Here is a 113880-nt window from a genome sequence, read left to right as displayed (position 1 = left end):
TTTACGCATTCACGATCAACACATTACCGGACTGGAATCCACTCAACTGTGGGAGGGGGCTTGCTCCCGATAGCGGTGCAACAGTCAAAACATCAAATGACTGACACACCGCCATCGGGAGCAAACCCCCTCCCACATTTGGATTTCAGTGGACTTCGGATTTCCACACGGCCTGCTTCACCTCAATCGCCTTGGGCAACAACCGGTTCTGGAAAAACAAATCCGCCGTCGCTTGCTGCGCCTGAATGATCCCCTCATCAATCGGCAAAATCGGCGATGGCGGGCGGTTATCCATATAGCGGGCGATCACGTCACCGGGCAGGCCCATGAAGGCTGTCAGTACCTTCACACTGTCCTCACGCTGGCTGCGGGTCAGTGCTTCGGCGTTGGTCAACTCACCCAGCAGATCATGGATAAATCCACCGTTGGCCTGGGCATATTCACGCCGCGCGGTGTACACCGGTCCCGACAACCCCAAGCCTTCACCATTGGCCAGCACATGGCTGGGGCTCTGGCTCAAGGCGAGGGACGAGTAGGGCTCCCAGATCGCCCAGGCATCCACGCTGCCTTGTTCGAACGCCGCGCGGGCATCGGCGGGCGGCAGGTACACCGGCTGGATGTCCTTGTAGCTAAGGCCCGCTTTGTTCAGCGCGCGCAGGATCAGGTTGTGGGAGCTGGAGCCTTTCTGGAAGGCGACTTTCTTGCCTTTCAAATCCGCCACCGAATGCAGTGGGCTGTCATTGCGCACCAGAATGGTTTCGGCGCTGGGCTTGGGCGGCTCGGCGCCGATATACACCAAGTCGGCGCCCGCCGCCTGGGCGAACAGCGGCGGGATGTCGCCGGTGGAGCCCACATCCAGTGCGCCCACGTTGAGCGCTTCAAGCATCTGCGGGCCGGCGGGGAATTCGATCCACTTCACATCCGTCTGCGGGAAGCGTTTTTCCAACAGGCCATGTTCCTTGGCCAGGACCAGGGCAATGGAGCCTTTCTGGTAGCCGATGCGCAGGGTGTCCGGCTCGGCCGCCCACGCGGTTTGGGTCATCAGTAAGGCCAACAACAGTGTCGGGATCTTCATGCCGGAGTCTCCTTGAAGCGATTTTCCGGGCGCGCCAAACCGAGGTTTTCCCGCAAGGTCGTGCCGGTGTATTCGGTGCGCAACAGGCCACGCCGTTGCAGTTCAGGCACCACCCACTGGGCGAAATCCTCCAGCCCACCGGGCAGATGAGGCACCAGGATATTGAAACCATCCGCCGCGCCGTTTTCGAACCAGTTTTGCAGCTCATCGGCAATCTGCGCGGGCGTGCCGATCAGACTGTAATGCCCGCGACCACCGGCGATGCGCTGCCCCAGCTGTCCCAGGGTCAACTGTTCGCGATGAGCCAAATCACTGAGCAATTGCTGACGGCTCCGTTGCCCGCTGTCGGTCAATGGCAGCTCCGGCAACGGCCCATCCAGTGGGTACCCTGACAGGTCGAAATTGCCCAGCATGCGCCCCAGCAAGGCAACGCCGACTTCGGGCTCCACGAGATCCTGGAATGCCTCGAATTTTGCCTGGGCCTCGGCCTCGGTGTGCCCGACCACCACAAACACGCCGGGCATGATTTTCAGCGAATCCGGCTGACGTCCATACCCGTCCAGGCGCCCTTTGAGATCAGCATAAAATGCCTGGGCATTGGCCAGCGAAGTCTGTGCGGTAAACACCACCTCTGCGGTCTGTGCCGCCAAATCGCGGCCCGTTTCCGAAGAACCCGCCTGCACGATCACCGGCTGGCCTTGAGGCGAGCGCGCCACGTTCAGCGGGCCTTTGACCCGGAAGTGTTCGCCCACATGATCGAGCACATGCCGCTTCGTCGGCTCGTAGTAGGTGCCGCTGGCTTTGTCGCGCACGAAGGCGTCGTCTTCCCAGCTGTCCCAAAGGCCCGTCACCACCTTATGAAACTCGCGGGCGCGGCTGTAGCGCTCGGCATGGCCCACGTGTTCATCGCGGCCGAAATTTTGCGCCTCTGCAGCAGCGTCCGACGTCACCAGGTTCCAACCCGCCCGCCCCCCCGACAGGTGATCCAGCGAGGCGAATTTGCGCGCCACATGGTAGGGCTCGTTGTAGGTGGTGGTCGCCGTGGCAATCAGGCCGATATGCTCCGTCACCGCACTCAACGCCGAGAGCAGGGTCAGCGGCTCGAAATGATCCGATCGCGCCATATGGCTGGCGATCTCGCCCGTGGGCGCGGCAATGCTGTCGGCTACGAACAGTGCATCGAACCTGGCCGCTTCGGCCACCCGCGCCAAGTGTTTGTACTGGGCGAAATCCAGCCCGGCATTTGCCGGTACGTCCGGATGGCGCCACGCGGCCACATGGTGCCCGGTGGCCATGAGAAAGGCGCCGAGTTTCAGCTGACGGCTCATGTTAGAAATCCTTGCGCAGTTGCACGCCGAAGTAACGTTCATCGTCACGAGGTACGGCGCGGTAGATGTAGTTGCCGCCACTGGCCAGCAATGGCGAGTAGGACTTGTCGGCGAGGTTTTTGGCCAGCAGCGCCACGCGCCAGCCATTGCTGTAGTCCGCCAGGGCCACGCTGGCGTTCCAGATGCCGTAGGCGCCTTGTTTGGTGTCGAGGTTTTGGCTGATGTCGTACTGCACTTCGCTCTGCCAGCTGTAGTCGGTGCCCAATTCGATATCCAGGCCGTTATCCAGTGGGATGGTGTAGTCGGCGCGTACGTAACTCTTCCAGTCCGGGCTGTAGGGCAGCGGCTTGCCGTTGACGTTGCAGGTGGCCGCCGCGCCCGCCGGGCAGGCGAATTCGTCGATGCGTGCACGGGTGTAGGCCAGGGCGCCGGAGAGCTTGAGTTGCTGGGTGGCCTGCAAGGCGTAATCGAGTTCGACGCCTTCGGTGCTGACGCTGCCGGCGTTGATCAGGCGGGTCACCACTTGGCCGGCGACCGAGTCGAAAAAGTTGGCCTGGTAGTTGTCGTAGTCGCTGTGGAAAACCGCCAGGTTGGTGGTCAGTCGGTTGTTCCAGGCAGTGGCCTTGATCCCGGCTTCCCAGGTGTTGGAGGTTTCCGGCTTGAGCGCATCGGTATCGCGCGGCTGCATGTTGAAGAACACGTTGTAGGCCGGGCCTTTGTAGCCGCGCGAGTAGGTCAGGTAGCTGGTGATGTTATCGGTCAGGTCGTACTGCACGCCGAGGCGCCCGGACCAGCCATCTTCGTCCACTGAACCCGAGCTGGACGTGGCCGGTTGAATCCCACTGACGGTGGTGGCCGAGGTGGATACGCGGCGGTGATCGTATTTCAAGTCGTCATGGGTGTAGCGCAGGCCCGCGATCCCGCGAAAGCGCGAGGTGAAGTTGAGCGTGGTCTCGCCGAACACCGCGTAGCTGTCGCTGGTGGTGCTGTAGTCGGCGACGCCGCGGTCGGTGCGCGTGGTGGTGGTGAGCGTGCGCTGGTAAGTCTCTTCGTCCTTGCCATGCATGTAGAACAGGCCGCCGACGTATTCCAGGAATTCACCCTTGGGCGAGGCCAGGCGCAACTCTTGAGAGTACTGGTCGAAGGCCAGCTCACCCTTGTCGGCAGTGCCGGGAAACGCGGCGGTCACGCTGCCGAGGCGGTCGCCATCCTGGTATTGGGTGTTGTCCCAGCCGCGCCAGGCGGTGATTGAGGTCAGGGTGTAGTCGCCCAGGTTCCAGTCCAACTGGGCGGACAAACCTTTGTTGGTGTCCTCGACATGGCTGCGCGTATCGGTGTTGATGTCGCGGTTGTCGCTGGAGGCCCGCACCGGGCTCAAGGCGTTGCTGAATGCCGGGGTCAATGACTTACTGACCACACCATTCGGTGCATCGTCGTGAGACTGCATGTAGTCGGCGATCAGCGTCAGCGTCACGTCGTCGTTGGGGGTGAATTCCAACTTGCCGCGAATGCCTTTGTGGTTGTAACCGTTGACCTCCTGACCGTTGTGCTGGTTGTCGACGTTGCCGTCATAGCTGCCAAACAGCGTGCTGACCGAGCCTTTGAGCACGTCCGGCACCAGGCTGCCGCCGATGCCGAAACGGGTCCGGCTTTCATTGCCGCTGTAGTACGACTGGTCGATGTAGCCGTGGGTCTCGGCGGTGGGGGCCTTGCTGGTGATGTTGAGCACACCGGCCGAGGCGTTCTTGCCGAACAGCGTGCCTTGGGGGCCGCGCAGCACTTCGATGCGTTCCAGGTCCAGCAGGTCGAGGGTGGCCTGGCCGGGGCGCGCATAGACCACGCCGTCGATCACCGTGGCCACGGTCGGCTCCACGCCGGGGGAGGTGGAGATGGTACCCACGCCGCGTACGAATAATGAGGTGTCCTTGTTCGATGCGCCGGTACGGAAGTTCAGCGACGGCACCTGTTGCGCGATGCTCGCCACGCCGTTGCGGTTGTCGCGCTCCAGTTGCTCGCCATCGAGTACCGAGACCGCCACCGGGACTTTCTGCAGGGATTCTTCGCGGCGGGTGGCGGTGACGGTCACCGCTTCGAGGGTGGCTTGCGGCTCGTCGGCGGCAATGGCGGCGCCTGCCGGAAGTGCGGTCAAACCGGCGAGGAATAACAAGTGAGTGTGTTTGTGCATGTTGTGCCCGCTCAAAAAAATGCCCTGGTCCGCTGCGGTTCTACGACCGTCAGCGCCTGTGAAACTGTCTTGGACATTCGCTTGAGCGAGTAGCAGACAGCGCGCTTTGTTAGCGCTAACATCGGCATTATTGTTAGCTCTGCTTTAGAGCGTCAAATACTTAAAAATTAGTCTCATATTCTTTTTGGTTGTTAACAGGATCCTCCCGTGAGCGAAGAAAAACCGCGCAAGCGCCGTGGCGCCGGGCGTGTCACCTTGAATACCGTGGCGCGCCAGGCTGGCGTGTCGGCTATTACCGTGTCGCGTTATTTCAACCAGCCGGAACAGGTGTCCCCAGAACGCCGCGAACGCATTGCCCAAGTAGTCGCCGAGCTGGGTTACGTGCCCAACCTGGTGGCCGGCGGATTGGCGTCGGCGCGTGGGCGGATCGTGGCGATGGTGATCCCGAACATTTCCGGACCGATTTTTGCCAATACCATTCAGGGTTTCAGCGATACCCTCAGTCGCCATGGCTACCAACTGTTGCTGGCGTCGAGTTACTTCAGCGCTGAGCAAGAAGAAAGCGCGGTGCGGGCGTTTCTGGGTTGGTCGCCAGCGGCGCTGGTGCTGACCAGTCGCTTCCACAGTGCGGCGACTGAAAAGATGATTGCCGACGCGGACATTCCGGTGGTGGAAACCTGGGACTACGTGCCCGAGCGCGCACCGGTGCAGATCGGCTTTTCCCACTACCAGGTCGGCGTCAGCGCCGCGCGTTACCTGCATGGCAAGGGCTATCGGCGCATGGCCTTCGTGCAGAACAGCGTGGCGGGTGACTTCAGCGCCCATGAGCGTGGGGAAGGATTTGCGGCAACCCTGGTCGAACTGGGCGTGCAGCCCCAGGTGTTCGTCCCGGACGCCGGCCGCGCACCGTTCGAGGCGGGCAAGCAGGCCATGGAGGCGCTGATGAGCCACGCCACCCCACCGGAGGCGATCTTCTTCGCCAATGACAACCTGGCCGCCGGTGGCCTGCTGGCCGGGCAGCGTTCCGGATTGAAGTGCGCGGTGCTCGGGTTCGGTGATTACCCGTTTGCAGAAATGCTGCTGCCGAGCCTGAGCACCATCAAACCGCCGGCGCTTGAGATTGGTGTGCTGGCGGCGACGCGGGTCCTGGAAAGCCTGGGGGTCTTACCGGTTGCGGATGACGTCCAGCGGCTGAATTTCTTGCAATGTCAGTTGATCGCGCGTGAGAGTGCCTGACACAACCGGGCGCTACTCACGCGGGCTCGTATGCTTATGTGCCGGTCCGACGAGCTACCTTCGGGTAGGCCTTGTTTGCCCAGGCGATATCGCCTGGGCTGAGTATCGAGTTTCTTGAGTGGAAGGTATTACTCGTCGTCAACGCGGGGTTGATCGCGTAGTGCATGGCTGAGTCTTCGTCATACGGCAGAAAATCATAGGCAGCGCTGCGCGGCAGGGGCAGCAAGTTGGCTTGCTGGTAGTGATGGGGTATATGCCGGTCAAGTTTGGCCAGGTCCCACGGGATATTCGCGTCAGGATGCTGATGGGCATGCCGGGCGCCGAGCATGTGGCCGAATTCGTGCAACACGGTGTGGGCGAATGAAGTCGACGAGTAGTCTATCGGCAGGTTCATGGTCGGCATTCCGGGGGATACTTTTTGTGCATCGGTACCGACCATTGAGACCCCGGAACCTTGATGAATCGGCACCCCCGAGATGCGAACATCGCCTTCTTCCCCGCTGACGAATTCGAATTTGAGGTTGATATGGGGCAGCCACTCGCTGGCGGCCTGCTTGACCGCCTGCACATAAGGGTCGTCCATCTCGTAGTCATACATGGCGATTTTGAGGGTGCTGTGCTGCGGCCAGTATTTATCGGGCTCACCCACATCGCGGCGACTTCGGGAGAGGCGTTCGGTCGGTTGAATGCTGTCGCCGTCCTCGGCGGGCGAGGGGGGTGGCGCGGGCAGCGGAGGCGTGAATAGTCTTGAAGCGATCATGGCGTCTTACTCGGGTTATCTGGGACAAGTCCGAGCATTGATTGGCATGGATTGCCCAGAGCGTTCCATTGCAGCCCCGGCGCTCGCCCGAGGTTTATTTGCGGCGCGGTGGCATTTTGGATACGGTGCAAGCCTCTTCCTCCAGGACTTTTCCATGACCGAGTCGCCGCCGAAAACCCGCCGCGCACCCAAAGGTGAAAAACGCCGCGAAGAGCTGCTGGATGCGGCCTTGCAAGTGTTTTCCCTGGAAGGCTACAGCGGTGCCTCGATGGCGCAGGTGGCGGGGATCGTAGGGATTTCCGTGGCCGGGTTGCTGCACCATTTTCCGAGCAAGATCTCGCTGTTGATGGGCGTGTTGCAGCGGCGTGATGAGGTCAATCAGCGGATTGCCGATGAAGTGCGTGCGGAGAAAACCCTCAATGGTTTGCTCGGCAGCCTGCGCGCAATCAATCGTTCAAATGCCACGGCGCCTGGCGTGGTGCGCGCGTTTACCATCTTGAATGCCGAAAGTCTGTTGGATACCCAGCCGGCCTGGGCGTGGTTCCAGGCGCGCTACGCGGCGATTCACCAACGCATGCAAGGACAGTTTGCCGACCTGGTGGCGGCGGGGGAGGTGCGCGGCGACGTCGACATCGCCGGGCTGGTGGAGGAGATTCTGGCCATGATGGATGGCCTGCAGATCCAGTGGTTGCGGTTTCCCGAGCAGGTGGATCTGGTGGCGCGCTTCGACGCCTACATTGCGCGGGTTGAAGCGGCCATTCGAACCTGAGTCAAACACAGTCAAAAATGTGGGAGGGGGCTTGCCCATCCCACATTAGACCGAGTCGGGATCAGTTACCGGCAGCACTGCCCTGGCTGCTGTCATCGCTCATGTCATAGCCATCACCTTCACTGGTGCCGCTGTCGCCTTCATTCTGATGCAGCACACCGCCAGTCTTCACCTGTGGCAGCTCACGCAACGTCGAATTGAGCGCTGAACGCGGCAACGGGTTGCTGGTGGTCGTCGACAGTTCCTGGCGGAACGGGTTGACCAGCTTGGCGTTCAGGCGAATGTCCTGAGACGACGCGCCCACCGACAAGTTGAAGCTGTCGGCGTCCACCACCCATTGCTTGCTCTTGACGTCGTAGTAGGCCAGCGAGCGATCGTTAAGCTCGATGGTCACGCGCTTGCTCTCGCCCGGCTTCAAGAACACTTTCTTGTAGCCCTTGAGTTCCTTGAGCGCCCGCTCGACTTTCGGATTGCTCTGGCCCACGTACAGCTCGGCGACTTCGGCGCCCGCCACCTTACCGGTGTTGGCCAGGTCGAACGACACCTTGATCGGCGCCCCTGCAACTGCAACCCCTGGCGTCACGCTGATGTTGCTGTAGCCGAAGGTGGTGTACGACAAGCCATAGCCGAACGGGTAGAGCGGCTTGATGCCTTTTTTCTCGTAACCGCGATAGCCCAGGAACAGGTCGTCCTTGTAGCTCATCTCAGCCAGGGTTTCCTGGTTGTCGAACTTGGGGAAGGTCGCGTAGATCGGGTTGTCTTCGATGTTGCGCTCGATGCTGATTGGCAACTTGGCCGACGGGTTGACCTTGCCCAGCAGGATCTCCGCCAATGCCTGGCCGCCGTTCTGCCCAGGGTAGAACGCATGCAATGCGGCCGGTACCTGGTCGATCCAGTCGCTCATTTTCAACCCGGTGCCGCCGTGCAGGGTGACGACAGTATTGGGGTTGACCTTGGCGATGCTCTGGATCAGTTGGCCCTGGAACTCCGGCAGGTCGAAGCTGTGGTCAAAGCCTTCACCTTCGTATTCATTGCTGTTGCCCGCAGCCACCAGCACGGCGTCGTACTTGGCCAGGTCCTGTGGCGCCACCAGCGAGGCCCAGCTCATCTGCACGCCCACCAAACCGCCCATGGTCGAGAGGTAGCCGTTGCGGCGCGAGTATTCCAGCTTGATGTCGACGGCTTTGCCAGCCTCCAGATTGACCTTGGCGAATACCGGAATGGTCGGTGGGATGCTGTTGTTGGGCAGCGGCTTGCCGTCGCCGTTATCCAGCACTTTCTTACCGTTGACGTAGAGACGCACGGCACCGTCGGCGCGAATCTTGAACACCTGCTCGCCGCTGACGGTCGGGGTGATCTGGCCGCTGTAGCGAATCGAAGTGGCCGCCGTATCGCCGTTCACCGGCAGGGTGTCGGTGGACCAGTCCAGGTCGACATGGCGATCGGTGCGGCTGGCCGCCGGGTCGCCGGACCAGTTGGTGTTGTTGAAGAACTCAGTCTTCACGCCTTTGACACTGTTGCCGTCGCTGTCCGTGTGAGTCCAGTTGGAGGCCGTCGGGTCCAGGGACAGGCCGTCGATAAACTCGACCTTGGCACCCGGCGCCAATTGCTGCAGGCCGCTCAGCTCGCTGATGTAGTTGGCCGCCATCACATTCGCGCTGCCGAAACCGGTGGGCGGGGCGTATTTGGCCAGGTTGCCGACCACCGCGATGGTCTTGACCTTCTTGGCATCCAGAGGCAGCAGGTTGTTCTGGTTTTTCAGCAACACGATGCCTTCGCGCGCCGCGTTCAGGGCCACGCGGTTGCTGGTGGCGCTGTTCATGTTGTGGCTGGTCAACGGCGCTTTGCTGTCGAACTTGTACAGGTAGATCTGCTTGAGGATGCGCCGCACCTTGTCATCGATGGTCGCGCTGCTCAGCTCGCCGCTGTCCAGAAACGGCTTGAGCACCGTGCTGTTCATCTGGTAGCCCATCATGTCCAGGTCGGTGCCGGCCTGCGCCGCCGGCAAGCCGTTGACCACCGCGTTGTAGTCACTCTGCACGAAGCCTGGGTAGCCCCATTCGGTCTTCAGGATGTCGCGCATCAGGTGTTTGTTCTGGCAGGCGAACTCGCCGTTCACTTTCTGGAACGCACACATCATCATCGCCACCTTGCTGTTCTTCGAGGCGGACTCGAAGGGCGGCAGGGTCATCTCGCGCAGCACACGCTCGCTGATGATTTCGTCGAGGTGGAAGCGATTGCTTTCCTGGTCGTTGGCCGCGAAATGCTTGGCGTTGGCCCACACGCCACGGGACTGGATACCGTTGATCACTGCCGGCCCCAGGCTGGCGCCGAGGAATGGGTCTTCACCGGACAGATACTCGAACGCACGGCCACTGTAGGGCATGCGGTACAGGTTCACGCCGGGGCCGGTGACGAACTGATAACCGCCGCTGGCGGTGTCGTAGCCCAGTGCACGACCCAGGTCGATGGCGCGGCGCGGGTTCCAACTGGCGGCCAGGTTCGGTCCGGAAGGGTAGACCACGCCCTGGGCGTTGCCTTCACTGGTGTAGCGCACACCGACGCCGCCGTCGGCACCGTGGATCTGTGGGATGCCGTATTGGGTCAGCGGCTTGACGTCCCAGCCACCGGTGCCGCCGATGTAGGCGAGTTTTTCTTCCATGGTCATCTTCGCCAGGGTTTTGTCCGCGGCCTTTTCTGCACGGTTCACCCGGCCTTCGTCCAAGGCAGGGCTGGTGGCCGCGTGCACCTGGGACACGGCCAGCGCCAGCAGGGCAAACGCCGACTGCGCACCGATCATCTTGCGTTTATTCATGGGGTTTCTCCGACAACTGTTTAGTAAAAATAGGGTGACGCTCGTCACTTTTTCGTGGGCAATAGTTCGCCTTGATCGCAATGTTTAACCGATGGCTAATTGCAATTACTTGGCGGGTTTTGCAGATTCTGTAAGTTTAATAATTGTGTTAATTATTGTTGTGGATGATGTCTTGGCGATATCACGAGATGGCATTTTGAACCGCGAAAACGTGATAATTAAGGCAATTCTTGCGGTTATAAGTCAAACGAAAGCTAATTTTTGCGTGAAATAAGAAATATTTCATTACGATTTTGAACTAAGACTAAACCTACCAGTCGATTGGTTTAAGAAAATAGATGGTGGCATGGCGAACTAGTGGCGTTGCTCGGTAGTTCTAAAAGGCCATGTTTTATACTCGCTGTCATACACAACGCTTTGCTGTAGGGTCTTGAACCGATTCAAGGCGCCACGTGAGCGTTTCGCAGTTTTTTATCTGGAGAATGTTTATGAAAAAGTCCCTGCTGGGTGCCGGTTTTGTGCTGGGCGTTGCATTGAGCGGCGCGGCCATTGCGGCTGAAGCCACCGACGCGGATGCCAAGTCCGGCGCCGCCGATTCCACCGTGTTGACCCAGTCCCACGATGCCAAGGCTGCCAAGAAGCAGAAGGCAGAAACCACCAAGGGTGGCCGACCGTTGAATGGCAGCCAGGCCGCGCCGAAGACCTCGAACTAACGGCGAAACGCGGCCCCCTGCGGGAGGGGAAAGCCCACTCCCACAGGGGTTCCCAGTAGCCCTTTAGAACATCGCCCCTCAGATAGCTACTCATGCCAAGTCCCTCAACGCCCATCAACGCCTGCCAGATGCACATCCCGCACACCGAACAGGTCTGCGCGTGGCTGATGCAGCACGCCGGCTTGAAAACCGTTGACCTGGAGCGCGCCCGGCGCCTGTCCCAGGAGTCTGACGACACCGAATTACTCGGCCTGCTCACCCGCCTGGGACTGGTCTCCGAAGTGGAGTTGGCCCGCGCCTGGGCAGACCTGCTTGGCGCACCGCTGTTGCTGGCGGACGCAGCGCCGCCGTTGCTCGACCCGTTACCGGCCCTGACCGAGCGTTTTATGCGCCATCACCAAGTGGTGCCCGTGGGCTGGAGCCAGGGCGGGTTGCGGGTGCTGGCGGCCAACCCGGCGTTGGTTTATCCGTTCCAGGCCATGGCTTATGCCTGCGGTGTGCCGGTGTGGCTGGCGGTGGGCCCGCGCAATGAAGTCGATACCCTGATCGAGCGCTACTACGGCCAGGGCCGCTCGGCGATGGGTACCCTGATCGAAAACCTCGACGAACAGGGCGGCGCGCTCGAAGACATCGAACACCTCAAGGACATGGCCTCCGAAGCGCCGGTGATTCGCCTGGTCAACCTGATCCTGCAGCGCGCGGTGGAACATCGCGCCTCGGACATCCATATCGAACCCTTCGAAAATCAGCTCAAGGTGCGCTACCGCATCGACGGCGTGCTGCACGAGGCGGAGGCGCCGCCGTCCAGTTCATCGGCGGCGGTGATTTCGCGGGTAAAGATCATGGCGCGCCTGGACATCGCCGAACGCCGCCTGCCCCAGGACGGGCGCATCATGCTGCGCATCCAGGGCAAGGAACTGGACTTGCGTGTGTCCACCGTGCCCACCAGTTTTGGCGAGTCGGTGGTCATGCGTTTGCTCGACCGCCAGACTGTGCAGTTCGATTTTCAGAGCCTGGGCTTCGATGGCCAGCGCCTGGAAACCTTCCTCGAAGTGCTCGAACGCCCCCACGGCATCCTGCTGGTCACCGGTCCGACTGGCTCGGGCAAGACCACCACGCTGTACACCGCGCTGTCGCGGCTCAATACCGCCGAGCGCAAGATCATCACCGTGGAAGACCCGGTGGAGTACCAGCTCGAAGGCATCAACCAGATCCAGGTAAAACCGGCCATCGGCCTCGACTTTGCCGGCGCGCTGCGCTCCATCGTGCGTCAGGACCCGGACGTGATCATGATCGGCGAGATCCGCGACCTGGAAACCTGCCGCATCGCCATCCAGTCCTCGTTGACCGGCCATTTGGTGCTGTCGACCCTGCACACCAACAGCGCGGCGGCGAGTATCACGCGCTTGCTGGACATGGGCGTTGAGAGCTATCTGATCGCCTCGACCGTCAACGGCATCCTCGCCCAACGCCTGGTGCGCCGTCTTGATCCGGCCACTCGAGAAGCCTTCGAAGCACCGGCCGAATTGATCGCCGAACATGGCCTGGATCGTTTTACCGAGCAGCGCCCGATCATGCTCTATCGCCCTCGCGCCGACGCGCCCGGCGGCGGCTACCACGGCCGCAGTGCAATCACTGAATTGCTGGTGATGAACGATGAACTGCGCAGCCTGCTGATGCGTCAGGCCGACGCCGCCACCCTGGAACAGGCTGCCCGTCGCGGCGGCCTGCGCACCTTGCATGAAGAAGGCCTGCGCCAAGCCGTAGCTGGGGTGACGTCCCTGGAAGAAGTGCTGCGCGTTACCCGAGGGGAGGGCACGTGAGCCTGTTCAAATACCGCGCCCTCGACAGCCAGGGCACGCCGCAAAATGGCACCCTGGAAGCCAAGGACCAGGATGCCGCCGTCGCCGCGCTGCACAAGCGCGGTTTGTTGTTATTGCACATTGATGTGGCCGGCGCTCAAGGGCTGCGCAACGCCCTTGGGCGCGGCCAGTTGAACGGTGCGGCGTTGGTCAGTTTTACCCAGCAACTGGCCACGCTTTTGGGCGCCGGACAGCCGTTGGAACGCTCCCTGGGCATCCTGCTCAAACAGCCCGGCCAGCCCCAGACGCGCGCGTTGATCGAGCGCATTCGTGAGCGCGTCAAAGCCGGTCAGCCTTTGTCCAAAGCCTTGGAAGAGGAGGGCAGCCAGTTCTCGCCGCTGTACCTGAGCATGGTGCGTGCCGGCGAGGCCGGCGGCGCCCTGGAAAACACCCTGCGCCAGCTCAGCGACTATCTGGAGCGCAGCCAACTGTTGAGGGGCGAGGTGATCAATGCGTTGATCTATCCGGCGTTTCTGGTGGTCGGCGTACTGGGTTCACTGGCGCTGTTGCTGGCCTATGTGGTGCCGCAGTTCGTGCCGATCTTCAAAGACTTGGGCGTGCCGATTCCGTTGATCACTGAGGTGATCCTGAATCTCGGCCAATTCCTGGGTGCCTACGGCCTGGCGGTGTTGGCCGGGTTGATCGTGACGATCTGGACCCTGGCCGCTCGCCTGCGCGACCCCCGGCGCCGCGAAAAATACGATCGCCGCGTGTTGGGCATTCGCCTCATCGGCCCACTGTTGCAACGGGTCGAAGCCGCCCGACTGGCGCGCACCCTGGGCACCTTGCTGAGCAATGGCGTGGCCCTGCTGCAAGCCCTGGTCATCGCCCGGCAGGTCTGCACCAACCGCGCCCTGCAAGCGCAAGTCGCCCAGGCCGCCGAGTCGGTCAAGGGCGGCGGCACCCTGGCGAGTGCCTTTGGCTCGCAGCCGCTGCTGCCGGACCTGGCCTTGCAAATGATTGAAGTCGGCGAACAGGCCGGCGAATTGGACAGCATGCTGCTCAAGGTCGCCGACGTGTTCGACGTTGAAGCCAAACGCGGCATCGACCGCCTGCTCGCTGCGCTGGTGCCGTCCCTGACCGTGGTCATGGCGGTGCTGGTGGCGGTGATCATGCTGGCGATCATGCTGCCGCTGATGAGCCTGACCAGCAATATATGAACCCTCAAGGACCCACCTCCATGCGCTCAAAACCTGCACGCCGCCAAAGCGGTTTCACCCTGTTAGAAATGCTCGCCGTGATCGTACTGCTGGGCATCGTCGCGACCATCGTGGTGCGCCAGGTCGGCGGTAACGTCGACAAGGGCAAATACGGCGCGGGCAAGGCGCAACTGGCCAGCCTTTCGATGAAAATCGAAAGCTACGGGCTGGATGTCGGCTCACCGCCCAAGACCTTGCAGCAACTGGTTGAAAAACCGGGCAACAGCGCCGGTTGGGCCGGGCCGTACGCCAAGCCGTCGGACCTCAAAGACCCGTTTGGCCATGCCTTTGGCTATCGCTTTCCTGGCGAGCACGGTGCGTTTGACCTGATCTTCTACGGCCAGGACGGCCAACCCGGCGGCGAAGGCTACAGCGCCGACCTGGGCAACTGGGAATAACCCACGACCATGCCCAACGCCCAACGCGGCTTTACCCTGCTGGAGATGCTGGTGGTGATCGTCTTGATCAGCATCGCGGCCGGGTTGGTCGGTTTTGGCCTGCAACAAGGTCTGCGTGCGGCGAAAGAGCGCCAGGCGGTCGGGCAGATCGTCGAGGCGCTGCGCAGCACGCGGGCCCGGGCGATTGTCGGTGGCACCACTGAAAGCACCGTCTTCGATTTGCGCGACTTGAGTTTCCAGGCGCCCGGTCGCCCGAAAAAACACTGGCCCGCCGAGCTACAGGTAACGCTGCACACCGCCGAGCAAGCGGGCTCGGCGGTGGATTTCTATCCTGATGGCAGCTCCACCGGCGGCAACGTGCTGCTGGTCAACGGCAGCCGACGTTGGCGCATCGACATTGGCTGGCTGACCGGCAGCGTCCAGTCCAAGGCCCTGCCATGAAGGACCAGCGCGGTTTTACCCTGTTGGAAATGCTCGCCGCGCTGACGCTGATGGCGATCTGTAGCACGGTGCTGCTGGTCGCCTTCGGCCAGAGCGCGCGCTCGTTGTTGCAGGTAGCCGATAGCGACCGTCTCACCCATGCCGCCTTGAGCGTAATGGATCAGGAGGGCACCGGGCCTCTGGCGAGCGGCACGCGCCAGGGCGAAATGGACGGCATCGCCTGGCAACTGCGCATCGCCCAACAGCCCAGCCGCATCGGCCAGGCGCATTTGTTTCGCCTGGACCTGAGTGTCAGCGAAGGCCCGCGCCAGGCCAGCTTCAGCACCTTGAAACTGCGCGCCGCCGGGGCTGGATTATGAAGCGGCGCCAGCAGGGCTTTACCCTGCTCGAAATCATGATCGTGCTCAGCCTGCTGGGGGTGCTGCTGACCCTGGTCGGCGGCGCGTTGCTCGGTGCCAATCGCGCGGTACTCAAGGCCCAGCGCTACACGGTCAGCCTGGATGAAATGCGTGCTGCCCAGCAGTTTTTGCGCACCGCCATCAGCGAGGCGTTACCGCTGGATGTGACCGAGGACGACAGCCAGGTCGATGGTTTTTTCGCGGGCGGACCGCAGCGCATGCAGTTTGTGGCGACCTTGCCCGGTGTGCTCGGTGGCGGCATTCAGCGTTTCACCCTGCAACTGACTGGCCCTGAGGCGCAGCGTGATTTGCAGGTGGCGTTTGCGCGGTTTGAGTCTCTGGCGCAGGTCAGCGTGCCGGCGTCACGCAGCGAGCCACAGGTGTTGCTCAAAGGCGTCGAAGACCTGCAATTCAGCTATCGCGGCTTGTCGCCCAAGGGCCAGGCCACCGGCTGGATCAGTGAGTGGCCGTGGACCAAACGCCTGCCCTACGCGGTGCGGATTGCCGCCCGCGTCGACGGCCCGGTGCCGTGGGTGACCCAGGTGGTTGCTTTGCGCCTGAACCTGTCCGGCGGGGCGCCCGAATGATCAAGCACCAACGGGGTGTGGCCCTGCTGCTGGTGCTCTGGGTGCTGGCCTTGCTCAGTTTGTTGCTGGGCGGGCTGGCCGGTTGGGTACAGCTGGAAACGCGCCAGGCCGCGTGGCATCGCCAGCACACCCAGGCCGTGCTGGCGGCGGAGGCGGGCGTGGCGCTGGCGATGCAAGCCGTGGCCGACCCGTTACAGCGCAAACAGTGGATTGCCGACGGGCGTGAAATCCCGCTGGTGTTCGACGACGCCCAACTGCACGTGAGCCTGCGCAGCGAGCGCGGCAAGTTGTACCTCAACAGCGCCGAAGTGGGGGATTTTGCCCGCTTGGCCCTGGCCTGCGGCGCCACACAGGCCCAGGCCAAGCAGTTGGCCAGGGACTTGGAAGTGCGCCGCAACCAGGGCCTTGCACCGTTTCGGGTGGTGGAAGAAGTGCGACAACTGCCGGGCATGACCCAGGCCTTGTACAGCGCGCTGGTGCCGGAAATCAGCCTGTGGAGCGGCCTGGATCGGCCCGATCCGGCGTTCGCGAGCCCGTTGATGCGCCGTGCCTTGAACCTGCCGCACCAAAGTGCGGTGGGTGCCGACCCCGGTGATGTGCTGGTGGTCAGCAGCCGCGCCCAACGCCCCGGCGGTTACCACGCCGAGCTGCAAGCCACGGTGTTATTGAGCCCCGCGCAAGGCAGCGCACAACCTTATCGAGTACTACGTTGGCAAGAATGAATGAACACTTAACCGCGCGGCTGCACCTGCTGACGCAGCCGCTCGCCCGGCGCTGGCACGGCAGCCTGCTGCAACAGGGCTGGCGCCTGTGGCTCAAGGAGCTGCGTGGCTGCCTGCCGGGGTGGTTGTTGCCCCATGACATTCCCGAGCACGTCTACCCGTGGCCGATCACTGCGCCTGTGGTAAAGCTCACCGGCGAGGCGCGCCAGGTGTTGTTGCTGGCACCGGACGCCGTGTTGGTGCAGAGCCTGCAATTGCCTGTGGCCGCCGCACGCAACCTGTCCACGGTCGTCGGTTACGAACTGGACCGCTTCACTCCGTTCGACGCCGCCCAGCTGTACTTTGTCGCGCGTCAGGAACGCCGCACGGCCGCCCATCTACAGGTGACGCTGGTGGCGATCCTGCGCGAGCGTCTGGACCAGATCCTCGATGACTGCGCGGCACTCGGCTTGCAACCCCACGCCGTGGACGTATACGACCGCGCGGGCGTGCCCATGGGCATCGACCTGCTGCCGGCGCCGTTGCGTCCGCGCCAGCGCCCGGCGGGCAAGGGCTTGCAGCGCAGTCTGCCGTGGCTGTGCGGCGCCTTGCTGATTGCCGCCATGGTGCTGTGGCTCAACGACCGCCAGCGCGTGCTCGACGCCATGCAACAGAGCGTGCGTGCGCAAAAGGCCCAGGTCGCCGAGGTCCAGGCCCTGCGCCAGCAACTGCTCAACACCCGGGGCGCCGCGCAGTACTTGATCCGCCGCAAGGCCGCGCAGCCGCCCTTGGCCGCACTGCTCAATGAACTGACCGCCTGCCTGCCGCCCGACACCTGGATCGACCAGTTGGAAGTCAACGACGGTGCCGACGTGTCCTTCTCCGGGCAAAGCGCCAAGGCCAGTGCCCTGATCACCCGCATCAAGAACTGCCGCAGCCTGGAAAACGCTCAGTTCGAAGGGGTCATCCAACCCGATGCGCAAACCGGCAAGGATCAGTTTTCCTTGCGCGCCCACCTGCACCAGGAGGCCGCCGATGCGCCGACCACTGACACCCCGTGAACGCCGTGGCGCGGCCTTGATCGTCCTCGCGTTGGTGCTCGGCGGCGCGTATTGGCTGTTGATCGACAGCTGGTTCGCCGGCCCGTTGCGTACCCTGGGCGAACAGGCCGAGCAGCTGCGCGAACAGCAGCAACGCTACGCCGGCGTGCTGCGCCAGGGCGACAGCTTGCGCCAGCAACTGGAAGAAGCGCGCCAGGACCCGGCCAGCAGCACCAGCCTGTTGCCCGGCGATGACCCCAGCGCGGTGGCCGCCGATTTGATGCAGCGCATCGCCGACCTGATCAATAGCCGCGCCGGTCTCGGTGGCGGCTGCAGCCTGACCCAGCGCATGCCCATCACCCCGGAGCAGGACGATGCCGAGCCCTATCGCCAGGTCAAAGTCAGCCTGACCCTCAACTGCGCCATCGAGCCCTTAACCGCGATCCTCCATGAACTGGAGTACCAGCGACCGTTTTTGTTTGTCGATGAAATGAGTATCCGCCGCGCCCCGGATGCACCCGCCAGTGGCGGCGCCGGCAAATTGGTGGTGCACCTGTTGGTGCGTGGCTACCTGCAACCGGCTGCCGCCGCGCAGGTGCGCCGATGATCAGCACCTTGCGTCCCCTGGAGTGGGGCTTGATCGGCGTGGCCGGCCTATTGGGGCTGCTGATGGCCGGCATCCTCAGCAGCATCGGCGATGCGCCGCAGTGGTTGCCGCCGCCCGCGCCCGACACACGCGCCAATGCTGCGGCCAAGGTGTTAGTGGCCCCGAGCGCAACCCTGGACAGCCTGGCCGGCACCTGGCAGGCACCGTTGTTCAGCCCCGACCGCAGCCCCGACCGCGCGGTGGGCCAAGGCACTGTCTCCAGCCTGTCGAGCCTCACGCTGACCGGCATCGTCCTCGACGGTGACCTGCGCGTGGCGCTGCTCAAGCGCGCCGACGGCCCCCCGTTGAAAGTCCACCAGGACCAGACCCTGCCCAATGGCTGGCGCCTGGAGCACCTGACCCCCCGCGACGCCCGTTTCGTACTCGACGGCCGCAGCCAAACCCTGAGCCTGCGGGCCCTGCGTTTGCCGCCGCCGTCCAGCACACCGCCGATTACCCTTCCTCGCGAGTCCACCCCTTGATCGATACCTTCCCTGGCGCCTTGCGCACCACCGCATTTTGCCTGGCCACCGCCGTCGCCCTCGGTGGCTGCGGGACATTCCCCGACCACCTCGACCCGGACGAGGCCCTGCTGCACGAAGCAATGCAGGGCACCGGCTCGCAACGTCCGCCCGTGGACCCGGCCAGCGAACAGGCGCCGGTCGACAGCGGCCAGCCCCAGGCAAAAGCGCCGCCCCAGCGCCAACTGATTCGCGGCAACCAACAGTTTGTGCGGCAACCGGTTGCGGCACCGTCTGCGAAGGAGGAGGGCGGCGGCGACATCGTGTTCAACTTTGCCGACCAGCCGATTGAAGCGGTGATCAACAGCGTGATGGGCGATCTGCTGCACGAGAACTACAGCATCGCTCAGGGCGTGAAGGGCAACGTCAGCTTCTCCACCTCCAAACCGGTGAACAAACAGCAGGCGTTGTCGATTCTGGAAACCCTGCTGTCCTGGACCGACAACGCGATGATCAAGCAGGGCAGTCGTTATGTGATCCTGCCGGCGAATCAGGCGGTGGCGGGAAAACTGGTCCCCGAAATGCGCGTGTCGCAACCGTCCAGTGGCCTGTCGGCGCGGTTGTTTCCGCTGCGCTATATCTCCGCCACCGAAATGCAGAAGCTGCTCAAGCCGTTCGCCCGCGAAAATGCCTTCCTGCTGGTGGACCCGGCGCGCAATGTGCTGAGCCTGGCCGGCACCCCCGAAGAACTGGCCAATTACCAGGACACCATCGACACCTTTGACGTGGACTGGCTCAAGGGCATGTCGGTGGGCGTGTTCGGCCTGCAACGCGCCTCGGTGGCCGAACTGATGCCCGAACTGCAAAAGATGTTCGGCCCCGACAGCGGCATGCCCCTGGCGGGCATGGTGCGCTTTCTGCCTATCGAGCGGACCAACTCGGTGGTGGCGATTTCGTCGCAGCCGCAGTACCTCAGTGAAGTCGGCGACTGGATCCACACCATCGACGAAGGCGGCGGCAACGAGCCGCAGATGTATGTGTATGACGTGCGCAACATGAAGGCCACCGACCTGGCCAAGTACCTGCGGCAGATCTACGGCACAGGCGCGATCAAGGACGACACCCCGGCCAAAGTCGCCCCCGGTTTGCGCACGGCAACATTGTCTTCGCCGGGCACCAACAGCACGTCCGGCAGCACGCCGGGTGGCCTGAGCAACAACCTCAATGGCAACCAACCCGCCGCCGAGGATGAGGAGCAGGAGCCCGAAGTCGAGCAGGACACCGCCGAGCAGGGCGCGACCGAAGACGCCCCGACCAAAAGCCTCGACGCAGGCACTCGGATCACCGCGCAAAAAAGCAGTAACCAACTGCTGGTCCGCACCCGGCCGGTGCAGTGGAAAGAGATCGAATCGGCGATCAAACGTCTCGACAATCCACCGCTGCAAGTGCAGATCGAGACGCGCATTCTCGAAGTCAAACTCACCGGTGAACTGGACCTTGGCGTGCAGTGGTACCTGGGGCGCCTGGCGGGCAATTCCACCAGCACCACTGTGGCCAATGCCTCCGGCAGCCAAGGCGCGTTGGGGGGTGGCGGTGCTGGGCTAGGCGCGGATTCGTTGTTCTACTCCTTCGTCAGCACCAACCTGCAAGTGGCGCTGCATGCATTGGAAACCAACGGTCGCACCCAGGTGCTGTCGGCGCCGTCGCTGGTGGTGATGAATAACCAGCCAGCGCAGATTCAGGTGGGGGACAACATTCCCATCAGCCAGACCACGGTTAACACGGGTACCTCGGATACCACCTTGAGCAGTGTTGAATATGTGCAGACTGGGGTGATCCTCGACGTGGTGCCGCGGATCAATCCGGGTGGATTGGTGTACATGGATATTCAGCAGCAGGTCAGTGATGCGCAGGATCAGGCGTCGAGTAACAGCGACACGCCGACTAATCCGCGTATTTCCACGCGGTCGGTGTCCACCCAAGTGGCGGTGCAGAGTGGGCAGACGGTGTTGCTGGGCGGGTTGATCAAGCAGGACAACGCCGAGTCGGTGAGTGCAGTGCCTTACCTTGGAAAGATCCCGGGGTTGCGGTGGTTGTTTGGGAATACGAGCAAGTCCAAGGATCGGACGGAGTTGATTGTGTTGATTACGCCTAGGGTGATTACCAGCAGTAGTCAGGCGCGGCAGGTGACGGATGATTATCGGCAGCAGATGCAGTTGTTGCGGCCGGCTCGGTAGGTCTGGGTATGTGGTTGATGTGGGGCTTGCTTCTGATCTGCGGTTTGTCGGTGTACATATCCGTTATTCAGGTAATAGCGGCTTATGGTTCCGCTCTTACAGCGGGTCACTTTTGTAAAGGCCGGAATGCCGGCCAGCGTGGTTGACGGGGCGACTCCAGATCAAAAGCAAGGCCGCGGCGGCCTTAGAGCCGACCGCATTCCAAATGTGGGAGGGGCGGTGCGACGATTCGACTTGCTCCCGATTGCAGTGGTTCAGTTACAGCTCTGTTGGCTGACACACCGCCATCGGGAGCAAGCCCCCTCCCACAGTTTGATCTCCGTAGGTCAGACAGATAGGTCCTAGCCTGCTGTTCTGCTTTTGATCTTTATCTTAGGCGCCCCGTCAAACACGCTGGCCGGACACCGAGCCTAGGCGAGGTGCCGAGTGTTGGGGCAAGAGTCCTTGGTTACTTTGGGGTGGGCCGGCATTCCGGCTCTTTTCCAAAGTGACCCGCCGTAGGGGCGGAGCCAATAACCCGCTGTTACTCCAACAACGGATATCCCCCAATCCACCTAACCCCCGCACCTAAAAAAACATCATTATTATGAATAAAGTAATTAATAAATAATGAAATTAGAGAATATTAGCTTATATCAAAACAGCATTATATTTTCAAAACCCATTCCGTTATGTTTGATCGCAACAGCCTACCCCTGACCTCGGATGGTACCCAGCGTAATCAAGATTCTGCGCGCCATAACCGGGTGATCATCCCCCGCAGCAGAATCGTTGGAAGTGAGTTCAACGTATGTTGCCAATTCAATCCCCGCAGTCGCCCTAACCCCAAATCGCCGCAATAGCCCCATAAAACCGAGCACCGCGCATCGCCGCGTGACTGCCCGACTTCGCGATTTGGAAATACAGGCACGCCTATGAAGCAAACGTCAAAACCCACCGCCATCCTGGCCCTGGCAATTCTGGCCAACACCGCCCATGCCCAGGACGACAGCACCTTGTCCACCGTGGTGGTCACCGGCAACCGTGGTGCTGAGCAGCGCACGGTCACCAGCAGTCCGGTGCCGATCGATGTGGTCAGCGCCAAGCAACTGCAAAGCACCGGCAAGCCGGGTTTGATGGAGGCGTTGAGTGCGGTGATCCCATCGCTGACCCTGCCGGAAAAAACCGGTTGGGACGCCAGCGGCATTGCCCGCGCGCCGAACCTGCGGGGCATGAGCGCCGCCGAAGTGCTGGTGCTGGTCAATGGCAAGCGCCGCCACACCGCCGCCACGCTGAATATCAACGGCATCAACACCGGCGCCGCCCCGGCAGACCTGGACCTGATCCCCATCAGCGCCATCGACCATGTGGAAGTGTTGCGTGACGGCGCCGCTGCCCAGTACGGCTCCGATGCCATCGCCGGGGTCATCAACGTGATCCTCAAGGCCGACACCAGCGGCACTTCGGTGACCAATGCCGGCCTCGGCTATGACGGCAAAAAACAGACCGTGCAACAAAGCCTCAACAAAGGCTTTGAGATCGGCAACGGCGGCATCGTGCAACTGGCACTGGATGCCCGCAGCCAGAACGATGACAACAAGGCCAGCGCCAACGGCTACACCTACGCACAGGCCTATGAGCAAGCCGGCCGTTCCACTTATGGCGGCTACGGCACGCCGAAGACCAACTTGCTGACCCTGGGCTACAACGCCGAGTTGCCTATCGACGACGATTTCAGCCTGTATTCCTTCACCACCTATTCACGGCGCAAGGCCGAGCAGGGGCAGAATTTCCGCCTGCCGACCATCACCAACACCATCACCACCGGACCTAACGGTTACCCCGGTGGCTACACGCCGACCTGGTACATCGATGAGGACGATTTCCAGGCTGCATTCGGCGGCAAGGGCACCGTCGGCGAGTGGGACTGGGATTTGTCCACCACCTACGGGCGCAACGAAGCGGAGCAGGGCACCACCCATAACCAGAACCCGTCTTTGGGCGAGGCCACGCCGAACAGCTTCACCTCCGGCACTTGGATCAGCACCGAGCTGACCACCAACCTCGACTTCAAGCGCGGCTTCGATATCGGCCTGCAAAAGCCGCTCGACCTGAGTTACGGCTTCGAGCATCGGCGCGATACCTATGAGGTGCAGGCCGGTGATTACGAGTCTTATGCCAACGGCGGTTACTGCGTAGCCCCAGGCAATTGCGCATCAAGCGGGGCGCAGGTCACCAACGGCATTTCGCCGGATGAAGAAAGCAGCGCCTCGCGCAACAGCCTGGCCAGTTACGTCGATGTGGGCTTCAACCCGGTGCCGGACTGGTACGTGGGCACCGCGTTTCGCTACGAGCATTACAACCAGGGCGTGGGCGCCACCCGCAGCGGCAAGTTGACCACTCGCTACGATTTCACTCCACAGTTCGCCGTGCGCGCCACGGTGAGCAATGGCTTCCGCGCGCCGTCCCTGGCCAACAGCCTGTTCAGTGCGCGTTCCACCACCTATGGCGTGGTGGACGGCGTGTATCAGTCGATCAACTACGGGGTGCTGCCCACCGGTTCGGCGGCTGCCCAAGCCCTGGGCGCCCAGGATTTGAAACCCGAGCGCTCGACCAACTTCAGTCTCGGCTTCACCCTCACGCCCACCGACCGCCTGAGCTTCACCGCCGACGCCTACGTGATCAACCTGCGCGACCGCATCACCTTGACCGGCACCTTGCTGGGCCCGGAAATCACCCAGGTGCTGCAAGGCAACGGCATCACTTCCACCTCCGGCGGCCAGTACTTTATCAACGGGGCCGACACCCGCACCAAAGGCCTCGACCTGGTCGGCAACTACAGCCAGGACCTGGGCCAGTACGGCGCGCTGAAGTGGACCGCAGCGTTCAACTGGAACCAGACCAAAATCCTCAACTACAAGGAGTCCACCACAATCCTCGGCACGTCCTACGACCTGATGGACCGCCAGGCACGCAACCTGATCACCGGCGTACAGCCCAGCACCAAGCTGATCCTGGGCGGTGACTGGAGCATCGATCGCTTCAACCTCAACCTGGCCCTGACCCGCTACGGCTCCTACAAGGAGGTCAATGTGTCCGCCGACCGCAGCCTCGACCGGGTCTACGCGGCCAAATGGATCACCGATCTCGACCTTGGCTACAACCTCACCAAAGACCTCAACGTGGCGATCGGCGCCAAAAACCTGTTCGACGTCTACCCCAAGAAACAAGGCGTGCCCAGCAGCACCATGGTCAGCAGCTACGGCACCTATTCGCCCTACGGATTCACCGGCGGGTACTACTACACCCGCTTGACCTATGCCTTCTAAGGCCGAGGAATAAACCATGCCTATTGTCGCCAAACCCTATGACCTGATTGACCAGCCCCGCGAGGTTCGCCAGGTCCGTGTCTCCCCACCGATCAAAGCCCTGCAAGTGGTGCCTGCCCGGCACCCGTGGCGTTGGGCCGGGTCGATCTTCGCCGCTCTGGTGCTGCTCGCGATCGCCCATTCCCTCGCCACCAACCCGCGGTGGGAGTGGGGTGTGTTCGGCCAGTGGTTCTTCTCGCCGTCGGTGCTGCGCGGGCTCGGGCAAACGTTGTTGCTGACACTGTTGAGCACGGTGTTCAGCGTGATCCTCGGCACGGCGCTGGCCCTGGCGCGACTGTCCGGCTCGCCGCTTTTGGCGGCCCTGGCCTGGGGCTATATCTGGTTTTTCCGTTCGATGCCGGCGTTGCTGGTGCTGATCATCCTGTACAACTTTGCCTACCTGTATGACCACATTGTGCTCGGCGTGCCGTTCACCAGCGTGGTATTTGCCGAGTGGTCGACGGTGGACGTGCTCAGCCAGTTCACCACGGCGGTTCTCGGTTTGAGCCTGATGCAGGCGGCCTACGCGGCGGAGATCATTCGCGGCGGCCTGATCGGTGTGGACGCCGGTCAGCATGAAGCGGCAGCGGCGCTCGGTTTGCCTGCATCACGCCGCATCTTCCGGATCATCCTGCCCCAGGCATTGCGCTCGATCCTGCCGTCGGGCTTCAACGAGATCATCGGCCTGGTCAAGGGCACGTCCATCGTCTACGTGCTGGCCCTGCCGGAGCTGTTCTACACCGTGCAGGTCATCTACAACCGCACCCAGGCGGTGATCCCGCTGCTGATCGTCGCCACCGTGTGGTACCTGATCATCACCACCGTGCTGACCAGTGCTCAATATTACGTCGAGCGTCATTTCGCACGGGGAACGGCAAGGGTGCTACCGCCCACGCCGTTGCAGCGCATACGCGGTTGGCTCAAGGAGAAATCCCATGAGTGAAGCGCGTGCAGGACGTATCCAGATCCAGGGCGTGGGCAAGCGCTTTGGCAGCCAGCAGGTGCTCAAGGACATCGACCTGACCATCGACCCCGGCAAGGTCACGGTGATTCTCGGGCCGTCCGGCTCGGGCAAGTCCACCTTGCTGCGCACCATCAACCACCTGGAGAAAATCGACAGCGGGCACATCACCATCGACGGTGAATACGTCGGTTATCGGCGCAAAGGTGACCTGCTGTATGAACTCAAGGAGCGGGAGATTCTCAAGCGCCGTATCGACGTGGGCTTCGTGTTCCAGAACTTCAACCTGTTCCCGCACCTCACCGCTTGGGAAAACGTCGCCGAAGCGCCTTTGGCCCACAAGCGCTGGAGTAAGGCTGAGGCGCAGTCCAAGGCCGCAGAGCTGTTGGCCAAGGTCGGCCTGGCGGACAAGGTCGATGCTTATCCGCGCCAGCTTTCCGGCGGTCAGCAACAGCGCGTCGCCATCGCCCGTGCGCTGGCGCTGGACCCGAAGGTGCTGCTGTTCGACGAGCCCACATCGGCCCTCGACCCCGAGTTGGTGGGGGAAGTCCTCGACGTGATCAAGGGCCTGACCCAACTGGGCGTGACCTTGGTCATCGTCACCCATGAGATCGGCTTTGCCCGTGAAGTGGCCGACCACGTGGTGTTTCTCTGCGACGGCCAACTGATCGAAGAAGGGCCGCCTGAACAGATTTTCCGCCAACCCCGACATCCCCGCACCGTGGCCTTTCTCGGCAAAGTGCTTTAGTTAACGGAGTGACTGCCCATGTTTATCTCTACCGCTCGTATCGGCCTATTGGCGCTTGCCGTCAGCACCGCACAAAGCGCATTTGCTGTGCAACAGGTCGACCTCAGCCCCGACCGCGTGCGCGTTCATGTGCCGCGCAACGAGGCGGCCATCGCGCAGATCCCACCGGGTTTCAAGTTCGCCCAGCCGGGCAAGTTCACCGTGGCTGTGTCCGGCGTGGCCGGGCCGCCCCTGGCGCTGCTGGCCAGTGACGACAAAACCACCATCGGCAGCGAAGCCGACACCGCGCAACTGGTGGCCGACAGCCTTGGCCTGCAACTCAACGTGGTGCAGACCAGTTGGGAGGATTGGCCCCTGGGCGTCAGCTCGGGCAAGTACGACGCGGTGATCAGCAACGTCACCGTGACTGAGGCGCGCAAGAAGCGTTTCGACTTCGCCACCTATCGCCAGGACGTGCTCGGCTTCTACGTCAAGACCACCAGCAAGATCTCTGAGATCAAACAGGCTGCGGATATTGCTGGGCTGAAGATCATCGTCGGCTCCGGTACCAACCAGGAAAAAGTCCTGCTGGCTTGGAACGAAGCCAATGAAAAGGCCGGCCTCAAACTCGCGCTGTTGCAGTACTTCGACGACCAGGCCGCCGCGCAATTGGCGGTGCAGTCCGGGCGCAGCGATGCGCTGTTCGGGCCTAACTCGGTGTACGCCTATTCGGCGGCGATCACCGGGGGCATCAAGCGCGTCGGCACGGTGAACGGTGGCTGGCCGTTGCAGGCCGACATCGCTGTGACCACGCGCAAGGACAACGGCCTGGTCAAGCCTATCCACACCGCCCTGGAAGGCGCGATTGCCGGCGGCCAATACGAACAGGTGCTGCAACGTTGGGGCCTGGATGTGGAGCGCGTGGACAAGTCGCTGATCAACCCACCGGGCCTGCCGGATTAAGGAGCAATCGACATGGGACTGACACGACGTGAAGCGTTGTCGAGCATAGCGGCGGTAGGCGGCGAAAAAGCCGTCAAGGATGCACTGGCGGCATTAGGTTTGGGGCCTTCGTCGCACCGCCGTCCGCAACCGTTGAAACTCAAGGAAGGCTTGGGGCAAGGCACCCGCGTGCTGGTGTTGGGCGCCGGGATCGCCGGTCTGGTTACCGCCTTGGAGCTGACCCGCGCCGGGTTTGACGTGCAAGTGCTGGAGGCGCGTGAGCGGGTCGGGGGGCGCACCTGGACCCTGCGCCATGGCGACCGCGTGGACTACAAGGATGGCCGCACGCAAACGGCGGCATTCGATCAAGGGCATTACTTCAACGCCGGCCCGGCCCGGATTCCCAGCCAGCACCGCACGATCCTCGACTATTGCAGTGAGCTTGGCGTGCCGTTGGAAGTGCTGGTCAACAGCAGCCATGGCGCCCAGGTAAGGCCCGATGTGCAAAAGCCGGCGTTCAGCGTTGGCCAGGCGATCAATGATGCGCGGGGGCACTTGTCCGGCCTGCTGGCCAAAGCCGTGCAGCGTGATGCCCTTGATGATGTGCTGAGTACTGAGGAACGCACGCGGTTGCTGGCGTTTTTGCAGGTGTACGGCGACCTGTCCCAAGCGCTGGCCTTTGAGGGCACGATTCGCTCGGGGCACCTTGAGTCTCCTGCCCATCCGGGCGCGTTGCCGGCCAGTCGCAGCCCGTTGTCGCTGGATCAACTGCTGCACCCGGAACTGTGGGGCGCATTGCTGCACACCGAGTTTCCGGAGTTTTCGGCGACCATGTTCCAACCAGTCGGCGGCATGGACCGCATCACCGACGCGTTCTATCAACGGGTGAGTGATCACGTGCAGTTGGGGGCCGTGGTGCGTCAGATCCGCCAATTGGAGGACGGCGTGGCGGTGACCTATCACGACCAGCACAGTGGCCGCGAACAGGTGGTGCGTGCCGATTACCTGATCTCGACGTTGCCGCTGCCGTTGCTGGCCAAACTCGATACCGACTTCAGTGACCCGATCAAAGCCGCGCTGCTCAGCACCCGCAGCGACCAGGCGACCAAAGTGGCGTGGCAATCCCCGCGCTTCTGGGAAACCGACTACCGCACCTATGGCGGGCTGTCGTGGATCGAACACCCCGCGCGCCTGTTGTGGTACCCGAGCAACGACCTCAATACCCGCGAAGGCCTGCTCGTAGCCGGCTATGTAACCGGCGAGGGCGCCGATGCGTTTGGCGCAAAACCCTTCACCGAGCAATACGCCACGTCCAGGGAAGCGGTTGAGCTGCTGCACCCCGGTTTCTCCAAACACCTGCGTAACCCCCTGGCCGTGACCTGGGAGCAGATCCCCTACAGCGAGGGCCCGTGGTTGCAACGCGAACACTTCCCGGCTGACGCAAGCAGCCTGCTCGAAGCCGGCCATGGCCGTGTGTACTTCGCCGGCGACGGCCTGGTGCAAAGCGGCGTGGGTATCTGGCAGGAATCGGCGGCCAACTCGGCGCGGCATGTGATCGCGCAACTGGCCGAACGGGTAACCCAACAACGACAGGTCGCGGCACTCGCCGCCTCTTAAGGAGACACACCATGAGCGACAGCATTCAACGTACCAGCGTCGGCGATTTTCCGATCTCGCAGACCGTCACCGTGCCGGCGTCCGCCAGCCTGATCTTTGTCAGCGGGACCTTGCCGGACGCTGCCGATCCTCAGGTGCCGGGGGTCTATGGAAACACCGAAGTACAGACGGTTTCGGTATTCAACAAACTGCGCAAGGTTCTTCAGCAGCAGGACCTGGATCTGGGCGATATCGTGCAATTGCGGGTGTTTTTGGTGGGGGCTGAAGAGACCGACGGCAAGCTGGATTTTGCCGGGTTGCAGCGTGGGTATACGCAGTTCTTCGGTACGCCGGAGCAGCCGAACAAACCGGCACGGACGGCGTTGCAAGTCGTCGCGCTGCCATTGCCCGGAGCGTTGGTTGAAGTCGAAGCCATCGCTGCCCGCACAGCCTGATTCACGCGGTTAAACGTGTGGAAGGGGGCTTGGCCCTTGATGAGGGCGTGTCAGTTGATGCCTCTTTGACTGACCCGCAACCATCGGGGGCAAGCCCCCTCCCACAGTGTGATCTTTTTTTTGCCAGTCAGTCCTCATGTTCGTTATGGAGAAATCCCTATGTCCACCTCACCCCGGCAACTCAAATTCGGTGCCATCCTCACCGGCGTCGGCACTGCGCAAAACGAATGGCTGCACCCGCAAATCCCCGGCGATGCCAGTGTCGATATCGACTGGTACCGTGCCCAGGCGCAACAGGCAGAAGCGGCCAAATTCGATCTGGTCTTCATCGTCGACAGCCCCTACATCACCCCGGATTCCGCGCCGCATTTCCTCAACCGTCTGGAGCCACTGACCCTGCTTTCGGCCATCGCCGGTGCGACGTCGAAGATCGGCCTGGTGGCCACGCTGACCACGTCCTACACCGAGCCCTTCAACGTCGCCCGCCAGTTTGCCTCGCTGGACCTGATCAGCGGCGGCCGCGCCGGTTGGAACGTGGTCACCACCGGCCTGGAAGGCGCGGCCGGCAACTTTGGCCGTGAGCAGCATATTGATCACACCGAGCGCTACCGCCGCGCGGCCGAGCACCTGAGCGTGGTGCAGGGGCTGTGGGATTCCTATGAAGACGACGCCTTCGTGCGCGACAAGGCCAGCGGCGTATTCCTCGACCCGCAACGCCAGCATCGCCTCGACCACCACGGCGAATTTTTCTCAGTGACCGGCCCGTTGAACATCGCGCGTTCAGCCCAGGGCCAGCCGGTGATTTTCCAGGCGGGTATTTCCGAGTCCGGCCGCAGCCTGGCAGCGAATTACGCCGAAGGCATTTTTGCCGGCGTGGGCAATTTCGAAGACGCCCAGGCGTACTACAGCGACATCAAAAAACGGACTGCTGCCGCCGGACGTAACCCTGATCACGTGACCATCCTGCCGGGCATTTCGCCGATCATTGCCGACACCGACGAACAGGCCCAGGCCATCGACCGCGAGCGCAATGGCGAGTTGGACCTGGACAAAGCGCTGGTGCAACTGGGGCGGCCGTTCAACTACCACGACTTCAGCCAATACCCATTGGATGAACCCTTCCCGGAGCTGGGCGACCTGGGCAGCAACGGCTATCGTGGCCATGCCGAAAACATCAAGCAAGTCGCCCGTGATCAAGGCTTGACCCTGCGCCAGGCGGCGTTGCGTTTTGCCAAGCCGTTCTCCAGCTTTGTTGGCTCGCCCAAGACCGTGGCCGATGAGATCGAACGCTGGTTTGTCGAAGGTGCTGTGGATGGTTTCAACATCCACGTGGGCGCACCGGATGACTTCGCGCGGTTTACCGACCAAGTGCTGCCGTTGTTGCGTGAGCGTGGGTTGTTTCGCAGTGAATACAGCCACAGCACCTTGCGCGGGCATCTAGGGCTGCCGGTGCCGGTGAATCGGCACACGGCTGCGCGGAGCGAGGCGGCCTGAGGGTTACCACCATTTCCAGCGGCCCTGTTGTTTCAGGGTCGCGATGATGGCTTCGCGTTTGTGGCGTAGCTCTACCGACTTTTGCCGCAGTTCGCGGCAGCGGTTGCTGTTGAGGATCAGCAGGCCGACAAGTGGGCCGAGTAGGGCCAGTGCGTAGAGATACGTGTTGGGGCGCCACAGGATGGCGGGTAGGGATATCAGCAGGCAGAGGAGGTAGATCGCGACGTTTATCCATACCCAATGGATTCGGCCGTAGAGCACTTCGTATTTGGCCAGGGCGAAAACTGCGCCCAAGCCCGCGGCGCTGAAAAAGCATGTCTTGGCGACAAAATCCACGGGGTAAGTAGGCAAATACGTAAGCATCGCCAAGATCGTTGTCAACGCTATCGAGAAACACCCTGCCAATGCATCACCTCCAATCACGGGCATGAATCGTTTGAGGAGTTGCCAAGGATCCTCAATAAAGAGTGATGAGTAATATTGGTCTTTTATCTTCCGTTGTTGGCTCACTGGTTAACTTCCTCGTAGATGCCCAACGCCAGAGTTCTTACGTTTCCAGAGACTGTACTGCTGGTAAATCCGAGCAAGGCCGCAGCTATATCCATTTTGTGCGCGGCAGTTGCACGCTGCATTTGAATAGCGCTGATGCGTTTTGCCACATTGCCAGAGGCTTTTTCCAGCTTGAGCAACTTGGTCGTGAGTCTTGGATCTCGGATTTTAAGCAGCTCATTGTTCAATTTTGTCCGTTCTTGCCGTGTCAGGCCTCTAAGCACTTGCCTAGCTGTTTTTCCGGTTACTTTTGTAGTCGTTGTGACGACTTTCACGGTGACGAATGCCGAGCTGGCAACACCCATCAAAGCAATACCGTCCAACACTGCTGTTGCGGCCTCATACCACGTCTCGTTATCCAAGTAGTCATTAACTTCCGGAAAGGCTAACTCTGATGCTGTACGTAAAGCGCCACCGATGCATTGAACTGTACTTGCAACGGCAGCAGCTTTACCGATAAACGAAATTATCGAGCTAGCCCCAGCTGTAAAAGGCATCAGCGCAGCCCCACTCGCAATGACCATCCAACTCAACACTACTCCGGTGCACGCAATTGCCGTATTTATAGCTTCCACCGCCAACCTCGACTCCCGAGGCTCATGCTCCAACATCCGCTTAAACTCCACCGGCCCCACATACCTCGGCGCTTCCCGCAGCACCACTTTGATCGGCCGCACGCTGCAAATCGCCTGGAACTCCCGCAGTACCACCACGTTGAACTCCCCATCGATATACACCACCCCCGCACCAATCAACGCCGGGTCGGCGTCTATGGCGAAGAACAACCGCCGCAGGTCGAGGCTGCTTTCAATGCGTTGGCGTGTAGTACGGTGGGCTGAGGGGAATCCATCCTTGAACAGAGCGGCCGTCATTCCTTAACTCCTTTTTTTGGGAGCTGAGAGAGTAAATACGCCGCAACTGGGATGAATGTCGGAAGCTTCGCCATTTACAGTCGGGTACGTCCTGAAGCGACGTTGACGTCTTGTATGCCCGCTCCTGATTGAGGAAAAGTGCGCGCCACGTCACTTCCGGCGGACCACAGGACAAGGAGCCAACATGGCAGTCGACATGTTTTTGAAACTGGGCGACATCAAGGGTGAATCGCAAGACTTGGCCCATCGTGACGAGATCGATATCACCAACTGGGGGTGGGGATTATCGCAAACGGGCTCAATGCATTCCGGCACGGGAGGCGGTTCGGGCAAGGCCGACTTCACCAACCTGAACCTGGCCAAACCCCTGGATAAATCCAGCCCCAACCTGATGATGGCGTGCGCCACCGGCAAGCATTACCCCGAAGCCAAATTGGTGGTGCGCAAGGCCGGCGGAACCAGCCCGGTGGAGTATCTGGTGATTACCTTGAAGGAAGTCATGGTGGTGTCGTACAGCACCCGCGCTGACACGGCCGATGATGTTTTGTACGACAGCATCGCCTTGAACTTCGCCACCGTCGACGTCAGCTACCAGCCGCAGAAGGCGGATGGCGCCAAGGACGGTGGGCCGGTGAAGTTTGGCTGGAATATTCGGCAGAACGTCAAAGTCTGATCCTTTGCCGCCAACCCGGTTGTCTACCCGCTCGACGGCAATGCGACGATGGCAGCGTTGGGCACCAAACAGCTCAACCGCCTGTTCCTCAGCCCCATGCCGCTGCGCATCGAACACAATGTGCCCACCTTCGACTGCATGCCGCAGGTGGGCGAGGGCGCTCAGCATGACCCTCTGACCACGAGTCCAGCGGCGCCGCTTGTGCTTAGAGGATATTCAACGGGTAGCTGACAATCACCCGATGCTCATCACTGTCCCGTTGGGTCGTCACTTCAGTGCGCAACGACGCGTGGCGCAGGGCAATGCTCAGGTTCTTCAGCGGCCCCTGCTGGATCACGTAGCTCACCGTCAGGTTGCGCTCCCACTCGCTTTTATCCCCTGTGGGCGTGCGGATGTTCGAGCCGCTTTCGTACATGCCCATAAAGCTCAGGCCTGGCACGCCGACCGAGGCGAAGTCATAGCCGTAACGCACCTGCCAGGTGGTTTCCCCGGCGCGCTGGAATTTGCCGATCATCGACTCGGTCATGAAGTAGGCCGTGGAACCGTCACCCTGGTTCAACCACACCGCATCGCTGTCGCCGCTGACCTGTTGCAGGCCGGCGGCAATCGTGTGGCCGTTGACCAGGTAGGTGAATTGGGCGCTGCTCAGGCGGCTGTCGACCTTGCCCTTGGTCACGCCGTCGCCGTAGTAGCCGAAGGTGTAGAACGCCGGGTCGTTGCCGTTGGCGCCGTCGGAACGGTTGTCGAAGTGGCGCAGGTCGGTGCGCAGGGTGCCCGGGCCGATCTGCCAGTCGTACTTGAGGCCCAGGAAGTTCTGTTTGTAGAAGTCCTGCAGGTTGCCGTAGTAGTACTGCAAGGTCAGGTCTTTGGTCGGTTTGTAGTCGACGCCGCCGTAGTAGAACTTGTTGACGAACTCACCGGTACGCGCGTTGTTGGCGCCGGGAATCGACATGCCCATCTGGTCGCTTGAACCACGGCCCTTCACGTGTTCCAACTGGCCGAGGGTGAAGGTGAAATGCTCCAGGTCCTTGGACTGCACCTGCCCGCCATTGAAGGTCTGTTGCAACATGCGGTCGGTGGACATCACCACCGGCAGCATCGGCACCAGAGTGCCGTATTTCAGCTCGGTCTTGGCAAAGCGCGCCTTGGCCGTCAGCCCCAGGCTGCCGAACTCATCCACTGCGCGGCCATCGCTGTCGGTGGGGAACACGTTGCCGTTGAACGCGGTGCTTTGCGGGTTGTAGTGGCGCCCCTTTCCGGAGTCCAGACGCACACCGAACATGCCGATGGCGTCCATGCCGAAGCCCACGGTGCCTTGGGTGTAACCGGACTCGAAGTTGGCGATAAAACCCTGGCCCCATTCCTGGGTGTAGTTGGGGTCGGCGGCGCCGCTGCGGTTGTCGGCGTTGCTGAAGAAATTGCGGGCCAGCACATTTAGCTTGCTGTCTTCCACCAGGCCTGCGGCGTAGCCCTGCTGGGCGATGATCAGGCCACAGAGGCCGGCGAGTACGGTTGGTGCGCGATTGAAAAGCTCCATTGGTGTCATCCCCATGTGTGATTGGTTTTTTGAGGGCAGTCAAAAGCGGCAGTGAAAGTTTTCTATTTTTTTTCAGGAGCGGGAGCAACGGTGGCCGGCACGACGTGCAGTCGCACCGGCGGTAAGCGGTACAGGATGAACAGGGCGAGCACCCCAATCCCCGCGCACAGCAGCAGGCCCACGCCCACCGACTGGGCCAGCGCATCGCGGGCCAGCTCCAGCCATGGCGTGGCGTCGAGATTGGCGTGCAACAGCACTTGTGGGTCGGCATACAGGGCAATGCCCTCGGCGTGGCCCGCCGCAAGAAACACCCGTTGCAGATGGGTGCTGTAGAGCAGGTTGACCAGCACGCCCATGCCGGCAGTGCCGAGCAAACCGCCCACCAGACGCAGGGATTGAGTGAGCGCCGTGGCGATGCCGAGGAACTGCCGTTCGGCCAGGGTCTGGGTGAATACCGTGAGGTTGAGCAGGATGAATCCCAGGCCCAACCCGGCCAGTAGAATCAAGCCAAGCAACTCATTGAACGACGCGCTTCGTCCGACCACTGCCAACCCCAGGCACGCCAGCAACAACGCGACAAAACCGGCCAGCGGCAACCAGTTTGGGTTGCGCAAACGGGTCACGATGCGGCTGTTGACGATGGCGCCGAGGGTGATGCTCAACGCCAGCGGTGTGATCAACACACCGGCGTCCTGAGGCGAATACCCGTAGGCGCCTTGCAGTAAGAGCGGCAGGTAAAACAGCAGCGAAAACATGATCGCCCCGGCGGCCACCGACAGCGTGAACAGCAGTTGCAGGCTCGGCAGGGTGAACAGCGCGGCCGGCAACAACGCATGCGGGCAACGCCGCTCCCAGTGCCACAACGCAATGATCGCCGCGATGCACCCCAGACCTAACGCCGCGCTGAGTGCGAGGCTCGAATGCCCCAGCCATTCCACAAACAATTGCAGACTGCCCAACGCCAGCGCGATCAACAGTGCGCCGGGCCAATCCAGACGAATGCTGCTGTGTTGTTGCGGGCGATACCACGGCAGGAAACGCCAGGCAATCAACAGCGCCAGGCAGCCCAACGGTAGGTTGATATAGAACACCGAGCGCCAGCCGAAGGCGCCGGTGAGATAGCCCCCCAGCCCCGGGCCGATTGCATTGACCACGCTGAACAGCGCACTCAACAGCATCTGCCAACGCAGGCGCTGGCGGGTGTCGGGAAACAGTTCGGGGATACAGGCGAACGCGGTGCCGATCAACATGCCGCCGCCAATGCCCTGCAACGCACGGCCGATCACCAGCACCAGCATGTCGTTGGCCAGGGCGCAGGCCAGGGACGCCAGAGTGAAGATCAACGTGGCGGCCAGTACGAACGGCTTACGCCCGTAGTAATCCCCCAGCCGCCCGAAAATCGGGATGGTGACGATGGACGCCAACAGATAACCAGTGGCAACCCATGCATAGAGTTCAAAGCCGTTGAGCTCGGCCACGATGCTCGGCAACGCGTTGCCGATCACGGTCTGGTCCAGCGCCGAGAGCATCAGCACCAACGAGATGCCAATCATCGCCAGCAAGGCTTGCTTGAAACTCAGGGGAGGGTGGGCCGCCGCGGTCATCGTCGATCCTCAGCGCAACGCGGCAACGGCAGCGGCAATGCGCGCGCAGCCTTGGTCGAGGGTGCTGATGTCGGTAGCAATCGACATGCGAAAGAACGGTGCCAGGCCATAGGCCGTGCCCGCCACTACCGCCACGCCCTGGCTTTCGAGCAGGTACATCACCACTTCGCTGTCGCTGTTGAGGGTTTTACCCTCGGCGGTTGTTTTACCTAGCAGACCGCCGCAGTTCACATACAGATAGAACGCGCCGTCCGGCTTGCGGCAGCTCAGGCCGGGGATTGCATTGAGCAGTTCAAGGCAACGGTCGCGTCGTTGCTGGTACACCTCGACGCTGTGTTTGACGAAGTGTTGGTCGCCGTTGAGCGCTTCCAATGCCGCCGCCTGACTGACTGAGCAGGCGTTACTGGTGGACTGGGATTGCAGGGTCGCCATGGCGCCGATCAGGTCGGCGGGGCCGGCGGCATAACCGATGCGCCAGCCGGTCATGGCGTAAGTCTTGGACACGCCGTTGACCACCAGGGTGCGGTCCTTCAAGGCCGGTTCAATGGCCAGGATGTGTGGGTTGTCCAGACCGTCGAAGCGGATGTGCTCGTAGATGTCATCGGTCATCAGCAGCACCTGCGGATAGTCCAGCAGCACGTCGGCCAGGGCGCGCAGTTCGGCGTGGCTGTAGCTGGCGCCGGTGGGGTTGCTCGGTGAGTTGAGCAGCAGCCAGCGGGTGCGCTCGGTGATCGCTTCGCGCAACTGTGCTGGGGTCAGCTTGAACCCGTTGTGTTCCGGGCAGGCCAGGGTCACCGGCTCGCCTTCGCAGGCCAGGACCATGTCCGGGTACGACACCCAGTAGGGCGCAGGGATCAGCACTTCATCACCGGCGCCTAGGGTGGCGGCGAAGGCGTTGAAGATCGCGCTCTTGGCGCCGCTGGTCACCAGTACATGGGCGGCGGTGTAGCTCAGGCCGTTCTCGCGGGCCAGTTTATCGACGATGGCCTGGCGCAGTTCCGGGGTGCCGGCGTTTTGGGTGTAACGGGTTTCACCGCGCTCGATGGCCGCGCTGGCGGCTTGGCGGATGTGGGGGGGTGTATCGAAATCCGGCTCGCCCACTACCAGGTTGATGATGGACTGGCCTTGGCGACGCAGCTCGTTGGCGCGGTCGGACGCGGCGCTGCTGGGCGATGGTTTGATGCGTTGCACACGGGCGGCGATGCGGGAGGCGGTCACGGGCGTTCCTCGATGATGGCGTTGATGGCGTCACAGTACGAGGGCCGGGCGAGGGGGCCATAAGACGAGTTTGTTCTGGGTTGATAGGCAGTGCTTATGGCTGGGCTTGCACCAAGCAGGTGCGTCCAGGCCTGGCTGCTCCGAGCGGGTGCTTTGGGTGGGGGATCAGGAGCAACCATAGCAAAGCCTTATGGCTGGTTATGCGGGTGGCCTGTCTTTTGCAAACCTGCCAGGTGTACACAAATCCAAATGTGGGAGGGGGCTTGGTCCCGAAAGCAGTGTGTCAGCCACAGATGCATCCACTGACACTGCTATCGGGAGCAAGCCCCCTCCCACATTTAAGGCATCACTTGTCCCTTACATGAGCACCGCCATTTTGAACCTGCGCCGTTTGAAGTATTTCGTAAAACTGGTCGACATCGGCAGCATGACCCAGGCCGCTGATGTGTTGCATGTGGCGCAACCGGCGTTGAGTCAGCAACTGGCAACCCTGGAAGCCGAGTTGCAACAACAATTGCTGATCCGCACCAAGCGCGGCGTGACGCCGACTGAGGCGGGCAAGGTGTTGTATGGCCATGCGCAAATTATCCTGCGCCAGTGCGAACAGGCTCAGAGCGATATCAATGCCACCGGCCATGCCTTGTCCGGGCAGGTGTCGGTGGGGCTGGCGCCGGGTACGGCGGCGTCGACGTTGTCGCTGCCGTTGCTGCGCACCGTGCGCGAACGTCACCCCGGCATCCTGCTGTACCTCAATGAAAACTTCGGCACCACGTTGAGCGAACTGATCATGAACGGCCGCATGGACATGGCCGTGCTTTACGGCGGGCGGGAGGTGCATGGTTTGAGTTTTGTCTCGCTGCTGCGCGAGCCGCTGTACCTGGTGAGTGCCGACCCGGCCATTGCCAGTCGCGAAGACATCCCGCTGGCCGAGTTGGCCGACATGGACATGCTGTTGCCGCGCCCCTACAACGTCATGCGTCGGATGGTGGACGAAGCCTTCCTGCGTATCGGCCTGGGTGTGCGGGTAGTGGCCGAGATTGAATCGTCCACCACGCTCACCGCCGCCGTGGCCGACCACTTCGGTTCGACCATCCTGCCTGAGTCGTCGGCGCGGGTCATGGCCGCGGACCCTTCGGTGCATATGTGCCGCATCGTCGAGCCCGAGGTGGAGGCGCCGTTGGCGTTGTGCCTGTCCGGGCATTTGCCGTTGTCCGTGCCGGCCCAGGCGGTCAAGGCGATTCTGCTGGAGCTGGTGGCGCAGATGCGTGGCAGCGCCGTGTGAGGCGTCATAAGGTCGGCTTATCACCCCAAAGCCAAAGCGTCTTGGCCGCGTTTCGAGGGGCTCGGTAGATTGGGCTCATCCACTCAAGACACGCTCGACAGGCAGGGGCCATACATGGATTCAGCACGTATCAAGGGGTTGATGGATTTGCTGGCCGAATCCGATCTGCTGGAACTGAGCCTCACCGAAGGCGACAGCACGCTGCGGCTGTTCAAGCAGGCGGGGCAGGGGACTACCAGCGTTGCACCCACCGTGGTCGCAGCCCCCAAAGCTGCACCGGCTGCCAGCGCCGTTGAAGTCAAAGCCAGCCTTTATGGCGTGCTGCACCTGACGCCCGCCGTCGGTGAGCCGCCTTTTGTGACCGTGGGGCAAAGCATCGAGGCCGGCCAGACCGTGGCGGTGATCGAGGCGATGAAGATGTTCCACCCGGTAAAGGCCAAGGTGGCGGGCCAGGTGGTTGAGATCCTGGTCGAGGCCGGGGTTGAAGTCGACGCCGGCCAGTCGCTGTTCCGGCTCGGTTGACCCTTACGCGTATTCGTTATTCAGGTGAATCCAATGTTCGACAAAGTGCTGATCGCCAACCGTGGCGAAATCGCCCTGCGCATTCAGCGTGCCTGCCATGGCCTGGGCATCAAGACCGTGGCGGTGTTTTCCGAAGCGGACCGTCACGCCCACTACGTGCAAAACGCTGACGAATCGCTGTGCATCGGTCCGGCCGCGCCAGGCCTGAGCTACCTCAACCAGACCGCGTTGCTGTTCGCCGCCAAGGTCACTGGCGCCCAGGCGATCCACCCTGGCTACGGGTTCCTTTCGGAAAACGCCGGGTTTGCCGAGCGCATCGAAACCGCCGGCCTGACCTTTATCGGCCCGAGCGCAGCCTGCATCCGCACCATGGGCGACAAGGTGGCCGCCAAGCGTGCCATGCGTGAAGCCGGTGTGCCGTGCGTGCCGGGGCCTGATTCGACAATGCCTACCGACGACGCCAGCATTCTCGCCATCGCTGCCGAGATCGGTTACCCAGTGATCGTCAAAGCCGCTGGTGGTGGCGGTGGTCGCGGCATGCGCGTGGTGCAGGCCGAAGCCGAGTTGCTCGCTGCCATCGCGCTCACCCGTGAAGAGGCGCGGTTGGCCTTTGGCAACCCGGAGCTGTATATCGAGAAATTCCTCGGCCACCCGCGGCATGTGGAAATCCAGGTGCTGTGTGATGCCCACGGCCATGCGATCTGGCTCGGCTGCCGCGACTGTTCCCTGCAACGCCGCCACCAGAAAGTGTTGGAAGAAGCGCCGGCACCGGGCATCGATCCGGCATTGATCGCCAAGGTCGGCGAACGCTGCGCCGAGGCCTGCCGCCGGATTGGCTATCGCGGTGTGGGCACGTTTGAGTTCTTGTACGAAGACGGCGAGTTCTTTTTCATCGAGATGAACACGCGTCTGCAAGTCGAACACCCGGTCACTGAAATGACCACCGGCATCGACATCGTGCAGCAGCAACTGCGCATGGCCCGCGGCGAAGTGTTGGGCTTGCGCCAGGAGGATGTGCAGTTGAACGGCCACTCCCTGGAGTGCCGGATCAACGCCGAAGACCCGATCACCTTTATGCCCACACCCGGCTTGATTCAGCGTTGGGAAGTGCCCGGCGGATTTGGCGTGCGGGTTGATTCCCATGTCACCACCGGCTACCGCGTCCCGCCGTACTACGACTCGATGGTGGCCAAGGTAATCACCCACGGCTCCACGCGGGAAGAGGCGTTAGCGCGGATGCGCCTGGCCCTGAGCGAAATGATCGTGGACGGCATCAGCACCAATATCCCGTTGCACCGAGACATTCTCGACGATCCGGCATTCTGCGCCGGCGGTGTCGACATTCATCACCTGGAGCGCTGGTTGCAGCAAAGGAGCCCGACATGAACACCGCACCTTCCATCAGCCTGCTGGGCTCCAGCGCGTTGCTGTTCGAGGCGCCGGGCGAGCTCGACCTGGCCCCCCAGCAGCGTATCTGGCGCCTGGCCCTGCAAGCGGGCGAATGGCCGGAAATCCACGAAGCCGTGCCGGGCATGAACAACCTGATGCTGACGTTCCTCACGCCGCCCCGTGAACTCAACAGCGTGTGCCAGCGCCTGCTGGATGCCTGGGAACAGAGCCAACCGCTGCCTCTGGAAGGGCGAATTGTCGAGTTGCCGGTGGTGTACGGCGGCGAATTCGGCCCGCACATGGCAGACGTGATCGCCCACACCGGGCTGGATATCGAGACCATTGCCAACCTGCATTGCGAGCCGCTGTACCCGGTGTACGCCCTGGGCAGCCACCCCGGTTACTGCTACCTCGGTGGCATGGACCCACGCCTGGCCACGCCCCGTCGCCAGGTGCCGGTGCTGAATATCGGTGCGGGCTCTGTGTCCATCGGCGGCGTGCAGACGGGCGTCTCCGCCTCGGCCGGCCCCAGCGGCTGGAACACCATCGGCCGCACCGAGATGGCATTTTTCGACCCCGCCCAAACCCCGCCTGCCATCTTGCGGCCGGGTGATTTCCTGCGCTTGCGCATCGAGAGGATCATTCGATGATCGAGATTCTATCGGCCACCGCCCTGGCCACCGTGCAGGACCTCGGTCGTTTCGGCAGCCTGGGTTACGGCGTAGGTACCTCGGGCGCCATGGACCATCTGGCCCTGGCCTTGGGCAACTTGCTGCTGGGCAATCCCGAAGACGCTGCTGCGATTGAAATCCCGCTGTTTGCGTTTGAAGTTCGCCTGCTGCAGGACTGCGCCTTTGCCCTGACCGGCGCCGCCTGCGACGCCACGCTGGACGGCCAGCCGTTGCCGCCGAACTGGGTTTTCCAAGGGCGAGAGGGTCAAGTGTTGAGCCTGGGTTATCCGACGTCTGGCAGTCGCGCTTATCTGTGTTTGGCGGGGGGCGTGGACGTGCCGTCGGTGCTGGGTTCACGCAGCACGCAATTACGTGGCGAGTTCGGTGGTTTGGACGGCCGGGCGTTGCAGCAGGGCGATCGACTCGCTGCCTTGCGACCAGGCCTCAGCACCTTGGCGCTGGACTTCGGCGTTTTGGCGCCCAGTCTCTCGCTGCCGTTACAGGTAGACGGCGTGCCCGCGATGCGCGTGTTGCCCGCCGCTGAATACGAGCGCTTCCAGGAAACCTCCCGCGCCGCGTTCTGGGCTGGCGAGTGGAAGATCACCACCCAGAGCAATCGCTATGGCTACCGCATGGAAGGTGAACCGCTGCTGCCCATCGCACCGATGGAAATTCGCTCCCACGGCATCGTGCCCGGCGTGATCCAGGTGCCCCATGGCGGTCAGCCGATCATCCAGATGCGCGACGCGCAGCCCAGCGGCGGCTACCCCAAGTTCGGCAGCGTGATCGAGGCTGACCTATGGCGTTTGGGGCAGGCGCCGATCGGCAGCAAAGTGCGCTTTATCGAGTGCAGTTATGAAGAGGCCGTTGACGCCTTGGAAACCAATCGACGTTACCTGCGTGAAGTCAGCCGTCTGGTGGAGCTGCACCGTCAAGGAGTGAAAGCATGACGCTTGAAGAGATTCGCCAACTGGCGCTGTGGCTCAAGGAACACCACTTGGCTGGCGCAGAGATGAGCAGCCCTGGCGTGCACCTGACCCTCAAGCGCGGTGCGCCTGCCGTCAGTGTGGTCACGCCAGTCGCGGCTGCGGCAGTGGATGACAAGGTGCTGCGCACCACCGGCCTGGGTCGTCTGCTGCTGACTCATCCGCAACAAAACCAGCCGTTCGTGGCTGTGGGCGATCAGCTTAGCGCCGGTCAACTGGTGGCCGTGCTGCAAGTGGGTGAGCTGTTGCTGCCTCAGCGCAGCCCGAAAGCCGCCAAGGTCGTGGATATACGCGTGCCGTGCGGCACCACCGTCGGCTACGGCGAAGCCTTTCTGGGCCTGGAGTATCCGGTATGAAGATCGATTTGAATGCCGACCTCGGCGAAGGCTTCGGCCCGTGGCGCATGGGCGAGGACGAAGCACTGATGAGCCTGATTTCCTCGGCCAACGTCGCCTGCGGTTATCACGCCGGCGACCCATTGATCATGGACACCACCGTACGCCTGGCAAAAGCCGGTGGCATCGACCTGGGCGCGCACGTGGGTTTCCCGGATTTGATGGGCTTCGGTCGTCGCCAAATGAACATCGAGATCAAGGAACTGGCCACCTATGTGATCTACCAGCTCGGTGCGCTGGCCGGGATGGCGGCTGTGAATGGCCATCGCATGACCCATATGAGCTTCCACGGCGCCCTGGGCAATATGGCCGCCGCCGATGTGGCGCTGGCCGAGCCGTTAGTGCGGGCGGTGGCGGCGTTCGACCCCACGCTGATCATCAGCTCTTCCAGCAGCCGCGCCATCGAAGGCGCGGCCGAAAAATGTGGTCTGCGCGTTGCCACGACGTTCCTCGCCGACCGCGCCTATGACGATGACTGCCTGCTGGTGCCACGCAAGGTCGAGGGCTCGGTGATCAAGGAGCCTGCGGCAGTCTTGCAACGGGTGCGGCAGTTGCTGGAGGAGGGCACCGTGACCGCCCTGAGCGGCAAGGTGCTGCGGGTGCCGGCCCACTCGATCCTGCTGCACGGCGATACCCCCGGTGCGGTCGACCTGGCGCGCACCATTCGCCAGGAAATCGAGCAATTGGGCGGGCGGATTACCCCGATTTCCCAGCTGCTGGCGGCGTCATAAGCAGGCCTTATCGCCACACAATCATCGCGTCTTGGTCCAGCGCCTGAAGGCTGGATAGAGTCGAACCATAACCCGCGACACAAGGATCACCCCATGCCATTTTCCGACTACAAAACCGCACTGGTCACCGGCGCCTCATCGGGCATCGGTGCCGCCGTTGTGGAGCGTCTGTGCCAGGAAGGCGTGCAGGTGCATGCCCTGGCCCGCAGTGCCGACAAGCTGCAGGCACTGGCGGCAAAGACCGGCTGCATTCCCCACGCCATCGACGTGACCGATATTGCCGGCCTGACTCGGTTGTTCGCCGAAAACACCTTCGACATCCTGGTCAACAACGCCGGTGTCGATAAACCCGGCTCCTTGCTCAAGGCCGATGCCGACGGTATCGACCTGCTGATCGACGTCAACCTTCGCGCGGTGTTGCACCTGGCGCGCCTGGCGTTGCCGGGGATGGTCGAGCGCGACTGCGGGCACATCATCAACATCAGCTCGATTGCAGCGGCCTACAACTTTGGCGGCAACTCTACCTACCACGCGACCAAGGCCGCGGTGAGCATGCTCTCGCGTCAATTGCGCATTGATGCCTTCGGCAAGCGCGTGCGGGTTACCGAGATCTGCCCAGGCCGAGTGGCCACGGACATCTTTGCCCATGTGCATGGCGACTCCGAGGAGACCTACAAACGCTTCGTCGAAGGTTTTGAATTGCCCCAGGCCGAAGACATCGCCAACGCCATTGCCTTCGCGATTGCCGCGCCGATTGCCGTCAACGTCGGGCATATGGAAATCACCCCCACCCTGCAAGTGCCGGGCGGGCTTTCTACCGCGCGACCTCAGGATTATCAGGGCTGAAACCAGCCCTCTAAAACAGAACGGATCGATCCGTCATTGCTGCACCGCGCCACGGCCACGCCGGGTGACTTTGATTTCTGCCCTAGCCCAATGCCGATAGGGATTGACCATGAAGCAAGACTTCGATTTGGCCGCGATTCTGCAAGGCGAGTATGCCGAGCTGATCGTCAAGGGCATCGAAATGACCTTGCAGCTGGCGTTGTTCGCCTGGCTGCTGGCGATGGTGCTGGCGCTGACGCTGGTTACGGTGCGCCTGACCGGCAACAAGCTGGCCGACCGTCTGGTGGCGGGGTACGTGTCCTACCACCGCAACGTGCCGACCCTGGTGCAACTGATGCTGTGGTACTTCGGCGTGCCCACGTTGCTCAGCGAATCCGCGCAACTGTGGCTGGCCAACCACAACACCGAATACCTGTTTTCGGTGATCGCCCTGGGCTTGTGCCAGGCCGCGTATTTCTGTGAAGACATGCGCAGCGGCCTGCGCGCCATTCCGGCCGGGCAGACCGAAGCGTCCAGAGCCCTGGGATTGGGCTACGTGCGCTCGATGCGCTACGTGATCCTGCCTCAGGGAGTGCGCAACTGCCTTCCGTCCTTGATCAACCACACCGTGTTGTTGTTCAAGAACACCAGCCTGGCCATGGCAATTGGCGTGATGGAGCTGACCTACGCCAGCCGCGAAGTGGAGAACTATACGTTCCGCACCTTCGAGTCGTACCTGGTGGCCACGGTGTTCTACCTGGTGTTTTCACTGCTGCTGATGGGCGCCGGGGCGTTGCTCGCTCGGCACTTCAGCAAAGCCCTGGCGAGGTAGATGGCGATGTTCGATATCGTTGAAATCCTGCAGAACAACTGGACGTTGTTCCTCATCGGTCAATACCCCCACGGCCCATTGGGTGGCCTGGCGAGCACCCTGATCCTGGCCGCGCTGGCATTGCTGTTGGCGTTCCCGTTCGGCTTGCTGCTGGCGCTGGCGCGGGTATCGCCGTGGAAAGGTTTGTACTGGGTCGCCACGGTGTGGGTCTACGTGCTGCGCGGTATTCCGTTGCTGATGGTGATCTTTTGGACGTACTTCCTGGTGCCGTTGCTGATCGGCCATAACATCACCGGCTTCATGACCATGCTCTGCACCCTGGTGATCTACCAGAGCGCCTACCTGTGCGAAATCATTCGCGGCGGCATCCAGGCCTTGCCGAGTGGGCAATACGAAGCGTCCCGCGCCCTTGGCCTGGGCTACGTGCGCACCACGCTCTGGGTGATCCTGCCCCAGGCACTGTACAACGCGTTGCCGAGCCTGATCAGCCAGTTCATCTCGATCATCAAGGAGACCTCACTGGGCTACGTGATCAACGTGCAGGAGGTGACGTTTGCCGCCAACCAAGTCAACAACCAACTGCTGACCAAGCCGTTCCAGGTGTTTTTCATCCTGGCGATCATCTACTACCTGCTGTGTTTCGGCCTGACCCGCCTGGCCGGTTATGTGGAACAGCGCATTGCGCGCAAGCGCCTGGGCGACGGAGGGCAAACCCTGCCTGGCCAACCGTTGCTGGCCACCGATAATTGAAGAGGGCTGCGCTCATGCATCCAATGATCATGTTTTCGAAAATCAATAAATGGTACGGCGAGTACCAGGCGCTCACTGACATCACGGCCGAAGTGCAACCCGGCGAAGTGGTGGTGCTGTGCGGCCCTTCGGGGTCGGGCAAATCCACCTTGATTCGCACGGTCAATCGCTTGGAAGACATCCAGGCCGGCCAGATCCTGTTCGACGGCCAGGACGTTCACGGCACCGACGCGCAGATCAACCGCCTGCGTAGCCGCGTGGGGTTTGTGTTCCAGAGCTTCAACCTGTTCCCGCACCTGTCGGTGCTGGAAAACATCACCCTGGCCCCCAACAAACTGCGCAACCTCAAGGGCGCGGCGGCCAAGCAAAAAGCCATGGAACTGCTCGACCGTGTCGGCCTGGCCCACAAGGCCGGTGCCTACCCGGCGCAGTTGTCCGGCGGGCAACAGCAGCGCGTGGCAATCGCCCGCGCACTGGCGATGGAGCCGCCGGTGATGCTATTCGACGAGCCCACCAGTGCCCTCGACCCGGAAATGGTCGGCGAAGTGCTGAGCGTGATGAAGGGCTTGGCCAAGGACGGCATGACCATGATGTGCGTGACCCACGAGATGAATTTCGCCCGCGAAGTGGCCGACACCATCTGGTTTATGGATGCGGGGCAGATTCTGGAAAAGAGCAGCCCCGAGGCCTTCTTCACCCAGCCCTCGCACCCGCGAGCGCAACGTTTCATCGCCGACCTGCGGGCCCATTGAGCTGCGGCGGTTTTGCTCCCTCTGCCATTTTGCTGGTCCAACTTTCTGGAGATTTCCCATGGGTATGAAGCATCTGTTTACTGCGCTGGCGTTGGGGCCACTGGCAATCGCGGTCGCACAAGCCGACCAACTGAGCGACATCATGGCCAAGCAATCCTTGAGCTGTGGGGTGTACGCCGACGTCCCGCCATTTTCCGCACCGGACCCGAAAACCCGCGAGCTGGTCGGCATGGACGTCGACCTCTGCAAAGCCCTGGCCAAGACGCTTGGCGTAGCCCTGGAACTCAAGCCACTGTCGGTTGAAGCGCGTATTCCTGAAGTGAAAATGGGCCGTGTCGATGTGATCTTCGCCAACCTGGCCTACACCAAGACCCGCGCCGACCAGATCCAGTTCAGCGACCCTTACTACATCGCCAAGGAAACCCTGGTGGTGCGCGCGGCGAATGCCGACCAGCCGAAAAGCTTCTTCAAGGACAAGCGCATCAGCTCCACCAAGGGCTCGACCTCCGAACAGTCGATCCGCCTTGCTGGCGCCACCCCGGTGACCTTCCAGGACACTGGCTCGGCCTACATGGCCCTGCAACAGAACAAGGTTGTGGGCCTGGTGACCAACACCATGACCGCCCTCAAGCTGGTCAATCAGGCCAAGGCCGGTGGTGTGGAACTGGCGATTGCCAAAGAACCGATGGCCCTGGAGCCGATTGGTGCCGGTATGCGCCGCGACGAGCCGGCGTTTTTGGCCAAGGTCAATGAGTCGCTGATGGCGATGGAAAAGGCCGGGGAGATCGACGCGATCTGGGAGCGCTGGATCGGCCCGAACACCGAGTACAAGATGGTGCGCGAGGACAAGGTGCAGCCTTTGAGCGCGTTGAAGTTCGAGCCGTTGCCTTAAGGGTAATCGGTCACAAAAAAGCCCGCCGTGTGTGATGCACGGCGGGCTTTTTTACTGGGTGTTCCAGACAGGGTTCAGATCCTGATCAATCATCCAGTGCGGCTGGCCAGGTGTGATACGCACGCCGCCGACCCAGCGCTCATGCGTTGCATGGTCGGGCCAATGGGCTCGGCCATGGAGCACGTCCTGCCCCAAGGGGGTCAGCGCCAACATGCGTTGCGGCCATGGTTTTTGTGGGTCTGTCTCGGTCAGCAACGGCTTGTCGCCATCGATCAATGGCCGCAACAGCACCTGAAACATCATGTCCCCCATGGACGGCAGCGGGTCGCGCTTGGCCATCAATTCGGCGAACACGCGACCGAACGGCAACGGCCCAGCTTCGGCGAGGTAGGTGAGGGACAGGCGCTCGGTCAGCGACAGACCATCGTGTGTTCCCGGCAATTCCTGCAACTGGCGCAACAGCGCCGGGGCAAGCAAGGGCAGGGCGGGGTGTTTGCCGTGGGCCAACGCTGCCCATGCCATGGGTGAACTGTCGCAATAGGCCGCCCAGGCCTGTTTGGCCAGTTGCACGGCCTCGTCACCGATCAGTCTGCGTTGCGGCCAGAGCCAGGCGAGCACGTCCGGCGCCAGTTGGCCGATGCCGATAAAGCGCTCGACGCCGGGAATGCGGTCCACCTCGATCAGCTCCAGTTTGCCCGGTGCTTGTTCAAGACCGGCCAAGGCGCGGATCAGGAACAACTGGTCATAGGCATCTGCCTCACACCACAACACGCTGTGTTCGGCGCTGGCCAGGGTTTCGAGGTGGTTGTATTCATCGTCGACGCGGCGCGCTGCATCCGTCTCATTGATGGCAAAGGCTTGGCTGATAAAGGCACTGCGCATCGCACGAAATGCCGGGCTGGGCAGATCACGCACCGGACCCATGCACAGCGGGTCGCTGAGCATGTGGAACCGGCCCTTGAACCCCGCCACCTGCAGGCTATGGGCGATGTCATTGCCGCAGCGCCAGTGGGTGGTGCGCGCTTCATCGCTGGCTGCAAAGTCGGGATGGCGGGCGGCGAAGTCAATGGCGTCGATATGGGCCTTGAGCTTGGGCCAACTGCTGAAACCCAGTTGTTTGGCCACCTGCCATTGGGCCTGGGACAGTGTGGCACCCGGGTCTTGGCTTTTCAGGTGCCGCAACAGTTCCTTGGCGCGCTTGCGCTGCTGCTCAAGGTTGAGACGGCCATCGGTGTTGGAAGATAGGGGGCGTTGCGACATACGATCTCCTTGCACAGACCTTTTCCGCTTTAAGGTTGGGAGTCGTAGAAATGAGGTGAAGCTTGAGTGTCTTGGGCGCAGCCCTTTCCGCGGAAGGTGGCGTAGAGAGCGCCAGGCGGGAAATATAGGCAGTGTGGCGCACGATTGCAAATCAGGTATGCGCCCCCGATAGGGTTTAAGAATCGTCTTAAAGTCATGCGCTCCTGCTGACGGTTACCGTGTGCACCGTTGAATGATCGACGTTGCTGCCCAACTGTCAGGTTTACCCTATGTCCACTAAAACGCTCCGCCTCTTGATTGCCGATGCTGACCTTCAGCAGCGGATCAGGATTGAGAAGATGCTCAACCTGATGGGCTATCACCGCATCGCGCCCTTGAGCTCGTTCGATGAGTTGCGCGTGCTGACGCGTTCGGGAGGCGTGGCATTCGACCTGTTGATCATCAACAGCGCATTGGTGAGTTCGCCGCAGGAGAACCTGCTGGAGTACTGCCACGCCAACCCGTTGATTCGTCACACGCTGATTTACGATGGGCAATGCACACCGCATGTGCTGGTAGCGGGCAATCAGCCGACCTTGCACCTCTCAGTGCCGCACTTGCCGGACTTTATCGCGCTGCAGCATTGCATGGGGATCGTCGATCCTGCCCCTCGCATACGCGTGGGTAAGCGGCCGACCTTGCGCGTTGCTGACAGCCCCAATCCAGCATCGGCGCGCTTCCAGGGTGACCCGGCCTTGGTGGCGTGCGCAGTGGGGCTGTCGCCCAGGCGTTGAGGGGGTCAGGGGTTACTTGTCTTTGCGTGCATCCATGGTTTTCTGATGCTCGGCCAGGAACGGCTGCTCCGCCGGATCAAAGCGATCAATGCCGGCCGTAAAACGATGCCAGTACGGATACAACGGTTGGCGCCGTGTCACCGCTTCGATACGCGAGGACTGTTCGTCGGTGAGTTTCAGTTCGGTGGCCGCGAGGTTGTCGCGCAGATGCGCTTCAGTGCGGGCGCCGACGATCAGCGAGGTAATCCCCGGACGATCCTTGAGCCACGCCAGGCAGGTACGCGCCACCGACACGCCGTGTTCATCACCCACGGTGGCGAGGGTTTCGATGATGTCCAGCGCACGCTCCTGGTCATGGACGTAGGGTTCCGGCCAGTCGCTGCCCTGGCGGGTATTGGCCGGCGGTTTTTGCCCACGGCGCGTGGAGCCGGTTAGCAGGCCTTCGCCCATTGGCCCCCACACCAGGGTGCCGACGTTCTGATCCAGGGCCAACGGTAGCAACTCGTACTCGGCCTCGCGGGATTCCGGGGTGTAGTAGATCTGTTGGGTGATCGGCTTGAGCATGCCGTGCAGTTCGGCCTTGCCCAGGGTTTTCATCATCTGCCAGGCGGTGAAGTTGCTGGTGCCGAAGTAACGGATTTTCCCCGAGCCCACCAACAGCCGCAGGGCTTCGAGGGTTTCCTCGATGGGCGTCATGCCGTCCCAGTTGTGCAATTGGTAGAGATCGATGTGGTCGGTACCGAGGCGCTTCAAGCTGGCTTCGCAGGCGCGAATCAGGTGGTAGCGCGAGGAGCCGGAGTTGTTCGGGTTGCTGTCTACCGGGCTGCGGCCCTTGGTGGCCAGCAGGATATCGTTGCGTTTGTCACCCAGGGCCTTGCCGACCACTTCTTCGGCCAGACCGTGGGAATAGAGGTCGGCGGTGTCGACCATATTGACCCCGGCATCGAATGCGATATCGAACATGCGCTTGGCTTGGGGCACGTCCACCGATCCGCATTTTTCAAACTCGGCGCGACCGCCAAAGGGCACGGTGCCGAGGATGATTTCGGATACCAGCAGGCCCGAATGGCCCAGTTGTCGGTATTGCATGTCGTCTCCTACTTAACGTTGAACCTGAGTTTCTGAACAACGTGGGTGGCGATAGTTTGAATTTTTTCATGAAAACTTCCTGCGCCTGCTTCACCATTGCGCCCAACAGGTTTTAAGAGGAATACCGCGTCCATGAGCGCCCTGATAGAAACCCGCGCCCTCACGCGTATCGACGAGCGTCGCCAGGTGGCTTTGCTGCAACCCACGGATTTCACCTTGAAGCGCGCCGACCGTGTCTCCATCACCGGCTCATCGGGCTCTGGAAAAAGCGTCTTCCTGCGTGCGCTGGCTTTGCTCGATACGCCGAGTTCCGGGCAAGTGCTGTGGAATAACCAGCCGATCGTCAACGCGCAGATCCCCCATTACCGCAGCCATATCAGCTACCTGTCTCAACGCCCGGCGTTGCTCGAAGGCACGGTGGAGGACAACCTCAGGTTCCCGTTCAGTCTCAAGACGCTCCACCAACGCCGCTTTGACCAGGGCGTGGTGACGACCTTGTTGGGGCATGCCGGCAAGGCGGCGGATTTTTTGACCAAGAACGCGTTGGACCTGTCGGGCGGTGAGTCCCAGGTGGTCTCGCTGATCCGCACACTGCAACTGAACCCCGAAGTGCTGTTGCTCGACGAGCCAACCGCCGCCCTCGACCCTGCGTCATCCCGTGACGTGGAAGCGCTGATCGACGCCTGGTTCGCCGGTAACAAGTCCCGCGCCTATATCTGGGTATCCCACGATCTGGATCAGGCACAGCGCATGAGTGACATCCACTTGCACATGAGTGCCGGTGTCCTCAGCGGAGCGGCCCAACCATGAATTATCAAAACCTCACTGCCCTGGACATGGGCATTGCCGCGTCGCTGATCCTGGTCAACGGCGCGCTGTCGTTGCTGCTGCGCCTGGGCCTTGGACGCCAGTTGTTATGGGCGGCGGTGCGCACCGTGGTGCAACTGCTGGCCATCGGTTACCTGCTGGGCTGGGTGTTTGAATTCGCCTATTGGTACGTGGTGCTGCCGCTGATGTGCGCCATGACCCTGATCGCCGGGCTTTCGGCGGCGGGACGTGGGCGGCGTACGTATCGGGGGCAGCGGGTCGACAGCATTCTGTCGGTGTGGGGCAGTTCGTGGCTGGTGACGGCGGTGGGCTTGTTTGCGGTGATCCGCATTCACCCATGGTACGAGCCGCAATACGCGATCCCGATCCTTGGCATGATCCTCGGCAACACCTTGACCGGCGTGTCCTTAGGGATTGAGCGCATGACCCAGGAACTTACCTCGGGCCGCAACACCATCGAAATGATCCTGGCCCTCGGCGGCTCACGCTGGGAAGCCGCCCAGGAAGCCATTCGCCAGGCCGTGCGCGCCGGGATGATCCCCACGCTGAACCAGATGACCGTGGTCGGCATCGTCAGTCTGCCCGGCATGATGACCGGCCAAGTGCTGGCCGGAGAGAGCCCTGTGGACGCGGTGCGGTATCAAATCGTGATCATGTTCTTGATCGCCGCGTCATCGGCGTTGGGCACGGTAGGGGCGGTGTTGCTTACCTATCGGCGGTTGTTTTCGGTGAGCCACCGCTTTTTGCGCGAGCGACTGGAAGAGCGCTGACAAACCAGCCCCTGTGGGAGCCAGCTTGCCGGCGATGGCGGTCGATCAGGCAACCTCAGGTTATCTGGCCCACCGCTTCAATCCACCTCCGCCACACCAAAATCGAGCACCACCTTCATCGCCTGGGTCTTGTCCGCTGCCAGTTCAAACGCCTGCACGGCTTGCTCGAACGGCACCGTATGGGAGATCACCGGCCGTACATCAATGACCTGGCGATTGAGCAAGTCCACCGCCTGGGCAAACTCACTGTGGAAGCGGAAGGTGCCGCGCAGGTCGATCTCGCGGCTGACCAGCAGGTTCAGCGGCAGCGACACTTCACCGCCCAATCCGACAGTGACCAGCACGCCGCGCGGGGCGATGCAGTCCAGGCCGTTGCGCAGGGCTTGGGCACTGCCGGAGACTTCGAACATCACCTCGAAGTAACCCTTCTCGGCGGTGTAGCGTTTGAGCGCATCGATGCCGTCGGCGATGTTATGGGTGCGCGTGGCGCCCATTTTTTCCGCGCAGGCCAGTGCGCTGGCGGACAGGTCCACAGCGACGATTTCAGCGGCACCGGCGGCGCGCAGGCTGCCGATCAGCAGGTTGCCGATGGGGCCGCAACCGGTCACCAGTACGCGCTTGCCGAACACCGCGCCGGCCCGTTGGATCGCATGCAACCCGACCGACAACGGCTCGGCCAGCGCACCTTCGGCGAGGCTGACGTGATCGGCCAGCACATGTGCCTGATGCGTCTCGATCACCAGGCTCTGGCGAAACGCGCCCTGGATATGCGGAAAGGGCATCGCGCTGCCGTAGAAGCGCATGTTCAGGCAATGGTTGGGCAGGCCTTGATGGCAATAGCGGCAAGCGCCGCACGGGCGTGACGGCGATACGGCAATGCGCTGGCCGACCTTGAACTGGCCGGCGTCCGAGCCCACGGCGTCGATCACTGCCGATACTTCATGGCCGAGCACCATCGGCTCGCGCAGGCGCACAGTGCCGAAGCCGCCGTGCTGGTAATAGTGCAAGTCCGAGCCGCAGATACCGCCGCGGGCGATGCGTACATGCAGTTGCTCGGGCCCCAGAGCAGGGGGTTCGTCCTGGGGGCTCACCCGCAGGTCTTTTGAGGCGTGGCAGACAATGGCGTGCATAAGGTTCTCCAGGGTTACAGCGACGCGGTGATGCCACCGTCGACATACAGGATATGACCGTTGACGAAACTTGCGGCATCGCTGGCCAGAAACACCGCTGCACCGGCCAACTCGGCGACGTCGCCCCAGCGGCGGCTCGGTGTGCGCTGCACCAGCCAGTCGCTGAATTCGGGGTTGGCCACCAGGTTGGCGTTCAACTCGGTCTTGAAGTAACCGGGGCCGATACCGTTGACCGTCAGCCCGTGCGGGCCCCAGTCGATGGCCATGCCCTTGGTCAACATCTTCAACGCGCCTTTACTCGCCGCATACGGCGCGATGCCCGGGCGGCCCAATTCACTTTGCACCGAACAGATATTGATGATGCGCCCCCGTTTGCGCGGAATCATCGCCCGCGCCACGGCCTGACCCACCAGGAAGGCGCTGTCGAGGTTGGTGCTGATCAGTTCGCGCCAGTGCTGCTCGCTGTAGTCTTCCAGCGGCCCACGGCGTTGCATACCGGCGTTGTTCACCAGGATGTCCAAGGGGCCGAAGCGTTCCTCGATCGTTGCCACCCCGTCCTGGATTGCTGCGCTGTCGGTCACGTCGAAGGCCTGGGTGTGCACCTCCAGGCCTTCGAGGGTCAGCAGGGCGGCGGCGTCACGCAATGTGCTGCGGTTACGCCCGTTGAGCACCACCCGTGCGCCCGCTTGGGCCAGGCCACGGGCGATGGCCAGGCCGATACCGGCACTGGAACCGGTGACCAGCGCCAGCCGGCCGTCGAGGCGAAAGGTGTCTAGAACGCTTTGCATGGGCATATTTCTCCGCGCGCGCTTGTGATAATCAAAACGCTGTCTGATGGGCTTAACTTCACCTCGGTGTAGGGCGCAGGTCCAATGTTCATTTATGATCGGCTGATCAATATCCGTGATAACCAGGAGGGCTGGATGGAACTCAAGCACTTGCGCGCCTTTGTGGTACTGGCCCAGGAGCTGCATTTCGGCCGGGCGGCGGGGCAGTTGTCGATTGTGCAACCGGCGCTGAGCATGCAGATCAAGCAACTCGAAAGTGGCTTGGGCGTACGCCTGCTGGACCGCAATCGGCACTCGGTGACGTTGACCGATGCCGGCCGGGTGTTCCTGCCGGAAGCCCAGGCGACCCTGCACCAGGCCGCGCGGGCGGCGGAGGCGGCGCGGGCCTCCAACCGTGGGGAAATCGGCCGAGTGCGGCTGGGCTTTGTGTCGTCGGTATTGCCGCAACTGTTGCCCGAGTTGATCCGCGCGGTGCATCAGCGCTACCCGCGTATCGAGCTGGAACTCAAGGACATGCCCGGCCCCGATCAAGCCGCCGCGTTGAAGCATGGCCGCCTCGATTTCGGCTTGATGCGCCTGCCCGCCGCCTACCCCGGTGTGCAGACCCGTGTGGTGTTGCGCGAGCCGTTCTGTGTGGCCTTGCCGATGGATCATCCGTTGGCCGCACAGGATTCGATCCAGCCCGGCGATCTGCTCGACGTGCCGGTGTACATCCTCGCGCGGCGCTATGCGCCGGGGTTCTACGACGAATTTATCCAGGCCGTGGGCATCCCGCTGCAGATCGCGTCCGAGCTGGGCGAGTTCACCACCATGCTCGCGCTGGTCTGTGCCGGGTTGGGCGTCGGCGTTTTGCCGCAGCAGGCTGCGCGGGCGTTGCCAGCCAACTGCGTGTCGCGGCCGCTGGTATTGGGAGCGTTTCAGGCCAGCACGGGGTTGGCTTGGACCGAGTTGGACAGCGCAGTGAAGACCACGCTGTTTACGCTGATCATTGAACTGTTTGGCGAGTGATTGTTTCACCGGGTGAAATGCTGGATTGTAAAACCTGGTGATTCCATTGATCGGCGCAGCGGTGGAACATCTCAGGTGTCGGAACCCCCACCTTTTGGAGCCTTACATGTCCCAGCCTGCGATCAAACTCTATGGTTTTCCACTGTCCGGCCATTCCCATCGGGCCGAGCTGATGCTGTCCCTGCTGGGGCTGCCCACCGAATTCATCCTGGTGGACCTCAAGCAAGGCGCCCATAAATCCGCTGATTTCACAGCGACGATCAATCGCTTCGGCCAGGTGCCGGCGATTGACGATAACGGCACGGTGCTGGCGGACTCCAACGCGATCCTGGTCTACCTCGCCACGAAATACGGCAACGACCACTGGCTGCCAAGCGACCCGGTGGGGCAGGCGCGTGTACAGCGTTGGTTGTCGGCGGCTGCCGGGCAGCTGCATGCCGGGCCCGCGACTGCACGGTTGGCCACGGTATTTGGCGCCGACGTGGACGCGGCGGCCGCCATCAGTCGCGCCCATGCCTTGTTGGAACTGGTGGAACGGCAACTGAGCGAAACCCGCTTCCTGGCTGGCGAGCAGCCGAGCATTGCAGATATCGCGTTCTACACCTACGTGGCCCATGCGCCGGAAGGTAATGTGTCGCTGGTCGACTACCCTAAGGTGCGCGCCTGGCTTGCCAGTATTGAGGCCCTGCCAGGTTTTGTGGGCATGCCGCGTACGGCGGTAGGTTTGCAATCACAGTAACCTTCCTGAGGCGCATCGATGGACCGATTTCACGAAATGCAGGTGTTCCTGGCGGTGGCCGAGGAGGAAGGTTTCGCTGCCGCGGCGCGCCGCCTGAACACCTCGCCGCCCAGCGTGACCCGCGCCATCGCGGCCATGGAACAACGCATCGGCACCCAGCTGCTGGCGCGCACTACGCGCAGCTTGCACCTGACCGAAGCCGGCCAGCGTTACCTCGCAGATTGCCGGCGCATCCTCGCCGAGTTGGACGAAGCCGAAGAAGCGGCGGCGGGCAGTTATTCGATCCCCTGTGGCCACCTTACGGTGACCGCACCGGTGCTGTTTGGCGAGCTGTATGTGGCGCCGTTGCTGGGTGACTATCTCGACCGCTTTCCCCAGGTGAACATCAATGCCTTGCTGGTGGATCGGGTGGTCAACATGGTCGACGAAGGGGTTGATGTGGCTGTGCGTATCGGCCATCTGCATGAACCGGGGCAACAGGCGATCAAGGTGGGCGAGGTGCGTCGTGTGGTGTGCGCGTCGCCTGGTTATCTCGACCAGTACGGTCGCCCGCTGCACCCCGAGCAATTGCGTGCAGCGCAAATCATCGGCCTATCCTCCAGCCATTTGGTCAGTGAGTGGGCTTTTGTCGACGCCGGCCAGCCGCTGACGGTACCCATCGAACCACGCCTGGTGGTCTCGGCGAACAACGCGGCGATCAACCTGGCGCGCCTGGGTTGGGGCATGACCCGTGTGCTGTCGTATCAAGTCGCGGCAGCGGTGGCGGCCGATGAACTGGAGATTGTGCTGGAGGCTTTTGAACCGGCGCCGCTGCCGATTCAGGTGGTGTTCCAGAGCAGCGGGCGCGTGCCGGCCAAGGTCAGTACGTTTGTGGATTTTCTCAGCCAGCGCCTGGGCCAGGACGCCGCGCTCCAACGGCACGGCTGATGGAACGCTTTCGCGATATGCAACTGTTCGCCGCCATGGCCGGGCAACCGAGCCTGGCCTCGGCGGCGCGTCGTGCGTGCGTCTCCGGCCCGACCTTGGTACGTGCCATCGCGCGGTTGGAAGCACGCCTGCACGTGACGTTGCTGCAACGCAGCACCCAAGGCGTGAGCCTTACGGACGCCGGCAGCGCCTACCTGGCCGACTGCCTGCAACTGCTGGCCAGCGTGGACGCCGCCGAAGCCTCGGCCAAGGGCGCGCATGTGCAGGCTCAGGGCAATCTGCGGGTGTTCTTGCCGCTGTTGTTCAGCCGTTACCTGATGGCGCCGGTGTTGGCCGACTATCTGGAGCGGTACCCCGACATGCGCGTAGTGGCGCGTTATCACGACTATGACCCCAACCTGCATGAGGAGGGCCTGGACGTGGCGATCCTGGTGGGCGAGCTGCCCAGCTCGTCACTGATCGCGCGGCCGCTCGGGCAGGTGCGGCAACTCCTTTGCGCCAGCCCCGATTATCTCGCCACCCACGGCGAGCCCCGGCACCCGAGCGAGCTCAAGCAGCATCGGCTGATCGCCAGTGCCGAGCACGTGCATTGGGATTTCCCAGGCTATTTGCTCAAGGCGCGTGCGCGGTTGAGTTGCTCCACGGTACAAGGCGCAATCAACGCCGCCGTGCAGGGGGCGGGCGTGGTGCGGTGCCTGAGCTACCCGCTGCACGGGCCGTTGGGCAGTGGGCAATTGCGCCGGATCTTGCCGGCCTATGAAGGGCCGCCGCTGCCAGTCAATGTGGTGTATCGCGAGGGCCGCAACGCGCCGATGCGTGTGCGCAGTTTTGTCGACCATTGCGTGGCGGCGTTGCGGGAACACCCAGCATTTCAGTTGGCGTAACAGTGGATTGTCTGGGGTGGTTATTCCCTCTGTTGGCGGGCAGGGCGCAGCATCGCAGCATCTAACGGGAGGTCATCGCCATGAATCCAATCGAACTATCCCCCTGGCATGCCGGCGAACGGCAGATGCAGGAAAGCGCCGGCGTCGCTGAGCGCATGGCTGTGGTCGGGCCCAAAGTAATTCGTGATCACTTGCCTGAGCAGCACCGGGATTTCTACCCTCTGCTGCCATACCTGTTGCTGGGTGTGGTGGACGAACAGGGCATTCCGTGGGCGACGATGGTTGAGGGCGCACCGGGTTTCGCCCATTCGCCCGAGCCGCAGACCCTGCAAATCGACAGTCTGCCCAATACCAGCGACCCCGCTCGCAATGCCGTGCGGCAAGGAGCGTCCGTGGGGCTGCTGGGCATCGACCTCAACACCCGCCGCCGCAACCGCATGAACGGCCGCATCGGCGCCCTGGATCACGAGGGTTTTTCGGTGGACGTGGTGCATACCTTCGGCAACTGCCCTAAATACATCCAACTGCGGCCGGTGGACGGTATCGCACGCAAACCCGGCATCGTGGCCGAGCGCTCCAGCAACCTCGACGCTGGCGCCCAAGCGATGATCCGCAACGCCGACACCTTCTTCGTCGCCAGCTATGTGGACGCTGAAGGCGAACGTTCGGTGGACGTGTCCCATCGCGGCGGCAACACCGGCTTTGTGCGCGTCGACGGCAACGTGCTGACCATCCCGGACTTTGCCGGCAACCTGTTCTTCAACACCCTGGGCAACCTGGCAGCCAACCCGGTGGCGGGTCTGCTGTTCATCGACTTTGACTCGGGCGACGTATTGCAGATTGCCGGAAGCACCTCGCTGATCCTCAGCGGTCCCGACGTGGCAGCGTTTGAAGGCGCGCAGCGGTTGTGGACGGTGACGGTGGAACACGTGGTAAGGCGCCCGGAGGCGCTGGCGTTGCGTTGGGAGTTTGAGCAGTTTTCGCCGTTCAGTCTGGCGATGGGGGGGTGGTAGCGCGCGTGCCGTTCTGGTCGAAGTGAACCCTGTACTAATGACCACAGGTAATAAGAAACGCGTGTTTAAACCTGTCATAAGTCACAGGTTACAACTCACGTTTATTCCACTCCAATACCGGTTGAAAGCGCGGCGACCTCACATTGATAGTGGAGCGGGAGATCAACATGTTTGAAGACATCGAACTGCATAAGTCTAATAAAGGGACGGCCACCGGTACCATGAACGGCACGGTCGTCAGCCTGAGCGATGATCAAACGTATCCCTTTAAGGCGACATGGATCTACCGTGACAACCTAAATGGGATGTTGCGTTTCTTTGGCACAGTGGAAGATCTGGAAAGCCCTGGTCGAACATCGCTCATTGGGCTGGAGCTTACTCCTGAGAGCACTCCCAGCGGCACCTATAGTATCGGCGTAAACCCTGAGAGCGCTTCCAGCGACACCGATAGTATCGGCGCAACCCCTGTGACGCTGAGGTTGGATTACATGACTTTTATCCAAGACACCGGTGTCACCACAGATTACGACGGGATAAAGGGTTGGGTTGAGCTGATAAGCGCCTACCCTGCAAAACCGATCAGCGGAAAGCTGTGGTTTAAAACAATACGACGCGGGGGGCGTGAGTACGAGGTCGAACTGGACTTCAATATCACAGACTTTAAGACGTAGAGCTTCAGGTGCTTGTCTGTTGAATTCAGTCTGGCACTGAGGGAAGGTCAGGCCGGGTCGTACCGTAGACCACTTCCGGGAACAGCTGGTTGGTCATCTCGATGATCTTGTTCTGTGCGTCGATAAACTTGCCCATCCGCGCGCCACCTGAAGTCGAGTCGTACAGCGCCTGGCCGACCTGGCGGCCGTTCTCGAACACCTGGATCTGGGCAAAGCTCATGTACAGCGCCATGTCCCAGCTCCATTTGCCAATGTAGGTGGTCGACAACGCACAGCTGGCAGGCGGGCTCCCGGGCGGCAATTCGCGGGTGTGAAAACCTTTGCTGCGCAGTTGCGCGGTGTAGGTGGTGTTGAATCCTTCGCGCAGGCCTTCTGCGGGGATCGTGCAGATCTCCGGGGACTGTGTGGTGGACAGGGAAACTGGGGTGACGGTTTGCGTGATACTGCAGCCGGTAAGGGCCAGGGCAAGTGCGGGAGCTGCGATCAGGCGCATAGAGACGTCCTTGTGGGGAGTAATGGCTGGATGATAGCAGTGAAGTCCTGATGGCGATTACGATCTCCAGTCCTTAGCGTCGCGAGTGCACACATTGTGTTGTGGCAAGCGGGCTCTTTGGGATGAGCAGGCTTGCCCTGCGCAGCAGCCCCAAAACCCATCACTGCGGAGTGTCTGGCAAACGGCATTCCTCAGTACTGGGGCCGCTTCGCAGCCCAGCGCAGGGCAAGCCTGCTCACCACAATAAACCTGCTCACGTCCATGTGGGTAGTAGTGGCTGGATGATGGCAGTGAAGTCCTGAGGGCGATTACGATCTGCAGTGCTCAGCATCGCGAGTGCACACATTGTGTTGTGGCAAGCGGGCTCTTTGTAGTGAGCAGGCTTGCCCTGCGCTGGGTTGCGCAGCAGCCCCAAAACCCATCACTGCGGACTGTCTGGCAAACGGCATTCCTCAGTACTGGGGCCGCTTTGCAGCCCAGCGCAGGGCAAGCCTGCTCACCACAATAAACCTGCTCACGTTCATGTGGGGGGTAATGGCTGGATGATCGCAGTGAAGTCCTGAGGGCGATTACGATCTGCAGTACTCAGCGTCGCGAGTGCACACCTTGTGTTGTGGCAAGCGGGCTGTTTGTGGTGAGCAGGCTTGCCCTGCGCTGGGTTGCGCAGCAGCCCCAAAACCCATCACCGCGGAGTGTCTGGCAAACGGCATGCCTCAGTACTGGGGCCGCTTCGCAGCCCAGCGCAGGGCAAGCCTGCTCACCACAAAGAGCCTGCTCACCAGCACAAGTCCACTCACCATCGCGGCCACTTCTTCTTGTGTGATTGCCAGCCGTGCGCAACTGGATGGCATTGGGTGGTATTTTCATTTGCCGGGTTTTCTTTTGGAGTCATTTTCAGCGCAGCTGCTGTACGCGCTGGGTGGGGCGACGATCAGAAGAATGCGTGTCGAAAACCCGGACTTTATTCTGCTTAACCGAACGAGCTGTGTTTGTCTCATTGGCTTCGCTGCCTGGCAGATGTATCGCTTATTGAGACATGAAACTGTTTGAGTCAGCCTTATGCTCCAACTAACAACAAGGACCCGTTATGCAACGCAATGTCATCAATCCCGCAAGCGTATTCAACTCTCTGCAATATGGCTTCAGCCAGGCAATTGAGGTTCCCGTTGGCCGGCGCATTCTGCTTTCAGGCCAAGTCGGGGTGGATGCCCAGGAGCGTACGGTCGGCCCAGGCATGGCCGAGCAAGTTGCTACCTCGCTGGACAATATCGAAAAGATCTTGGCCGAGGTCGGTGGTGACCTGTCCCATGTGGTGATGCTGCGGCTATATATCGTCGAGTCCGCACGTGATCAGCAGGAGCCGATAGCTGAGGCCTTGCGTGAGCGCTTTCCCCATAACCCGCCGCCTTCTTCGTGGATTATCGTCAGCGGCTTGTCGTTGCCGCAATGGTTGATCGAGGTCGAGGCGGAGGCGGTGATTACGCTGAAGTAGGGCTTCTCCATCATCGTTGTGAGCGGGCTTTCGTAGTGAGCAGGCTTGCCCTGCGCCGGGCTGCGCAGCAGCCCCAAAACCCATCACCGCGGAGTGTCTGGCAAGCGGCATTCCTCAGTATTGGGGCCGCTTCGCAGCCCAGCGCAGGGCAAGCCTGCTCACCACAATAAGCCTGCTCACCACAATAAGCCTGCTCACCGCAGTAGGCCCGCCCACCACAATAAGTCTGCTCACCACAGTAGGCCTTCTCACCACAATAAAGTCTGCTCACCACAGCAAGCCTGCTCACCACAGTAGGCCCGCTCGACAGCACTCACCCGACAGTTCCGCTAGCGCTGGCTCGTCAGCACCGCCCCATCCCCCCATGCACCGCCCAGCGCGGTATACAGGTTCACCTCCGCCACCAGCTGCGCCAGCCGGTCCACGATCAATGCCTGTTGCGCGCTGAACAGCGAGCGCTGGGCATCGAGGAAGGTCAGGTTGCTGTCTACGCCGCTGCGATAGCGGTGTTGGGCCAAGTCGTAATACGCTTGGTTGGCGGCGACGAAGTCCCGTTGCGCGTTGAGTTGGTCGGTAAAGGTCTGCCGGGCCGCCAGGCCGTCGGCGACTTCCTGGAAGGCGGTCTGGATGGACTTTTCATACTGCGCCACGCCGATGTCTTTTTGCAGCTTGGCGTAGTCGAGGCTGGCGCGCAGGCTGCCGGCGTTGAAGATCGGCAGGTTGATTTGCGGCTGGAAGGTCCAACTGCCGGAGCCGCCCTTGAACAGCCCCGACAATTCGGTGCTGGTGCTGCCGGCGTTGGCCGTAAGGCTTACCGACGGGAAGAATGCCGCACGGGCGGCGCCGATATTGGCGTTGGCCGCGCGCAACTGGTATTCGGCCTGAAGGATATCCGGGCGGCGTTGCAGCAGGTCCGACGGCAGCCCGGCGGGCACGCGGGCTACCAGGTCATCCGCCAGCGGACGGGACGGCAGGGTTTGGTCCACCGGGCCGCCCACCAGCAGGGCCAGGTTGTTGAGGTCTTGCGCAACCTGGCGCTCATACCGTGCCACGCTGGCGCGGGTGCTTTCGACGCTGGTGCGCGCCTGCACCACGTCCAGGGCCGAGGCTTTGCCCGCCGATTTGCTGCGGCTGGTCAGGTGCAGGCTGTGGTCGTTGGCCACCAGGGTTTGCTGGGCCAGGGCCAGCAGTTCCTGGTCGGCGCGCCAGGTGAGGTAGGCATTGGCAACGTTGGCCACCAGGCTCAATTGCGCACTGCGCCGTGCCTCTTCGGTGCCCAGGTAAGTGAGCATCGCCTGTTCGCTGAGGCTGCGCACGCGGCCGAAAAAATCCAGCTCATAAGCGCTGATGCCGAGGGTGGCGGAATAGGTGGACGTAATCGCCGGTTTACCGGTGCCGTTCACAGCCCCAGGCACACGCTGACGGGTGCCGGCACCTGTGGCGGACACCGCCGGGAACAGATCGGCCCGTTGGATGCGGTACTGCGCCTGGAAGGCCTCGACGTTCAGCGCCGCCACCCGCAGGTCACGGTTATTGACCAGCGCCTCGCGGATCAGCTGTTGCAGTGCGGGGTCATGGAACAACTGCTGCCAGTCCGAGGAGGGCGTCAGCGTGCCGGCCTCTGCCAGCGCATACACACCGCTCTGGGGGTACTGGCCAGGCGTCGGTGCTTCGGGCCGCTGGTACTCGGGGATCAGCGAGCAGCCACCCAGCACGAAGACCATGCCGGTGAGGGTGAGTTTTTTCATCAAGCGCCTACCATCCATTTGGCCAAACCATGCCGGCCACTCACACCCAGCTTGGCGGCGGCGCGCTTGAGGTAGGTCTCGATTGAGCTGTTTTTAACACTGAGTTTTTCCGCCAACTGCGGCACGGTGCCGCCGGTCAACAGCCCGAGGCACACCTCCTGCTCGCGGGCCGACAGGGTGATGTCTCCGAGAGAAAGGCGCTTATAGAACTCACGCTGCAATTGCGATTGCTCAAGCAGTGTATGGCCCGGCTCGGACTGGTCGTGCGGCGCCTGGCGCAGGATCTGGGCGTGGCGTTCGATCAGCGGCAGCAGCGTGTCCGACAGGCACTTGAGAAACGACAACTCGGCCAGGGAAAACCCGCGCTGGGTCGGCGGCCGGTAGAACGAAATCACGCAGCGCCGGTTACCCTGGCGCGACACGAGGTTGCACTGGTGCGAGGTGCCGCGCGGGTGTGCGCTGTTGGGTCTGGCGTTCATCTGGATCAGCAGTGGGTCCTGCATGCTGAGCATTTGCAGCAGCAGCGGGTGGTCATCCAACTGGCACACCGCCAGGGGCGGCGGCAAGTCCTGCTTCTGGCCGGCGCTGCCGAGCAGCTTGATATCGAGCACGCGATCGCGCAGCTCGTCGAGGGTCCACTCACTGAGGTCCACCAAGTGGATCGGCACCCATTTGCTGACCAGATGCAGCATATGGTCGGCAAACGCCTCATGGCCGCTGTGTGCAATCAATTCACCCATTTCAGCGAAGAAATTCGGGCTCTGTGTGTTACCCATGCTGCGCTTCAAACTCATAGCCATCTCATCCTTGATGTCGAAAACCGTCAACGAACTCCCTGGGCCTCTGGGGGGCGATCCGTTCCTCATGAACGAGAGTCGGCACTCGAGATTTTATTTAGCCAGGGGATTCTTCCTACGTATGTAGCGGAAACGAGGGACACAAACTGCCATAAAAACCACGTCATTAATTCGACGTTTCTGAGAGCTGTTTCCGGCTAAGTGAACGGCTGAGTCTTTTTGAATTTAACTTAAGTTTCTGATTTACATAGAAAATATATTTATCGAGATGAGGTTGTAAAAAATCACTAGCGACCGCGTATAGCCAATTTCCTACAGCTCTTTAATCGTTTCAGCTGTGAACCTTCAGTCAACCGGGATCCATCCATTTGAATGTCCGGGTTTAGGGTGACAGACAGCCCCAACCCCCCATGCTCAAATCCGGCAATTTCGCCGTAATGGGGCTCCCTGCGCGGCCAGTGCCTGACACCCATGAGAAGGATCTTATGCAGCAATTTTCCAGCCTGCCGGCCAGTTTTCCCCTCACCGCGGCCCAACAGGACATCTGGCTCGACCAACTGCGGATGGGCGATTCGCCGCTGTACAACATCGGCGGTTATGTCGACTTCGAAGGTGCAGTGGTGCCTGAATTGATTCAACGAGCTGTTGAGCAGTTGGTGGCCCGGCACGATGCGCTGCGCACTCAACTGCACAGCGACGACCACGGCTTGCCTCGACAAACCTTCGCCCCCGCGTTGTTGACCGAAGTGGCGCAGTACGATTTATCCGCATTGCCCGACCCACAGGCCGCCAGCCAGGCCTTGATGCAGGCGCACATGGCGCGGCCTTATCAGAGGGAAGGCGCGCCGCTGTTCCACTTCTTCCTGATCAAACTCGCCGACAACCACTACCGCCTCGGCACCCAGGCCCATCACGTGATCCTTGATGGCTGGGGTTTTGGCCAGATGCTGCAATCCCTGGCGCAGCTCTACACCGGCCTTGAACAAGGTCGTTCATCGGAGTCGGCGGCACCGTCCTATATCGACTTTATCGACGCCGACCAGCGCTACCGCAACTCGTCTCGCTTCGTCCGCGACCGCGCCTACTGGCTGGACAAATACCAGGTGCTGCCGGAACCGTTGCTCACGCCCAAGCACCTCGCCAACGCGACCAGCAACACCCTGGCGCAACCCTTTTCGGTTGCTTTGCTTGACCGCATGGAACAGGTCGCGAGCCGTTATCAGGCCTCGGCGTTTCATGTGCTGTTGGCGGCGATGTATGTGTATTTCACCCGCACCGCCCAGCGCCCGGATTGGGTGGTCGGGCTGCCGATTCTCAACCGCTCCAACGCGCGTTTTCGCGCCACCGTAGGGCTGTTTGCCCAAGTCAGTGCGGTGCGTTTTCAGTTCGATGAACAACTGCCGTTCGGCGCCTTGGTACGCGGCGTGCGCGACCAGCTCAAGCAGGATTTGCGTCACCAACGGTTTCCGTTGAGCGAGATGAACCGCGAACTGGGCCTGCGCCGTGCGGATCGCGCCCAACTGTTCGACCTGTCGGTGTCCTTCGAGCAGGACGACCATGAGCTGCGCTACGGCGCCACCCAGGCCCGCGCGATCAAGGTGTCCAACCACCATGAACCGCTGCCGATTGCCATCCACTTGCGCAGCAACCGCTGCCAGGGCACCGCGACGCTGCATTGCGTGTACAACGAGGCGTACTTCCAGCACGACGAGGTGCTCGCCTTGGCCCAGCGCTTTACCGGGTTGCTGGAGCAAGGGCTGGATAACACCGAGTTGCCTGTCGGTGCGTTCTCCATGGTCACGGCCGCCGAACAGGCCCGGCTGCACGAGTGGAACGCCACCGCACAGCCGATTGCGCAGCCGCACACCCTGCACGCACGCATCGAAGCCCTGGCCGTGCGCACGCCGGACGCTGTGGCCGCGATCTACCAGGGCCGTCAGTTGACCTATGCCCAACTCAATCAAAAAGCCAATGGATTGGCCCATCAACTGATTGAGCTGGGCGTGCAGCCCGATGATCGCGTGGCGGTTCTGGCCCGGCGCAGTTTGGACACGCTGGTGGGCCTGCTGGGGATCCTCAAAGCCGGCGCCTGCTACGTGCCGGTCGACCCGGCCCATCCCGCTGAGCGCTTGAGCTATCTGCTGCAAGACAGCGCGCCGGTGGCGGTGCTCACCCAGCACGATTTGCGGCATCGCCTGCCTGCTCTGGCGCTGCCGGTGGTTGAGTTGGACCGACCGACGCTGCAGGTGGGTGCCAACCCGCACGTTGCGGTCAAACCGTCGAACCTCGCCTACGTGATCTACACCTCCGGCTCCACCGGCTTGCCCAAGGGCGTGATGGTCGAACACCACAGCGTCTGCAATCTGGTGGACTGGCACTGCCAGGCCTTTAATCTGCAGGCGGGCAGCCACACCGCCAGCGTCGCCGGCTTCGGTTTTGACGCGATGGCGTGGGAAGTCTGGCCGGCGTTGTGCGTGGGGGCCACGTTGCACCTGCCGCCGGCCCATGACGGTGCGGAAGACATCGACGCGCTGCTCGGTTGGTGGCGCGCGCAGCCGTTGGACGTGTGCTTCCTGCCGACCCCCGTGGCCGAATACGCCTTCAGCCAGCGTTTGGAGCATCCGACCCTGCGCACCTTGCTGATCGGCGGCGATCGCCTACGCAGCTTCACACGCGCACAAACCTTTGACGTGATCAACAACTACGGCCCCACCGAGGCCACCGTGGTTGCCACCTCCGGTCGCGTCGATGCGGGCCAGCCGTTGCACATCGGTGCGCCCGTCGCCAACGCAACCGTTTACCTGTTGGATGACCAGCAGCGCCCGGTGCCCATCGGCGTGGCGGGGGAGTTGTACGTTGGCGGTAAAGGCGTGGCGCGCGGTTACCTGAACCGCCCGGAACTGAGTGCCGAACGCTTTCTCGACAACCCCTTTGCGCCGGGCCGGATGTACCGCACCGGCGATCTTGCGCGCTGGCTGGCCGACGGTCAGCTTGAATACCTGGGCCGCAATGACGACCAGGTGAAAATCCGTGGCATGCGCATCGAGCTGGGGGAGATCGAATCGGCCCTGGCCACCCACGCGGACGTCAAGGAAGCCGTGGTGCAGTCTCGCGACGGGCAATTGCTCGCCTGGTTTATCCCATGCCAGGCCGTCGACATCGAAACCCTGCGCACCCATCTGCAAAACGCATTGCCGGACTACATGCTGCCAGCGGCCTACATGCCCCTGGACGCGTGGCCCTTGACCGCCAACGGCAAACTCGACCGCAAGGCACTGCCGGCGCCGACCCAGGCGGCATTCGTCACTCGACGGTTCGAAGCGCCGCGCGCCGGTGTGGAGACCGTCCTGGCGCAGCTTTGGGCGGAGCTGTTGCAGGTGCAGCACGTGGGCCGTCACGACCATTTCTTCGAACTGGGCGGGCACTCGTTGCTCGCGGTGCAATTGGTGCAACGCATGCGCCAGGCCGGTTTGCGCGCCGATGTGCAAGTGCTGTTCGGCCAGCCGACGCTGGCGGCGTTGGCGGCGGTGAGTGAAGGCAGCGAAGTGCAAGTGCCGGCCAATCGCATCCCTGCTGACTGCCGCCACATCACCTCGGATTTACTGGCGCTGGCCGAGCTGGATCAAACCAGCCTGGACGGCATCGTCGCGGCTATTCCCGGGGGCGCGGCCAACGTGCAGGAAATCTACCCCCTGGCGCCGCTGCAGGAAGGTTTGCTCTACCACCACCTCACCGATGAGCACGACCCGTACCAGCAACAGGCACTGTTCAGCTTTGAACGGCGCGAGCAACTGGACGCCTTTGCCCAAGCCTTGCAACAGGTGATCGACCGCCACGATATTTTGCGCACCAGCCTGGCCTGGGAAGCCTTGGAGCAGCCGATGCAGGTGGTGTGGCGCGCGGCGCGCTTGCGTGTTGAGCCGTGGTGTGAGGGTGATAGGCCTTTGGACTTGCGCCAGGCACCTTTGATGGCGCTGGACTATGCCGAAGCGCCCGCGGGTTGGGTCGCCCGATTGCGCTTTCATCATTTGGTGAACGACGCCACGTCCACCACGATTCTGATGCAGGAACTTCGCGCCCATCTGCTCGGCCAACAAGCGCAATTGCCGACGCCGGTGCCATATCGCACGGTGGTGGCGCAGTCTCGTTCACCGGCGCGCCAGGCCGCCCATGAGGCGTTCTTTCGTGAGCTGTTGGGGGATGTGGACGAGCCTACGTTGGCCTTCGGCCTGCAGGAGCGCCAGGCCAATCGTAGCGACACCGAAGAAGCCCAGCGTGCCCTGAGTGATGACCTCAATCTGCGCTTGCGTGCTCAGGCCCGTAGTTTGGGCGTCAGTGCTGCCAGCCTGTTCCACCTGGCCTGGGCCCAGGTGCTCAGCCGCGTAGCGGGCCGTGATGATGGCGTGTTCGGCACCGTGTTGCTCGGCCGTTTGCAGGCAGGCGAGGGCGCCGACCGGGCCTTGGGCATGTTCATCAATACCCTGCCATTGCGTCTGCATCTGGCCGGGCAAAACGTGGCGGACGCATTGCGCGACACCCATCGCCAACTCAGCGCCTTGCTCGCCCATGAGCAAGCGTCGCTGGCCTTGGCCCAGCGTTGCAGCAGCGCGACGCCGCTGTTCAACAGCCTGCTCAATTACCGTCATACCGATGCCGAGCGCGACCTCGTCTTGGTGCCGGGCATCGCTTTGGTCAGCGCCGAAGACATCCTCAGCTACCCGCTGATGCTCAGCGTGGACGATACCGCCAGCGGTTTTCATCTCAAGGCCAAGGCACCGCGCAAGGTCGGCGCCGAGCGAATCCTGGACTATCTGGAAACGACGCTGATCAACCTGGCGGATGCATTGGAAAATACACCGCAAGCACCGATGCGGGACGTGCAGGTGCTGCCCGCCCGTGAAGTGCAGACACTGCTGTTGGACTTCAACGCCACCGCAACCGACTACCCCGAAACCCTTACCGTCCAGGCGCTGTTCGAAGCCCACGCCCGCCACATTCCGCACGCGGTGGCGGTGCAGGCCGGCGAGCAGCAACTGACGTATCGCGAACTCAACGAGCGCGCCAACCGGCTGGCTTTTTACCTGCGCGAGCGTGGCGTGCAGCCGGATTCCCGCGTGGCGCTGTGCGTCGAGCGCGGCCTGGACCTGGTGGTGGGGTTGCTCGCCATCCTCAAGGCCGGTGGCGCCTATGTGCCGCTGGACCCCGGTTACCCCCGCGAACGCCTGGCCTATATGCTCCAGGACAGCCAACCGGTGGCGCTGCTGGTGCACGCGGCCACCCGCGACTTGCCGGGTGAAGTCGCCATCCCGGTGATCGACTTTGACCACTGTGCCTGGAGCCACGCGCCGGAGGGCAACCCATCAGTGCCGGGGCTGAGCGTCGCCAACCTGGCCTACGTGATGTACACCTCCGGCTCCACCGGCACGCCCAAAGGCGTGATGATCGAACATCGCGGCCTGGGCAACCTGATGCACTGGGGCTCGCAACTGTGTCCTAACGCCGAGGGCGGAGCGCTGTTGCAGCGGGCGCCGTTCAGCTTCGACGGATCGGTCTGGGAGCTGTTCTGGCCCCTGGCCAATGGCATGCGATTGGTCCTGGCGCGGCCCGATGGTCATCGTGAGCCGGCCTACCTGGCGCAAGTGATTCGCGAGCAACAGATCACCGTGATCAAATTCGTACCGGCGATGTTGCAGCAGTTCCTTGAGTTGGAAGAATCCGCCCTGTGCACCAGTCTCACCGATGTGCTCTGTGGCGGCGGCGAGCTCACCGAAGCCCTGGCCCGTGGCGTGCAGGCGCGCTTGCCCAAGGTGCGCCTGCACAACGTCTATGGCCCCACCGAAGCCACAGTAGACAGCAGCGCCTGGACCCTGGAGCCCGGCGCGCCAGTACCCGCGCTGCAGTTGCCCATCGGCCGTGCGATCAACAACACGCGCCTGTACGTGCTGGATGCGCACGACGCGCCGGTGCCCATGGGCGTCAGCGGCCAGTTGCATATCGGCGGTGTTGGTGTGGCCCGTGGGTATCTGGGGTTGGAGCAAATGACGGCCGAGCGCTTTATCGACAGCCCGTTTGTACAAGGGGATCGGCTGTACCGCACCGGCGACCTGGTGCGCTACCTGCCGGACGGCAACCTGGAATTCCTCGGGCGTAACGACTTCCAGGTCAAGCTGCGCGGCGTCCGTTTGGAACTGGGGGAAATCGAATCGTGCCTGTTGGCACATCCGGCGCTGCGTGAGGTGGCGGTGTTGATTCGTGATGAGCGTCTGCTTGCCTACTTCACCGTGCGCGGCCCGGCGCCGAGCCTGGAAGACTTACGCACCCATGTGCTGGCGCAGTTGCCGGAATACATGGTGCCGTCGGCCTTCGTACAGCTTGATGAACTACCGCTCAACCCCGCCGGCAAACTCGACCGCAAGGCCCTGCCAGAACCGGGGTTGGAGGCGGTCCTCAGCCGCGCCTATGAAGCGCCCCAGGGCGAAGTGGAAACCTTGATGGCCGGGATCTGGGCGCAGGTGCTCAAGCTGGAGCGGGTAGGGCGCCACGACCACTTCTTCGAACTGGGCGGGCATTCGTTATTGGCCGTGAACCTGGTGGCGCGCCTGCGCAAAGCGGGGTTGGAGGTGGATGCGCGGACGTTGTTCAGCCAGCCGACGCTGGCGCAGTTGGCTGCGTGCACGGTGGCGCAGGTGGTGAAGGTGGAGGTGCCGCAGACGGCGATTCCGCAGCTTGGTCGTCGGCGTCGGATCTGAAAAAGCCGCTTGCCCATGTTGATCCTTAGTGAGGCTCAGGGATAAACGCTACGCTGCCCTCTTCACGCCTCTGAAACAGCCGCTCGCCATTGTCCGGCTGGGTGGTGATCCGCTGATGGTCGGCACCCAGATAAGCCAGCGGCGTCGGATCATCCTTGGAAAACTGCGCGACGATGATCGTACGTTGCGGGTCAAAGGCCTGGCCGCTGGTTTTTTCCAGCCAGGCCATCAACGCGGCGCTGTCGCCCTGGCGGGGGAAGTCCTGGGTCTCGGCGATGTAGTAGAACGGCTTTCCGCCATTTTGAAGGTACATCGGCAGTTTGTTATCGACCTCTATCAGCACCATCTGCCATTGATTCCAAGGCGCGGTTTTGCGCGCTTGGGCTTGCACATCCTCGGCGAAGCGGGTCACGCCGCCGTTGCCGTTGGACCAGGGATAGGCCACGCCGAGTATCAACAGCATGAGTGCGGCCGCGATCCCCAAACCCTTCTGCCAGCGCGGCCAGCCGGCGGGCTTTTTCAGCACGCGCTCACTTACCCACCACGCAGCCAGCAACTGGGCAAATGGCACCAGCGGCAGCACGTAGTAGCTGCGCCGGCTGCCGCTGGCGGTGAAGAACACAAACAACAGGCCCAGGCCCCATACCAGCCAGCGCACGTTCGGCGGGGTATGGCGCCAGTGGCGCACCGCCAGCCACAGACCGAGCAGCCAACAAGGGGTCCAGGGCAGGGTGTAGGCGGGCAGGTAGATCAGGTAGGTGTAGATCGGCCCCATATGGTCGAACGGGTCGAAGAAACGCACTACGTTTTCCCGAAACACCAACGCCAGGCCGCTCTCGCCATAGGTCGGTGCGCCGTAGAAGTGCGACAGCACGAACGGCACGGCATACACCGCTGCGGCGATCAGCACGGCCAGCACCAGGCGTAGGTTGAGGTGGCGCTTGTAGCGCTGTTCGCTGAGCAGGTGCGGCAGCAGCACCAGGCCGGGCAGTACAAAACCGATCAGGCCCTTGAGCAGCGACGTCAGGGCCAGTAACAGGAAAAACACCGTGTAGCGCCACAGGCGTGCGTCGTCGGGGCCACGCCAATACCAGGCGACTGCCGCCAGCACGCCGCACACGGTGAGCACATCCGCTGTGGCCACGCGGGCCCAGAACAGGAAGTAGAACGTGGTGGCGAGCATCCAGCCGGCGATCAGCCCCGTGCCCTTGCGGAACAGGCGTTCGCCGATCACGTACACCAGCCACACACTCAACCACGCGCCGATGACCGATGGCAGGCGCAACGACCAGGGGCCGAGGCCCCCCATCAGGTGGGCCGCACCGGTGATCAGCCAGTAGGAGGGCAGGGGTTTGTCGTAATACGGCAAGCCCTTGAGATACGGATCAAAATAGTCACCGCTCTGCAGCATCTGCAAGGCGATGTTCGCCCAGCGGGTTTCCGCGCCCCACAGGTCGCGCGCGCCCAGGCCGGTGAGCAGCAGCAGGGCCGAGACGCCCAGTAACAGCAGCAGGGCGCCGCGGTCAGTCTTGAAATACCCCAGCATCATGGCGCCTGCGGGTAGAGGATAAGTTCCAGGTAGCCCTTGTGATAGCGTTTGCCTCCGGGTGGCAGTTGCCCGGCCTCGCGCATTTCACTGGTGCTGTTGACCCGCAGCAGCACGCCTACGGAGCCGTGCTGGCGCGCCTCTTTGAGCCAGTCCTGAACCTGTTCCAGCTCCACTTTACGTGTTACCGAGCCGGCGTATTGCAATCCGTAGCGCAACTCGCCTTCGGTGTCATACAGCGCCACGTCGGCGCGTTTCAAGCGCCAGGCCAATGCGCTGGCACTCCCCAGTTCATTGCTCAGCAGTGTATTGGTTTGCTGCAACTCATCCAGGTGCTCCAACACGAATTGGTCGGGCATTTCGTTATCTGCGATATAGGCTGGCATGCTCGACGGCAGCATTACCACCAGCAGGCCAATGCCCAAGGCCGGCATTGCCCACAGCGTCAGTGGCCGTATGCTTTGCAACAGGTTGGTGAGGATCCATCCCAGTAGCACGATAAACGCCAGCGACAGGCTGAACATCTCTGCATGGCTGTTGCTGTACAGCGGCCTGGCGACTTGCAGGTAGATCAGGCTGACCATCGCGGCCATGCCGATGACGAAGTTGAACAGGCCATTGAGGCGTAGTGTGCGGGTTTTGCCTTGGCTGACCAGGTCGCTCAAGGTATGCCCCATCAGCAACGCCAGGGGCAGCAGGCACGGCATGATGTAGGTCGGCAGTTTGCCGTTGCTCAGGCTGAACAAGCCCAGCGGCAGCAGCAACCACAGGGCCAGGAAGGCGATTGCCGGCTGGCGTTTTTGTTTCCAGGCCTGGTGCAGGGTGTTGGGCAGAAGCCCGGTCCACGGCAAGCAGGCCACCGCCATGATTGGCAGGAAAAACCACCATGGCCGCACATGTTGGGCGTCGTCGGCGCTGAATCGGCGGATGTGTTCATTCCAGAAAAAGAAGCGCCAGAAATCCGGTTCCTGGTTGTGGATCGCCAGCACCCAGGGCAAGCACACCAGCACGGCCACGCCGATGGCCAGCGGGCCATACCGCAGCAGCTCGCCCAGGCGCCGTTGCCAGAGCATATAGGGCAGGACGATCAGCACTGGCAGCGCCCACGCCAGGAAACCCTTGGTCATGAACCCCATGGCACACGCAAATCCCAACACGGCCCAGGCACCCAGACGGCTGCGCAGGGTGTGGCTGTCGAGGGCAAACCACAGCGCCACCAGGCTCAGGTTGACCCACAAGGTGAATTGCGGATCGAGGTTGGAGTACCCCGCTTGCCCGGCCACCAGGCCAAAACTCAGGTAGAGCAGGGCGCAGGCGAAAGACTTGCGTGGGTCGTTCCACAGTCGCCGGGCGATCAGGTACGCCAGCAGCACGCTCAATCCGGTGGTCAAGGCCGAGGCGATGCGTACACCGAACAGGTTCTGGCCAAACACCGCCTGGCCCAGGGCGATCAGCCAGTAACCGGCGGACGGTTTTTCGAAATAACGGATACCCATGAAGTGCGGCGCCACCCAGTTTCCGCTTTGGAGCATCTCCTGGCTGATCTGGGCGTAACGGGTTTCATCCGGTATCCACAAACCATGCAGGCCCAGTGGTAATAGATAAAACGCGACGAAGGCCAGTAATAAAACCGGCAGGGGTTTAAAGCGGGTCATGACAACGTCGCTCCTTGACGTCTGGTGGTGGTTTTTTCAACTAATGAAGTAAAGGCGAAAGTCGTCACAGCGTTCACTGAATAACGGGAAATAGTCATAACGACCTTAAAAAAGGGCGCAACTAAACATGCCCGAATAGGGCTGTCTTTTTGCTGAACATAAGCCGTAGTGGCAGGAAGGGAATGCGTTAGATTTGTTTGAGCGCGGCCGGCCAATCCTGGTTTTTCATGATGCCCAGGGCCTTGAACTTGCCGTTGGCCAGCACCTGCACGAATAGCGCGCTGCCGTACTCGGAAAACTTGGCGTGGGGGAAGCCCAGGGTGGTTTCGAAGTCAGCAATGCAGCCGCTGTGAGTGACGAAGACGAGGTTGCGTCCGGCCTGTTTGTGGCTGAGCAACTCTTCGCCCATGGCCTTGCCGCAGACGGCTTGTTCGCTGGCGGTCATCTCGGTTTTGCCGAACATGAAACGCGAGGTCTGGGCGGTGCGAATGGCGGGGCTGGAGAGTACGTCGGTGCCGTCCATGCCCAGTGATTTAAAGGCTTTGCCCATGTTTTCCGCGTGCTGGCTGCCATTAATCGTCACGCCTTCCACCGGGCCCAGGCAAGGGTTGCTCGAACGGTCGCAGCGCTCTTCATGACGCACCAGCACGATCAGATCGCCGTCGCGCCACAGTGGCAGCACCTCGGACGTCAGCAGACGATTGCCTACGCCCAGATCCCGTGGCGAGGTCGGCCAGAACAGCGCGCAAGTGAGCAGCGCTCCGACCACGGCAAGCCCGAGCCAAAGCGGTTTGAGGCGCTTGAGAAAGGCCCGGCGCGAGCGTGGTTTAATCAGGGTAATGTCAACCACTTCATTCACCTTGGACGCTGTTGGCAATCTTGTATTAGTTAGGCGCAACGTGTTGGCGAATAGCCGCAGTGGAGCAGAAGGCTGTCACAGGGCTGCTGTCTTTTCGCTGAACATGCTGCGGTTAAAAGTTGCCAGGGTTGGCAACTAAGAAGTTGCCGACGAGTGACGCTTGGCCGGTAATTTAAAGTGCGGTGGGTCGGTGGCCGGTGAAAAGCATGTGAAAAATTTGCGTGGCCTCGATCCCCAACCGTTATTCTCGATGGCCACCCCTCCGATGAGTGTTCCCATGCTGCAGGTGCAAGGTGTCTTCAAAAGCTATGCCACGCCTCAAGGCCCGTTGGCGGTGTTGGCAGGTGTGGATTTGCACCTGGCCGCACGCAGCAGCCTGGCGTTGATGGGCGAGTCGGGCAGTGGAAAAAGCACCTTGTTGCACTTGGTGGCGGGGCTTGATCGGTTGGATCGCGGCAGTATCCAAGTGGGTGAGCAGCGCCTCGACCAGATGAGCGAGGCGCAACTGGCTCACTGGCGGCGCACTGAAATTGGCCTTGTGTTCCAGCAGTTCAACCTCATTGGCAGTTTGCGCGTCGACGACAACCTGGCGTTCCAGGCCCGGCTGGCGGGGCGCTTTGATCCGCTCTGGCAGGCGCAGTTGGTGGAACGCCTGGGCCTGGGCGACTTGCTCAAGCGCTATCCGGAACAGCTCTCGGGCGGCCAACAACAGCGGGTCGCGGTAGGGCGGGCCTTGGCGTCGCGGCCAGGCTTGCTGTTGGCTGACGAACCCACCGGCAACCTCGACGAAGCCACCAGCGACGAGGTGTTGCAACTGATGCTGGACCTGTTGCGCGACAGTCCCACCAGCTTGTTGATGGTCACCCACAGCCCCCGTATCGCCGCACGGCTGGACCAGCAGGTGGTGTTGCATCACGGCCGCGTCCTGCCTGCGGATGCTCGCTGAAATGGCGGTGTTTTATTGGACACTGCGCGCGTTGCTCAGCCATTGGCGGCGCCACCCGGTGCAGTTTTTCAGTGTGCTCACCGGCTTGTGGCTGGCCACCGCACTCTTGACCGGCGTGCAGGCCCTCAACAGTCAGGCGCGCGACAGCTATGCCCGCGCCAGCCAGTTGATCGGCGGCGAACCCCAAGCCAGTCTCAGTGCGCCGGACGCTGCCAGTTTCCCGCAAACGCTGTTTGCCGAACTGCGCCGCGCGGGTTGGCCGGTGTCGCCGGTGGTGCAGGGGCGGTTGCAGCTCAAGGGGCATGAGGACGTGCGCCTGCAATTGATGGGCCTCGACCCGCTGTCGTTGCCCGGCAGCGGCGCGGTAGCGGGGCAGCGCTTGAGCCAGGCGCAGATGCTCGCCTTCTTTGACCCTCCGGGGCGTACCTGGATCGCGCCGCAAACCTTGCAGGCCCTGGGGCTGCACGAAGGGCAGCAACCCCTGGCGCTGAACGGGCAACGCCTGCCGCCGCTGCAAGCCCAGCCGGACATGGCGCCCGGGCTGTTACTGACCGATATCGGCTTTGCTCAACCTTTGCTTGAGATGCCTGGGCAGCTGTCGCGGCTGCTGCTGGACAAGGCCTTCGCCGCCAGCCATCCCACGCCTCCCGCCGGGCTGCAACTCCGGCAGGGCGAGGACAGCAACTTGGCGCGCCTCACCGAAAGCTTCCACCTGAACCTTGATGCGCTGGGCTTCCTGTCCTTTGTGGTGGGGCTGTTTATTGTGCACGCCGCCATCGGCCTGGCCCTGGAGCAACGCCGCGGACTGCTGCGCACCTTGCGTGCCTGTGGGGTCAGTGCGCGTTTGTTGATCCTCGGGCTTGGGGTGGAATTGGGCGCGTTGTCGCTGCTGGGCGGCGTGCTCGGCGTCGCCAGCGGATACCTTCTGGCCAGCCTGCTGCTGCCGGATGTGGCTGCCAGCCTGCGCGGCTTGTATGGCGCCGAAGTACCGGGACAGTTGAGCCTGAGTCCATGGTGGTGGCTGGCGGGATTGGGCTTGAGCCTGTTGGGTGCCTTACTGGCCGGTGCCAGCAGCGTGTGGCGGGCGGCGCGCTTGCCGTTGCTGGCGCTGGCCAACGCCCAGGCCTGGCACGAGGCCCATGGTCGCTGGTTACGGCGTCAGGGCTGGGTCGCCGGAACGGCATTGCTGATCGCGCTGTTGGCGCTTTGGCTGGGCGACAGCTTGGCGGCGGGGTTTGTATTGATGGCGGCCTTACTGCTTGGCGCGGCCTTGGGCTTGCCGGTATTGCTCAACGGGCTGCTCAAGGCCGTGTTGGGGCGCAGCCGTTCAGTGCTTGGCCAGTGGTTTCTTGCCGATTGCCGCCAACAACTGCCGGCTTTGAGCCTGGCACTGATGGCGCTGCTACTGGCCCTGGCCGCGAATATCGGCGCGGGCTCCATGACCTCGAGCTTTCGCCACACCTTCAATCATTGGCTGGAACAACGCCTCACTGCCGAGCTGTACCTCAACCCGCAAACCCCGGCCCAGGCGGATCAGCTCAGCACTTGGCTGGCGCACCAACCGTTGGTGCAGAGGGTGTTGCCTACCTGGCAGATCGCCGTGCAAGTGCAGGGCTGGCCAGCGGATCTGTTCGGGGTGGTCGACGATCCGACCTATCGCGAGCACTGGCCTTTGTTGGACGCTGCCGATGCACCTTGGGACCGGTTGCAGCGTGACGACACCTTGATGCTCAGCGAGCAGTTGGCGCGCAGGCTTTCAGTCAGGCTCGGGGATTCGATTGATATCCCCACGCCTCAAGGCGTCTGGTCACCCAAGGTGGTGGGGATTTACGCGGATTACGGCAATCCCAAGGGGCATATCCTGGTCAATTCCGAACACCTGCTGGCGCACTGGTCGACGCTCTCACCCGCGCGCTTCAACCTGCGCGTCGCGCCGTCTGATGTAGCGCCACTGGTGCGAGAAGTGCAGCGCGCATTTGCCCTGGACGACAGCCGCATCGTCGATCAACAGCAACTCAAGGGCTGGTCGAGCCAGGTGTTCGAACGCACCTTCGCCGCGACTGCGGCCCTCAACAGCCTGACCTTGGGCGTGGCCGGCGTAGCGCTGTTCATTAGCCTGCTGACCCAGAGCCAGAGCCGCCTCGGCCAACTCGCACCGCTGTGGGCGCTGGGCGTGACACGTCGACAATTGATGTTGCTGAACCTGGGCCAGACCTGGCTGCTGGCGGTGCTCACCCTAATGTTGGCGTTGCCGCTGGGGGTGTTATTGGCATGGTGCCTGGACGCGGTGATCAACGTGCAGGCCTTTGGTTGGCGGCTGCCGCTGCAGGTGTTCCCGTGGCAGCTCGCACAATTGCTTGGGCTGGCGATGCTCGCCACATTGTTGGCATCGGCCTGGCCGTTGTGGCAGCTGTACCGCAGCCGTCCGGCGGATTTGCTGAGGACCTTTGCCCATGAAGATTAAGGCGTTGATGTGCGCGTTATTGCTGCTGGCGGCTTGTGACAAAGCCCCCGCGCCCCAAGAGAGCTTTGCAGGCCTGGGCAGCGATGCGGCGGACTTTGCCCAAGTGCTGCCCGGCAAGGTGTTCAGCTTTCCCGAGGACCATGGCCCCCATGACGGTTTTCGCATCGAGTGGTGGTACGTCACCGCCAATCTGAAGGACGCCCAAGGCAATGTGTTCGGCGTGCAATGGACGCTGTTTCGCAACGCCTTGAAAGCCGGGCCGACCCAGGCCGGCTGGCGGGATTCGACGGTGTGGCTCGGCCATGCCGCCGTCACCTCCGCCAACCGCCATTACGCCGCCGAACGGCTGGCCCGTGGCGGCGTTGGCCAGGCCGGTGCCCAGGCAGCGCCGTTCAATGCGTGGATTGACGATTGGAACTTTGCCAGCCGTCCTGGCGCGACCAGTGCATTGGCGGATATGCAACTCAAGGCCAGCGCAGAGCACTTCGCCTACGACTTGCGGCTGACCTCCAGCCGTCCATTGGTGTTGCAAGGTGACAACGGCTACAGCCGTAAATCCGACCAGGGCCAGGCGTCGTATTACTACAGCCAGCCGTTCTTCACCGCCAATGGCAGCGTCAGCATCGATGGCACAACCTATCAAGTCACTGGCCCGGCGTGGCTCGACCGCGAATGGAGCAGCCAACCACTGAGCGCCAGCCAGACTGGTTGGGACTGGTTCTCCCTGCACCTCGACCGGGGCGCGCAACTGATGCTGTTTCGCGTGCGCCAGAAGGACGGCGGCGGTTATCTCACCGGCACCTGGATCGACGCCCAGGGACGTACAGAGACCTTGCATAACGCTGACATCCAGCTGACACCGCTGGAAACCACGGCCATCGATGGGCGCAACCTGCCGACGCGCTGGTCGCTGAAAATACCTGGCAAACAGCTGGATATCACCACTGAAGCCGTCAACCCGAACGCCTGGATGAACCTGAGCATTCCGTATTGGGAAGGGCCGGTGAGGTTTGACGGGGGCGTGGGCTACCTGGAAATGACCGGGTATTGAGGGTACTTCCGTAAGCGCTTGTCCGCGTTGACGTAGGTAACTTCCCAAATGTTATTCAGCCTTCCTCGGGTTGTGTCCGGGGTGTATCTGCTTGCTTATATTTCGACGCCATCTTCATTGCATCCCGGATGTAAGGCATGGCGCAGAGCTATCTCAACGACCGCACGATGGACTATCCGAGTGTGAAATCCCGCTTGATGGGTAGTGCTCCGAGCCGGCAGCGTTCTGATCATTTTGATGTGTTGAATCGGCACCTGCGCCATGGGCTGGTGACGCCGGGTCAGATGGTGATTATTCCCGATGCCTACAGCGTGACGTGTTCGTTGGAGGAGGCCTGGTTGATGCGCCGGGCGGAAGAAATTCACCGGCAGTTGGCGCAAGACGCGTCAGTCGGAACGGCGGTGATCAATAACTATGACTTGCTGCAGAGCTTTCTCGCGTACAGCTCGATCGGGGTGGGCAGCGTGACGTCGGCGTGGTCGCGGCATCTGGACGAGGTGGCGCATACGCTGGAGGACATTGAGCGGTTGCATCAGCGCTTTCGGGACGGTGGGTTGGACCGGCAGGCATTTTTTCGCCAGCGCCAGGTGTTGTTGTCGCTGTTGGACACCCAATTGCAAGGCGCGGCGCGCTATGGCACGGGTTTGCGGGGTAATCAGGGGTTGAAGAAGCTGCTGGGGATTTCCACGAAAAGCTATCTGAAGAAGGGTGAGATCGCCGGGTACGCGCAGCGGATTCGGGAGATCGCGCAGATGTCAAAGTGGTTGGGCAAAGGCACGTATGTGGGGTTGGCGCTGGACGTGGGCGTGGCGGGATTGGAGATCAAGGAGGCGTGTGTGACGGGGCGGGAGGCGCAGTGTCGGAGGGCGAAGTATGTGGAGACGGGGAGGTTGGTGGGGGCGGTTTCGGGGGCGGCTGTAGCTGCGAACTTTGGCGGGAAACTAAGTCGTCGTGCATGCAATATTTTTTTAGGTATTGCGGCTAAAGGACGTGGTGAACTGATTTGCAGCGTTATCGGAGGCGCTGCGGGTGGGTATGCAGGAGGCAACGTGCTAGGCGATGGCGGAGCGTTTCTGGGAGGAAAGATCGTAGAGGTCGATGGTGACTTGATATTCCAGCCAGAGGGGGCTTAGCCATGGATTTTTTTCTGGTCTATACCGTTGTCTGGTTTGTCGGGACGTTTGTTTTCTTAGGACTGGTACTGTTTGCCGAATATACGAAGCTCGACGAGTTGGAAAGTTACTTCAGTGAAAATGAAAAGGTTCGTAGACATAAGCGTTTTTGGAAAAGAAATCAGCGAATCGACCGGTATCATCGCATGGGGTTGATGGTCGACATTCTGTCGATGCCCAAGGCCTTCCTGAAAGCAGGCCTTGTGACTGAGGCCGAACTGGCATCTGTTCCTTTAGCGCTTAAACGTTGGGCATTGTGGCCGTATCGTCTTGGTTATGTTTGGACTATTGCCGCAGTCGTCTGGGCCGTTTGGCGAAGCTGGTGCGACATCCCGATTGACTGAATCTCAACGGGCAGCTTGACCGCATACATAGCTGTCGGCCTACGTGGTTGACCGGGCGACTTCAGATTAAAGGCAGAAGCGCGGCAGCCTTAGAGTCGGTCGATTTTTTAGTGAACTCAGTCCAGATGTGCGATGGGGCCTGACCCCAGTGGCAGTGGGTCAGTCATAGATGTATCAACTGACACTCCCTCATCGCGGGCAAGCCCACTCCCACATTTGGTCTTCATGCATCAGATAGACCTCCGGCTGGCTTAGGCTTGTTCTCTGCTTTTGATTTTGATCTCAGGCGCCCCGTCCGGACCAAACTGACCCTCTCTTCACTCCGGCTTTAACGCCAGTTGCAACGGCACGCGCGCCATGCTCGTGTTCGTCAGCGAGCCCAGATACAACCAGTCGCCATACTCCCGCGCGGTGGTAATCGGTGAGTAGTTGCCCGCGCTGCCATCCTGCAAGTTGGCGATGACCTTGCCGTTGGTATCCAACCCCAACACAAAGGCTTTGCGCTCGATGGGCTTGGGCACCACCATCAGTGCGCGCACCATCACTTTGCGCAGCAGCGGGTAGCCGGCGAAGCTGTCCAGCAACGGGTTGCGCGGTGAGTAGAGCGCTACCCAGAAACGGTCCCGGCCGTTGAAACTCAGGTTGTCCGGCAGGCCGGGCAGGTTGTCGATAAACAGGTCGTGGCTGCCAGTACGTTCGCCTTTGAGCCAGTAACGGCTGATGCGGTAGGCGCCAGTTTCATTCACCAGTACGTAGCTTTCGTCCGGGCCCAGGGCTACGCCGTTGGCGAATTGCAGCTGGTCGAGCAACACCTCGGTGTTGCCGTTGCTGAAGTCGTAACGCAGCAGCCGCCCATCGCCGCCATGTTCGATCACCGCTTCGCCGTCCTGCCCATAACCCCAGCGGCTCGACGCATCGCTGAAATACCCATAACGGCCGCTGGCGTCCACGATGACGTCATTGGTAAAGCCGAAGGGCGCGCCATTGGCGCTGGAGCTCAGGGAAGTGAGTTGGCGGTTCGAGTCCAGCGCGAGCAGGCCTTTCACCCCATCGGCAATGATCAAGCGCCCATCCGGGTGCATCGCCAGGCCCAGTGGGCGACCGCCCGTATTGGCCAGTACTTCCAGGCTTTGACTGTCGGGCGATGTGCGGATGATGCGCCCGTCATGCAGGCCGCTGATGAGCAAACCCTGTGCATCCAACAGCAACGCCTCCGGCCCGGCGATGTCCTGGGCGCCGATTTTCTGTACAGCCTTGAGTCGCTGGTTTTCGGCGAAAGGGCCATCCTTCATCGATGGCGCTTTGGGCGGTGACCAGTTCACCGGTTGTACCTTGGTGGGCATCAGCAGCAGAAAGGCGACCACCGCCAGCAGCAACACAAACAGCAGATGGCGCAGTTTTTTTGGACGGGTACTCATGACGATTCCTGGTTGTCGTTGGGGTTCGGCTCCCAGTGCAGGGTGCCGAACAGGTAATCCATCAGGGGAAGGACGATATTGAAATTGCGCCCCTGCATCAGCTCGCGACGATGGTGCAGGGCATGCAGCCGGTGCATCTGGCGAATCCACGGCAGGCGCGCCACCGGATGCTCCGCAGGCAGGTGCTCGCAGGCGTGGAACACTTCGTAGAACAGGTAGCCCAAGAGCATGCACCCGGCAAACAGCCCAGCAACGTTGGGGCTCAGTTGCTTGAGCAGCCACCAGGCGGGGAGCGTGATGACCAGGCTGTGCAGCACGATCAACCAGGCCGGGAACAGGATCACCCGCCAGTCCCGTGGGCTGTCGTAGGTCATGTGGCCAGGGGTGAAGAAACTGTGGTGGTCGCCGGTATGGCGTGCGTAGAACAAGCGCGCAAAGGCGTGTTTGTGATGGCCGAGATGGCGGTGCACGAGGTAGATGCAGAGGTTGAAGAACAGCAGGGTCAACGGCACGGTCAGCCATTGCAGCGCTGTGATCTGCTCAGTGCTGGACCAGGCCAGGGTGATGCAGGCGATGCCGTAACCCAGTACAAAAAAACCATGAAGCCAGGGGTTGTAGCGAGCGGAAACCGCGGCGCGGTAGCGGGCACGGAAAGCCTCGGTAGCGTCGGGCATGGTCGGGACTCATATTATTTTTGGGTGGTGACTGAGCTTAGTCCGCCTTCGCGATTGTGCGAGTCCATAGTCCGTTTCACATCAGCGGATCCCAGCGTTGCGACCAGTCACCTTCGGCCTTGACCACGTCGCGCAGTAACTCCAGGGCCTGCTGCAACACCGCCGAATCCCGTGCCCGCGAATACACCAGGTAGGTTGGGAAACTGAACTCCGGCGCCTTGGCCACACGCTGCATCACACCGCTGTCCAGGTAGCTTTGCACCACCCGCGTGCGGAAATACCCGGCGCCGCCGTTTTCGAGGATGTACTGCAAGGCCAAAGGCCCCAGGTTGAAGCTCACCGCAGCGCGGGCCTTGTCGGGCAGGGCCGCGTCATGTTGCTGGCGAAAGCCCGGGCCCCAGTCGATGTAAACGTACGGCGCCGGCTTGCTGACCAATTGCACCAGGATCAGCTTTTCTTCCAGCACCTGCTCCACCTGCAACCCCGGCCAGTACTGCGGCTGGAACACCAACGCAGCGTCGAGCACTCCCAGTTCCAGTTGGCGCAACAGGTATTCGCCTTCACGCACTTCGGTGCGCAATGCGTGGCCGGGAATATGCTCGCGCAGCGCCTGGGCCCAGCCGAGCATCAGCGGGTTGCACAGGCTGACCTCTCCGCCGATATGCAGCACATTGCGATAGCCATCGGGCAACGGCAGGTCGCGGCGCGCGGCCTCCCAGGTTTGCAGCAACTGGTTGGCGTACACCACGAAGGCCTCGCCGTCAGCGGTCAGGCGTGCACCCGCGCGGTTGCGGATGAACAGCGTACTGCCCAGTTGGCTTTCCAGGCTTTTGACCCGTGCGGTGATGGCGGTCTGGGTGACGTGCAGTTTCTCGGCCGCCGCTGCGAGGCTGCCGCAGCGGGTGATTTCGAGGAAGGTGCGTGCCAGTTCGATGTCCATGAAAACCCCTGGGGATGAATGGGGGGCATTGTAGAACTGATCACTGAAGAGGGGGGCGTGGAATGCAATTCAACGGTGGACCTGCTCCCTGGCATGCCCGTCAAGACAGCGAGTGGAGGGCGGCGGCTGTTTGCCAAGGGCCAGGAAATCGCCCACCCATCGGCTGATACACCCTCCGCCGTCCGGTTTGGCGGGCTCCCTGAGGCGCAGGTGTGTGACTTGAAAGGCGTCTGCCGTGCCCTGTTCAGCGTTGACCAGCACCATGCGTGCGACGCGTTCGGGAAACTGCACCGCGTAACGGCTGCCCAGGCGGGTTGCGTGGCCGTTACCCAAAAAATGCAATCGTGGGTCGCCCAGTTGTGCGCGTACATACTCCATGTCCTGAACTGCCTGTTCGACGTCATGGGCCTGAGTGAGTTCGCGAGGGCTGAGTTCAATCACATCGTAGCGGTTGAGCAGAGTGCGGTAGGCCTGTGTGTAGTAGGTCTCCCAACGGCTGACGAGGTGAATGCTGAACGTACTTGCGCTGTTTTCCTGCAGTGTGTCACCGGGTTGGACGAATACCACACCTTCACGACTCAGTGGCTCACGGGCGCCGACACGGGTCAGGTACAGGCGTTGAGTGCCTTCCCCGGGGGCCGCGTGGTTACGCGGTACTGTCACGACGCCGCACTGGGTGCGCGCCAGCACCTCAGGAGCCATCTGTTCGTCTGTGGGGAGGGTGCAATCGAGCAGCCAATCGATGGCGGTGGGCTTGATCAGTGACTCTGCCTGGACAAGATGAGTGACCAGCCAGAGACAGCCGCATGCGAGGTGTTTTGCAACATTCATCAGGAGGTCCCGGGCAGCCGTGTGGAAGCGGCTTTTTACCAAGGATCCTGAGGTGACGAATGTAGGGGCGTGAGACGACTGGTGTACGAAACAAGAGTTTCGTTTATCAGATATTAGTCTTCCAACCGCCACCCAATGCCTTATACAGCGCAATGCTGGCCTGCAGGCGTGACAGTCGCAATTGCACGTTCAAGTCCTGGGCAGCATAAAGCGTGCGCTGGGTTTCCAGTACCGTAAGCAAGTCCTCGGCGCCCGCTTGGTAGCGGCTTTCAGCAATCTGGAAGGCGGTCTGGGCCTGCTGCAATTCTTCCGTTTGCCATTGGCGCTGCTGGTCCAGGCGCGTGATGCTGCTGAGGGCTTTTTCCACATCGGCAAAACCGTTGATGATCGCACCGCGATAGGCGTACAGCAGCTCATCCTGGCGCGCTCGGGCCTTGTCGCGTTCGGCGCTTAAACGGCCGTTGTTGAAGATCGGCCCTGCCAGTCCGGCAGTCAGCGTGTAATACGGGCTGCGCAGAATGTCCACGGCCTTGTAGGCGTCGGAGCCTAGTGTGGCGCCGAGGGTCAAGCCTGGCAGCATCGCGGCGCGCGCCACGGTGACGTCCGCTTGCGCGGCGGCCAGTTGGGCCTCTGCCTTGGCAATATCGGGGCGGCGGCTGAGCAACTGGCTGGGTATGCCGGTGCCGATGGTTGGCCATGTCAGGGCCTGGAAGGGCTCGGCGCCCAGGTCCAGGGTTTGAACCGGCTGGCCAAGGAGGGCCGCGAGGGTGATCTGGGATTCTTCGGCCTGTTGCTGAATCAATGGCAGTTGGCGTCGCTGGCTGGCGACCAGGCTTTTCTGTTGGGCCAGTTCCAGCGCCGTGGCGGAGCCCGCGTCGTAGCGGGTTTGCACCAGGTCGAGCACGTTGCGTGCATTGGCCAGGTTCAGCTCGGCGATCTGCTGGCGCTGACGTGCGGCCAGGGTTTGCGCGTAGCGGTCGGCCACGTTGCTGAGCAAGGTCAGTTCCACGGTGGCCTGATCGAACTCACTGGCCCGCAGGCCCTGCAGGGCGCTGTCTCGGGCGGCGGCGCGGCCGCCCCAGAAATCCACTTCATAACTGGCCGTCAAGCTGGCGCCGAAATTGTCGACCGCGTCGTCGCTCTGCGAGACGTCCAGGTCTGGTCCGCCCTGGCCGTGCAGCAGCTTCTGGTGGCTGGTGGCGAGGTCGAACTTCACCTCGGGTAGCAACGGCGCCCCGGCGATCACGGCACTGGCCTGGGCCTGCCGCACACGGGCCATGGCGGCGGCCACGTCGACACTGTCACGCCGGGCCTGTTCGACCAGCCGGTTCAACTGCGGGCTGCCGAATTGCGTCCACCAGTGCTGGTTGGTGCTCTGGGCCGCGTCGCGCTCGGCGAACTGCCAGGCGGCCGGCGGCGCAATACCGCTGTCCACCGCGGGTGGATCGCCGGCGCAGGCATTGAGCAGCAGGCACAGGCTGACTAGGGACAGCTGCGAGGGGATGGATCGTTTATTCACTGGTCAACGCCTTAACCGGATCGAGCCGGGCAGCTTTACGGGCCGGCATAAAGCCGAATACGACGCCGGTGACCAGCGCACAACCAAATGCGCCAAGCACCGCCACCAGGGAAAACTGCACCGCCACCTTGGCCAGCACCAGTACGCCGCCCACCAGCAGGGCCAGGGCAATGCCGCACAAGCCGCCGACCACCGAGAGCATGACCGCCTCGGTTAGGAACTGGCGCAGGATGTCGCGTTGGCGCGCACCGGTAGCCATGCGGATGCCGATTTCGCGGGTGCGCTCGCGCACGGTCATCAGCATGATGTTCATCACGCCAATACCGCCCACCAGCAAGGAAATCGCGGCAATCGAGCCCAGCATCAGCGACAGGGTGTTCTGGGTACGGGCCTCGGCCTGAATCATTGCGGCGTTGTTGGTCAACTCGTAGTCGGGTTTGCCGTTGTGCAGCTTCTGCATAAGCTGGTCGATGGCCACTTCGGCTTCGTGGACCCTGCCTGCATCGGCGGCGGCAATCACCACGTATTCTGGGTCGTAGCTGCCAAACAAACGCACGCTGGCGGCGGTGTAGGGGATGGCGATACGGTCGTCGCTGTCCTTGTCACCGGAGGCGGCGCCTTTTTCCGCCAGCACGCCGATCACCTGGAAGGGCACGTTCTCGATCAGGATGTATTGTCCGATCGGATTGACCTGGCCCTTGAACAGCTTTTCGCGGATACGGTGGCCGATCACCGCGACCGTAGCCCCGCTGCGCTCGTCGGCGGTGGTGAAGTAGCTGCCCTCGACCACCGGCCAATTGAAGATATCCGGGAAGTTGGTGTCGTTGCCGCCCACGTACGCCATGTAGTCGACGTTGCCATAGCGCACGCCTGCTTTGCTGCCGTTGACCGGCATGATGCGCTTGACCTGGGGCAACGCACCCAGTGCCTCGACGTCATTGAGGGTGATGACGCCCAGTGGCGTGCGTGGGTTGGGCGATGCACCGCTCAGATAAAGAATGTTGGAGCCGAACGCGCCCATCTGCGCCATGACCTGGCGCTTGCTGCCTTCGCCGACCGCCAGCATCACCACCACCGACGCCACGCCGATGATGATCCCCAGCAGGGTCAATGCGGTGCGAAAACGGTTGATCCACATCACCCGCCAGGCGGCTTGTACCGCGTCCACCAATTCGGCTTTCCACGCGCCGTTATGTTCCGCACCGTCGACCAGGCGTTGACGCAGGTCCACGGCTTGCAACGCGCCGCTGGCGGCTGTTGGGGCTGTTTCACTGTCATCGGCCGAGTCGCTGATGATCAGGCCATCGCGAATCTCGATGATACGGTTGGCCCGCGCGGCGACTTCGCGGTCGTGAGTGATCAGGATCACCACGTGGCCCTGGCTGGCCAGTTCGTCGAGCAGGGTCATCACCTCGGCGCCGCTATGGCTGTCGAGGGCACCGGTGGGTTCGTCGGCGAGAATGATATGGCCGCCGTTCATCAGTGCGCGGGCAATGGACACCCGCTGCTGCTGACCGCCGGACAGTTGATGTGGACGGTTACCGGTACGCTCGGCCAGGCCCAGACGCGTCAGCAGGGCGTTGGCTCGGGCATGGCGTTCGGACGCGCTGATACCGGCGTAGATCGCCGGCATCTCGACGTTCTCCTGGGCCGTGCCTGAAGGAATCAGGTGGTAGCCCTGGAACACAAAACCAAAGGCCTCGCGGCGTAGCCAGGCCAATTCATCACTGTCCAGGTGGGCGACGTTTTCCCCGGCAAACAGGTAGTCCCCGACCGAGGGCCGATCGAGGCAGCCGAGGATGTTCATCAGCGTGGACTTGCCGGAGCCGGACGCGCCGACGATGGCGACGAATTCCCCGGCATGGATCGACAGGTCGATGCCGCGCAACACGTCCACCTGTGGGCTGTCGCCACCGCCGTAGGACTTGCGGATGTTCTTGAGTTCGATCAGAGGCGTGGTCAACTCAACCCCCGCTGCCAGCAGCCGGGCCGATCAACAGGTGGTCGCCTTCATTCAGTCCACCGAGTACCTGCACCCGCAGGCGATCACTGATGCCCAGTTGCACCTCGCGCTCCTCGATGCGGCCGTTCTCCGTGACAACACGGGCGATCTGTTTGTCGGCGCTGTGGCTGCCCAGCAGGGCGGCGACCGGCGCGGTCAGGGCGTCCTTGACCTGGCTGGCGACAAAAAACACTTGGGTGGTCATTTCGGCCATCAACGCGTTATCGCCGTTGTCGACATCCAGCAGCACGGTGTACAGCACCACGCGGCCGGTGCCGCTTTTTCCGGAGCTATTAGGGCTGCCGCTGCCCTGGGTTTCGTTCAAGGGCTGGGGTGGAATCGGCAAGATCTGGCGTACGGTGCTGGTCCAGCGCCGGTTGCCGCCGCTCAGGGTGGTGAAGTACGCCGTCATGCCGGGTTTTACATGGCCGATGTCGGCCTCCGAGACTTCGGCCCACACGGTCATCGGCGACAACTTTGCGATGCGCAGGATCAACGGCGTCTGCTGCTGGGCATTGAGGGTCTGGCCGACCCGCGCGTCCACGGCAACCACCGTGCCGGTCATTGGCGCGTAGATGCGCGTATAGCCCAGCTCCGCTTCGTCGCTGCGCAGGCTGGCCTGAGCCTGGAGGATCTGCGCCTGGAACATATTGACCCGGGCCTGGGTGGCGCTCAGTTCCGCCTTGGCGGTCTGCACATCCTCTTCGCGGGTGGCGTTGCCGGCGACCAGACGCTGCTGGCGCTGGTACTTCTGCCGCGCCAGTTCGTGCTGGGCCTTTTGCTCCTGCAGCTGGGCCTTGAGGTTTTCGATGGCGTAGCGGCTGGCATCGAGCTTGGCTTTTTGCGTCGAGGGGTCGATCTCTACCAGCAATTGGCCTTCCTGCACCTGGTCGCCGGCTTCAACGTGGATCTTGCGAATCTGCCCGGAAGCCTGGGCGCCCACGTCCACGTAACGACGTGGCTGCAGGGTGCCCAAAGCGGTCACGCTGTTTTCGATATCGCCGCGAGTCACGGTGACGGTGGTCAGCGTGTCGCGGCCGGTCGGCAGTACTTGCCAGGCGGCGACCGCGATGACGGGAATCAGGCACGCCACAACTAGCAGGGCGCGTCGGGCAGGTCGAGGGCGTTTCATGCTTAGGTTCCAGCCAGGAAAGTTCGGAGCGCAGTTGCGCAGAGCTGACAGTTAAACGAGAGAAACGCGTGAGGATTTAGGCTGTTACACACTGTGTAACGGGTCGTTTGCGTAAAAAAAACGACCGGTGGCGCAAGACTTGTTTAAAAGTAGATGAGAATTACTATAAATTGCACGCACCCAAACTGCCATTACGCAATGGGTTGTCATTTTCAGGTACTCAAGGAACGGATATCGCCTTTCTGTGGCGGTCGGGAGTCATGTTGGAAAACTACTATCGCGAGCTGGTGTGTTTCCTCAACGCCAAGCTGGGCAACCGTCAGGTGGCCGAAGATGTGGTGCATGACGCCTACGTTCGGGTACTTGAGCGTTCCAGCGCTGTCCCCATCGACCAGCCCCGCGCGTTTTTATACCGCACGGCGCTGAACCTGGTGATCGACGGGCATCGGCGCAACGTACTGCGCCAGCACGAGCCGCTGGAAATACTCGACAGCGAAGAACGCTTCTCCCCCAGTTCCCCCCACGCCAGCCACGACCAAGGCCAACGCCTGGAGCTGCTTGATCGTGCCCTGGCCGAGTTGCCGAAAGCCTGCCGCGACAGCTTCCTGCTGCGCAAACTCGACGGGCTGACCCACCTGCAGATTGCCGAGCGCCTGGGTATTTCCCGCGCCCTGGTGGAAAAACATATCGTCAACGCCATGAAGCACTGTCGGGTGCGGATGCGCGAGTGGGAAGGGCACTGATCGCTGATCAGGTAAATTTTATTTCACTGTCCTCGTTTCCTATCAACACATGACCTGTTGTGCAGGTCTTGAAGGTATTCCTGCCCCATCGCCAAGGGGCTTATCCAGAGGACACTGGAATGACACAGGCAATTGCTTCGCCCGCGGTTCACGACCTTATCGGTATCGGTTTCGGCCCATCGAACCTGGCGCTGGCCATCGCTCTGCAGGAACGAGAGAAAACCCAGGGCAAGCTGGACGCGCTGTTTCTCGACAAGCAGGCCGACTACCGCTGGCATGGCAATACCCTGGTGACCCAGAGCGAACTGCAGATTTCGTTCCTCAAGGACCTGGTGACCCTGCGCAACCCCACCAGCCCGTACTCCTTCGTCAATTACCTGAAAGCCCACGACCGCCTGGTGGACTTCATCAACCTGGGCACCTTTTACCCGTGCCGCATGGAGTACAACGACTACCTGCGCTGGGTCGCGGCGCAATTCCAGAACCAGGGCCGTTATGGCGAGGAAGTACTGGCCATCGAGCCGATCCTGCATCAGCAGCAGGTCGAGGCACTGCGCGTGATTTCCCGCGATGCCCACGGTGAGCAGCACGTGCGCACGACGCGCTCGGTGGTGGTCAGCGCCGGTGGTACGCCACGAGTGCCTGCGGCGTTCAAAGGGCTCAAGGATGACAACCGCGTATTTCATCACTCCCAGTACCTGGCCCGCGTGGCGCAGCAACCCTGTGTGGACGGCAAGGCGATGCGCATCGCGATCATTGGCGGTGGCCAGAGCGCGGCTGAAGCCTTCATCGACCTCAATGACAGCTATCCGTCGGTGCAGGTCGACATGATCCTGCGCGGTTCGGCGCTAAAGCCGGCCGATGACAGCCCGTTCGTCAATGAGGTGTTCTCGCCGGCCTTCACCGACCTGGTGTTCCAACAAGTGGGGGCCGAGCGTGAGCGTTTGGTCGCGGAGTACCAGAACACCAACTATTCGGTGGTCGATCTGGACCTGATCGAGCGTATCTACGGGATTCTCTACCGTCAGAAAGTCTCCGGCATCGCCCGTCACGCGTTCCGCACCATGACCGTGGTGGAAAAAGCGGTGGCCGGCCCGATGGGTATTGAGTTGACCCTGCGCAACAATGCCAACGGTGACATCACCGTCAATCATTACGATGCGGTGGTGCTGGCGACCGGCTACGAGCGTCAGATGCACCGCGAACTGCTGGCGCCTCTGGAAGCGTATATGGGTGATTTCGAAGTGGCTCGTGACTACCGCATCGTGACCGACGATCGCTGCAAGGCGGGTATCTATATCCAGGGCTTCAGCCAGGCCAGCCATGGTTTGAGCGACACATTGCTGTCGATTCTGCCGATTCGCGCGGATGAAATTGCCGCGTCGTTGTATGAATACGACCGCAGCCGAGGCAAGGCGCGTTCGGTGCAGGACCTGCTGTTGGCCACCGCCAGCTGACAGACTGCACTTGTGACCCGGAGGGCTGCCTGATACTGTACAAAAAACCAGTATCGGTAGCCTTCCATGCAGTTGATCGAAAAACTCAGCATCCTCGCCGACGCCGCCAAGTACGACGCTTCGTGTGCCAGCAGTGGCGCACCCAAGCGCAGTTCGGAGGGCAAGGCAGGGCTGGGTTCAACCGATGGCATGGGCATCTGCCACAGCTATACGCCCGACGGCCGTTGCGTGTCGTTGCTCAAGGTGCTGCTTACCAACTTCTGTCTCTACGACTGCCAATACTGCGTCAACCGCCGCTCCAGCGACGTGCCCCGCGCGCGTTTCAGCCCGGAGGAGGTGGTCACCCTGACCCTCGATTTCTACAAGCGCAACTGCGTCAGCGGGCTGTTTCTCAGCTCCGGCATCATTCGTTCGGCCGACTACACCATGGAGCAGCTGGTACGGGTGGCGAAGCTATTGCGTGAAGAGCATGACTTCCGCGGCTATATCCACCTCAAGACCATTCCCGACGCCGACCCTGCGCTTATCGCCGAAGCCGGGCGCTACGCCGACCGGCTGAGCGTGAACATCGAACTGCCCACCGAGGCCAGCCTGAACACCCTGGCGCCGGAAAAACAAATCGTCACCATCAAGCAGGCCATGCAGACCATCTACACCGGCGAACAGACCGTGTTCAACGAACCTCGCGCCCCGCGTTTCGCCCCGGCTGGGCAGAGCACGCAGATGATCGTCGGCGCCGACGATACCGATGACAGCACCATCCTGCACGGCGCCGAGGCGCTGTATGGCAACTTCAAGCTGCGCCGCGTGTATTACTCGGCGTTCAGCCCCATCCCCAACAGCCCGAAAAGCGTGCCCCTGGCTGCGCCGCCTTTGATGCGTGAGCACCGTCTGTACCAGGCGGATTTCCTGCTGCGCAGCTATGGCTTCAGCGCCAATGAATTGTTCGAAGGCCCCGGCCATCTGGCGTTGGATATCGACCCCAAGCTGGCTTGGGCCCTGGAGCATCGTGAGGTGTTTCCCCTTGATCTGAACCGCGCCGAACCCACGCTTATTGCGCGCATCCCAGGCATCGGCCTGCGCACCACCCAACGCCTGGTGGACCTGCGCCGTGAACGCAAGATTCGCTTCGAAGACCTGGCCCGAATGCGCTGCGTGCTGGCCAAGGCCAAGCCGTTTTTCATCACCAGCGACTACCACCCGCAACAGGCTGACAGCACCAGCGTGCTGCTGCGCGAACAACTGCGCGATCGTCCGCAACCGCAACAGATGGGGTTGTGGGGATGATCAGCCTGGAATGCGACAACCTGTTCAGCACCTGGCGCGAACAGGCGCGCTGGTTGCTCAGCCATCAGGTCGACCCCAGCCAAGTGAGCTGGGGTGAGGCCGAAGTGGCGGATTTGTTCGCCACTGACGAGGCGATTCCTGAAGGGCTCGGTCCGTTTCAGGCGCGTATTCCCAAGGCGCTGATCGAGCTGCTGGAGTCTGCGGCCTGCTATCACGGCGACCAGCGTTGGAGCCTGTTGTATGAGGTGCTGTGGCGGGTCAGCCATGGCGACCGCACGGCGATGCTGGCGGGCGACAAGCTGGGCAGCGAATTGCAGCGGCGCATCAAACAGGTCAGCCGTGAAGCCCATCACCTGCATGCGTTTGTGCGGTTCATCGCGTTACCGGCAGAGGCGGGGCCTGAACTGCCGGAGTATGTGGCCTGGCATGAGCCGGCCCATGACATCTTGAAATCGGCCAGCCAGCACTTTGTCGGGCGTATGGGGCGTCATCGTTGGATGATCGCTACGCCGTTGGATGGGGTGTATTACGACGGTGAACAGCTGATTCATCAGCGCGAGTGCCCCGAGGCGTGGCAGCAATTGGCGCAGAATGTCGAAGACCCGCACAGCGCTATGTGGCTGACTTATTACAGCCATATTTTCAATCCGGCGCGGTTGAATCCCAAGGTAATGGAAGGGCACTTGCCCAGCCGGTTCTGGAAGAATCTGCCGGAGGGCAAGTTGATACCGGGGTTGATCAGCGAGGCGCGCACGGGCAAGCAGAAGGATGGGCAGGCGAAGCTGGTGGCGGCGCGCCAAGGTAAGAAAATCTTAAGCGGGCATGGTTAAAAATGTTGGAGGGGCGGTGCGACGATTCGCACTTGCTCCCGATAGCAGTGTGTCAGTCAGCTCATCTTTCACTGACCCACCGCTATCGGGAGCAAGTGCGAATCGTCGCACCGCCCCTCCCCACATTCGATCCTCATTGGCTTGGCGAGTGGGGCTCAGGCCAGTTCGATGGCGGTATTTTTCACCACCGCCAACTCCGGATGCGCCACCAACTTATCAATGTGCAACTCATCATTGTTCAGCCAGATCTCCGATACCACCCGGTAGTGCTCCATGTCCCGACAGCGCATGCGCAGGCTGTAGTCGAACGGCCCGCTGATCAACTGGCATTCGAACACCTGGGGGCAGGCTTTGATGCAAGCTTCGAAGGCCTTTTGCGCCGAGCGCCCGCTTTGGTTGGACAAGGCCACCAGCACCAGCAACGACAGCCCTGGCGAGACCATCTGCACGTCGATGATCGCCCCATACCCACGGATCACTCCACGGCGCTCCAGCTTGCGCACCCGCTCCAGGCAAGGCCTGGGGGTAAGGTGCACCAGTGACGAGAGCTTTTCATAGGTGATCCGCCCCTGATGGCGCAGTACTTCGATGATTGCCTCATCGATGCGATCCAGCGCGGGGGAGGTATGGGGTCCGTTGGCCTTGGTATCCATGGGTTTCACTTCAAACGGTTGGAAAGAAATTGCTGCAAGCGCTCGCTTTTGGGGTGGTCGAGGATCTCGGCGCTGCCTTGTTCCTCGACCCGTCCCTGGTGCAAGAACAGCACTTGGCTGGACACCTGGCGGGCAAAGCCCATCTCGTGGGTGACCATCAGCATGGTACGACCTTCCTCGGCCAACGTCTGTATGACTTTGAGGACTTCTCCTACAAGTTCTGGGTCCAGTGCGGACGTTGGCTCATCGAACAGAATGATTTCCGGCTCCATCGCCAAGGCCCGTGCAATCGCCACGCGCTGTTGCTGGCCGCCGGACAGGAACGCCGGGTATTGATCTGCCACGCGGCCTGGCAGGCCGACCTTGTCCAGGTACATCCGTGCGCGTTTTTCCGCCTCGGCCGCACTTACGCCCAGCACCCGGCGCGGCGCCATGGTGATGTTTTCCAGCACGGTCATGTGGCTCCACAGGTTGAAGTGCTGGAACACCATGGCCAGGCGCGTGCGCAGGTTCTGCAATTGCGCCTGATCCGGGGCACGGGTGCCGGCACGCCCTTGCTGCATTTCTATGCTGATGCCGTCCAGGGTGATGACTCCAGCGTCGGGCTGCTCCAGAAAGTTGATGCAACGCAGCATGGTGCTTTTGCCGGAGCCGCTGGCGCCGATCAGGCTGATCACATCGCCTTGGCGCGCGTTAAGGGAAACACCCTTGAGCACTTCGTGCTCGCCGTAGCGTTTATGAATGCCTTCGACTTGCAGCTTGATGGCAGCAGTTGCAGCCTTGGTAGCGGGTACATCGACAGGATAAGTGGCCAGGGCCTGCGCGGACTGATTCATGGGTTAGCCTCGGGTAGGAACAAGAAAACGCATCCAGCGACGTTCGGCCAGTCGAAACAGGCCCACCAGTGCAAAGGACAGCAACATGTACAGCAGGGCAGCGATGCCAAAGGCCTGGAACGTCAGGAACGTCTCGGCATTGGCGTCGCGGGCCACTTTGAGGATATCGGCGACGGTGGCGGTGAACGCCAGCGAGGTGGCGTGCAACATCAGGATCATTTCATTGCTATAGGCCGGCAACGCGCGGCGCAGGGCGGCGGGCACCACCACAAACAGATTCAAGCGCCAGCCGTGCAGACCGTACGCGCGGGCGGCTTCGATCTCGCCATGAGGGATATTGCGCATCGCCCCGGCGAAGATCTCCACGGTGTAGGCGCAGGTGTTCAAAACAAACGCCAGCAGGGTGCAGTTCAGCGCATTGCGGAAAAACTGGTTGAGCAGGGCGTTGTCCTGCACCACTTCAAGGCTGTAGAGCCCGGTGTAGCAAATCAGCAGTTGGATATACAGCGGCGTGCCGCGAAACAAGTAGGTGTAGACCTCCACCGGCCAGCGCAGCCAGAAGTGCTCCGAGACCCGCGCCAGTGCCAGGGGAATCGACAGAATGAAGCCTAGCACCACCGAGATGATGAACAGCCACAGGGTCATGGCCACGCCGGAAAGGCCCGAGCCATCACTGAACAGGTAGGCCAGGCCGTATTGCTGGAACAATTCGATCATCGCGCCATCCCCTTGATGCCGAGGTTATAGCGCCGCTCGAGGCGCTTGAAGATGCGGTTGGAGAGGGTGGTGATCACCAAGTAGACCAGGCCGGCAAGGATCAGGAAGTACAGCGGCTCGTTGGTGGTCTTGCCGGCGTTTTGCGCGGCTTTGACCAGGTCCGACAGGCCGATGATCGACACCAGCGCCGTGGACTTGAGCAGTACCAGCCAGTTATTGCCCAGGCCTGGCAGAGCGAAGCGCATCAACTGCGGAAACAGCACCAGATGAAACCGCTGCCAGCGACTCAAGCCATAGGCGGTGGCGGCTTCCAGTTGGCCGACCGGCACACTGAGGATTGCGCCACGGAAGTTCTCGGTGAAATACGCGCCGTAGATAAACCCCAGTGTGATCACGCCGGCGGTAAACGGGTCGATTTCAAAATAGTCCCAGCCGACGCGTTCGGTCAGGTCGTTGAGCCACAGTTGCAGGCTGTAGAAAATCAGCAGGATCAGCACCAGGTCCGGCACGCTACGGATCAAAGTGGTGTACAGCGTGGCCGGCACCCGCAGCCATTTGGCGCTGGACAGCTTGGCGCCCGCGGCGAGCAGGCCGAGGGTGAGGCTCAAGGCCAGCGCGAGGAACGCCAGCTTGAGCGTCATCCAGGCACCCTGGGCCAGCATGGGGCCGTAGCCTTGCAGGTTGAGGAGTTCGTTCATGGGGGGAATCTCTAAAGGGCGCAGACATACCCCTGTGGGGGGGCTTTTGTGGGAGGGGGCTTGCTCCCGATGAGGGTGTGTCAGTTGATGCAGTTGTGACTGACCCACCGCTATCGGGAGCAAGCCCCCTCCCACACAAATCTTTTCCCACAGGGATTGTGTTTGCTTATTCGTTGTAGATGTCCTGATCGCCGAAGTACTTCTTCTGGATCTGCGCGTAGGTGCCATCGGCCTGGACGGCGGCGATGCCCTTGTTGATCAGTGCACGCAATTCCTGGTCGTTCTTGCGCAACCCCATGGCGATATCCAGCGGCAGGGTCGGGTCCTTGAAGGCCGGGCCGGTCTTGAAGTCGGCGCCTTCAGGTTTGGACAGGAAGTTGAGCTGGGCTTCGAGTTTGTCGGTGAGGGTGGCGTCGAGGCGGCCGTTTTGCAGGTCGGCGTAGTTCTGTTCCTGGGACTGGTAGGCCTTGACCTGAGCCCCGAGCTTAGCCAGGTGCGCACGTGCATAGGCTTCCTGCAACGAGCCTTGCAGTACGCCGACCTGCTTACCTTTCAACGATTCAGGCGTGTCGCCGAAGTCGGCGCTTTTGCGGGTGATCACGGAGGTTGGGCTGAGGAACAGCCGGTCGCTGAAGTCGATGACTTTTTCACGGGCCGGCGTCACGGCCATGGACGACATGATGGCGTCGAATTTGCGCGCGCGCAGCGCCGGGATCATGCCGTCGAACTCGTTGTGCACCCAGGTGCATTTGACTTCGAGCTTGGCGCAGATGGCATTGCCCAATTCGATATCGAAGCCTTGCAGGCTGCCGTCAGCGGCCACGGATTCAAAGGGTGGGTATTCGGGGAATACGCCGAAGCGGATTTCTTTCCAGTCCTGGGCGTGGGCGGCGCTGGCGCACAGTGGCAACAGCAACGCAGCGAAAAGTGATCGCAGTGGAATCATGTGTCAGTCCCTATATTTTGTAATTGATGTCAGGGCAGTAAAAAGGGTGCGGCTTGCATTCATTCGGTGACTCTTCGGTCGGGCTCAGAATGCTTGATGGTGGTGCTTTTTTTGTGTCGTTTACCCGGTGCTCAAAGCGCAAATTGCGCTGTTAAAACGAGCATTGCAGCGGAATCGGCTGTTGCACCCGCTGAATCGGCTTTTCAGCTCTGTAAGTCGGGCCTGCCCTCGGCGCAAAGGGGCAGGCCAGAGCGGTCTCAGGCGCGCTTTTTGTGCTGTGCGCGTGGCTGCTGGGCCAGGCGTGCGAACAGGTCTTTCGGGTCGGCCAGGTCCGGCACCAACTCCAACTCGCTGCCCACATCCAGAGCCTTGGCCACGTCGAGCACGTAGCGCAGGGCCGAGTAGTCTTCGATAGCAAAACCTACCGAGTCGAACAGGGTGATCTGGCGCTCATTCTCGCGGCCGGCTACCTGGCCGTTGATCACCTGCCACAGCTCGGTCACTGGCGAGTCTTTCGGCATGTGCTGGATCTCACCTTCGATACGGCTTTGCGGCTCGTACTCGACGATGACCCGGGCGCGCTCGACGATGCGTTGGTCCAGTTCGGTCTTGCCTGGGCAGTCGCCGCCCACGGCATTGAGGTGCATGCCTGGTTCGATCATCTCGTCAGTAAGGATGGTGGCGTAGGCCTTGTCCGCGGTCACGGTGGTGACGATATCCGCGCCCTTGACCGCTTCCGCCACGCTGCTGGCCAGGATCACCCTGATTGCCGGGAAGGCCTTGAGGTTGGCTGCCAGTTTGGCGGTGGCCTTGGCGTCGATATCGAACAGGCGGATTTCGTTGATGCCGAGCATGGCGTGGAAGGCCAGGGCCTGAAACTCGCTCTGCGAGCCGTTGCCGATCAACGCCATGCTGCGGCTGTTGTCTCGGGCCAGATAACGCGCGACCAGCGCCGAGGTGGCGGCGGTGCGAATGGCGGTAGTCAGGGTCATTTCTGCCAGCAGCACTGGTTTGCCGGTGTCCACGTCGCCCAACGCACCGAACGCCATGACGGTGAGCATTCCGGCGAGGGTGTTTTTTGGGTGGCCGTTGACGTACTTGAAGGCGTACAGCGACGCGTCTGACACCGGCATCAACTCGATCACGCCATCCGGCGAGTGGTTGGCCAGGCGCGCGCACTTTTCAAAATCCTGCCAGCGCAGGTAGTCCGCGCGAATGTACTCGGCCATCTCGGTGATGCAGGTTTGCAGGCCTTTTTGCGAGACCAGGTAGCTGAGGTCGTTGACGTCGATATAGCGGGTCATGGCAAGACTCCTTATTGAAATGAGGGGCGGGCGGGCAGGTGCACTTCCGCGAGCATGCAGCGGGCACTGCCGCCGCCGATGCGTTCGATGTTGTCGATATTCACCACCACAGGCCGCGTATGGCGTTCCACATGCTGGCGCTGGGCCGGTTGCAGTGCGCCCCAGGCGCTGGCAGACATCACCAGCAGCGGGTGGCCGTCGCGGTCGTGGACTTCAAGCATGTTGCCGGCGAAGGCTTCCAATTGGTCGAAGTCGAGGGCGAGGATGTCCTTGCCGGTGTCGCGCAGGGAGCGTTCCAGGGCCAGGCGTTCGTTTTGGTCGGGCAGGGCTTGCAGGCACACCACCGAAAGGTCGCGGCCGACGCTCATCATCACGTTGCTGTGGTAAATCGGCGCGTGGTGGCGGTCAACCGCATGGAATACGCAGAGCCGGTAGTCGAGGCGTTCGGCGAATTCGCGCAGCGCATCCTGATGGGTGCGCCCGGAGTGGCAGGCGTAGCTGATGCGGTGTTGGCGGTCGAGCACCATGCTGCCGGTGCCTTCGAGGAATATGTTCTGTTGTTCGAGATGGCTGAGGTCGATGGTGCTGTTGATCGCAAAACGTTGCTCCAGCACTTGCAACACACCCTTGTTGCGCTCCAGTCGTCGGTTCTGGCCTTCCATCGGGTACAGCACCAGGCTGCCGTCGGCGTGGCTGCTCCACCAGTTGTTGGGGAAGATTGAGTCGGGAGTGTGGGGCGCCGGAGTGTCCTGCACCACCAGCACTTCTACGCCGTGCTGGCGCAGGGTGTCGACATAACCGTCGAACTCTTCCAGCGCTTTCTGCTGTGCGCTGAGCGGGTCAAGGGGCGGGCGTTGAAAGCGGTTGTTGATCGCAGTGTCCGGGTTGAAGGCAAAGCGCGCCGGGCGAATCATCAAGACGGTGTTGGTGGTTTGCATGGGTGCACGGATCCATGAGTAAGGCGGTGAACAAAGATGCAGTGGGGCTATTTTGTGGCTTGTGCGGGATGAATCCCGGCTGAAACCCAGGGGCGGCTCAGCCGGGAAAGCTGAAAAGGGGGGTAGGCCAGCCGAATCGGCTGCGAGAGGTGGAATGCGGTCAAAATGTGGGAGGGGCAAGCCCCCTCCCACATTGGTACAGTGGCGCCTGTTATCGCGCCGTCAGCCAGGAGGAATCATGTCTACCGCCGTTCGTCTCGCCCAACCCACCGATGCCGAAGGGATCAGCCAGGTCATCCTGGCGGCCCTGCACAGCAGCAATGCGCGGGATTACCCGGCGGACGTGATTGCCCGTGTGGCGAGCAACTTCACGCCGGACGCGGTGTTGACCTTGCTCAAGCGCCGTGTCGTGCTGGTGGCGATTGAGGATCAGAGGGTGGTCGCCACGGCGGCACTTGATGCCAATGTGGTGCGCTCGGTGTTCGTCAACCCGACCTTGCAAGGGCAGGGCATTGGCCGGTTGCTGATGATGGAAATCGAACTACGCGCCCGCGAAGCAGGAGTCACCGTATTAAGTGTGCCGTCTTCGCTGACCGCCGAGCCGTTCTACACCAAGCTGGGGTTTCACACGGTGCGCGATGTTTACCATGGCAACGAGCGCACGCTGGTGATGGAAAAGACGTTGTCATCGCGCTACCCCATCGGGCCATATCGCGATCGTCCGCATCGCGCGCAGGTGATTGAGCTATGGCAGGCGGCGTTTGGTTATGACACGGCCCATAACCTGCCGAGCCTGGCGATCGATAAGAAGCTGGCGGTCAATGACGGGTTGTTCTTCGTGGCGACGGATAAAAAAACCGTGATCGGCACCATTCTCGCCGGGTACGACGGGCATCGTGGTTGGCTCTATTCGGTGGCGGTGCACACGGACTACCGGCGTCATGGCCTGGGCTCCTCGCTGGTGCGGCATGCGGAACAGGCGTTGACGGCGCTGGGCTGCATGAAGATCAACCTGCAGATCACCAGTGGCAATGAGGCGGTGGCGGGGTTTTACGAGGCGTTGGGGTATGGGGTGGAGGCGAGGGTCAGCATGGGGAAGAAGATTGCCGAGAATATCCCGAAAGAGTCTTGAATACGCCGGAGAGCAAATGTGGGAGGGGGCTTGCTCCCGATGGCGGTGTATCAGTCAACAGATTCATTGACTGACCCACTGCTATCGGGGGCAAGCCCCCTCCCACATGGGATATGCGTTGAGGCTGTTAGACCTTCACGATCCAACCCGCTGGCGCTTCGACGTCGCCGGTCTGCACACCGGTCAGCTCTTTGTAGAGCTTCTGGGTGATCGGGCCGACTTCGGTTTCGCTGTGGAATACATGCAGGTTGCCGTTGTACTGGATGCCGCCGATCGGCGAGATCACCGCAGCAGTACCGCAGGCGCCGGCTTCCTTGAAGTCAGCCAGCTTGTCGATGAACACTTCGCCTTCAACCACTTCCAGGCCCAAGCGGGTCTTGGCCAGTTCGATCAGCGACAGGCGGGTGATGCCTGGCAGCACCGAAGGCGACTTCGGCGTGATGAACGTGTTGTCGTGGGTGATCCCGAAGAAGTTGGCCGAGCCGACTTCTTCGATCTTCGAGTGGGTCATCGGGTCCAGGTAGATCGCATCGGCGAAACCGGATTTTTTCGCTTCAGAGCCCGGCATCAAGCTGGCCGCGTAGTTGCCGCCCACTTTCGCAGCACCGGTGCCTTGTGGCGCGGCGCGGTCGAAGGTGGAGATCTGGAAGTTGTGTGGCACCAGGCCGCCCTTGAAGTAGGCACCGACCGGAATGCAGAACACCGAGAAGATGAACTCCGGCGCGGTACGCACGCCGATGTTGTCACCGGTACCGATTACGAACGGGCGCAGGTACAGCGCGCCGCCACTGCCGTACGGCGGGATGAAGCGCTCGTTGGCCTTGACCACCTGTTTGCAGGCGTCGATGAACACGTCGGTCGGCACATGGGGCATCAGCAGGCGGGCGCAGCTGCGTTGCATGCGCGCGGCATTCTGGTCCGGACGGAACAGGTTGATCGAGCCGTCCTTGCAGCGGTAGGCCTTGAGGCCTTCAAAGCACTGCTGGCCATAGTGCAGAGCGGTGGAGCCCTCACTGATGTGCAGCACGTTGTCGTCAGTCAGGGAGCCTGCTTGCCACTCGCCGTCTTTAAAGGTCTGGATATACCGTTTGTCGGTCTTGATGTAGTCAAAACCCAGCTTGTCCCAATTGATGCTTTCGTTACCCATGACACCCTCTATCTTTGGTCAAGTCGGTTTTTTTCTGAATGGGCGCAACAATACTTCATTCTTGGCTTGTGTGGGAGTCACTGGGTGGACGCCTTCAGCCTCTGTATTGACCGATCCACCGCTATCGGGGGGCAAGCCCCGTCCCACATGTGGAATGCATTCCCCTGTGGGAGGGGCGGTGCGACGATTCGACTTGCCCCCGATGGCCTCACCACGGTTTTACAGATGCAACGCGTGGCCCAATGCGCGCAGCGCAGCTTCCTGGACCGCCTCGCCGAGCGTCGGGTGAGCGTGGATGGTGCCGGCTACATCCTCCAGGCGCGAACCCATTTCCAGGCTCAGGCCGAACGCAGTGGACAGCTCAGATACACCCACACCCACGGCCTGCCAGCCGACAATCAGATGATTGTCACGCCGCGCCACCACTCGCACGAAGCCGGTTTTCGACTCCAGGGTCATCGCCCGGCCGTTGGCTGCGAAGGGGAAACTCGACACGATGCAGTCCAGGCCGGCGGCCTTGGCTTCATCGGGCGTCTTGCCGACCACCACCAGTTCCGGGTCGGTAAAGCACACCGCCGGGATTGCCGCCGGGTTGAATTCGCGGTGTTGACCGCTGATCAGTTCGGCAACCATTTCGCCCTGGGCCATGGCGCGGTGGGCGAGCATCGGCTCGCCGCTCAAGTCGCCGATGGCGTACACATTGCGCATGCTGGTCTGGCAACGGCTGTCGATCTTGATTGCCGCGCCATTCATCGCCAGGTTCAGCGCTTCAAGGTTCCAGCCTTGGGTGTTGGGTTTGCGACCCACGGCCACCAGGACCTGATCGGTCTTCAGCGACACCGTGTCGCCGTTCGGATCACGCACTTGCAGGCAGTTGTCGGCAAACCCGGTGACGCTGTGCTTGAGGTACAGCTTCACCCCCAGTTGCTTGAGAGATTCGTTCACCGGCTGGGTCAGCTCGGCGTCGTAAGCCGGCAGGATGCGATCCTGGGCCTCGACCACACTCACCTCAGCGCCCAGCTTGCGGTAGGCAATCCCCAGCTCAAGGCCAATGTAGCCGCCGCCCACCACAATCAGGCGCTTGGGCACCCGGGTCGGCGCCAGGGCTTCGGTGGAGGAGATGATCGGCCCGCCAATTGGCAGCATCGGCAGGTTGACGCTTTTCGAACCGGTGGCCAGCAGCAGGTGTTCGCACTGGATGCGCTGGTCGCCAACGTCGACGGTCTTGCCGTCCACCACCTCGGCCCAGCCGTGGATCACCTGCACTTTGTGCTTTTTAAGCAGTGCGGCGACGCCAGTGGTCAGGCGGTCGACGATGCCGTTTTTCCATTCAACGCTTTTGCGGATGTCCAGGGTCGGCACATCCACTTCGATACCCAGTTGCGAACCCTGGCTATGGTGGATGGTTTGCTGAAACTGCTCGGCCACATGGATCAAGGCCTTGGACGGAATGCAGCCGATGTTCAGGCAGGTGCCGCCCAACGCCTGGCCTTCCACCAGGATGGTCGGGATGCCCAGTTGGCCGGCACGAATGGCGGCCACATAACCGCCAGGGCCGCCGCCGATAATCAGCAGCGTGGTATGCAATGTCTGAGTCATGCCCTTACTCCAGGAACAGGCTGGCGGGTTGTTCGAGCAGGCCGCGAATGGCCTGGATGAATTGCGCCGCGTCCATGCCATCGACCACGCGGTGATCGAAGGAGCTGGAGAGGTTCATCATTTTGCGAATCACGATCTGGCCCTTGATCACCATCGGCCGTTCAACGATACGGTTGACGCCAACGATGGCCACCTCCGGCAAGTTCAGCACCGGGGTGCTGACGATGCCGCCCAAGGCGCCCAGGCTGGTCAAGGTAATGGTCGAACCCGACAACTCGTCACGACTGGCCTTGCCATTGCGCGCGGCCGTGGCCAAACGCGCGATTTCCTCGGCATTGCCCCACAGGCTGCGGGCTTCGGCGTGACGCACCACCGGCACCATCAAGCCCACATCGCTCTGGGTGGCGACGCCCACATGCACCGCGCCGAGGCGGGTGATGACCTGGGCTTCGTCGTCATAACGCGCGTTGATCTGCGGGAAATCCCGCAGCGCCACGACCATGGCGCGCACGATAAACGGCAGTAACGTCAGCTTGCCGCGCGTGGCGCCATGCTTCTCGTTGAGGTGCACGCGCAGCTCGTCGAGGGCGGTGACGTCGATCTCTTCCACATAGCTGAAATGCGCGGCACGGCGGGTGGCGTCCTGCATGCGCTGGGCAATCTTGCGGCGCATGCCGATCACCGGGATCTGTTCTTCGGTGTTGCGTTCGGCGTAAGGGTTGGCTGCCGTCGAAGCTTTTGACGCCCCTTGTTGCAGGTAGGCGTCGAGGTCTTCGTGCAGGATCCGCCCGGCGGGGCCGGAGCCCTGGACCAGACGCAGTTGAATTCCGGCATCCAGCGCATGCTTGCGCACGGCGGGGGAGGCCAGGGGGCGTTCATCGGCATCGCGGGCCACAGGGGCCTGTGCGGTCACGACGGGCGCGGGCTTGCTTTCAACCACTGGTGCAGGTTTGGCCTCGACAACGGGAGCAGCTTTCACCGGCTCCGCCACCACGGGCGCCTCCTTGGCGTTGCCCGCACCTTCTACTTCAATGCTGATCAGAATACTGCCCACGGCCATCACTTCACCCGGCTCGCCGCCAAGGGAAATTACTTTGCCGTGCACCGGCGAGGGAATATCCACCATCGCCTTGTCGGTCATCACATCCGCCAGCACCTGGTCTTCGACGACCATGTCGCCGACCTTCACATGCCAGACCGACAGTTCAACTTCCGCGATGCCTTCGCCAATGTCCGGCATCTTGATAACGTGCGTGCCCATTCAGACCTCCATGACCCGTTTCAACGCCGCGCCCACTCGGGACGGGCCTGGGAAATACGCCCACTCCTGCGCGTGCGGGTAAGGGGTGTCCCAACCGGTGACGCGTTCGATCGGCGCTTCCAGGTGGTGGAAGCAATGCTCTTGCACCAGCGCCACCAACTCGGCACCAAAACCGCAGGTGCGGGTGGCTTCGTGTACCACCACGCAACGGCCGGTTTTCTTCACGGATTTGACGATGGTCTCCAGGTCCAGCGGCCACAGGCTGCGCAGGTCGATGACTTCGGCGTCGATGCCGGTTTCTTCGGCAGCGACTTGGGACACATAAACCGTGGTGCCGTAGGTCAGCACGGTGACTGCCGAACCCGGACGCACAATGGCGGCCACGTCCAGCGGCACGGTGTAGTAACCGTCCGGCACCTGCGCTTGCGGGTGTTTCGACCACGGTGTTACCGGGCGGTCGTGGTGGCCATCGAACGGGCCGTTGTACAGGCGTTTAGGCTCAAGGAAGATCACCGGGTCATCGTTTTCGATGGACGCAATCAGCAGGCCTTTAGCGTCGTATGGGTTGGACGGCATCACCGTGCGCAAGCCGCAGACCTGGGTGAACACCGCTTCGATGCTCTGGCTGTGAGTCTGGCCGCCGTAGATGCCGCCGCCGCAGGGCATGCGCATGGTCAGCGGTGCAGTGAACTGGCCGGCCGAGCGATAACGCAGGCGCGCCGCTTCGGAGATGATCTGGTCGGTGGCGGGGTACACATAGTCGGCAAACTGAATCTCAGCCACCGGGCGCAGGCCATAGGCACCCATGCCCACGGCCACGCCGATAATGCCGCTTTCCGAGATCGGTGCGTCGAACACCCGCGAGCTGCCGTACTTGGTCTGCAAGCCTTCGGTGCAACGGAACACACCGCCGAAGTAACCCACGTCCTGGCCGAACACCACCACGTTGTCATCACGTTCAAGCATCACATCCATGGCCGAGCGCAGGGCCTGGATCATGGTCATGGTGGTGGTGGTCATGGCGGTTTCCAATTCGATGCTGTTGTTGTGATCGTTCATGTCAGACCCCCAACTCTTGACGCTGGCGCTTCAAGTGCTCCGGCATCTCTTTATAGACGTCTTCGAACATGGTCGCGGCGCTTGGGATCTGGCCACCGGCCAGGGTGCCGTACTGTTCGGCCTGTTTCTGCGCGGCGATCACCTCGGCTTCAAGTTCAGCACTGACCGCCGCGTGTTCCTCTTCGGACCACTGGCCAATCTTGATCAGGTGCTGTTTGAGACGAGCAATCGGATCGCCCAACGGGAAGTGGCTCCAGTCATCGGCGGGGCGGTATTTGGACGGGTCATCGGACGTGGAGTGCGGGCCGGCGCGGTAGGTGACCCACTCGATCAGGCTCGGGCCGAGGTTGCGCCGCGCACGTTCAGCGGCCCAGGCGGAGGCAGCGTACACGGCGATAAAGTCGTTGCCGTCCACGCGCAGGGAAGCGATGCCACAGCCGACGCCGCGTCCGGCGAAAGTGGTGGCTTCACCGCCGGCGATGGCCTGGAAGGTGGAGATAGCCCATTGGTTGTTGACCACGTTGAGAATCACCGGCGCGCGGTACACGTGGGCAAAGGTGAGGGCGGTGTGGAAGTCGGATTCGGCGGTGGCGCCGTCGCCGATCCAGGCCGAGGCGATCTTGGTATCGCCCTTGATCGCTGAGGCCATGCCCCAGCCCACGCCCTGAACGAATTGGGTGGCGAGGTTGCCGGAAATGGTGAAGAAGCCGGCGTCTTTCACCGAATACATGATCGGCAACTGGCGACCCTTGAGCGGGTCGCGCTCGTTGGACAGCAACTGGCAGATCAGGTCCACCAGTGGCACGTCGCGGGCCATCAGGATGCTTTGCTGGCGGTAGGTGGGGAAGCACATGTCGTCGATGTTCAAGGCCAGGGCCTGGGCGCTGCCGATGGCTTCTTCGCCGAGGCTTTGCATGTAGAACGACATTTTTTTCTGACGTTGTGCGACCACCATGCGGTTGTCGAAGATGCGCGTCTTGAGCATCGCACGCATGCCTTTGCGCATGATGTCAGTGGAGACGCCTTCGGCCCACGGTCCCAAGGCTTGGCCTTGGTCGTCGAGTACGCGGATCAGGCCCTTGGCCAGGTCGGCGGTGTCGGCGGGTTCTACGTCGATGGCGGGTTTGCGCACCAGGCCGGCGTCGGTCAGGCGCAGGTAGGTGAAGTCGGTCTTGCAGCCTGGTCGGCCCGAGGGTTCAGGGACGTGCAGGCGCAGTGGTTCGTACTGCTGGGTCATGGCTTCTACGCTCGATCTTGTGAATTTCTTGTAGTGGGCGCGCTAGCTGACAGTCAGTCTTCGGGTAGAAGAAATCTTGTCCTACAACAATCATAGGCGTGGCGTAGAAGAATATTTATCTCTGTTTCGTTGCGCCTGGGATCAATTGCGGATAAAAAACCTGCATAAACATAATAAACAGGTGATTTTGTCTCATGCGCAAACTGGACCGTACCGATATCGGCATTCTCAACGCTCTGCAGGAGAATGCCCGCATCACCAACGCCGACCTGGCCCGCTCGGTCAACCTGTCGCCCACGCCGTGTTTCAACCGGGTCAAGGCGATGGAGGAATTGGGCCTGATTCGCGAGCAGGTCACGCTGCTCGACGCCGATTTACTGGGGCTGCACGTCAACGTGTTTATCCATGTGAGCCTTGAAAAGCAGAACGAGCTGGCGTTGCAGCAGTTCGAAGGCGCGATTTCCGACCGGCCCGAGGTGATGGAGTGCTATTTGATGGCCGGTGATCCGGACTATTTGATTCGGGTGTTGGTGCCGACGATCCAGTCGCTGGAGCGGTTCATGATGGACTTTCTGACCAAGGTACCGGGGGTGGCGAATATCCGCTCCAGTTTTGCCCTCAAACAAGTGCGTTACAAAACAGCATTGCCACTGCCAAGAGATGGACTGATGGTCTAATAAAGTGGCGCGGTTTCCCTTGGCACGTTAATAGTTAGCTAGACAACTAAACTCGCTATTTAAATATTTAGGGTTGCCAATAAAAAAATACCTAATTAGTCACGTATTTTTCACGTCTGGTTTAACACATTAATCCCCATCAGGCCGTGGAGTTCGCGGCTAAGGAAAGGGGTGAGCCGCTATGTCCATGAGAGCCTTGAAGCTGAACTTTCGTACCACACTTTGTTTTGGCGTGGTGTGTCTTCTGCTGTTGATCCAAGGAGCAATGACGCTGATAAAAGTCGATAAAGTCTATTCATCGACGGTTGAAATCGAAACTAACTGGCTTCCCAGTATTCGTTTGGCAGGTGAGATGGATTCGGCTTTTAACAAGCTTCTTCTTGATCTGCGTCGTTATGCCATGGATATCGGCCGCCAGGATCCGGCCTCCCTTGAAAAGCTTAAAGCGACGCGCAAGGAGGCTATTGATGTTGCCGATCGGTATGCGCCGTTAGTCTCAAGCCCCGAAGAACAAGCCAAGTACAACGACGCATTGACTGGCATAAAGAACTACAGCCAGAAGATGGATGAGTTCATTGCGCAAGCCTCCACGCTGTCCGCTGAACAGATGTCGACTTATTTGCGTGACGTCAATGGGCCAATTGCACTTGATGTGCAGCGTACTATCAGCGAGCTAATCGCGTTGAATGCCCGCGGCTCCAGTGCTGCGGTGGAGGTGGCTTCCAGCGAATATGACGCGGCGCGTCTGTTCACTTGGATATTGATGGGCACCTCCTTGATGATCACCGTCGTGGTTGCAAGCCTGTTTACCCGCAGCATCATTACTCCAGTCCGCGAACTGTTGGTATCGACCGGCAAGATTGCTGACGGCGATCTGCGCGTGGCGATTGCCATCAATGGCAACGACGAGTTGACCGAGTTGCAACGATCTACCGCGTCTATGCAAATGAACCTGAAAAGCACCTTGCAGCATATCTCGGAAGCGTCCGGGCAATTGGCTGCGGCGGCGGAGGAGATGAGCGCCATTACCCGCGAGTCCAGCGCCGGTATTGAACGCCAAAGCATGGAAACCGATCAGGCCGCGACGGCGGTTAACGAAATGACGGCGGCCGTGGAAGAAGTGGCGCGCAATGCGGTGTCGGCTTCCCAGTCAACACAGGATTCCCAGCGCTCGGCCAAAGTCGGCCAGGAGCGTGTGAAGCAAACCATCGCCTCCATCGAGAAGCTCAGCGCCACGGTGCAGCAGACCGGCGTCGAAGTCGAAGGGCTGGCCAAGCAGGCCCAGGATATTGCCCGAGTGGTTGAAGTGATCCGTTCAATTGCCGAGCAAACCAACCTGCTGGCGTTGAACGCCGCCATTGAGGCGGCCAGGGCAGGGGAGCAGGGCCGAGGCTTTGCGGTCGTCGCCGACGAAGTACGGGCATTGGCCCATAGAACCCAGACCTCGACCCAGGAAATCGAGCAGATGATCGCGAAAATCCAAACATGCTCCAGCGAAGCGGTGTCTTCCATGGCCCTTAACCGCAACGAAGCAGTGGATTCATTGAAGATCGCCCATGAAGCGGGCGCCGCGATTACTCAGATCACCGACGCCATTACCGACATCAATGACCGCAACCTGTTGATCGCCACGGCCTCTGAAGAACAGGCCCATGTGGCCCGCTCGGTGGACCAGAACCTGATCAGCATCCGTGATCTTTCCATCCAGAGTTCTTCGGCGGCCGGTCAGACGTCGATTGCCAGCCAAGAGCTGTCGCGGCTGGCGGTGGACCTCAAGCAGATCGTGTCGAAATTTGCCGTAGCCTGATCACACCTGCGTAACACCCTCGGAACATTCAATGGCATGGACGCCATGCGGGGCGGCTTTAGAGCTGGTTCAACGGAATCTTCAAGTAAACCACCCCGTTTGCCTCCGCTGGCGGCATATGACCGGCCCGCACATTCACTTGGATCGCCGGCAACAACAGCGTGGGCATCCCCAGCCCAGCATCGCGTTGGGTGCGCATCGCCACAAACGTCGCTTCATCCACTCCGTCATGCACATGAATATTGCCCGCTCGCTGCTGCGCCACGGTCGTCAGGCATTTTGCCTCGCGACCCTCGGGCGGGTAGTCATGGCACACGTAAAGCTGCGTGTCGGGAGCGAAGGCCAACAGCTTGCGCATCGACGCATACAGCTGCCGCGCATCGCCGCCAGGGAAGTCGCAGCGGGCCGTGCCGACATCGGGCATGAACAGGGTGTCGCCGACCAGGATCAATCGATCCTCGATCAGATAAGCCATGTCCGCCGGGGTGTGGCCGGGCACGTGCAGCGCCTGGGCCTTGAGGTTGCCGATGTGAAAGATTTCATCCGGCGCAAACAGGTGGTCGAACTGCGAGCCGTCGACGCGAAATTCCGGCTCCAGGTTGAACAGGTTCTTGAACACGCCCTGCACCTTGCTGATCGACTGACCAATGGCGATCTTGCCGCCCAATGTCCGGCGCAGGTACGGCGCGGCGGACAGGTGGTCGGCATGGGCGTGTGTCTCCAACAGCCACTGCACTTGCAAGCTGTGCTCACGCACAAAGGCAATAACCTTGTCGGCCTGGGCGGTGTCAGTACGCCCGGAGGCCGGGTCGTAGTTGAGAACCGAATCGACGATGGCACAGGGGCCGCCGTCCGTTTCATAGACGACGTAGGTGTAGGTCGACGACGTCTCGTCCAGAAAGGAATGAATCAACGCTGACATGACGGCTGCCCCTGATGCTGAAAAAAGTGATTACAATCACTTTACATTTACACATAATGTTTTGAGCTTAAGTGAGGCAAAGGACCCGAGGCAAATGGAATCTACTCTGAGTGAAGGCGAAGTCGCCCAGTTGCGCGCGTCGGCGTCCAAGGCCTGTGCCTTGCTCAAGGCCCTGGCCAATGAGGATCGCCTGTTGATCCTGTGCCAGTTAACCCAGGGCGAGCGCAACGTCGGCGAGCTGGAAACCATGACCGGCGTGCGCCAGCCCACCCTGTCACAACAGTTGGGCATCTTGCGCGACGAAGGGTTGGTCGCCACCCGTCGGGAAGGCAAGTACATCTTCTACGGGCTGGCCAGCCACGAAGTGATCCAAGTGATGAAAACCCTGTCCGGGCTGTACTGCGGCGCGGTCATAAAAAGCTGGGCGTGACGCCATACGGCAACGACCCTTGTGTGCATTGACGATAAAAGGCATCAGACCATGACCGAACAACACTGGGGCCCAACCATCAGTGGCGATATCGTTGTCATCGGCGGCGGTTCGGCAGGCATCGGCCTGCTGGCCAGCCTGCTCAAGCGCGACCCCGACCTGAACATCACCCTCATCGAACCCAACGACCACCATTGCTACCAGCCGGCCTGGACCCTCGTGGGCGGCGGCGCCTATGACCTGAAAAAGACCCGCCGCCCGTTGGCCGACGTGCTGCCTAATGGCGTCACCTGGATACAGGCAGCGGTCAGCGAGGTGCTGCCGGACGAGCAAACCCTCTTACTCGACAGCGGCCAGCGCGTGAGTTGGCAACATCTGATTGTGTGTCCCGGCCTGCGCCTGGCCTGGGAGGCCATTGAGGGCTTGCAAGACACCCTCGGTCAGCACGGTGTCACGTCCAACTACAGCTACGAATACGCCGCCTACACCTGGCAGTTGGTGCAGCAGTTGAAGGGCGGCAAGGCGATCTTCACCCAGCCGGCCATGCCGATCAAATGCGCCGGCGCGCCGCAGAAAGCCATGTACCTGTCCTGCGATCACTGGCTCAAGCAGGGCCGTCTCAAGCACATTGATGTGGAATTCAACCTGGCCGGCGCGGCGCTGTTCGGGGTGGCGACCTTTGTGCCGCCGTTGATGAAGTACGTTGAAAAATACAAAGCGCGCCTGGCGTTCAATTCCAATCTGGTGAAAGTTGACGGTCCGGCACGCAAGGCCTGGTTTGCAGTGAAAGACGCCGAGGGCAATACGACGGTTGAAGAGAAATCCTTCGACCTGCTGCACGTCGTCCCGCCGCAAGTCGCCCCGGACTTTATCCGCCAAAGCCCGCTGGCCGACGCCGCCGGTTGGTGTGAAGTGCACCCCCATACCCTGCAACACCTGCACTACCCGCACATCTTCGGCCTGGGCGATGTGTGCGGCACCACCAACGCCAAGACCGCCGCCGCTGTGCGCAAGCAGATCGTGGTGGTTGCCGAAAACCTGCTGGCCCTGCGTAAGCAAGCAACCTTGCCGCTCAAGTACGACGGCTACGGGTCCTGCCCGCTGACGGTGGAGAAGGGCAAGGTGGTGCTTGCCGAGTTCGGCTACGGCGGCAAGTTGCTGCCGACTTTCGCCCTCGATCCGACCAAGGCGCGCCGTTCGATGTGGTTCCTCAAGGCTACGCTGCTGCCGTGGTTCTACTGGAACGGCATGCTCAAGGGCCGCGAGTGGCTGACCCGTCTGAGCAAGGTGGACTGAATGCTGCTGGCCAGTGTGTTGGGTGTGTTGATGGGCCTGGTCATGGGCCTGACCGGTGCGGGCGGCGGCATCCTTGGGGTGCCGGCGTTGGTGCTGGGATTGGGCTTGAGCATGACCCAGGCCGCGCCGGTGTCTTTGCTGGCGGTGGGCGCGGCGGCGGCCGTCGGTGCGATTGATGGCTTGCGCCACGGCCTGGTGCGTTACCGCGCCGCGCTGCTGATCGCCTTGCTCGGCGCGCTGTTTTCGCCGCTGGGGGTGTTTCTTGCTCACCAAATGACGGAACCGGTGCTGATGGACTTGTTCAGTGCGCTGATGGTGCTGGTGGCCTGGCGCATGTTGCAGCGTGAAAAGGTCGAGGCCGGGCCGAGTGATCACGGCGCCGCCTCCTGGGGCCAGAAGAACTGCATGCTCAATCAACAGACCGGACGCCTGGCCTGGACCGCCAAATGCAGCGCCACCCTGGCCGCGCTCGGCGCCGTGACCGGTGCGGTCTCCGGTTTGCTCGGCGTGGGCGGAGGCTTCCTGATCGTGCCGGCGTTCAAACAACTCACCGACGTGCAGATGCGCGGCATCGTCGCCACCTCGTTGATGGTGATCAGCCTGATCTCGCTGATCGGCGTGGCCGGTGCGTTGCATGCCGGGGTGAGCATCGAACCGGTGGGCTGGGCGTTTATCGGCGCCAGTATCGTCGGCATGCTGGTCGGCCGGCGCCTGTGTTCCGTGATCCCCGCGCGCACCTTGCAGGTGGGGTTTGCCAGTCTGTGTGTACTGGTGGCTGTGGGCATGTTGGTCAAGGCCGGTCTTACGCACTAAGTGCCGGGCCTGTGACCGGGCCCGTCTTACACCAGAGTTGCCGGGCACCCGCTGCCCGTCCAAAGCACCCTGAAACCACGGCCAAGGCAGCGTAGGCCGTGGCCTGGCGCTTTTCGATAATCGCCTCCGACATCAAGTCCCCGTTGCGGAGCGCGCCATGCATAACAATAAAAATCTCCCCCTGCGTCTGTTACCTGCTTTTATCGTCGGCCTTAGCCTCAGCCCGTTCGCTGACGCCGAAATCATGCTGTACGACAAGGACGAAACCACCTTTTCCACCGACGGCTACATCAACGCTTTCTACGTCAACAGTGACGTGGACCGCGCCGGCGACCAATACGACCGCCGCCAATCCCGGGTGAAGATGGGTTTTCTGCCCAACTACTTGGGCTTCAACATGGGCAAGCAGGTCGACGACCTCAAGCTCGGCGCCCGCGCCTCGTTTTGGGTGACGATCAACGACAGCGAAACCAACGGCACCGACACCGCCATCGATGTGCGCCAGTTTTACGGTACCGTGGCGAACCCAGAGTGGGGCGAAGTGCTGATCGGCAAGGACTTCGGCCTGTTCGCCCGCTCCAATATCCTGCTCGATGAACTGCTCGCCGGTTACGGCCAGGTCAGCGACAGCCTTGGCCTGGTGGACGGCGGCGGTGTGTCGTTCGGCAATATCGGCAGCGGCTACCCGTACCCGTTCCCCACCTCGCAGATTACCTACCGCACCCCAATGATGGACGGCCTGCGCGTGGCTGTAGGCATCATGGACCCGGTGGACACCAACGACAGCAGCGCACTGGGCAAGGCCTACCAGAAGAACCCGCGCACCGAGAGCGAGATCACCTACCAGTTCGACCTGGGCGGGGCGAAGATCTACAGCTGGCTCAATGGCAGCTACCAGACTTCGGACAACACCGACTCCACCGTCGAATCGGTGACGTCCAAAGGCCTGGGCTATGGCGTACAGGCGAAAATCGGCGGCTTGTCGCTGACCGGTTCGGGCTTCCAGGCCAAGGGCATCAACCCGTTCTTCACCAACAATGCCGGGGAAGCCACCCTGCGCAATGTGGACAGCAACGGTTACCTGGTGCAAGGCTCGTACAAAGTGGGCAAGAACCGTCTGGCGCTGTCCTACGGCAAGACAGAGGACGACGGCAACGGCGTGGTGGGCAGCGGGGCGGATTATGAGACGCGCGGGATTGCGTTGTTTCATGACGTGAACGACAACCTGAAGCTGGTGGCGGAGTACAACCAATTCCAGATCAAGGGGCATGACACCCGTGCGCAGAATGAAGACACCGATACCTTTGCGGTAGGTGCGGTCCTGACTTGGTAAGCCATTCAAAAATGGGGGAGGGGCGGTGCGACGATTCGATTTGCCCCTCACAGGCAGAGGTATCTACACCTCTTTGGTGAAAACACATTCTGGGAAAATAGTGCTTTCGTGGGGGGGGGGGGAAGACCCACCCCCACCGAACTGCATGTCGGCCTTTCGGCAAAAGGTAAACGCCCCCGCCCCAACGGAGTGG

102 protein-coding genes are annotated in these 113880 nt (G+C 61.7%); 62 read left to right on the top strand and 40 right to left on the bottom strand.

Annotation, left to right across the window (positions count from 1 at the left end):
* Nucleotides 1–145: 145 nt before the first annotated feature.
* Genes ACEN2T_RS21290 through ACEN2T_RS21280 form a run of 3 tightly spaced genes read right to left on the bottom strand, consistent with a single transcriptional unit; the run spans nt 146 to nt 4588 of the window.
* Nucleotides 146–1075: a sulfonate ABC transporter substrate-binding protein gene (locus tag ACEN2T_RS21290; protein WP_442117488.1), complete on the bottom strand. Its 930-nt coding sequence runs from the start codon at nt 1073–1075 to the stop codon at nt 146–148.
* Nucleotides 1072–2403: an LLM class flavin-dependent oxidoreductase gene (locus tag ACEN2T_RS21285; RefSeq protein WP_442117487.1), complete on the bottom strand. Its 1332-nt coding sequence runs from the start codon at nt 2401–2403 to the stop codon at nt 1072–1074. Before ACEN2T_RS21285 ends, ACEN2T_RS21290 begins: the two co-directional genes overlap by 4 nt.
* A gap of 1 nt (nt 2404) precedes the next feature.
* Entirely contained in the window at nt 2405–4588 is a 2184-nt protein-coding gene (locus ACEN2T_RS21280; RefSeq protein WP_442117486.1) for a TonB-dependent receptor, read from the bottom strand.
* A gap of 207 nt (nt 4589–4795) precedes the next feature.
* On the opposite strand from ACEN2T_RS21280, the gene ACEN2T_RS21275 reads away from it, so the two are divergent.
* Nucleotides 4796–5824, top strand: coding sequence for a LacI family DNA-binding transcriptional regulator (locus ACEN2T_RS21275; RefSeq protein WP_032887230.1), 1029 nt, complete (start codon nt 4796–4798; stop codon nt 5822–5824).
* Between the two features lie 34 nt (nt 5825–5858).
* Here the strand turns inward: ACEN2T_RS21275 and ACEN2T_RS21270 are convergent, their stop codons facing one another.
* Complete coding sequence (locus tag ACEN2T_RS21270; RefSeq protein ID WP_442117485.1) at nt 5859–6584, bottom strand: M12 family metallopeptidase; 726 nt, start codon at nt 6582–6584, stop codon at nt 5859–5861.
* A 154-nt stretch (nt 6585–6738) separates the two neighbouring features.
* On the opposite strand from ACEN2T_RS21270, the gene ACEN2T_RS21265 reads away from it, so the two are divergent.
* On the top strand, nt 6739–7353 hold the full coding sequence (locus ACEN2T_RS21265) for a TetR/AcrR family transcriptional regulator (protein WP_032887231.1): 615 nt from the start codon (nt 6739–6741) through the stop codon (nt 7351–7353).
* Between the two features lie 61 nt (nt 7354–7414).
* On the opposite strand, the gene ACEN2T_RS21260 is transcribed toward ACEN2T_RS21265, so the two are convergent.
* Nucleotides 7415–10168 (bottom strand): glycoside hydrolase family 3 C-terminal domain-containing protein, encoded by a 2754-nt coding sequence (locus ACEN2T_RS21260; protein WP_442117484.1) that lies wholly within the window; start codon nt 10166–10168, stop codon nt 7415–7417.
* Nucleotides 10169–10656: 488 nt separating this feature from the next.
* On the opposite strand from ACEN2T_RS21260, the gene ACEN2T_RS21255 reads away from it, so the two are divergent.
* The 19 genes from ACEN2T_RS21255 to ACEN2T_RS21165 all read left to right on the top strand — a co-directional run bounded on the left by ACEN2T_RS21255 (nt 10657) and on the right by ACEN2T_RS21165 (nt 30373).
* Nucleotides 10657–10881, top strand: a complete 225-nt coding sequence (locus ACEN2T_RS21255; RefSeq protein ID WP_032887233.1) for a hypothetical protein — start codon at nt 10657–10659, stop codon at nt 10879–10881.
* 128 nt (nt 10882–11009) lie between these two features.
* Entirely contained in the window at nt 11010–12704 is a 1695-nt protein-coding gene (gspE, locus tag ACEN2T_RS21250; RefSeq protein WP_032887234.1) for a type II secretion system ATPase GspE, read from the top strand.
* Nucleotides 12701–13903, top strand: a complete 1203-nt coding sequence (gene gspF / locus ACEN2T_RS21245; RefSeq protein WP_122680549.1) for a type II secretion system inner membrane protein GspF — start codon at nt 12701–12703, stop codon at nt 13901–13903. Before gspE ends, gspF begins: the two co-directional genes overlap by 4 nt.
* 20 nt (nt 13904–13923) lie before the next feature.
* On the top strand, nt 13924–14340 hold the full coding sequence (gene gspG, locus ACEN2T_RS21240) for a type II secretion system major pseudopilin GspG (protein ID WP_095185610.1): 417 nt from the start codon (nt 13924–13926) through the stop codon (nt 14338–14340).
* A 9-nt stretch (nt 14341–14349) separates the two neighbouring features.
* Nucleotides 14350–14781 (top strand): prepilin-type N-terminal cleavage/methylation domain-containing protein, encoded by a 432-nt coding sequence (locus tag ACEN2T_RS21235; RefSeq protein ID WP_032887238.1) that lies wholly within the window; start codon nt 14350–14352, stop codon nt 14779–14781.
* Entirely contained in the window at nt 14778–15140 is a 363-nt protein-coding gene (locus ACEN2T_RS21230; RefSeq protein WP_442117483.1) for a type II secretion system protein, read from the top strand. The genes ACEN2T_RS21235 and ACEN2T_RS21230 overlap by 4 nt, the downstream gene beginning before the upstream one ends.
* Nucleotides 15137–15766 (top strand): prepilin-type N-terminal cleavage/methylation domain-containing protein, encoded by a 630-nt coding sequence (locus ACEN2T_RS21225; RefSeq protein WP_032887241.1) that lies wholly within the window; start codon nt 15137–15139, stop codon nt 15764–15766. The genes ACEN2T_RS21230 and ACEN2T_RS21225 overlap by 4 nt, the downstream gene beginning before the upstream one ends.
* Nucleotides 15763–16488: a hypothetical protein gene (locus tag ACEN2T_RS21220; RefSeq protein ID WP_032887242.1), complete on the top strand. Its 726-nt coding sequence runs from the start codon at nt 15763–15765 to the stop codon at nt 16486–16488. Before ACEN2T_RS21225 ends, ACEN2T_RS21220 begins: the two co-directional genes overlap by 4 nt.
* Nucleotides 16485–17528 (top strand): PilN domain-containing protein, encoded by a 1044-nt coding sequence (locus tag ACEN2T_RS21215; protein WP_032887243.1) that lies wholly within the window; start codon nt 16485–16487, stop codon nt 17526–17528. The genes ACEN2T_RS21220 and ACEN2T_RS21215 overlap by 4 nt, the downstream gene beginning before the upstream one ends.
* Nucleotides 17503–18114, top strand: a complete 612-nt coding sequence (gene gspM / locus ACEN2T_RS21210) for a type II secretion system protein GspM (RefSeq protein WP_095185613.1) — start codon at nt 17503–17505, stop codon at nt 18112–18114. Before ACEN2T_RS21215 ends, gspM begins: the two co-directional genes overlap by 26 nt.
* Nucleotides 18111–18635: a general secretion pathway protein GspN gene (locus ACEN2T_RS21205; protein WP_099600901.1), complete on the top strand. Its 525-nt coding sequence runs from the start codon at nt 18111–18113 to the stop codon at nt 18633–18635. Before gspM ends, ACEN2T_RS21205 begins: the two co-directional genes overlap by 4 nt.
* The gene (gene gspD, locus ACEN2T_RS21200) at nt 18632–20851 is read left to right on the top strand and encodes a type II secretion system secretin GspD (RefSeq protein WP_442117482.1); all 2220 of its coding nucleotides are present in this window, start codon (nt 18632–18634) and stop codon (nt 20849–20851) included. The genes ACEN2T_RS21205 and gspD overlap by 4 nt, the downstream gene beginning before the upstream one ends.
* Before the next feature lie 914 nt (nt 20852–21765).
* On the top strand, nt 21766–24159 hold the full coding sequence (locus ACEN2T_RS21195) for a TonB-dependent receptor plug domain-containing protein (RefSeq protein ID WP_032887248.1): 2394 nt from the start codon (nt 21766–21768) through the stop codon (nt 24157–24159).
* Nucleotides 24160–24175: 16 nt separating this feature from the next.
* On the top strand, nt 24176–25141 hold the full coding sequence (locus ACEN2T_RS21190) for an amino acid ABC transporter permease (RefSeq protein WP_032887249.1): 966 nt from the start codon (nt 24176–24178) through the stop codon (nt 25139–25141).
* Nucleotides 25134–25907 (top strand): amino acid ABC transporter ATP-binding protein, encoded by a 774-nt coding sequence (locus tag ACEN2T_RS21185; RefSeq protein WP_032887251.1) that lies wholly within the window; start codon nt 25134–25136, stop codon nt 25905–25907. Before ACEN2T_RS21190 ends, ACEN2T_RS21185 begins: the two co-directional genes overlap by 8 nt.
* 18 nt (nt 25908–25925) lie before the next feature.
* Complete coding sequence (locus tag ACEN2T_RS21180) at nt 25926–26849, top strand: ABC transporter substrate-binding protein (RefSeq protein WP_442117481.1); 924 nt, start codon at nt 25926–25928, stop codon at nt 26847–26849.
* A gap of 12 nt (nt 26850–26861) precedes the next feature.
* Nucleotides 26862–28445: a flavin monoamine oxidase family protein gene (locus tag ACEN2T_RS21175; RefSeq protein WP_260368154.1), complete on the top strand. Its 1584-nt coding sequence runs from the start codon at nt 26862–26864 to the stop codon at nt 28443–28445.
* Nucleotides 28446–28456: 11 nt separating this feature from the next.
* Complete coding sequence (locus tag ACEN2T_RS21170) at nt 28457–28879, top strand: RidA family protein (protein WP_032887256.1); 423 nt, start codon at nt 28457–28459, stop codon at nt 28877–28879.
* Between the two features lie 159 nt (nt 28880–29038).
* Nucleotides 29039–30373, top strand: coding sequence for an LLM class flavin-dependent oxidoreductase (locus tag ACEN2T_RS21165; protein WP_442117480.1), 1335 nt, complete (start codon nt 29039–29041; stop codon nt 30371–30373).
* A gap of 3 nt (nt 30374–30376) precedes the next feature.
* Here the strand turns inward: ACEN2T_RS21165 and ACEN2T_RS21160 are convergent, their stop codons facing one another.
* Together ACEN2T_RS21160 and ACEN2T_RS21155 are read right to left on the bottom strand one after the other, a co-directional pair.
* The gene (locus tag ACEN2T_RS21160) at nt 30377–30883 is read right to left on the bottom strand and encodes a hypothetical protein (protein ID WP_099600907.1); all 507 of its coding nucleotides are present in this window, start codon (nt 30881–30883) and stop codon (nt 30377–30379) included.
* Nucleotides 30880–31794, bottom strand: a complete 915-nt coding sequence (locus ACEN2T_RS21155; RefSeq protein ID WP_442117479.1) for an NAD synthetase — start codon at nt 31792–31794, stop codon at nt 30880–30882. The genes ACEN2T_RS21160 and ACEN2T_RS21155 overlap by 4 nt, the downstream gene beginning before the upstream one ends.
* Before the next feature lie 184 nt (nt 31795–31978).
* On the opposite strand from ACEN2T_RS21155, the gene ACEN2T_RS21150 reads away from it, so the two are divergent.
* Nucleotides 31979–32467 carry an Hcp family type VI secretion system effector gene (locus tag ACEN2T_RS21150; RefSeq protein WP_442117478.1) on the top strand — a complete coding sequence of 163 codons (489 nt, stop codon included), beginning with the start codon at nt 31979–31981 and terminating at the stop codon, nt 32465–32467.
* 205 nt (nt 32468–32672) lie between these two features.
* On the opposite strand, the gene ACEN2T_RS21145 is transcribed toward ACEN2T_RS21150, so the two are convergent.
* From ACEN2T_RS21145 to ACEN2T_RS21135, 3 genes are all read right to left on the bottom strand, one after another.
* Nucleotides 32673–34004 (bottom strand): OprD family porin, encoded by a 1332-nt coding sequence (locus ACEN2T_RS21145; protein ID WP_442117477.1) that lies wholly within the window; start codon nt 34002–34004, stop codon nt 32673–32675.
* A gap of 62 nt (nt 34005–34066) precedes the next feature.
* The gene (locus ACEN2T_RS21140; RefSeq protein ID WP_099600909.1) at nt 34067–35608 is read right to left on the bottom strand and encodes an MFS transporter; all 1542 of its coding nucleotides are present in this window, start codon (nt 35606–35608) and stop codon (nt 34067–34069) included.
* Nucleotides 35609–35617: 9 nt separating this feature from the next.
* Nucleotides 35618–36826: an aspartate transaminase gene (locus tag ACEN2T_RS21135; RefSeq protein ID WP_122756831.1), complete on the bottom strand. Its 1209-nt coding sequence runs from the start codon at nt 36824–36826 to the stop codon at nt 35618–35620.
* A gap of 376 nt (nt 36827–37202) precedes the next feature.
* Here ACEN2T_RS21135 and nac point away from each other — a divergent pair, with 376 nt between their 5' ends.
* From nac to ACEN2T_RS21075, 12 genes are all read left to right on the top strand, one after another.
* Nucleotides 37203–38108, top strand: a complete 906-nt coding sequence (gene nac, locus ACEN2T_RS21130) for a nitrogen assimilation transcriptional regulator NAC (protein WP_032887298.1) — start codon at nt 37203–37205, stop codon at nt 38106–38108.
* Nucleotides 38109–38222: 114 nt separating this feature from the next.
* Nucleotides 38223–38630, top strand: a complete 408-nt coding sequence (locus ACEN2T_RS21125; protein WP_032887263.1) for an acetyl-CoA carboxylase biotin carboxyl carrier protein — start codon at nt 38223–38225, stop codon at nt 38628–38630.
* 33 nt (nt 38631–38663) lie between these two features.
* On the top strand, nt 38664–40016 hold the full coding sequence (gene accC / locus ACEN2T_RS21120) for an acetyl-CoA carboxylase biotin carboxylase subunit (protein WP_442117476.1): 1353 nt from the start codon (nt 38664–38666) through the stop codon (nt 40014–40016).
* A complete protein-coding gene (gene pxpB / locus ACEN2T_RS21115; protein ID WP_442117475.1) occupies nt 40013–40669 on the top strand; it encodes a 5-oxoprolinase subunit PxpB in 657 nt (218 codons plus the stop codon). The genes accC and pxpB overlap by 4 nt, the downstream gene beginning before the upstream one ends.
* The gene (locus tag ACEN2T_RS21110) at nt 40666–41640 is read left to right on the top strand and encodes a biotin-dependent carboxyltransferase family protein (RefSeq protein ID WP_442117474.1); all 975 of its coding nucleotides are present in this window, start codon (nt 40666–40668) and stop codon (nt 41638–41640) included. The genes pxpB and ACEN2T_RS21110 overlap by 4 nt, the downstream gene beginning before the upstream one ends.
* The gene (locus tag ACEN2T_RS21105) at nt 41637–42032 is read left to right on the top strand and encodes a biotin/lipoyl-containing protein (RefSeq protein ID WP_442117473.1); all 396 of its coding nucleotides are present in this window, start codon (nt 41637–41639) and stop codon (nt 42030–42032) included. Before ACEN2T_RS21110 ends, ACEN2T_RS21105 begins: the two co-directional genes overlap by 4 nt.
* A complete protein-coding gene (locus ACEN2T_RS21100) occupies nt 42029–42802 on the top strand; it encodes a LamB/YcsF family protein (RefSeq protein ID WP_099600913.1) in 774 nt (257 codons plus the stop codon). Before ACEN2T_RS21105 ends, ACEN2T_RS21100 begins: the two co-directional genes overlap by 4 nt.
* A gap of 93 nt (nt 42803–42895) precedes the next feature.
* A complete protein-coding gene (locus ACEN2T_RS21095; RefSeq protein ID WP_032887269.1) occupies nt 42896–43648 on the top strand; it encodes an SDR family oxidoreductase in 753 nt (250 codons plus the stop codon).
* A gap of 109 nt (nt 43649–43757) precedes the next feature.
* Nucleotides 43758–44459, top strand: a complete 702-nt coding sequence (locus ACEN2T_RS21090; protein ID WP_095185631.1) for an amino acid ABC transporter permease — start codon at nt 43758–43760, stop codon at nt 44457–44459.
* A gap of 6 nt (nt 44460–44465) precedes the next feature.
* Complete coding sequence (locus tag ACEN2T_RS21085; RefSeq protein WP_032887299.1) at nt 44466–45209, top strand: amino acid ABC transporter permease; 744 nt, start codon at nt 44466–44468, stop codon at nt 45207–45209.
* A 23-nt stretch (nt 45210–45232) separates the two neighbouring features.
* Nucleotides 45233–45961: an amino acid ABC transporter ATP-binding protein gene (locus ACEN2T_RS21080; protein ID WP_177434288.1), complete on the top strand. Its 729-nt coding sequence runs from the start codon at nt 45233–45235 to the stop codon at nt 45959–45961.
* Between the two features lie 58 nt (nt 45962–46019).
* Nucleotides 46020–46853, top strand: coding sequence for an ABC transporter substrate-binding protein (locus tag ACEN2T_RS21075; protein WP_032887272.1), 834 nt, complete (start codon nt 46020–46022; stop codon nt 46851–46853).
* A 51-nt stretch (nt 46854–46904) separates the two neighbouring features.
* On the opposite strand, the gene ACEN2T_RS21070 is transcribed toward ACEN2T_RS21075, so the two are convergent.
* The gene (locus tag ACEN2T_RS21070; RefSeq protein WP_442117472.1) at nt 46905–48113 is read right to left on the bottom strand and encodes a DUF1835 domain-containing protein; all 1209 of its coding nucleotides are present in this window, start codon (nt 48111–48113) and stop codon (nt 46905–46907) included.
* 269 nt (nt 48114–48382) lie between these two features.
* Between ACEN2T_RS21070 and ACEN2T_RS21065 the strand changes: the two genes are divergently transcribed.
* Complete coding sequence (locus ACEN2T_RS21065) at nt 48383–48886, top strand: hypothetical protein (protein WP_032887274.1); 504 nt, start codon at nt 48383–48385, stop codon at nt 48884–48886.
* Between the two features lie 12 nt (nt 48887–48898).
* Here ACEN2T_RS21065 and ACEN2T_RS21060 read toward each other — a convergent pair whose 3' ends face one another.
* Nucleotides 48899–49975 (bottom strand): aldo/keto reductase, encoded by a 1077-nt coding sequence (locus ACEN2T_RS21060; RefSeq protein WP_181644343.1) that lies wholly within the window; start codon nt 49973–49975, stop codon nt 48899–48901.
* A gap of 132 nt (nt 49976–50107) precedes the next feature.
* Between ACEN2T_RS21060 and ACEN2T_RS21055 the strand changes: the two genes are divergently transcribed.
* Both ACEN2T_RS21055 and ACEN2T_RS21050 read left to right on the top strand, forming a co-directional pair.
* On the top strand, nt 50108–50785 hold the full coding sequence (locus ACEN2T_RS21055) for an ABC transporter ATP-binding protein (protein WP_442117471.1): 678 nt from the start codon (nt 50108–50110) through the stop codon (nt 50783–50785).
* Nucleotides 50782–51573: an ABC transporter permease gene (locus tag ACEN2T_RS21050; RefSeq protein ID WP_099600917.1), complete on the top strand. Its 792-nt coding sequence runs from the start codon at nt 50782–50784 to the stop codon at nt 51571–51573. Before ACEN2T_RS21055 ends, ACEN2T_RS21050 begins: the two co-directional genes overlap by 4 nt.
* A 77-nt stretch (nt 51574–51650) precedes the next feature.
* Here the strand turns inward: ACEN2T_RS21050 and ACEN2T_RS21045 are convergent, their stop codons facing one another.
* Together ACEN2T_RS21045 and ACEN2T_RS21040 are read right to left on the bottom strand one after the other, a co-directional pair.
* Nucleotides 51651–52703, bottom strand: a complete 1053-nt coding sequence (locus ACEN2T_RS21045) for an L-idonate 5-dehydrogenase (RefSeq protein WP_181640613.1) — start codon at nt 52701–52703, stop codon at nt 51651–51653.
* Between the two features lie 14 nt (nt 52704–52717).
* On the bottom strand, nt 52718–53491 hold the full coding sequence (locus ACEN2T_RS21040) for a glucose 1-dehydrogenase (protein WP_032887279.1): 774 nt from the start codon (nt 53489–53491) through the stop codon (nt 52718–52720).
* A 135-nt stretch (nt 53492–53626) separates the two neighbouring features.
* Here ACEN2T_RS21040 and ACEN2T_RS21035 point away from each other — a divergent pair, with 135 nt between their 5' ends.
* From ACEN2T_RS21035 to ACEN2T_RS21010, 6 genes are all read left to right on the top strand, one after another.
* Nucleotides 53627–54499, top strand: coding sequence for a LysR family transcriptional regulator (locus tag ACEN2T_RS21035; protein ID WP_122765568.1), 873 nt, complete (start codon nt 53627–53629; stop codon nt 54497–54499).
* Nucleotides 54500–54605: 106 nt separating this feature from the next.
* Complete coding sequence (locus ACEN2T_RS21030; RefSeq protein ID WP_122765554.1) at nt 54606–55238, top strand: glutathione S-transferase family protein; 633 nt, start codon at nt 54606–54608, stop codon at nt 55236–55238.
* Between the two features lie 18 nt (nt 55239–55256).
* Nucleotides 55257–56165 (top strand): LysR family transcriptional regulator, encoded by a 909-nt coding sequence (locus tag ACEN2T_RS21025; RefSeq protein ID WP_122765553.1) that lies wholly within the window; start codon nt 55257–55259, stop codon nt 56163–56165.
* Nucleotides 56165–57049, top strand: coding sequence for a LysR family transcriptional regulator (locus tag ACEN2T_RS21020; protein ID WP_179178730.1), 885 nt, complete (start codon nt 56165–56167; stop codon nt 57047–57049). The genes ACEN2T_RS21025 and ACEN2T_RS21020 overlap by 1 nt, the downstream gene beginning before the upstream one ends.
* 80 nt (nt 57050–57129) lie before the next feature.
* Complete coding sequence (locus ACEN2T_RS21015; RefSeq protein WP_442117470.1) at nt 57130–58062, top strand: flavin-nucleotide-binding protein; 933 nt, start codon at nt 57130–57132, stop codon at nt 58060–58062.
* 167 nt (nt 58063–58229) lie between these two features.
* Complete coding sequence (locus tag ACEN2T_RS21010) at nt 58230–58733, top strand: hypothetical protein (RefSeq protein WP_442117469.1); 504 nt, start codon at nt 58230–58232, stop codon at nt 58731–58733.
* Between the two features lie 25 nt (nt 58734–58758).
* Here ACEN2T_RS21010 and ACEN2T_RS21005 read toward each other — a convergent pair whose 3' ends face one another.
* Nucleotides 58759–59226: an Sbal_3080 family lipoprotein gene (locus ACEN2T_RS21005; RefSeq protein ID WP_050442838.1), complete on the bottom strand. Its 468-nt coding sequence runs from the start codon at nt 59224–59226 to the stop codon at nt 58759–58761.
* Between the two features lie 708 nt (nt 59227–59934).
* On the opposite strand from ACEN2T_RS21005, the gene ACEN2T_RS21000 reads away from it, so the two are divergent.
* Both ACEN2T_RS21000 and ACEN2T_RS20995 read left to right on the top strand, forming a co-directional pair.
* On the top strand, nt 59935–60276 hold the full coding sequence (locus ACEN2T_RS21000; RefSeq protein WP_442117468.1) for a hypothetical protein: 342 nt from the start codon (nt 59935–59937) through the stop codon (nt 60274–60276).
* A gap of 37 nt (nt 60277–60313) precedes the next feature.
* Nucleotides 60314–60718, top strand: a complete 405-nt coding sequence (locus ACEN2T_RS20995; protein WP_032887285.1) for a RidA family protein — start codon at nt 60314–60316, stop codon at nt 60716–60718.
* A 329-nt stretch (nt 60719–61047) separates the two neighbouring features.
* Here the strand turns inward: ACEN2T_RS20995 and adeC are convergent, their stop codons facing one another.
* Complete coding sequence (gene adeC / locus ACEN2T_RS20990; protein ID WP_442117467.1) at nt 61048–62466, bottom strand: AdeC/AdeK/OprM family multidrug efflux complex outer membrane factor; 1419 nt, start codon at nt 62464–62466, stop codon at nt 61048–61050.
* Nucleotides 62466–63260 carry a helix-turn-helix transcriptional regulator gene (locus ACEN2T_RS20985; RefSeq protein ID WP_032887288.1) on the bottom strand — a complete coding sequence of 265 codons (795 nt, stop codon included), beginning with the start codon at nt 63258–63260 and terminating at the stop codon, nt 62466–62468. The genes adeC and ACEN2T_RS20985 overlap by 1 nt, the downstream gene beginning before the upstream one ends.
* A gap of 488 nt (nt 63261–63748) precedes the next feature.
* Between ACEN2T_RS20985 and ACEN2T_RS20980 the strand changes: the two genes are divergently transcribed.
* Nucleotides 63749–70012 (top strand): amino acid adenylation domain-containing protein, encoded by a 6264-nt coding sequence (locus ACEN2T_RS20980; protein ID WP_442117466.1) that lies wholly within the window; start codon nt 63749–63751, stop codon nt 70010–70012.
* A 25-nt stretch (nt 70013–70037) separates the two neighbouring features.
* On the opposite strand, the gene ACEN2T_RS20975 is transcribed toward ACEN2T_RS20980, so the two are convergent.
* The 3 genes from ACEN2T_RS20975 to ACEN2T_RS20965 form a co-directional block, all read right to left on the bottom strand.
* Nucleotides 70038–71558: an ArnT family glycosyltransferase gene (locus ACEN2T_RS20975; RefSeq protein ID WP_442117502.1), complete on the bottom strand. Its 1521-nt coding sequence runs from the start codon at nt 71556–71558 to the stop codon at nt 70038–70040.
* Nucleotides 71558–73213 carry a lipid IV(A) 4-amino-4-deoxy-L-arabinosyltransferase gene (arnT, locus tag ACEN2T_RS20970; RefSeq protein WP_442117465.1) on the bottom strand — a complete coding sequence of 552 codons (1656 nt, stop codon included), beginning with the start codon at nt 73211–73213 and terminating at the stop codon, nt 71558–71560. The genes ACEN2T_RS20975 and arnT overlap by 1 nt, the downstream gene beginning before the upstream one ends.
* A 187-nt stretch (nt 73214–73400) precedes the next feature.
* Nucleotides 73401–74072, bottom strand: coding sequence for a histidine phosphatase family protein (locus ACEN2T_RS20965; protein WP_241150126.1), 672 nt, complete (start codon nt 74070–74072; stop codon nt 73401–73403).
* 277 nt (nt 74073–74349) lie between these two features.
* Between ACEN2T_RS20965 and ACEN2T_RS20960 the strand changes: the two genes are divergently transcribed.
* The 5 genes from ACEN2T_RS20960 to ACEN2T_RS20940 all read left to right on the top strand — a co-directional run bounded on the left by ACEN2T_RS20960 (nt 74350) and on the right by ACEN2T_RS20940 (nt 80049).
* Nucleotides 74350–75018 carry an ATP-binding cassette domain-containing protein gene (locus ACEN2T_RS20960; protein WP_122756820.1) on the top strand — a complete coding sequence of 223 codons (669 nt, stop codon included), beginning with the start codon at nt 74350–74352 and terminating at the stop codon, nt 75016–75018.
* Nucleotide 75019: 1 nt separating this feature from the next.
* On the top strand, nt 75020–77482 hold the full coding sequence (locus tag ACEN2T_RS20955) for an FtsX-like permease family protein (protein ID WP_442117464.1): 2463 nt from the start codon (nt 75020–75022) through the stop codon (nt 77480–77482).
* Nucleotides 77472–78533 (top strand): lipocalin-like domain-containing protein, encoded by a 1062-nt coding sequence (locus ACEN2T_RS20950; RefSeq protein ID WP_286819083.1) that lies wholly within the window; start codon nt 77472–77474, stop codon nt 78531–78533. Before ACEN2T_RS20955 ends, ACEN2T_RS20950 begins: the two co-directional genes overlap by 11 nt.
* A gap of 137 nt (nt 78534–78670) precedes the next feature.
* Nucleotides 78671–79666, top strand: a complete 996-nt coding sequence (locus tag ACEN2T_RS20945; protein WP_442117463.1) for a hypothetical protein — start codon at nt 78671–78673, stop codon at nt 79664–79666.
* Between the two features lie 2 nt (nt 79667–79668).
* Nucleotides 79669–80049 (top strand): hypothetical protein, encoded by a 381-nt coding sequence (locus ACEN2T_RS20940; RefSeq protein WP_032888179.1) that lies wholly within the window; start codon nt 79669–79671, stop codon nt 80047–80049.
* A 317-nt stretch (nt 80050–80366) separates the two neighbouring features.
* Here ACEN2T_RS20940 and ACEN2T_RS20935 read toward each other — a convergent pair whose 3' ends face one another.
* From ACEN2T_RS20935 to ACEN2T_RS20905, 7 genes are all read right to left on the bottom strand, one after another.
* Nucleotides 80367–81467: an SMP-30/gluconolactonase/LRE family protein gene (locus tag ACEN2T_RS20935; protein WP_442117462.1), complete on the bottom strand. Its 1101-nt coding sequence runs from the start codon at nt 81465–81467 to the stop codon at nt 80367–80369.
* Nucleotides 81464–82141: a sterol desaturase family protein gene (locus ACEN2T_RS20930; RefSeq protein ID WP_442117461.1), complete on the bottom strand. Its 678-nt coding sequence runs from the start codon at nt 82139–82141 to the stop codon at nt 81464–81466. Before ACEN2T_RS20930 ends, ACEN2T_RS20935 begins: the two co-directional genes overlap by 4 nt.
* Nucleotides 82142–82217: 76 nt before the next feature.
* Nucleotides 82218–83081, bottom strand: a complete 864-nt coding sequence (locus ACEN2T_RS20925; RefSeq protein ID WP_032888174.1) for a LysR family transcriptional regulator — start codon at nt 83079–83081, stop codon at nt 82218–82220.
* A 69-nt stretch (nt 83082–83150) separates the two neighbouring features.
* Complete coding sequence (locus ACEN2T_RS20920) at nt 83151–83912, bottom strand: alpha/beta fold hydrolase (RefSeq protein WP_179178741.1); 762 nt, start codon at nt 83910–83912, stop codon at nt 83151–83153.
* Between the two features lie 106 nt (nt 83913–84018).
* Nucleotides 84019–85431 carry an efflux transporter outer membrane subunit gene (locus tag ACEN2T_RS20915; RefSeq protein WP_442117460.1) on the bottom strand — a complete coding sequence of 471 codons (1413 nt, stop codon included), beginning with the start codon at nt 85429–85431 and terminating at the stop codon, nt 84019–84021.
* Complete coding sequence (locus tag ACEN2T_RS20910) at nt 85424–87394, bottom strand: MacB family efflux pump subunit (protein WP_095184348.1); 1971 nt, start codon at nt 87392–87394, stop codon at nt 85424–85426. Before ACEN2T_RS20910 ends, ACEN2T_RS20915 begins: the two co-directional genes overlap by 8 nt.
* 1 nt (nt 87395) lies before the next feature.
* Complete coding sequence (locus ACEN2T_RS20905; protein ID WP_032888167.1) at nt 87396–88565, bottom strand: efflux RND transporter periplasmic adaptor subunit; 1170 nt, start codon at nt 88563–88565, stop codon at nt 87396–87398.
* 260 nt (nt 88566–88825) lie between these two features.
* On the opposite strand from ACEN2T_RS20905, the gene ACEN2T_RS20900 reads away from it, so the two are divergent.
* The 4 genes from ACEN2T_RS20900 (at nt 88826) to ACEN2T_RS20885 (ending at nt 92882) form a co-directional block, all read left to right on the top strand.
* Nucleotides 88826–89308, top strand: a complete 483-nt coding sequence (locus ACEN2T_RS20900) for a sigma-70 family RNA polymerase sigma factor (protein ID WP_099600935.1) — start codon at nt 88826–88828, stop codon at nt 89306–89308.
* 119 nt (nt 89309–89427) lie between these two features.
* Nucleotides 89428–90765, top strand: a complete 1338-nt coding sequence (locus ACEN2T_RS20895) for a lysine N(6)-hydroxylase/L-ornithine N(5)-oxygenase family protein (protein ID WP_032888163.1) — start codon at nt 89428–89430, stop codon at nt 90763–90765.
* A gap of 66 nt (nt 90766–90831) precedes the next feature.
* Nucleotides 90832–92052 (top strand): putative DNA modification/repair radical SAM protein, encoded by a 1221-nt coding sequence (locus ACEN2T_RS20890; protein ID WP_032888160.1) that lies wholly within the window; start codon nt 90832–90834, stop codon nt 92050–92052.
* The gene (locus ACEN2T_RS20885; protein ID WP_032888158.1) at nt 92049–92882 is read left to right on the top strand and encodes a TIGR03915 family putative DNA repair protein; all 834 of its coding nucleotides are present in this window, start codon (nt 92049–92051) and stop codon (nt 92880–92882) included. Before ACEN2T_RS20890 ends, ACEN2T_RS20885 begins: the two co-directional genes overlap by 4 nt.
* A gap of 155 nt (nt 92883–93037) precedes the next feature.
* Here the strand turns inward: ACEN2T_RS20885 and ACEN2T_RS20880 are convergent, their stop codons facing one another.
* The 7 genes from ACEN2T_RS20880 to ctlX form a co-directional block, all read right to left on the bottom strand.
* The gene (locus ACEN2T_RS20880; protein WP_032888155.1) at nt 93038–93535 is read right to left on the bottom strand and encodes an Lrp/AsnC family transcriptional regulator; all 498 of its coding nucleotides are present in this window, start codon (nt 93533–93535) and stop codon (nt 93038–93040) included.
* A gap of 5 nt (nt 93536–93540) precedes the next feature.
* Nucleotides 93541–94371, bottom strand: a complete 831-nt coding sequence (locus ACEN2T_RS20875) for an ABC transporter ATP-binding protein (RefSeq protein ID WP_233896853.1) — start codon at nt 94369–94371, stop codon at nt 93541–93543.
* A 3-nt stretch (nt 94372–94374) separates the two neighbouring features.
* Nucleotides 94375–95088, bottom strand: coding sequence for an ABC transporter permease (locus tag ACEN2T_RS20870; RefSeq protein ID WP_442117459.1), 714 nt, complete (start codon nt 95086–95088; stop codon nt 94375–94377).
* Nucleotides 95085–95786, bottom strand: a complete 702-nt coding sequence (locus tag ACEN2T_RS20865; RefSeq protein ID WP_032888150.1) for an ABC transporter permease — start codon at nt 95784–95786, stop codon at nt 95085–95087. The genes ACEN2T_RS20870 and ACEN2T_RS20865 overlap by 4 nt, the downstream gene beginning before the upstream one ends.
* 166 nt (nt 95787–95952) lie before the next feature.
* Nucleotides 95953–96732 carry an ABC transporter substrate-binding protein gene (locus ACEN2T_RS20860; RefSeq protein WP_032888149.1) on the bottom strand — a complete coding sequence of 260 codons (780 nt, stop codon included), beginning with the start codon at nt 96730–96732 and terminating at the stop codon, nt 95953–95955.
* Nucleotides 96733–96989: 257 nt separating this feature from the next.
* Nucleotides 96990–98036, bottom strand: a complete 1047-nt coding sequence (locus ACEN2T_RS20855) for an ornithine cyclodeaminase (protein ID WP_099600936.1) — start codon at nt 98034–98036, stop codon at nt 96990–96992.
* Between the two features lie 11 nt (nt 98037–98047).
* The gene (ctlX, locus tag ACEN2T_RS20850; RefSeq protein WP_442117458.1) at nt 98048–98974 is read right to left on the bottom strand and encodes a citrulline utilization hydrolase CtlX; all 927 of its coding nucleotides are present in this window, start codon (nt 98972–98974) and stop codon (nt 98048–98050) included.
* A 238-nt stretch (nt 98975–99212) separates the two neighbouring features.
* Between ctlX and ACEN2T_RS20845 the strand changes: the two genes are divergently transcribed.
* Entirely contained in the window at nt 99213–100106 is an 894-nt protein-coding gene (locus tag ACEN2T_RS20845; RefSeq protein WP_442117457.1) for a GNAT family acetyltransferase, read from the top strand.
* A gap of 127 nt (nt 100107–100233) precedes the next feature.
* Here the strand turns inward: ACEN2T_RS20845 and ACEN2T_RS20840 are convergent, their stop codons facing one another.
* The 5 genes from ACEN2T_RS20840 to ACEN2T_RS20820 form a co-directional block, all read right to left on the bottom strand.
* Nucleotides 100234–101253, bottom strand: a complete 1020-nt coding sequence (locus ACEN2T_RS20840) for a branched-chain amino acid aminotransferase (RefSeq protein ID WP_032888142.1) — start codon at nt 101251–101253, stop codon at nt 100234–100236.
* Between the two features lie 219 nt (nt 101254–101472).
* Complete coding sequence (gene lpdA / locus ACEN2T_RS20835) at nt 101473–102852, bottom strand: dihydrolipoyl dehydrogenase (RefSeq protein ID WP_442117456.1); 1380 nt, start codon at nt 102850–102852, stop codon at nt 101473–101475.
* Nucleotides 102853–102856: 4 nt separating this feature from the next.
* Nucleotides 102857–104113: a dihydrolipoamide acetyltransferase family protein gene (locus ACEN2T_RS20830; RefSeq protein WP_442117455.1), complete on the bottom strand. Its 1257-nt coding sequence runs from the start codon at nt 104111–104113 to the stop codon at nt 102857–102859.
* The gene (locus ACEN2T_RS20825; protein ID WP_032888135.1) at nt 104114–105172 is read right to left on the bottom strand and encodes an alpha-ketoacid dehydrogenase subunit beta; all 1059 of its coding nucleotides are present in this window, start codon (nt 105170–105172) and stop codon (nt 104114–104116) included.
* Between the two features lies 1 nt (nt 105173).
* Complete coding sequence (locus ACEN2T_RS20820) at nt 105174–106409, bottom strand: 3-methyl-2-oxobutanoate dehydrogenase (2-methylpropanoyl-transferring) subunit alpha (protein WP_122752832.1); 1236 nt, start codon at nt 106407–106409, stop codon at nt 105174–105176.
* A gap of 194 nt (nt 106410–106603) precedes the next feature.
* Here ACEN2T_RS20820 and ACEN2T_RS20815 point away from each other — a divergent pair, with 194 nt between their 5' ends.
* Together ACEN2T_RS20815 and ACEN2T_RS20810 are read left to right on the top strand one after the other, a co-directional pair.
* Nucleotides 106604–107086, top strand: a complete 483-nt coding sequence (locus tag ACEN2T_RS20815) for an Lrp/AsnC family transcriptional regulator (protein ID WP_015884756.1) — start codon at nt 106604–106606, stop codon at nt 107084–107086.
* 181 nt (nt 107087–107267) lie between these two features.
* Entirely contained in the window at nt 107268–108893 is a 1626-nt protein-coding gene (locus ACEN2T_RS20810; protein WP_122756809.1) for a HAMP domain-containing methyl-accepting chemotaxis protein, read from the top strand.
* Between the two features lie 58 nt (nt 108894–108951).
* On the opposite strand, the gene ACEN2T_RS20805 is transcribed toward ACEN2T_RS20810, so the two are convergent.
* Nucleotides 108952–109815, bottom strand: a complete 864-nt coding sequence (locus ACEN2T_RS20805; RefSeq protein ID WP_122756808.1) for an MBL fold metallo-hydrolase — start codon at nt 109813–109815, stop codon at nt 108952–108954.
* A 94-nt stretch (nt 109816–109909) separates the two neighbouring features.
* Between ACEN2T_RS20805 and ACEN2T_RS20800 the strand changes: the two genes are divergently transcribed.
* The 4 genes from ACEN2T_RS20800 (at nt 109910) to ACEN2T_RS20785 (ending at nt 113687) form a co-directional block, all read left to right on the top strand.
* Nucleotides 109910–110245 carry an ArsR/SmtB family transcription factor gene (locus ACEN2T_RS20800; RefSeq protein WP_017527038.1) on the top strand — a complete coding sequence of 112 codons (336 nt, stop codon included), beginning with the start codon at nt 109910–109912 and terminating at the stop codon, nt 110243–110245.
* A 51-nt stretch (nt 110246–110296) separates the two neighbouring features.
* Nucleotides 110297–111541, top strand: coding sequence for an FAD-dependent oxidoreductase (locus tag ACEN2T_RS20795; protein ID WP_442117454.1), 1245 nt, complete (start codon nt 110297–110299; stop codon nt 111539–111541).
* A complete protein-coding gene (locus tag ACEN2T_RS20790) occupies nt 111542–112354 on the top strand; it encodes a sulfite exporter TauE/SafE family protein (RefSeq protein ID WP_442117453.1) in 813 nt (270 codons plus the stop codon). It abuts the gene before it with no gap.
* A 157-nt stretch (nt 112355–112511) separates the two neighbouring features.
* Nucleotides 112512–113687, top strand: coding sequence for a porin (locus ACEN2T_RS20785; protein WP_032888121.1), 1176 nt, complete (start codon nt 112512–112514; stop codon nt 113685–113687).
* The last annotated feature ends 193 nt before the right edge of the window (nt 113688–113880 follow it).

The sequence above is a fragment of the Pseudomonas sp. W22_MBD1_FP4 genome (assembly GCF_052113765.1).
Lineage (GTDB): Bacteria > Pseudomonadota > Gammaproteobacteria > Pseudomonadales > Pseudomonadaceae > Aquipseudomonas > Aquipseudomonas sivasensis.
The sequence above is the reverse complement of the archived record's forward strand: the minus strand, read 5'-3'. Positions and strand labels throughout refer to the sequence as shown.

Excerpts from the sequence above, each read along its gene's own strand:
- ACEN2T_RS21290 (WP_442117488.1), bottom strand. The coding sequence starts at position 1,075 with ATGAAGATCCCGACACTGTTGTTGGCCTTACTGATGACCCAAACCGCG.
- ACEN2T_RS21285 (WP_442117487.1), bottom strand. The coding sequence starts at position 2,403 with ATGAGCCGTCAGCTGAAACTCGGCGCCTTTCTCATGGCCACCGGGCAC.
- ACEN2T_RS21280 (WP_442117486.1), bottom strand. The coding sequence starts at position 4,588 with ATGCACAAACACACTCACTTGTTATTCCTCGCCGGTTTGACCGCACTT.
- ACEN2T_RS21270 (WP_442117485.1), bottom strand. The coding sequence starts at position 6,584 with ATGATCGCTTCAAGACTATTCACGCCTCCGCTGCCCGCGCCACCCCCC.
- ACEN2T_RS21265 (WP_032887231.1), top strand. The coding sequence starts at position 6,739 with ATGACCGAGTCGCCGCCGAAAACCCGCCGCGCACCCAAAGGTGAAAAA.
- ACEN2T_RS21260 (WP_442117484.1), bottom strand. The coding sequence starts at position 10,168 with ATGAATAAACGCAAGATGATCGGTGCGCAGTCGGCGTTTGCCCTGCTG.
- ACEN2T_RS21255 (WP_032887233.1), top strand. The coding sequence starts at position 10,657 with ATGAAAAAGTCCCTGCTGGGTGCCGGTTTTGTGCTGGGCGTTGCATTG.
- gspE (WP_032887234.1), top strand. The coding sequence starts at position 11,010 with ATGCACATCCCGCACACCGAACAGGTCTGCGCGTGGCTGATGCAGCAC.
- gspG (WP_095185610.1), top strand. The coding sequence starts at position 13,924 with ATGCGCTCAAAACCTGCACGCCGCCAAAGCGGTTTCACCCTGTTAGAA.
- ACEN2T_RS21235 (WP_032887238.1), top strand. The coding sequence starts at position 14,350 with ATGCCCAACGCCCAACGCGGCTTTACCCTGCTGGAGATGCTGGTGGTG.
- ACEN2T_RS21230 (WP_442117483.1), top strand. The coding sequence starts at position 14,778 with ATGAAGGACCAGCGCGGTTTTACCCTGTTGGAAATGCTCGCCGCGCTG.
- ACEN2T_RS21225 (WP_032887241.1), top strand. The coding sequence starts at position 15,137 with ATGAAGCGGCGCCAGCAGGGCTTTACCCTGCTCGAAATCATGATCGTG.
- ACEN2T_RS21220 (WP_032887242.1), top strand. The coding sequence starts at position 15,763 with ATGATCAAGCACCAACGGGGTGTGGCCCTGCTGCTGGTGCTCTGGGTG.
- ACEN2T_RS21215 (WP_032887243.1), top strand. The coding sequence starts at position 16,485 with ATGAATGAACACTTAACCGCGCGGCTGCACCTGCTGACGCAGCCGCTC.
- gspM (WP_095185613.1), top strand. The coding sequence starts at position 17,503 with ATGCGCCGACCACTGACACCCCGTGAACGCCGTGGCGCGGCCTTGATC.
- ACEN2T_RS21205 (WP_099600901.1), top strand. The coding sequence starts at position 18,111 with ATGATCAGCACCTTGCGTCCCCTGGAGTGGGGCTTGATCGGCGTGGCC.
- ACEN2T_RS21195 (WP_032887248.1), top strand. The coding sequence starts at position 21,766 with ATGAAGCAAACGTCAAAACCCACCGCCATCCTGGCCCTGGCAATTCTG.
- ACEN2T_RS21190 (WP_032887249.1), top strand. The coding sequence starts at position 24,176 with ATGCCTATTGTCGCCAAACCCTATGACCTGATTGACCAGCCCCGCGAG.
- ACEN2T_RS21185 (WP_032887251.1), top strand. The coding sequence starts at position 25,134 with ATGAGTGAAGCGCGTGCAGGACGTATCCAGATCCAGGGCGTGGGCAAG.
- ACEN2T_RS21180 (WP_442117481.1), top strand. The coding sequence starts at position 25,926 with ATGTTTATCTCTACCGCTCGTATCGGCCTATTGGCGCTTGCCGTCAGC.
- ACEN2T_RS21175 (WP_260368154.1), top strand. The coding sequence starts at position 26,862 with ATGGGACTGACACGACGTGAAGCGTTGTCGAGCATAGCGGCGGTAGGC.
- ACEN2T_RS21170 (WP_032887256.1), top strand. The coding sequence starts at position 28,457 with ATGAGCGACAGCATTCAACGTACCAGCGTCGGCGATTTTCCGATCTCG.
- ACEN2T_RS21165 (WP_442117480.1), top strand. The coding sequence starts at position 29,039 with ATGTCCACCTCACCCCGGCAACTCAAATTCGGTGCCATCCTCACCGGC.
- ACEN2T_RS21155 (WP_442117479.1), bottom strand. The coding sequence starts at position 31,794 with ATGACGGCCGCTCTGTTCAAGGATGGATTCCCCTCAGCCCACCGTACT.
- ACEN2T_RS21150 (WP_442117478.1), top strand. The coding sequence starts at position 31,979 with ATGGCAGTCGACATGTTTTTGAAACTGGGCGACATCAAGGGTGAATCG.
- ACEN2T_RS21145 (WP_442117477.1), bottom strand. The coding sequence starts at position 34,004 with ATGGAGCTTTTCAATCGCGCACCAACCGTACTCGCCGGCCTCTGTGGC.
- ACEN2T_RS21140 (WP_099600909.1), bottom strand. The coding sequence starts at position 35,608 with ATGACCGCGGCGGCCCACCCTCCCCTGAGTTTCAAGCAAGCCTTGCTG.
- ACEN2T_RS21125 (WP_032887263.1), top strand. The coding sequence starts at position 38,223 with ATGGATTCAGCACGTATCAAGGGGTTGATGGATTTGCTGGCCGAATCC.
- accC (WP_442117476.1), top strand. The coding sequence starts at position 38,664 with ATGTTCGACAAAGTGCTGATCGCCAACCGTGGCGAAATCGCCCTGCGC.
- pxpB (WP_442117475.1), top strand. The coding sequence starts at position 40,013 with ATGAACACCGCACCTTCCATCAGCCTGCTGGGCTCCAGCGCGTTGCTG.
- ACEN2T_RS21110 (WP_442117474.1), top strand. The coding sequence starts at position 40,666 with ATGATCGAGATTCTATCGGCCACCGCCCTGGCCACCGTGCAGGACCTC.
- ACEN2T_RS21105 (WP_442117473.1), top strand. The coding sequence starts at position 41,637 with ATGACGCTTGAAGAGATTCGCCAACTGGCGCTGTGGCTCAAGGAACAC.
- ACEN2T_RS21100 (WP_099600913.1), top strand. The coding sequence starts at position 42,029 with ATGAAGATCGATTTGAATGCCGACCTCGGCGAAGGCTTCGGCCCGTGG.
- ACEN2T_RS21095 (WP_032887269.1), top strand. The coding sequence starts at position 42,896 with ATGCCATTTTCCGACTACAAAACCGCACTGGTCACCGGCGCCTCATCG.
- ACEN2T_RS21090 (WP_095185631.1), top strand. The coding sequence starts at position 43,758 with ATGAAGCAAGACTTCGATTTGGCCGCGATTCTGCAAGGCGAGTATGCC.
- ACEN2T_RS21085 (WP_032887299.1), top strand. The coding sequence starts at position 44,466 with ATGTTCGATATCGTTGAAATCCTGCAGAACAACTGGACGTTGTTCCTC.
- ACEN2T_RS21080 (WP_177434288.1), top strand. The coding sequence starts at position 45,233 with ATGATCATGTTTTCGAAAATCAATAAATGGTACGGCGAGTACCAGGCG.
- ACEN2T_RS21075 (WP_032887272.1), top strand. The coding sequence starts at position 46,020 with ATGGGTATGAAGCATCTGTTTACTGCGCTGGCGTTGGGGCCACTGGCA.
- ACEN2T_RS21070 (WP_442117472.1), bottom strand. The coding sequence starts at position 48,113 with ATGTCGCAACGCCCCCTATCTTCCAACACCGATGGCCGTCTCAACCTT.
- ACEN2T_RS21065 (WP_032887274.1), top strand. The coding sequence starts at position 48,383 with ATGTCCACTAAAACGCTCCGCCTCTTGATTGCCGATGCTGACCTTCAG.
- ACEN2T_RS21060 (WP_181644343.1), bottom strand. The coding sequence starts at position 49,975 with ATGCAATACCGACAACTGGGCCATTCGGGCCTGCTGGTATCCGAAATC.
- ACEN2T_RS21055 (WP_442117471.1), top strand. The coding sequence starts at position 50,108 with ATGAGCGCCCTGATAGAAACCCGCGCCCTCACGCGTATCGACGAGCGT.
- ACEN2T_RS21050 (WP_099600917.1), top strand. The coding sequence starts at position 50,782 with ATGAATTATCAAAACCTCACTGCCCTGGACATGGGCATTGCCGCGTCG.
- ACEN2T_RS21045 (WP_181640613.1), bottom strand. The coding sequence starts at position 52,703 with ATGCACGCCATTGTCTGCCACGCCTCAAAAGACCTGCGGGTGAGCCCC.
- ACEN2T_RS21040 (WP_032887279.1), bottom strand. The coding sequence starts at position 53,491 with ATGCAAAGCGTTCTAGACACCTTTCGCCTCGACGGCCGGCTGGCGCTG.
- ACEN2T_RS21035 (WP_122765568.1), top strand. The coding sequence starts at position 53,627 with ATGGAACTCAAGCACTTGCGCGCCTTTGTGGTACTGGCCCAGGAGCTG.
- ACEN2T_RS21030 (WP_122765554.1), top strand. The coding sequence starts at position 54,606 with ATGTCCCAGCCTGCGATCAAACTCTATGGTTTTCCACTGTCCGGCCAT.
- ACEN2T_RS21025 (WP_122765553.1), top strand. The coding sequence starts at position 55,257 with ATGGACCGATTTCACGAAATGCAGGTGTTCCTGGCGGTGGCCGAGGAG.
- ACEN2T_RS21020 (WP_179178730.1), top strand. The coding sequence starts at position 56,165 with ATGGAACGCTTTCGCGATATGCAACTGTTCGCCGCCATGGCCGGGCAA.
- ACEN2T_RS21015 (WP_442117470.1), top strand. The coding sequence starts at position 57,130 with ATGAATCCAATCGAACTATCCCCCTGGCATGCCGGCGAACGGCAGATG.
- ACEN2T_RS21010 (WP_442117469.1), top strand. The coding sequence starts at position 58,230 with ATGTTTGAAGACATCGAACTGCATAAGTCTAATAAAGGGACGGCCACC.
- ACEN2T_RS21005 (WP_050442838.1), bottom strand. The coding sequence starts at position 59,226 with ATGCGCCTGATCGCAGCTCCCGCACTTGCCCTGGCCCTTACCGGCTGC.
- ACEN2T_RS21000 (WP_442117468.1), top strand. The coding sequence starts at position 59,935 with ATGCCTCAGTACTGGGGCCGCTTCGCAGCCCAGCGCAGGGCAAGCCTG.
- ACEN2T_RS20995 (WP_032887285.1), top strand. The coding sequence starts at position 60,314 with ATGCAACGCAATGTCATCAATCCCGCAAGCGTATTCAACTCTCTGCAA.
- adeC (WP_442117467.1), bottom strand. The coding sequence starts at position 62,466 with ATGAAAAAACTCACCCTCACCGGCATGGTCTTCGTGCTGGGTGGCTGC.
- ACEN2T_RS20985 (WP_032887288.1), bottom strand. The coding sequence starts at position 63,260 with ATGAGTTTGAAGCGCAGCATGGGTAACACACAGAGCCCGAATTTCTTC.
- ACEN2T_RS20980 (WP_442117466.1), top strand. The coding sequence starts at position 63,749 with ATGCAGCAATTTTCCAGCCTGCCGGCCAGTTTTCCCCTCACCGCGGCC.
- ACEN2T_RS20975 (WP_442117502.1), bottom strand. The coding sequence starts at position 71,558 with ATGCTGGGGTATTTCAAGACTGACCGCGGCGCCCTGCTGCTGTTACTG.
- arnT (WP_442117465.1), bottom strand. The coding sequence starts at position 73,213 with ATGACCCGCTTTAAACCCCTGCCGGTTTTATTACTGGCCTTCGTCGCG.
- ACEN2T_RS20960 (WP_122756820.1), top strand. The coding sequence starts at position 74,350 with ATGCTGCAGGTGCAAGGTGTCTTCAAAAGCTATGCCACGCCTCAAGGC.
- ACEN2T_RS20955 (WP_442117464.1), top strand. The coding sequence starts at position 75,020 with ATGGCGGTGTTTTATTGGACACTGCGCGCGTTGCTCAGCCATTGGCGG.
- ACEN2T_RS20950 (WP_286819083.1), top strand. The coding sequence starts at position 77,472 with ATGAAGATTAAGGCGTTGATGTGCGCGTTATTGCTGCTGGCGGCTTGT.
- ACEN2T_RS20945 (WP_442117463.1), top strand. The coding sequence starts at position 78,671 with ATGGCGCAGAGCTATCTCAACGACCGCACGATGGACTATCCGAGTGTG.
- ACEN2T_RS20940 (WP_032888179.1), top strand. The coding sequence starts at position 79,669 with ATGGATTTTTTTCTGGTCTATACCGTTGTCTGGTTTGTCGGGACGTTT.
- ACEN2T_RS20935 (WP_442117462.1), bottom strand. The coding sequence starts at position 81,467 with ATGAGTACCCGTCCAAAAAAACTGCGCCATCTGCTGTTTGTGTTGCTG.
- ACEN2T_RS20930 (WP_442117461.1), bottom strand. The coding sequence starts at position 82,141 with ATGCCCGACGCTACCGAGGCTTTCCGTGCCCGCTACCGCGCCGCGGTT.
- ACEN2T_RS20925 (WP_032888174.1), bottom strand. The coding sequence starts at position 83,081 with ATGGACATCGAACTGGCACGCACCTTCCTCGAAATCACCCGCTGCGGC.
- ACEN2T_RS20920 (WP_179178741.1), bottom strand. The coding sequence starts at position 83,912 with ATGAATGTTGCAAAACACCTCGCATGCGGCTGTCTCTGGCTGGTCACT.
- ACEN2T_RS20905 (WP_032888167.1), bottom strand. The coding sequence starts at position 88,565 with ATGAAACGCCCTCGACCTGCCCGACGCGCCCTGCTAGTTGTGGCGTGC.
- ACEN2T_RS20900 (WP_099600935.1), top strand. The coding sequence starts at position 88,826 with ATGTTGGAAAACTACTATCGCGAGCTGGTGTGTTTCCTCAACGCCAAG.
- ACEN2T_RS20895 (WP_032888163.1), top strand. The coding sequence starts at position 89,428 with ATGACACAGGCAATTGCTTCGCCCGCGGTTCACGACCTTATCGGTATC.
- ACEN2T_RS20890 (WP_032888160.1), top strand. The coding sequence starts at position 90,832 with ATGCAGTTGATCGAAAAACTCAGCATCCTCGCCGACGCCGCCAAGTAC.
- ACEN2T_RS20885 (WP_032888158.1), top strand. The coding sequence starts at position 92,049 with ATGATCAGCCTGGAATGCGACAACCTGTTCAGCACCTGGCGCGAACAG.
- ACEN2T_RS20880 (WP_032888155.1), bottom strand. The coding sequence starts at position 93,535 with ATGGATACCAAGGCCAACGGACCCCATACCTCCCCCGCGCTGGATCGC.
- ACEN2T_RS20875 (WP_233896853.1), bottom strand. The coding sequence starts at position 94,371 with ATGAATCAGTCCGCGCAGGCCCTGGCCACTTATCCTGTCGATGTACCC.
- ACEN2T_RS20870 (WP_442117459.1), bottom strand. The coding sequence starts at position 95,088 with ATGATCGAATTGTTCCAGCAATACGGCCTGGCCTACCTGTTCAGTGAT.
- ACEN2T_RS20865 (WP_032888150.1), bottom strand. The coding sequence starts at position 95,786 with ATGAACGAACTCCTCAACCTGCAAGGCTACGGCCCCATGCTGGCCCAG.
- ACEN2T_RS20860 (WP_032888149.1), bottom strand. The coding sequence starts at position 96,732 with ATGATTCCACTGCGATCACTTTTCGCTGCGTTGCTGTTGCCACTGTGC.
- ACEN2T_RS20855 (WP_099600936.1), bottom strand. The coding sequence starts at position 98,036 with ATGACCCGCTATATCGACGTCAACGACCTCAGCTACCTGGTCTCGCAA.
- ctlX (WP_442117458.1), bottom strand. The coding sequence starts at position 98,974 with ATGCAAACCACCAACACCGTCTTGATGATTCGCCCGGCGCGCTTTGCC.
- ACEN2T_RS20845 (WP_442117457.1), top strand. The coding sequence starts at position 99,213 with ATGTCTACCGCCGTTCGTCTCGCCCAACCCACCGATGCCGAAGGGATC.
- ACEN2T_RS20840 (WP_032888142.1), bottom strand. The coding sequence starts at position 101,253 with ATGGGTAACGAAAGCATCAATTGGGACAAGCTGGGTTTTGACTACATC.
- lpdA (WP_442117456.1), bottom strand. The coding sequence starts at position 102,852 with ATGACTCAGACATTGCATACCACGCTGCTGATTATCGGCGGCGGCCCT.
- ACEN2T_RS20830 (WP_442117455.1), bottom strand. The coding sequence starts at position 104,113 with ATGGGCACGCACGTTATCAAGATGCCGGACATTGGCGAAGGCATCGCG.
- ACEN2T_RS20825 (WP_032888135.1), bottom strand. The coding sequence starts at position 105,172 with ATGAACGATCACAACAACAGCATCGAATTGGAAACCGCCATGACCACC.
- ACEN2T_RS20820 (WP_122752832.1), bottom strand. The coding sequence starts at position 106,409 with ATGACCCAGCAGTACGAACCACTGCGCCTGCACGTCCCTGAACCCTCG.
- ACEN2T_RS20815 (WP_015884756.1), top strand. The coding sequence starts at position 106,604 with ATGCGCAAACTGGACCGTACCGATATCGGCATTCTCAACGCTCTGCAG.
- ACEN2T_RS20810 (WP_122756809.1), top strand. The coding sequence starts at position 107,268 with ATGTCCATGAGAGCCTTGAAGCTGAACTTTCGTACCACACTTTGTTTT.
- ACEN2T_RS20805 (WP_122756808.1), bottom strand. The coding sequence starts at position 109,815 with ATGTCAGCGTTGATTCATTCCTTTCTGGACGAGACGTCGTCGACCTAC.
- ACEN2T_RS20800 (WP_017527038.1), top strand. The coding sequence starts at position 109,910 with ATGGAATCTACTCTGAGTGAAGGCGAAGTCGCCCAGTTGCGCGCGTCG.
- ACEN2T_RS20795 (WP_442117454.1), top strand. The coding sequence starts at position 110,297 with ATGACCGAACAACACTGGGGCCCAACCATCAGTGGCGATATCGTTGTC.
- ACEN2T_RS20790 (WP_442117453.1), top strand. The coding sequence starts at position 111,542 with ATGCTGCTGGCCAGTGTGTTGGGTGTGTTGATGGGCCTGGTCATGGGC.
- ACEN2T_RS20785 (WP_032888121.1), top strand. The coding sequence starts at position 112,512 with ATGCATAACAATAAAAATCTCCCCCTGCGTCTGTTACCTGCTTTTATC.